This window comes from Salicibibacter cibarius, assembly GCF_016495725.1.
Classification (GTDB): Bacteria; Bacillota; Bacilli; order Bacillales; family Marinococcaceae; genus Salicibibacter; species Salicibibacter cibarius.
Map to the genome: position 1 here is coordinate 3,626,598 of NZ_CP054705.1, position 115,343 is coordinate 3,741,940.

The window sequence follows — 115,343 nt, forward strand, 5'->3', positions numbered from 1 at the left end:
TGCGATTATGGATGAAAAAAATGACATTGCAGAGATGTTGGATACAGAACCTGCGTCCACGGTGTTATGAACGAAAAACCCACCCGGTGCTCGGGTGGGTTTTTGTCCAGTTTCACTGACATCTATGGTTATAGTTAGGTTATGCAATGATCGGCTTCTCAAGGGGGCGAACGGTTCACTCTCACGCCGGAAACGGAAGGGGGTGACCCTATGACAGTATATCAATGGATCATGGCAGGCTGCGCTTGCGGATCATTAATTGTTGGTGTGCTGACACTCATCTTCTTTTATAAAAAGAAGTAACCTCCTTGAGCTAGCAGGCCAGAAGGTTACCCTTTCCTACTGAGCCGTTACCCCTCTTGCAGGGGTACGGTCCATTGCTGGCCGCAGACATGGAGCTTCTGCGGTCTTTAATATATTATGCGGAAATTCTTCTTTGTATGTTCATTATACCACGAATTTAGGGTTTTCACACTAAAAAATCGCAAAGAATAGCACTGCTCAACGATATCAACGCGATAACCGTGATAATGTCAGTGTCAGCGATGTGCCAAAGTAGCTACGACAGTCTCCTCTTTTTAACGATCGCCTGGATTCTATAACTGCGGCTAGTAACCGTCACTCTCTCCTTCACCCGTAACAATCGCAATACCCGAACTTGTTCCAATCCGGTCGGTGCCCGCTTCGATAAAAGTCCTTGCGTCTTCTGCTGTCTTAACACCGCCGGCAGCTTTAAGTTTTCCGTTTTCACCGACGACTTCTTTCATTAATTTAATATCGGCGAGTGTCGCGCCGGCCGTGTGAAAGCCGGTTGATGTTTTTACATAATCGGCACCTGCTTCAAGCGCGAGACGAGTTGCTAGTTTCTTTTCTTCATCGGTTAGTCTGCTTGTCTCGATAATCACTTTTACAAGCGCCCGGCCGCCGCTGGCGATTACGACTGCCTCAATGTCAGCTCGAACGCCCTCCTCATCACCTGATTTCAGGGCGCCGGCATTGATGACCATATCCACGTCTGACGCGCCCTGTTCAATGGCTTTCTCCGTTTCATAGGCCTTTACACCCGATAAGTTCATGCCGTGCGGGAAACCGATGACCGTTGTTACACCGACACCGCTCCCTTCCAATGCTTGCACAGCTGTCGTTACCCAATACGGCGGGATACAAACAGTGGCAAAATGATAGTCTTTCGCCTCTTCGCACAATGCCACGATATCAGCTTTCGTCGCTTCCGGTTTTAGGAGGGTGTGATCAATATATGCGGTTAGTTCGTTCTGCTTCATTTTTATCTGCCTCTCTTTTTTATTTTCAATATAACATTTCCTAATCTCGCGGCAAACCGCCGGTTGACTTTGCCATACATTCGCTATACAATATAACTTGTGTTAAAAGACAGCAAGGTAAACGTACAACGTGCACCCTTCCATTTTGTTCCTCGACTGCGGCTGACCTATCGAGGTGCATCCCGTAACTCCCGGCTGTCGGAGCGAAGATGTGTGAAAGCAAAATGAGCGTTGTAAGAGATTGCCTGCCGTTGTTCTTTTTCACGCCATTAAACGTGATAAAGGAGGAGCTTTCATGGCTCGCTATACAGGTCCAACCTGGAAAAAATCCCGCCGTCTAGGCGTTTCGCTTAGCGGAACGGGGAAAGAATTGGCAAAGCGCCCTTACCCGCCGGGTGAGCACGGCCCTACCCAACGAAAAAAATTAAGTGAATACGGTTTGCAGCTTCGGGAAAAACAGAAGCTTCGCTATATGTATGGATTAAATGAGCGTCAGTTCGTACGCACATTTGAAAAAGCCGGGAAAATGAAAGGTGTTCACGGCGAGAACTTCATGATTTTGCTGGAAAGACGCTTGGACAACCTTGTGTACCGTGCCGGCCTTGCACGCACACGCCAAGGCGCGCGTCAACTCGTGAATCATGGCCACATCACCGTAGATGGAGGACGTGTCGATATCCCGTCCTATACAGTAAAGCCGGGGCAAACCTTCGGTGTTCGCGAAAAATCCCGCAACTTGAGTGTGATCGCGGACGCACGCGAAGCGTTGGCTTTCGAACCGGAATATATTAATTTCGACGGAGACAAGTTGGAAGGAACGTTCACGCGTTTGCCGGAACGCTCCGAATTGCCGTCCGAAATTAGCGAAGCCCTCATCGTGGAGTGGTATTCACGTTAAGGCGTTTCAGAAACAACCTCCTGCTTTTGGGGGTTGTTTTTTTAATCAAGCGCTGACTTTTACCACAACCAGAGCATAATCAACAAATAAACCTGCACCATGACGTAAAAAGCCACCGAGTAACCCAAATTAAACTTTAATCCGTTTTTCCATAAGGCTAAATGATTGGATTGGCTCAAAACAATTAGCGGTAATATAAATGGAGATAAAAAAACCGTAATGGCACTTCCCAGCGTCAAGCTGAGCACAATTAATTCAGGGGGATAGGGTAAGTTAACACCTTGGAAAATACCACCAACGAGAACCATGACCGTTAATGGGCCAAGCCCGATAAAACCTAAAAAAATAACAAGAAAAGGCAGGAGCCAAAACATATGAATAAATGTAGAATCCGATATATGAATAATCGTGTTAACAGCCCATGTTCCTCCTCCAGAGGCAATAAAAACGTTAATTAACATACCGGCCGAGAGCATAATCCCCAGTTCCTGTGACTTTTGGGAGACTTCCTCTCTCAAATAATTAATACAATGTTGCTTCAAATGAGACCATTTCTTTTTTATCACATAATAAAAGCATGACCAAACAAGAACACACATCGAAATAATCATTAACAATCCCCAGTCCATAAAGTGATTGATCACTAATACCGGACCGAAAAGAGTGAGGAACAATAATGCGAATTCACGTGTCAAAAAATGGTTACGCTTCGTCTCATTCACAGGCATGTTTTGGTGCAATTCATGCAAAATACCTGTCGTATAATCCAATCCGCTTCTTTTTTCATGAACGATCATAAACAAAAGGGACAACAAGATCCCACAAATGGATATAAAAAATCCTTGGAACAATGTGAAACCTAAAGAAGCACCTGTACTTTCAATGATAAACACCACGCTGGGAATACTGATCACCCAGATCGTGCTAAGTCCAAAACCTCGCAATAAAGCTGTACCTTTAAAATATTCCCAGTCTTCGTCTTTTTTGTTCCCTAACAATACCTGAATAAATTGAAAGAGTACCGGAATTGCACTAAATAAAAGAAAATAGGCAACAAATTGGGTAATAAACATGACACCGGCGTAGAACCGTTTGCTCGTTTTTAAAAGGTTTTTCGCAGAGCCGATTAAGGCTTCAATATAATTTTCCTCACGGAGCACCCAACTAATCATCGGGATAACTAGGAGAAGCAAGATTATACCCCTCATTTCCCGGATACCTTCCCATAGTTGCATCCATAGTTCGCTGCCTAGTGTAATATATCCGATAAATATTGAAGCGATCGTTAAAAAATAAGGAACTGGACTATTCTTAGGTTTTAGCAGTATAAGTGCAAAGTGTAACGCCAACATTCCGCTTGTAGACATCAGTTGCAACATCCATCCCTTATCCATAAAAAAAGAAAAGAGGTACAATATCGCATATAAAAGAATGCTGATCGTAAAACCATACTGTACAATACGATTCATCTTGTCATTCTCCTTGCAGTCATTCATATTTACTTTCAATGTAATGAAGTCGCTATCCCCATAATATCTGAGAGCACCAAAAAACAAAACACCATCGCAAGGGTTTCATACAATCCACGCCCCCGAGGTGTTTCACCTACGACAAATTATATTTCTTCAATTTCTGCACGATCGTCGCCTTGCTCTCCCCTTCATTAATTTGAGTTAGAGCCGACATCTTGGTCGAAAACGTTGTTTTATAGAATTGCCGATCCATAATTAACGTGTTACAATTATTGAAATCGCTTACTCTTTTTGCTATCGGACTTCAATTAGCACTATACGATCTGTTACAAGTTTATGAATCTTCTATTTATCGAAAAGTCATAACATTCAGCTACATTACAAGGGGGCAATCGACCATGCCGTTTGCTGAACAACACTCGAAAAAATATGATGCTATCGTTATTGGGGCAGGTTTCTCCGGTCTGTATATGCTCTATCGTTTGCGGGAAGCAGGTTTCTCGGTACAAGTATACGAGGCAGCCCCGGACATTGGAGGAACGTGGTATTTTAACCGCTACCCCGGCGCCCGTTGTGACATCGAGAGCATTTATTACAACTATACGTTTTCCGAAGAGCTTTTGAATGAGTGGGAATGGTCTTCAAAGTATGCCGAACAGCACGAAATTTTGAACTATATTAATTTTGTGGCGGACAAACTCGACCTACGTAAGGACATTCAATTACAAACACGGGTGACGTCCGCTGAATATAATGAAGAAAATCAAAAATGGGAAATCGAATTGGAAAACGGCAGCATAGTAATAGCCACCTACTTTATTCCGGCTGTGGGCGTTCTTTCCGCTTCAAACATTCCGAATATTAAAGGCATCGATCAATTCAAAGGGGCGTTGTACCACACAGGCGAATGGCCTCATGAAAAAGTTGATTTCAAGGGCAAACGGGTCGGTGTGATTGGAACAGGATCAAGCGGCATTCAGGCTATCCCAGTCATTGCTCAAGAAGCCGGCCACCTCACCGTTTTTCAGCGAACCCCACAATATAGCAGCCCGGCGCATAACCATCCGCTCGATTCAGAAACGATTCATAAAACAAAAGAGAACTTCAACGAGATTAGAGAAACGATGTATACCTCAATGCATGGCGTCCCCTCCTCCGCCAGCACCCGTGCAGCCGTTCAAGATACACCCGAAGAACGAGAGCGTATTTACGAAAAAGCTTGGCAAGAGGGCGGACTATTTTCGCTGTTGTATACGTATAGCGATATAGCCTTTAGCCCGGAAGCGAATGAAACTGTGGCTCAATTTATCCGTTCCAAAATAAACAAGACGGTTCACGATCCGGAAACGGCAAAGAAACTCATGCCTAATTTTTATTACGGGACGAAGCGGCCGATTCTTAATACCGATTATTTTGAAACGTATAACCGCGAGAATGTTTCTCTCATTGATTTGCGTACCGCACCGATTGAAGAAATCACGCCGAGTGGATTGCGCACGTCTGACTTGGCATATGACTTGGACATTCTCGTTTTTGCGACGGGTTTTGACGCGTTAACGGGGCCTTTGCTTAAGTTAAACATTCAAGGCAAAAACGGCGTTACACTGAACGAGAAGTGGGCCGATGGTACGCAAACCTATTTGGGGATAGCAACTTCAGGTTTTCCGAACATGTTTATGATTACCGGCCCGCAAAGTCCGTCTGTGCTCAGCAACATGATCGTTTCGATCGAGCAACATGTCGATTGGATTATCGATTGCCTTGCCTACCTTAAAGAACATGAGGTAGAAGCGATTGAGGCAAACGCGGAAGCCGAGCAAATGTGGGCAAAACAATGCAAGGCGATTGCCGATATGACCCTTTTATCTAAAACAGATTCATGGTATATGGGCGCAAATATAGAAGGAAAGCCACGAGAATTTCTCGCGTTCGCAGGGGGCGTCGGTCCCTATCGGCAAATATGTGATCAAGTCGCTTCCAAAGGCTATGAAGGGTTCACTCTCTTATCTGCTTCTCAACAAACAGAGGATAGAAAAGGAGATAAAACGATGAGTCGAAACGCAAATCTTGATCCGCAAGCACGGTTTGTTTTAGAGCAATTAGAAGCTTTAGGTGGGCCTCCTATGGAAACGCTTCCGCCTGAAGAGGCAAGAGCCGGGGCCAATTTCAGCCCCTTGGCAGGGCCTCCCGAAAAAGTCGGGCATGTTACGAACAAGACAATCACCGGACCCGGCGGAGAAATACCCGTCCGTATTTACTCCCCTGAAGGCGAAGGGCCATTCCCAGCACTCGTTTACTATCATGGCGGCGGTTGGGTCATCGGAGATTTGGAGACCGTCGACGTCCCTTGTCGCCGAATTGCAAATCAAACGAATTGTATCGTTGTTTCCGTCGATTACAGACTTGCTCCGGAGCATAAATTCCCCGCGGCAATCGAAGATGCATACGCTGCCGCAAAATGGGTGGCAAACGATGCAGATTCCATTCAAGTCGATCCGAATAGGATCGCCGTTGGCGGCGACAGCGCCGGCGGAAATCTCGCTACCGTTGTCGCCATGATGGCCAGAGACAAAAGCGGACCAGCGATTGTCCGGCAAATCTTGCTTTATCCTGTCACGAATCACACCTTTGATACAAATTCCTACGAGGAAAATGACGACGGTTATTTTTTAACAACAGCGATGATGAAGTGGTTTTGGAACCATTATCTCCGTGACGAGAAAGATGGTGAAAACCCATATGCATCACCACTTTTAGCGGATGATCTTAGCGGGCTTCCACCTGCCTTCGTCATCACAGCCGGATTCGATCCATTGCGTGATGAAGGAGAAGCATATGCCGAGCGCTTAAAAGCCGCAGGTGTCCCCGTCGAAAAGACTCGATATGATTCCATGATCCATGGATTCTGCTGGATGCCAGGGGCGATCGAACAAGGCAAAAATGCACTCGATCATGTTGCCTCCACGTTAAAGCGTACTTTCGATTTTGTTGAAACGACGTGAAGCCTTGCGGATAATCGTAAGCATGTAGTATAATAAATAGAAACGTAACATATAATGAAAATACCGCCTAGTTTGAGAATACTAGACGGTAAGCTGAATCCCTGTTTGGGCATTTGGTTTTAATGGTAAGGGTGTAGCCCTCTCATGTCTGCCAAGACTCATGAGGGGCTATTTTTTGGCAGTCAGAAAGTGAAAATCAACTTTCTGATCTGCATAAGTGCAACTAAGGCTTTCGCCATAAAAGCTTGGCGAAAAGCCAAGTTTTCTAATTTGCCAGCATTAGCCACACTAAAGTTAGCAAGGCTAACGTAAACATACCGAAAGCAATGGCTAATTGTAGTGCTTCAAATACCGACATGGCAACACCCCCTTTCATTTCAGGGATGTGCCAAAATTGCCCGCACATGAGTATTCAGCTACTCTTATTCTACATAGATATGGTGACTTTTGCCCTTCAAACACTAAGCTTCGTAAACTTCCGCTTCCCGACTTGCACGATCATGCCGTCTTCAACAGTGACTTCCTTTTTAATGTCATGCACCTTTTCTTCGTTTATTTTCACGCCGCCATTTTGGATCATTTTGCGGGCTTCACCCTTCGAGGGTTGCATGCCCAGTTCAACGAGAAGGTCAATAATTGGTATCGTTGCTTCCCCTCTCCACTCCACTGCCGGCATATCGTCGGGAAGTGCCCGTTTCTGGAAGACGGTTTGAAAATATTGCTGCGCATCTTCGGCTTCTTTTTTCCCATGATACATCGCCACGAACTTAGCCGCCAACCATTGCTTGGCGTCCCGCGGATGAACAGTGCCATCAGCAAGGTCTTTTTCCAGTTGGTCGATATTCGCAAGCGGAACATCAGTGGCGAGCTTGTAGTATTTTATCATGAGGTCATCCGGAATCGACATCGCTTTTCCGAAAATTTCATTCGGATCTTCATCAACGCCGATATAATTGTTCAGTGACTTTGACATTTTTCGTTCGCCATCCAAGCCTTCAATAAGGGGCAATGTTAACGCAACCTGTTTTTCGTGGCCGTAAGCTTCTTGAAGTTGCCGCCCCATAAGTAAATTAAACGTTTGGTCCGTGCCCCCTACTTCGATATCGGTATCCATCGCGATGGAATCATAACCTTGCATCAATGGGTAGAAAAATTCATGCACGGAGATCGGCTGATTGGACGTGTAACGGTTGTGAAAGTCTTCACGTTCGAGCATGCGCGCGACCGTCAGATTGCCGGCTAATTTAAGCACATCTTCAAACATTAATTGACTTAACCATTCCGAGTTGTAGTAAAGCGTCGCCTTGTCCATATCCAATACTTTCCCATATTGTTCTACATACGTTTGCGCGTTCTCTTTCACTTGCTCGGAAGTTAAAACTTTTCGCGTCTCGCTTCTTCCGCTCGGGTCCCCAATTTTTCCAGTGAAATCTCCGATGAGCATTTGGATTTCATGGCCAAATTCCTGGAATTGCCGCAACTTATGCAGGACGACTGTGTGCCCTACGTGGACATCAGGGGCTGACGGGTCCATACCCAATTTGATTTTCAACGGTTTACCGGTGATCACGGATTTTTTGATTTTTTCCCGGAACGCTTCCTCGGGAATAATTTCCACGATCCCTCTTTGCAGGGCTTTCACTTGCTGATCGATCTCCCGTTCCTGTTCCGGTGTTGCTTTTAACTCTTCCGACATCTTTCATTCCTCCTCTTGAAAATAAAAAAAGCCCGCCCCAAATAAAGGGACGAACTTGTCGCGATACCACCCTTGTTGAAGACCGTTGTCTTCCACCTCGGCTCTTTAACGCAGAGATTACGTTCTTCTATCCGAGAAAACTCCGGCAATGTAATTCGCCGTTTGCGTTTGCATCGGCTCGCAGCAACCGCCGATTCTCTGATCCAACGCGCAAACAACTACTTCGTTGCCTTCACCGTTTGTTTTCTTATGAATGCTTTTTTTATAGCACAAAAAGAAACAAAATGTCAAATGGATGCATGGGCAAACACGACTGACGCATAAAAAAGTCCAGATGATTTGCGATGCCGAAATATCGTTTTAACTCAACTTTCGGACATGACTAATACACGTAAACACCTGATATAAAGGGATTTAAGGCTAATTTAACCTCATGAAAGTAACGGTTTTCGCAAAAAATCCGGCAAGTTATCAAACAAGCGATCCAAAAACGGCTGAATTTGCTCGTCGGTGAGCAAGTGTTCTTCCGCCAGCATCGAGCCTAGAACATCAAGAATCATCAAGAGGGCTTCAGAAAATCGAAGATCCTCTACTTCATCACAACACATGAAAAACAACTGACCAATCGTGCGAGGATCTTCTTCCTCTCGCGAGCTCACAGCGAGTATCATATACCGGAGGAAAACGATCGATGTATGCGCCGTTAGCGCATCATAACTGCGGCATTGGAATTCCTTGGCCAATCTCAAGTGAGATTTGGTCACTTTGAAAAAACATTCAATGGTCCAACGCTTGCCATAAATGCGGACGGCATCTTCTTCGGTATGATCCAGGTTCGTCGTGAGAATGGCTAACCACTGTTTCGAACGGTTACGATCACGAACAAAAATGATGCGAGCTTGAATCTCTTGCCCATTTTCATCCGAACCTAGGCCAACAAGAATGGAAGCAAGGATTTTTGCCCGGCCTCGTTTCTTGCGCACGTTTTGGTAAAGCTGGTTCAACGTATAGGATTCCCCTTCATAGGTGTAGTGAATCTTGGGGGAGCGTTTGACCATGCAAACAACATCCAGGGGATACTGAGTAACCACGCGTTTGATGATCGAAGGATACGCAAACCAGCTATCGAAAAGGAGCGTTTTAGCGCCAAACTTCGCAGGGTTGATGTCATCCAGCAAGCTGAACAACGTTTGTGTCCCTTTCTGCAGTGCTTCTTGTCGGCGGCGATACCCCACCGTCCGTTTATCGATGGTCGGATTTACCTCCTGAAAACGGTTTTCTTCCTTTCTCGAACTGAGCAATGAAAAAGCCAAGGGTAGAAACGTCGCGCCATCCGACCAACCAAGTGTAAGCATGCGAAAACCTTTAAAATAGGCGCCTGTGCTGTTGTCTTTGACACGCGCGAGAAGTTCGACGGCTTTACTGCGATTACGGTTATAGCTCGAGTCATCGACGAACACACCATCGCGATCCGTCAACGGTTGGAGGTAGGTCTTTATGAGATGCGCGCTCACCAAAACGAGACATTTCCGCCAGTTGTACGTTGCACGTTTCATCAAGTCGTATACCGCATCCTTTTCCGGTGCATCAGGGAGACGGTCAGATTCAAGCGTCCGGTAAAGATTTTTCCCTTGCAGAACGAGGGAAAAGATAAATTGTACAAGCACGAGCGCAGTTAACCCTTTTTCTTTATGAATATTGGATTGATGCAAAAACGTACCAACTTTGGCCTGTTTGAAAAAGCGCATCACCCGAGATTGTTGTTGGTCATTTTGATAGGAATCTGGTACCATGGAAGCCACAGAAAACATCCTTTCTTTGGTTTTGGTGGTTGTACCTTTATTTTACCAAAGAACAGGGTGTTTTTTGCTTTTTTCGGATAAAAAATCTGCTACAAATCCTAATTTTATAAGGGTTTACCTGTGATTTTCAGCTCCGAAAGTTGAGGTTTTAAAAAAAGATCTTGCCATCTTTTTCGTTGTAGGAAACACTATTCATCGGTCTAGCTAGGTTTTTCGTATGGCATCCCTCCGTGGCAACGCTTTTTAAACATGCGAAAATAGCTGGGCTACCGTAGGGGAACATACGTATAGCACAGCTTCATCGATTGAGATTACCGTTCTCGATGTCTTCTCATGCTGTTCGTTTTTGAACCCAATCCTCTTCCTGTGCCCACCTGACCTGGTAAGCAGAAGACAAGATTTCTCAGATCTTCGCGACTCCCAAACGCCGATGAGCCATCGCGATCCAGAGAAACTTGGTAAACGCGCGACTCCCATCGCCTTGCACATGTGCCACCAAGGGAAGCGAAAAAGCATGCATTCATTGATCATGAGTCCGATGTGCATGAGATAGTGATAGCCCCGTATCGCTTGCCAGTTGTGAGAGAAGCAATGCTCATAGCCGTAACCTTGATGCTTTTCTTTTAGAATATTGTTTTCCTGTAACCAGCGTTTGCGAGCGACCAGATTGCAACGGGCGTAAACATTTTTTTGGTTGATGGGTTCGCTGGATAGCCAGACATTGTGCTTGGTTTTGGTCACCACCTCATCTTTGTCATCGACGACCTCCCAACGCTCATCACAAACCACAACATGGAGGGAAAGGCACCTTTCGTTCATAAAGTCCATAGCGATACTCTAGCCTTATCACAACTTATTTTAGCGCTGATTTTCAATGGTGATTTTTAGTTGTCAATAAGAATTTATATGCGCTACGAATATATACGACTTATTTATCCGATTATTTTGAAATAGAATTTATTTACTCAATCACCCTAAAATCAGAAAATTTAAATATCCGCTTTATTACAATACTCTTTTATTAATTCCTTTTTATTTTGTGCACATTTCAATTACAATAAAAATATACTCGAAAAAATTGGTCATTGAACGTTAAAGAAAGATCATTATTGAATAAGAAGCCTCTGAAATTTGGAAAGGTGACGTTTTGATGTATCTATATCATGTGTACGGTCCTTTTGATAACAAAAATCGTATTCGTGAAGCATTGAAAAATGGCTTAACTATACAAACTTATTCAAGGCATTGGGGGGGGGAGGCGGTGGATCTTTATATCCTGATTTATTAAACCAAATAAAATCGGAGGATCAGGATAGCTGGATGGACTTTGAATTGGCGTATCAAGTGTTTCTATCACCGATGACATTTAGCAATTATTTACGTTTTCCACTTTCAACAAATGACGTTTATGCCTTCAATAAGGACATTTCAACGGATTTATTTGGTTATGTGGAAGAGGAAAGTATGGGTAGCGAATACAAATACGGTATGTTTACAAACGATTTACCCTCTAAACAAGCATTGATGGAACAATATTGGCACAGCAAATTACTTTTAAGTGATTATTTAGACGAAAAACCTTATGCAAACGCTGAGTTCTTAGTTTTCAATAACATTCCTGCCCATTTGTTAGAAGGCTTTATCAATAACCAAAAAGCTGGCGAATAAGAAGTTCGCCAGCTAGTTTTACTATCAATTATTTAGCCAGGATAAAATAGTCCTCATGATCTTTTTTTGATCAACGGATCAGTCCCACCAGATGGCTGTGTTTTTTTCACGAATCAAGATGCTTTGCAGAAAACCTACCGCCTTTTGAAAGCCTTCATCAGGCGTCATAAGTGCGTCTTCGTGTTCAATGCTAATAACGCCGTCATAATTCACCGCTTGCAATGCACTTATCATCTCTTTCCATTTTTCCTCCCCATGTCCATATCCAATCGCCCGAAAATACCAAGATCGATCAAGCATGTCACTAAAAGGTTTTGTGTCTAGAACGCCATTTACACTGATGTTCTGGTAATCTAAATACGTATCTTTCGCATGTACATGATAAATCGCTTGCTTTTTTCCAAATTCCTTAATCATAGCGATAGGATCAGATTGTTGCCAAAAAAGGTGACTCGGATCAAAATTTAGCCCAATTGTTGTACCAACGGCTTCTCTAAGACGGGTCATATTTTCAGTGTTGTACACCACAAATCCCGGATGAGGCTCAATAGCAATTTTCACCCCATATTTTTGAGCTTGTTCAGCCATCTGTTGCCAATAGGGGATGACTTTTTCTGTCCATTGCCAATCCAGAAGGTCACGATATTCAGGTGGCCACGTGGATGTGACCCAGTTTGGGTAATGCGCGTGGTCCGAATCACCAGGACAACCGGCAAACGTTACGACCGTGTCCACTTCCAGCTCATTAGCCACCTTGATGGTATTTAGAAGGTCATTGTGGTGGGATTGACTAATATCTTTGTTAGGATGCAAAGGATTTCCATGGGCACTTAACGCATCAATTTGCATAGATCGCTCTTGCAACATCTCTTTCATTTTTTTCGTTTGATCAGGGTTTTCCAATAAATTTTTAGGGTTACAGTGGCCATTACCGGGATAACCCCCACAACCGATTTCTACATGATGAATCCCATGCTCTAAAATATGATCAAGTGCTTGGTCAAGGGGGCGATCAGCAAATAAAACCGTAAACACGCCTAAGTTCATATTCCATTCCTCCATTTCAATTCCTAACGCAATATTTCATAAATTCTTCCCTTTGGGCGTTTGACTGCATAAAAACCAGATATCTATGCAAACATGGATCAAAAAATCTAGTTGGATTTAATCCTATCAAGAGACTACATCGGACCATTCAGAGCGGACCCATCTTATTTAAGGGACGGGGTCAGTTTGCCGTACCTCTCTAGGAGCAGTTTTTCTTCCCTTGAGGGACGGGAACGGCTTTGCTTTTACCCCGTAAAGGTATTCAACGTTCTCGCGTACATTCCTCTCGTTTTTAATCATTGCTTTTCTCTACCTTTTCCCATGTTCTTGATAGAATGGAATTGTCTACAGCTTCTAAAACTTGCTGACAACGTAAACCATCTTCAAAATTTGGATAAACAGGTTGTTGTTGTGTGATTGCTCGTGCAAGGTCACTGGCTTGATGTGTAAATGCATGCTCATATCCGATTAAATGACCGGGAGGCCACCAAGCATTCATATATTCATGAACTTCCGGTTCGGTCACTAGAATATTTCGATATCCTTGCAAGTAATGTTCATCTTCTTTTGAAAAAAATTGCAACTCGTTCATTCTTTCAAAATTGAAGACAATCGACCCCATAGAACCATTAATTTCAATATATTCATGATTCTTACGGCCAGTAGCATAACGAGTTGCCTCAAAATTGCCGACAGCTCCATTGTCAAATCGAGCCAGAAAAAGGGTTGTATCATCGACGGTTACATTTCTTTTACCTTCACCATTTTCGGCAGGACGTTCTTTTACAAATGTTTCAGACATCCCTACCACTTCATCAAATTCACCAATAAGATAACGCGTTAGATCGACAATATGGGCATTTAAATCCCCGTGCGCCCCGGAACCGGCTATCGTTTTATCTAATCTCCAGGCAAACGGAGATTGGGGATTCGCAAGCCAATCTTGTAAATAATGAGCGCGTATATGATAAACGTCCCCGAGCCGCCCCTCGGTGATCAAACGTTTAGCTAAGGCAATGGCAGGTATGCGACGATAATTAAAACTAACCATATGTTGCACCCCGGCATCTGTAACCGCCTTCAACATTTCTTTTGCATCACGTACACTTAGTGCCATAGGTTTTTCGGTTAACACATGTTTACCAGCTTTCGCGGCTGCAATCGCGATATCCTTATGGGTGTTACTAGGCGTTCCGATATCAATAAGGTCAATGTCGTTACGTTCGACAACGGATCGCCAGTCCGTTTCATAAGATTCCCAACCGTACGTATGAGCCGCCGACTTAACGCTTTTTTCGTTTCTGCCACAAATCACTTTTAATTGAAAAGGATCTTGTGGCTCGAAATAAAAATTGGTGTTTTTATACGCTTGCGTATGCGCTTTCCCCATAAATTTGTACCCAATTAATCCAACTTTGATATAACGCAAAAAATCACCTCGTTTAGCTATTCTCGCCTTTGAAATACAACAGCAATAATAATGACTAATCCGGTTACAAAGCCTTGCAAATATGGAGAAACATTCATTAAATTCATCATGTTATTCAAAATGCCCAAGATCAGCACACCGAAAAGCGTTCCGACGACTTTCCCTCGTCCCCCGGTCATCCGTGTGCCACCGATGATGACGGCAGCGATCGCATCCAATTCATAGAGCTGCCCGGAACTAGAGGAAGAAATAGAGTTCAGTCGAGATGTTTCGATGATCGCGGCGACACTTACGAGCATCCCCGCCAATGTGTACACGGCAATTTTTATACGATCCACCCGGATCCCTGACAAAAGCGCCCCTTTTTCATTGCTGCCAATCGCATACACATAGCGCCCAAAACGCGTTTGCTGCAATAAGATAAAAACAAGTACCGCCATCAGCCCGAAAATAAAAATCGGCGATTGAATCGCACCGATACTGCTGTTGGAAATGGCGCTGAATCCGTCTATTTCCCCGGAGATACTGCCACCGTCTGACGTATACAAGGCAATCGAGCGGGCAGCAGCCATCATCCCCAATGTGGCAATAAAGGCAGCAATCTTTAATTTTGCAACCATAAATCCGTTAAGAAATCCTGTAAATGCCCCAACGGCCAAAGCAGTTAAAATCGCGATGAAAATACTTCCTGAAGCATTTAAAGCGATAACCGAAAATACACCGACTAAGGCCAAAACCGATCCCACGGATAAATCTATCCCGCCGGACAACATAATCATCGTCATTCCTAACGCAATGACACCGATAATGGAGACTTGCATTAAGATATTCATCAGATTGCTAAATTCCAAAAATCTTGGACTCAAGAAGGATGAAGCCACAAAAAGAATGAAGAATGCGATAATCACGCTGTATTCTGTCCATATCCACGAGAGGTGGCTATTCCATTTTGCCGATTTCTTAGCTGATTCGAATTCCGGCTCTGTCATGTTATCGCCTCCTTTTTGAGCCTGTGGCATAACTCATGATTTCGTCATCTGTCGCTTCTTCACCATCAAATTGTGCCGTTACCTCCCCTTGATACATGACATGAATAGTGTGACAAACTTTTCGGATCTCCGGTGCTTCCGACGATAAAATAATCACAGCCTTTCCCTGGGCAGCCAATGAAACAATATGTTGATAGATTTCACGTCTGGCCCCGACATCAATCCCTTGCGTCGGATTATTAAAGATAATAATATCTGCGTTCACTTCAAGCCATTTGGCGATAACTACCTTTTGTTGATTCCCGCCGCTTAACTTGTCGATCGTCGCTTTCGGGTTGGACACTTTTATATTTAACTTTTGTTGGTAAAAGTTAAATCTTTCTCTTTCAGCTCTTCCTTTAATAAATCCTGCTTTTTCGAAATGGGCCATCGATGAAAGGCTCATATTTTGGATGACGTTAAGATCCTTAATGATCGCATTCTCTTTTCGGTCTTTAGGAACAAGTCCTATCCCAGCTTTTAATGCTTGTTTCGGATGATTGATGGTTACACCCCGATCAAATATTTTGATCTGCCCGCTGTATTTTTTTCGGTAACCAAACAAGCTTTCAAAAAGCTCGGTGCGTCCATCACCGGCTAAACCGGTAAATCCAACAATTTGCCCTTTGCGTACGGTAAAATTTATATCCCAAAAAAAGCCTTCACGCGTTAAATTTTTGACTTCCAATGCCACCTGTCCAAATGGATACGGCTCTGTTAAGCGCTCCTCAGAGACAGATCTTCCCACCATCAGCTTCGTTATTTCGTCCAGTTGTCCATCTTTCATGGGGCTGCTTCCTACGACTTTGCCATCGCGTAATACAGTATAGGTATCACATACTTGCTCGATCTCTCTTAATTTATGGGAGATATAAATGATAGAGACGCCTGTCTGTTTAAGGTTTTGCATTAATGTAAATAGGCGGTCGACCTCGTGTTCCGCTAAAGCCGTCGTCGGTTCGTCCATAATAATCAGCCTGGATTTATGTAGGAGTGCTCTTGCAATTTCGATCATCTGTTTGTATGACGTGTCCAAATGACGGACGTAAGTCTTCGGATGAATATCAACCCCTAACTCAGCTAGAATGTCGCTTGTTTTGTCGCACATCTCTTCCACTTTTACAAACCCAAACCGATTCTTAAGTTCAGCGCCCAAAAACAGATTTTCATATACGCGCAGGTCGGAGATGACATTGAGTTCCTGATGGATAAAGCTGATCCCGTAAGATTGGGAGGTTCTCGGATTGGCCATTTCTACCGTCTGTCCGTTTAATATGATGGCCCCGTCATCCGGTTGATGAACACCGCCCAATATGTTCATTAACGTGGATTTTCCAGCGCCATTCTCCCCAAGCAAAGCATGAATTTCACCGTTTTCCACGTTGAAAGTAACATTTTTTAGCACCGGCACATGATTGAAGGACTTATTAATATGTTCCATGGACAAAAAGGAAGACATCGTCATCCACCCTTTCCATTAAAATCAAAAAGGGAACACAACATCTTTTTCGCTCTATTGTATTCCCTATGACCTTTCTAGAATGAAGCATCCTCATAATATTCATCAGCGTTTTCATCCGTTATTTCGGTAGCTTCCAGTACCACTTCTGTCTCTTCAGGCTCTTCCCCTTGCGCCAAATCCGCACCTAATCGAACCCCTTCTACACTCATGGAAGGCGGATACAAGAAAGTGGCCGTAATCAAGCTATCCTCGTCCTGAATGTGGTCAAACATCTCTGTTTCTCCCCCTGCACCTGTAATGTATTGAATATCCTCTCTTCCTGCCTCTTCAATGGCTTGCAATACACCAAATGCCATTCCATCGTCTTGGGTATAGACAGCATCGATATTATCTTGAGCCTGTAAAATATTTTGCATGACATCCAAAGAGGTTTCCGTTGAGAAATCTCCATCTTGGGAAGCAACGACTTCAATACCGTCTTCGCCTGCAATCGCTTCTTCAAAACCGGCGCCACGTTGTTCCGTTACCGAGTTGGGCGGCCCTGTAATTTCTACGACATCCCCTTCCCCATCCAATTCGTCAATGAGATATTGACCGGCATTATAACCGATGCCTTCATTGTCCCCTGTAACTACAATATCTGCAGCATCATTTTCCAACTCCCGGTCCACGACGACTAACGGAATACCCGCGTCAGCCACATTCTGTCCTGCCGGCGTTAACGCGGCTGATTCGATAGGGAGAAGGACCAATGCATCTACATCCTGGGAAATTAAATCATCGACGTCGTTCGCTTGCTCGTTGGGATCCTCAGCATTGGTCATCACATAATCAATATCTTCATTTTCTGAAATTTCATTTGCTTCTGTTTCCGCTTGATCAATTAATGATCCCATCCAACCGTGAGTGGCAGAAGGTAAAGATATTCCGATTGTAAGATCCGAATCCTCAGCATCTTCACCATTTTCACCTTCGCCGGTTGCTTCTTCATCATCTCCACATGCGGACAAAATGACGGCTGTGCCTAAGGCCATACCCCAGATCCATGTTTTCTTCATCAACGTCACCCCTTTATTTTTTTAAACATACCCTCCGGATTTGTAATCGTTTACAAATAAGGGCAGCGGTCTGTTATCAACCTTTTTATTTAATAACAGAACGCCAACCTTATGTTGACTCGCGTATCACTAACTCATGATCCAAAATAACACTTTCTACTTTTTCGCCTTTGAGCTTTTTGATCAGCATTTCAACGGCAATTGTCCCCATTTTATACATTGGCTGAGAAATGGTGGTAAGCGCAGGGTTCGTCATATTGGAAAATTCGATTTTGTCAAAGCCTACAACAGCCATATCATCCGGTACATGTAAGCCGCAGGCGCTGATTTCTTTTAACGCGCCGATGGCCAATAAATCGGATACGGCAAACAACGCCGTTGGACGATCATTTAAGTTCAAAATTTTCTTCGCCGCTTGCTGTCCATACTCAAAGCCCAGGTGTTCTGTGTGGAAAATATACTCCTCTCTGACAGGGATCCCATGCTCTTCTAAGGCTTTTTGATACCCTTTATTCCGTTGGCGTGCATACAGATATTTCTGGTTCGAATTTATGAATGCAATTTTTTTATTCCCAATCTTGATTAAATGCTTGACAGCCCGATAAGCGGCTGCTTCGTTATCAATCGTCACATAAGGAATCTCTTTTTCAATCATGTACTCACTGCATTGTATAATGGCATGGTTTTCGGCTAAGTCCAGAAGGGCTTCAACGTTTACAGCCGGATCCATGGAAATGATGCCATCGGCCATTTTTGCCTTCACCAAATCGAAATAAATATTTTCCCTTTCCGGACTTGAGTCGGTTTCGCATAACAAAATATTATAATTGTGACTGATGGCGAAGCTTTCGATCCCTTTAATGATATCGAAATAGAATGGATTGGAAATCTCGGGAATAAGGACTAAAAGCAAACGACTTTCGGATTTTCTTAGGTTTCTGCCGAGCATACTCGGTTGATAATTCAATTTTTGAATCGTTTCTTCTACCTTCAATCTTGTTTTCGCCGTAACCGTATTTTGATCATGTAGCACGCGTGAGACTGTTGCTACAGATACACCCGCCTCTTTTGCCACCCGTTGAATATTTACCATTTTATTCTATTGCTCCTCTATCGGCATTCATTTGTAATCGTTTACATTCATAATAAATGGTGGACAGTTTTCTGTCAATGCAAAAAAATCATAATTCAAACACTGTTTCATTCAAAATAGCCAAGCCGTTTCAACACAAGCCACGTTGCGCCGTAAATGCCTGCATCATTTCCAAGACGGGCAAATTCAAATGATAAAGATTCATCGGCCTCTTTTAAAACGAAGCGTTTATAATGATCAACTAATGGGTGCAGCAGTGTTTCTCCGGCAGCCGACATCCCTCCGCCAATGATAATTTTCTCCGGATTGATCAGCGTGACCGCGTTTGCAAGGGCATAAGCCAAATAATAGGCCGCTTCATTGACGATATAAGCCGCAAGAGCGTCGCCGGCTTTTGCAGCCTCATAGATGTCGATCACCTCGCTATCTTTATGTAATGACCTTGAGTCTTTGAAGTTGCGAAGATAGTCTCGCAAACTTCGCCGCAATCCTTTAGCCGCCACATATTCTTCCAGGCAGCCTTCCCGTCCACATGTGCATAAACGCCCATGAGGAACCGTGACTGTATGGCCGATCTCCCCGGCGGTTCCATTGAGTCCGGTAACGAGATCGCCGTTAACAATGATCCCACCGCCAACTCCGGTTCCCAAGGTAACGAAGAAGGATGAAGCTTCCTTTTTGCCGGCTCCTTGCCAATGTTCACCTGCCGCTGCCAAGTTCGCATCGTTATTGATAAAAACAGGCACATGAAATGCGTCAGCGAGAATCGCTTTTAGAGGATAATTTTCCCAACCGATGTTAACAGCGATGTCAACGACACCGGTTGCTTCATCGACGAAACCGGGAACACCGATGCCTATGCCAGTCAAACGACCTTCAGAAATTGAATGCTCTACAAAGCGCTCTTTGATGCTTTTGATAATGTGACCGGTTAAATGCTTGCCGTTATCTTCACTGTCAGTCGCTATTTTCCATTTATCTATCTTTTCGCCATCAGTCATAAACAAACCGAATTTAGTTGACGTCCCACCGACATCGATCCCTACAACGTATTTTGACATATTAAACGCTCCCCATTTCCCTCTTCTTCCATCAAGGTAACAGCAGTTAGCCACATATTATAGCAATTTTCCACTGAATGCAAAAACCGCCGACCGTAACAACCATTAGAAAAACTTGGCTTCCACCAGGTCCTTATAGTGGAACCCTCAGGTTTACTTATACTTTAACAAAGTTAAACATTCTTAAAATACAAAATAATAAATTTAAGGTAGGCAATGACCACTATATGAACGTATGTATAGCCTTAACAGATGCTTATGCATCCTTCTTTCCAACACAAACTAATCGCGCTGTTTCAGAGCCCTTGGCATGCAGGGGATGATTGAAACGCGAAAAGAACCTCCGAAAAAACCAACGGGTTCATGGGGCTTGGCAGTGCTTATAATGATCGATGCGGAAACATCGGCTCCAACGCATAAAAAGCCCTCCGGCATGAAAAATGAATGCTAATGCTCAGATTGGTTCTCAAGATCGGGCTTTGAGAACTCCTTGTGTTGCACGGGATTCATATGAGTCCTCAAAAATAGGGTTCGCGGACTCTAAGCGCTACTTGCGAGTCATTTGAGTCCTCAAAACTGGGGTCTGCGGACTATAAACGCTGCTTGTGTGACATTTGAATCCTCAGAACTGGGGTCTGCAGACTATAAACGCTACTTGCGAGTCATTTGAGTCCTCAGAACCGAGGTCTACAGACTATAAACATTCGTTAAAGTGCAAAAACCGATAAGGATCGCCCGCGGGCGATCCTTATCGGTCTCAAAACATATCCCTTAGTCATCATCCATCGTCGACAAATCACCGGTTGGCAGATCAAGCTCCCATGCTTTGAGTACACGGCGCATGATTTTCCCGCTTCGAGTTTTCGGCAATGTGTCTCGGATATCCATTTCCCGGGGCGCCGCGTGGGCTGCCAGTCCGTTTTTCACAAATACCCGAATATCCTCTTTCAATTCATCACTCTCTTCATATCCTTCCCGCAGGGCAACGAACGCTTTAATAATTTCCCCGCGCACGGGATCGGGCTTGCCGATCACACCTGCCTCACCCACAGCCGGATGTTCTACAAGTTTGCTTTCTATCTCAAATGGACCGACGCGCTCGCCGGAGGTGACGATTACATCATCTACACGCCCCTGGAACCAGTAATAGCCATCTTCATCTTTATAAGCTGAATCGCCGGAAACGTACCAACCCGGGAACTCAAAGTAGCCGTTATATTTTTCCTCGTTATTCCAAATGGTGCGCATCATCGACGGCCAACCCGTTTTCATGGCAAGGTTCCCCATTCGATTCGGCGGCAATTCATTTCCCTGGTCATCAAGAATCGCTGCTTCTACGCCCGGGATCGGTTTCCCCATCGACCCCGGCTTCACTGTCAATGCCGGGAAGTTTGTAATCATGATCGCGCCGGTTTCCGTCATCCACCAAGAATCATGAATACGCAGGCCATAGACTTCATGTCCCCAACGCACAACTTCAGGATTTAGCGGTTCACCGACACTTAAAATATGCCTTAAGCTCGATAAATCATAATTTTTCACGACGTCGTCGCCTGCGCTTGCCAACATTCGAAGCGCGGTTGGCGCACTGTACCAAACCGTGACATTGTATTTTTCCAACGTCCCGTACCAGGCTTCGGGACTAAACCGTCCGCCCCGGACAACATTGGTAGCACCGTTCAACCAAGGTGCAAAAATACCATAAGACGTTCCGGTTACCCATCCCGGATCAGCTGTACACCAATACACATCGTCTTCTTTCAAGTCAAGGACCCATTTGCCCGTTTGATAATGCTGGAGCATGGCTGCATGAACGTGCAACACGCCTTTCGGCATCCCCGTTGAACCGGAAGTGTAGTGCAAAATAAGGCCGTCTTCACGATCCACCCACGTAATGTCATGATTTTCCGATGCTTTTTCCAGTCGTGTTTTAAAATCAAGTGTTTTTCCTTCTTCTCTTACAGTATCTCCGTAGATAAATACCTTTTCCAGTGCAGGAAGATCCGAAACGGGCACACGCCCGACCAGATCATTCGTCGTTATAATCGCTTTTGCTTCACTGTTTTGCAGACGGTCCTTTACCGCACCTTCCATAAAAGCTTCAAACAATGGGCCGATGATCGCGCCCACCTTAATGGCTCCAAGTGCGGCAAAATATAATTCAGGCGAGCGCGGCATGAAAATAAACACACGGTCCCCTTTTTCAATCCCGGCGTCTTTAAATACATTCGCTGCCTTATCGGTCATTTTTTTCATGTCGGCAAATGTATAAGACTCATCGCGCTGATCATCGCTATAATATAAAGCGACTTGATCTTTTTTATTCTCTTTCTCTGCGTGGCGATCAATAGCTTCATACGCCATATTCACTTTCCCTGTTTCATAAAAGGAGAATGCTTTCTCGACTTCTGCCCAATCAAACTGTTTCACTGCTTCTTCGTAATTTTGTAGATTGTGATCTCCACCTTTAGGTGGAAGCGATTGCAATTCCATGGCACATCTTCCTTTCTTTCGATAATGAAAGCTACTTATCTCGGTGGTCGCATGGGAATAGCATTGCGTTTTTCCTACCGAAGGGATTTAAATAAACTCCATAGGGAAGTTTCCATTTATAGTATACTATCTGAACGAATACGAATCAACGTAAAGAATTTGTCACAAACAAAAATATAATCTTCACAAATCTTTTCCCTCTTGACGCATTTATCATGTATAATAAGTATAATGTATTCGTTAAAGGTGGTTCTAATATTTGATGGAACACATCAAAACATATTATCGTGAAGACGTACAAACCAATGGAAAAAATCTACGCTTTGAAGGTCCGATATCCAGTGAACAAATCGACCGTTATGACTACCATCCGGGGCTTATCGCGTTTCGCCAGCCGAAAGAACAAAAGAAAGCATTGATGGGCATTGCCGAGCTCCCCGAAGGACGGATTAACGTCGCCGTCGATGACGGTGTGATCGTTGGGTATGTAACGTTTGTGTACCCCGATCCCCTTGAACGTTGGTCAGAAAGTCCGTTGGATAACTTGCTTGAACTGGGAGCCATTGAAGTCGCACATGAATACCGGGGATTTAAAATTGGCAGCCGCTTGCTTGAACTATCGATGTACGACGATGCCATGGAAGACTATATCATTATTACGACTGAATATTATTGGCACTGGGATTTAAAAAATAGCAATACGACCGTCTGGGGATACAGAAAATTTATGGAAAAGATGATGAACAAAGGCGGTTTAGAGTGGATGGCCACCGATGATCCGGAAATCAGTTCTCATCCAGCCAATTGTTTATTGGTACGGATCGGAAACCGCGTTTCGATGGAAGATGTACAAACCTTCGATCAAATTCGCTTTACAGACCGATTCTTGTTTTGAAAAGAGGTGTAAGCCGATGAACGCCGAAGAAATTATGAGAACGAACGTGCATAAATTAACGATGGATGACAAAATTGAAAGCGCTGTTGAACTCATGGAAAAGGAACGCCTACGCCACATCCCGATCGTCGACGATGATGATACCCTTATCGGGATTATTTCCGATCGGGATGTTCGCGATGCCAGGTTTTCCATTTTCAGCAATAAGCGCTTGGATGCCATTTTGCAAAAACCGGTAAAAGAAATCATGAAAACCGACGTTTTCACTGTTCACCCTCTTGAATATGTGGCAGATGTAGCCTCCATGCTCAGTGAACACCAAGTTACCGGGGCCCCGGTAACTGTAAAAGATGATAAACTTGTCGGTATGATTACCGGAAGAGACTTGCTCGATACGCTCGTCCAGCTCATGGGTGCTGACCAACCAAGTTCACAAATTGAAGTAAAGGTAACTGATGCAAGCGGGCAACTTGCCGATGTGGCTGCAATCTTCAAACATCACGGCATTAATGTGACGGGTATGCTTATCTATCCCGATAAACAAACCAATGATAAAATTCTAGCATTCCGTGTTCAGGCGATGGATATTCGATCCGTCATTACATCGCTCAAAGACGAAGGATACGAAATCACCGGTCCTTCCATCCCGAATATGGGGAGTCCAAACGCTTATGACTAACAAAAACGCAGCATTTATATTCAACGAAGAGCAACTGGACTACAAATTTAACGATACCCACCCTTTTAATCCGTTGCGATTGAGGCTGACGGTTGACCTTTTACAATCGTTGGGAGCCTTAACTTCCAACGATATTATTCCACCAAGAAAAGCAACGGACGAAGAAATTGGGCTGTTCCATGAAAAGAACTATATCGAAGCTGTAAAAAGGAGTTCGATTGAAGAATTACCTGCGGGGACGGCCGCTAATTATGGCCTCGGCACAGAGGACACGCCTATCTTCAAAAATATGCACGATGCCTCCGCATTGCTCGTCGGCGGCACCATTCAGGCAGTGGACGAAGTGATGGAAGAACGATACGAACACGCCTTAAATATCGGAGGTGGCCTTCACCATGGATTCCGCGGAAAAGCATCCGGGTTTTGCATCTACAATGACAGTGCCATTGCCATCCGTTATATTCGGAAACACTATGATGTCCGTGTCCTTTATATCGACACCGATGCCCATCATGGCGATGGCGTCCAATGGGCATTCTACGACGATCCGAACGTCATGACCCTTTCCATTCATGAGACGGGCCGGTATTTGTTCCCGGGCACCGGGGCAATCACTGAAAAAGGTGCCGGACAAGGCTACGGCTATTCGTTAAACCTTCCACTTGACGCGTTCACGGAAGATGAATCGTTCTTAAATTGTTATGAAACCGCTGTAAAGGAAGCTTGCGCCTTTTTCCGACCGGATGTTATTGTGACCCAGAATGGGGCAGACGCCCATTTCCTTGATCCGCTTACACATTTGACGACAACACTTCGCACGTTTAAACAAGTGCCGAAAATCGCCCATGACATGGCGCATCAATATTGCAACGGCAAATGGATCGCCGTTGGCGGCGGTGGTTATGATATGTGGCGTGTCGTTCCCCTTGCCTGGTCCAAAGTTTGGCTGGAGATGAGCGGCCAGGCATCGCTTGCTCAAGGAAAACTCCCGGAAAAATGGCGAAACCACTGGATTGATAAGGCGACCGATCCCCTTCCACAATACTGGGAAGAACCGGAGCACGAGATTCCGAAAATCCCGCGACGCCCTGAAATCAACCAAAAGAATGCACAAACCCTCGAAAAATCACTCTATTATATCCGGCGAGAAATGAAAGAAACGGTGAACCGCACCACCTAAATCACAGATTTTGGTGGTGCTTCCCTTTTCATAGACGATGGCTTTGTTCTATGTGAACCGAGTCTTACATCATCTCCCAGGGCTTTGTTTTATACTGCTCGGACAGGACCTTGCCCTACAGTCGAAATATTTTCTTTATACAGTTGGACACAAACCCAGAAGATCCAGTCCAACTTTTTCAATATTGATGGCCGCATTATGGTCGCGGTCTAAAATGGTCCTGCATAACTTGCATACATGCGTGCGAACGGACAGGGCCTTTTTCACACGCTTCCCACAACTGGAGCAATCTTGACTCGTATAATGAGGTTTAATTTTGACGAGTGACCTACCATTGTTTTTACACTTGGCAGGTAATAAAGTGCAAACCAACTTTATTACCTGCATAAGTGCAACTAAGCCTTTTCGCCATAAAAGCTTGGCGAAAAGCCAAGTTTTCTAATATTCAAGCTTTTGACAAAAAGCCCCCCAACCAGCGTCATGAATCGATTTTGCCAAATGGCGGTTTTTCACCATATTTCGAATCTTTAAGTCTTCCACAAAAACGACTTTATACATTTTCGAAAGGTGATAACTTGGAGAAAATCACGCCGTTGGTTCGCAACTTTTATGTGCAGTTGCTGCACGTTTTGAAGCTGTTTCTTCCAGTTATTTGGGCCTTGTTTCATGCGGGAAAATTTCTTTTGTGCCCATTTTAATTTCTTTTCTGCTTTCAAAAGGAATCTCGGATTTTCGACGTTGGTTCCATCCGGATAGCACAGCAAATGTTTGAATCCCAACATCAACGCACCGTTTCGTTTACGTGTCTTTCGACGCCTGAAGATCGCAAACCAACGATGACCTTGGCGTTTGATCGTGACTTGTTTCACTTTTCCTTCTAATGGACGATGAAAATTGACATACAGGACTCCGAGTTTTGAAATGAGCAGATGATTGTTCTCGTCTAACGAAGCGGCATAACGCACATCCCGTACGTTGACGTCATCGGTTTTCTTGTTTTTTACCTTTCGTTTTTCAACCCCAAATTGTGTAAATGTCATTGACGTATAATCCTTATGCTTCTTGATTTTTGGATAACGGGCGCGCCCTTCGAAAAAGTTCTTATATGTTTCTTCCAGGCGAAAGAATACCTCCTGCAAAGGTTGCGAAGGCATTGTTTTAAGAAGGACGCATGATTGTTTATCCTTTGTTTGCTGTTTTTGCAATTCATGTCGGGATAATCCGGTCTTATTCTTTTGGTAAAAACGCTGTTTATCCAAACGAGCGGAATTGTACTGTTGACGACAAATAGACAGCCAACGATCCATCGTTTGCCTCTGTTTTTCGGTTGGAAACATTTCGTATTTATAATTCATGCGTACCAACATTTGTTGTCACCTCCCGAACATTTGATTTACTTCTATTGAACCAAACATATGTTTTTTATCAAGCCTTTTTTCCTATTTTCCTAATAAAAAAAGCCGATTCATCCCCCATTAAATCAAAGATTTTGAAGGGGGGGATGAATCGGCAAAACGGTTGAAATAAAGGCAGTCCCATCGCGTTGGGCTGCCTTTATTTCAATTTTCCTCTTCAAAATCAGGGTCCGTAACAAAAATAACGACCCGACGGTTTTCTTGCATATTTCCGGATGAATCGTTCGCTTCAACAGGTTGTGTATCCCCGAAGCCTGTGGCCACAAAGCGGGAGCTATCAAGATCACCCTCTTCAATAAAATAGCGAATCACGCTGGTTGCCCGCGCGCTGGATAATTCCCAATTTGAAGGGTATCGATAGGTCTCAATCGGTCTATTATCCGTATGACCCTCCACCTCTACAGAATACGGCAGTTCCTCCAAAAGCGTGATCGTTTCATCCAGAAAGGGTTCAGCTTCTTCCAAAATATACGCTTCTCCGGTATCAAACAACAGCCGATCTTGCAAGACAAGCTTCACCCCCCGCTCTTCGCGGGTAGCTGTAATCACATCTTCAAGTTCATTATCTTCTATGTAGCTACGCGCCTCTTCCAAGAGGGATTCCAGTTCATCTTCTTCCGTCTCCCCTTGACCATCGCCATGCATTTGATCATCATCCGAACCGGTTGCTTCCGGTTCTTCGGCTACGATGGATGAAGCCTCGTCAAAAATATCCTGCCCCTGAAAGGCATCCACCAGATCTTGAAACCGTTGCGCGTCCACGACAGAAATGGAAAACAACATAATAAAAAATACCAGCATGATGAGTACCATGTCCGAGAAAGTCGTGAGCCACTGCTTTTGATTCGCCTGTTTCTTTTCAGGCCTTCTAAACTTCATGAGCAAGTACTCCAGATTCTCGTACGTCGTACTCCGGCTTTCTTTCTTCCCGTATGAATGCCCGCAACTTCTCCTCTAAAATGTGCGGGTTCTGACCGGATTGTATACCTATGATCCCTTCGATCATAATTTGGTTGACGAAGACTTCGGTTTCTGTTTTATTCTCCAGTTTGCTCGCTATTGGGTTGAAAAATAAATTTGTTAAAACCGCACCATAGAGCGTGGTTAGCATCGCAAGAGCCATAGCCGGCCCGAGGGTGGTAGGGTCTTCCAAATCATTGAGCATAATGACAAGGGCCACGATCGTACCGACCATTCCCCAAGCCGGCGCGAATTCACCCGCCCGTTCAAAGATGCGCCGCCCACGTCTATGGCGCTCTTCCATTGAAACGACCTCTGCCATCAATATATCCTGAATCATTTCCGGCTCGATTCCGTCTACAGCCAAGCGAACGCCTTTTCTAATAAAAGGGTCTTCCACATCGCCATCCAGTTGCGACTCCAACGCTAATAAGCCTTCTTTCCTGGCTTTTTTCGCCAGCATCACGAAGGTTTCGTTCAACTCCTGCAAATCGTATTCCCGGTGTCGAAATGCTTCTTTTAAGATCATTGGAAACTTCTTTAAATCCCGGGCAGAAAAGTTCACTAACAATGCAGCAGAAACACCGCCAAACACAATAAATACAGAAGCAAGCTGCATAAATAACGAAACGGCGTCTATGCCTGCATTAAAATATATCGCCAATCCAACAACGACTAGCCCCAATATTAAACCTATCGGTGTGAACAGATCTAATTTTTTCAACACCAGCGCCTCCTGTATTCGATTTTATATAAGGGCACCCGCGTTATTCTTTGACAATCTCTTGATGGGTTGTCGTATTCCGATATTCAATTTGATGAGGAAGAACAACATTTTGTTCTTCAATCATTTCATTGTCCATGAATTTCGTTAATAACCGCATGGAAACAGCGCCGATATCATACATCGGTTGCACAACCGTCGTGAGTGTAGGGCGAACCATTGTTGCCAGTCTTGTGTTATCAAATCCGACCACTTCAACATCATCCGGAATCCGCAGGCCACGGTCTTGCAATCCGTGAATCACGCCTAGCGCCATTTCATCCGTTGCCGAAAAAATCGCTGTAGGCTTGTTCTCAAGCGTTACAAAGTCCTGTACGGATTCTATCGCCGAATCATACGTATAGTCGCATACCGAAATTAATGATTCGTCAAACGGGACATTATTTTCAGCGAGCGCTTGCTTGTAGCCTTTAAATTTTTGATAACCGTTGACAGGATCCTCCAACGTCCCCGTAACCATGCCAATACGTGCGTGCCCTTTTTTTGCCAAATAATCTACCGCGTCGAATGCAGCTTGCGCGTAATCAATATTCACCGATGGAAACTCCGCATCTTCATGGTACGTCGCTGCCAACACAATCGGGATCGAAGAACTTCTCATATGCTCGACATGTTCTTCTGTAATTTCCCCGCCCATGAACAAAATTCCGTCCACCTGTTTCTCCATTAATGTGTTGAGCAAATGAATTTCCTTATTTTTATTTTTATCGGAGTTACATAAAATGATATTATACTTGTACATCGTCGCGATATCTTCGATGCCGCGCGCAAGTTCAGAGAAGAATATACTTGAAATATCGGGAATAATCACGCCGACGGTCGTCGTTTTTTTGCTGGCCAACCCACGGGCAACCGCATTCGGCCGGTAATCCAACTTCTCAATCGCGTTCAAAACCTTTTTTCTCGTCGCGGGTTTCACATTGGGATTTCCATTAACAACTCTGGAAACTGTAGCCATTGAAACCTTTGCTTCATCAGCAACGTCATATATCGTAGCACTCATTGGAATAATCCTCCTTGTATATCCTTTCATTGTTTTCAATGGATATAATCATCATACGATAACTAAAGGAGGTCCGCAATTCTTCCCTGTCATTCATATCGACAGTTTAGATACAATGTTTAATATTTCTTGGTAAACATCGATACGAACCTATCGTTTTTATTATTTCCGTTCGTCCCGCCTCACAAACCTGCAATACGTTGTAGAAATTGACATTTCTTTTGTTTCCATATATAAATGGGGGAGAGAATCGAGGTGATCACCGATGGACCAATTCACTTTGCTAACATTTTTCAATCCTATTATTACCCTCATTTTAGGGTTTATCATCAGCAATATTTTCGGCCGAAAGAAAGTTCAATGGATCATCGGAATAGCTGTTACCGTCTTGTTTTTCTTTTTGATTGTGATGATTAATGACTTGAACTTATCCGATGGGCAGACTTGGGTTTACTTCTCTCTGTATGTCATAACAATGTTGATCGGGATGGTCGTGGCCATCACTACTCGAAAATACCGTTACAATTCGAATGCTTGAATGAGAAAACTTGGCTTTTCGCCTTCGTTGCACTTATGCAGGTAAGAAAGGTGATTTATACTTTTGTATGAAAACCGCTTTGGTTCAAAGGCAATAGGAGACCTGGCTCTATCTGAAGATAACATTTGAGAACCATTTTGAGGTATTCGACGATTTTTCTCGTTTATTCCTCAGATTGAATAATTTTTGAAGCAAGCCGCCGCGTACTTCAAATAGTGTCGCATTTCATTTTTGGGGGTCGCTGTAACCATCAGCAGCCCCCATTTAAACATTTTTTCATTTTGGGGGCCAGAGGGCGAAGATCACCCCCATTTTTGGGCAGACGTCCATTTCCATCGTAGATGGTGGCTACGGACAGCGTAGCCACATTGTTTCTTGCCTGCCAAAGAAAACCGGCATTTCCCGTGTTTAAAACTGGATGCCGGTTTTCCAATTCGTATTATATTTTTGCCGTTTCTCCCACCCCGTCTTTGAGCAATTGTGCATCACGCAACGAATCGATGAAGTGGTTGAATTGTTCAATGTCCATTTGTTGGGCAGAATCCGAAAGGGCTACGGCCGGGTCCGGATGAACCTCAGCCATCACAGCATCCGCGCCAATGGCGAGCGCTGCTTTAGCCGCGGGCAATAATAAATCCCTTCTCCCTGTTGAATGCGTAACATCCGCAAGCACAGGCAAATGTGTTTCCTGTTTTAAAATAGGGATGGCTGAAATATCAAGGGTATTGCGCGTGGCCGTTTCATAGGTGCGGATGCCCCGTTCACAAAGCATGAGATTCGTATTCCCTCTTGACATGACATACTCTGCCGCCTGCATGAATTCCGAAATGGTTGCCGACAATCCCCGCTTCAAAAGCACGGGTTTATTTGTGGAGCCCACTTCTTTCAGCAGCTCAAAATTTTGCATGTTGCGCGCGCCAATTTGGATCACATCAAGGTAATCAACCGCCGTCTCTACATCTCCGGGGGTTACGATTTCGCTGATCACAGCCATGTCAAAGCGCTCGCCGGCTTTTTTCAAAATCTTTAAGCCTTCGACACCCAACCCTTGGAAATCATACGGGGATGACCGAGGCTTATAAGCACCGCCGCGCAACAAGTTTACGCCGCGTTCTTTTAATGCCTCCGCTACCGTGAAAACCTGTTCTTCACTTTCCACCGAGCACGGGCCCGCGATCAGGCGTTGCATGCCATCGCCCATTTGTTCGTTTTTAACCGACACGACCGTATTATCCGGGTGCCTTTTACGAGAGACGAGCAACGCTTTTTGCTCATCTTCGCCCATGAGTTCCAAACTTGCTTTGAATATTTGTTTAAAAAGATGCTGCAACGTGCTTGTTTTGAACGGTCCCTCATTTTCTTCCGCGATTAAATCGAGCATTTTACGTTCCCGAACAGGGTCAAAACGCTTCGTCCCCGACTTGCTCTTTACCCCGCCGATCTTTTGTACAATTTCTGCGCGTTCGTTAATAAGCTTTAATATTTCCATGTTTTTATCATCCAAAGAAGCGCGCAGCTGCTCCAGCTCCTCGTTACTCACGAAACATCCACTCCTCTTTACTTCCCACTGTATGGTTTTAAAAGTCATTATAACTTATTATCCGCAGGATGTCACGATCTTTTTCTTTATTTCTTAAACGCTTTTAAGCACTAAAGTATTTTTTGCTTTCAAACCAAGTATACTCATCGTTTAGATTCTGAAAAACCCTCAGCGTCGCGAGGGTTACTGGCATTACAATATCGTTTTTTCAAGGGTTTGCTCCGTAATGTTACTGTGGGATGTGTGCCATTTTGCTTCATTGGCAGTGAGCAGCAACGCTTGCGGTGATTCATGTTTAACATTCCAATACGTAGCTACATATTCCGATAAGGGGCGGGCTTCTTGAACATTTAAATAATACACCGGCACCTCGGGATGTTCCGTGGCAAATGCTTTAAATTCATCAAAAGCATTGGAACTTATAGGGCAAGTGGTACTATTTTTAAATAACAAAATCTCTCTGTTTTCTTCAATGGCATCAAACAATTGTTTTTGTTCGTTTATTTTTTTCACACTCTTCCCTCCCATTAAAATGCATGAGTTTACGAATGTTCCCCGTCTTCTTTTTTCAAGTCTTCGGTTTCTTTTTTCAAATCATCGGCCTCTTTTTTCACCGATTCTCCAATGTTCTCTCCGGCAGATTGCACTTCATTGGACAGGTCATCCGCGAGCTCTTCCGCCGATTTTTGTGCATCGTTGATATCATTTTTGATTTGTCCGGCTGCATCTCTGATACGGCCTACGACTTGGTTTGATTGGTCGGAAACAGTTCTTGCCACATTTTGTGTTTTGTCAAAGGCGGAACTTGCAAACTCGCTGCCTTTTTCATAAGCTGTATTCGTGATTTCATACGTTTTATCTTTCGCGGTTGCGGCTCCTTCGCTGATATCTCCCCGTAGTTCCTTCCCGGATTTCGGCGCGAGCAGCAATGCTGTCGTTGCTCCTACAATTCCTCCGATAAACGTCCCTATCAATAAATCTTTCGTATTCATGTCTCCCATTTTAATTCCTCCTATAAGTAATTAATTAAAGATCATTTCCTTTGTTCCGGCGGTTTTTCCACTTTTCGTAGAGGTCAATGCATGCACTCCCCCATTGAACCACTTGTGCTACCTGTTCTGAATTACGATCCGCTTCTTGTGAGACGGTTCGGGACATATGTTGAATGGAGTCTGACACGCGCTCGGTTGTTTTGCCAAGATCTTCAGCCGTTGCAAACAACCCTTCCAATGATTCTGATTTCGATTCAAAGTCTTCTGCCAGACGGTTTGTCGTTTTGACAAGGTTTTCAGTCTCCGACGTAATCCCTTGCAGTTGTTTTTCTACAGCGTCAGCTGTATTCCCCAACTGTTTAACCACCCCCTGTGCAGACTTAAGTGTTTGGATAATATAAACAATAAGGACTACGATCGCAACGGCAACAATCGCAACACTTATATAAACAATCATCATACACGCATTCACCTCCTCCTAAGTTGTTCCTACCTTTCCCTTGATCGAGTGATTTCAAACGCCTTGTCCAACTATATGGAGTGACAGATTACCTGCCACACCCCTCACGAAAAACAATCATGCTTTGGATGAAGAAATTTCCTCGTAGGCGCTTTGGTATTTTTGAATATCTCCTGCCCCCATAAACAGTAACACACTATCATGATGGTTTGCGAGTCTATCGACATCGGCCGTTTGCATTAATCGAGCTTCTGGAATTAAGCCCAATAAATCTTCAATCGTCGTTTGGCCTTGCTTTTCTCTCGTAGAGCCGAAGATATCGCACAAATAAACGACATCCGCCAGCTTCAACACATCCGCAAATTCCTGAATAAATGTAACGGTTCTCGTAAACGTGTGCGGCTGAAACACAGCTACGATTTCACGATCCGGAAATTTTGATCTGGCCGCGTCAATCGTCGCTTCAATCTCTGTCGGATGATGCGCATAGTCATCGACGAGCAACTGTGATCCCCATTTTTTCTCGGTGAATCGTCTTTTTACACCGGGGAAGTCTGCTAATCGTTTTTTCATCGTTTCGGTTGGCATCTGTTCGTAATGACAGAGCGCAATGACCGCGAGCGCATTTAATACGTTATGGTCGCCATGGCCGGGAATCGTGAACGTTTCGAAATAATCTCCTCTGATCATTACATCAAAATTCGTGCCGCCTTCATTGCTTTGAATATTTTTTGCCGTGAAATCGTGGTTGCCCTCGATGCCATAATAAACAATGGGTACCGGGGCATTGAGGGTTTGTAAATACTCATCGTCTCCACAGGCAATGATGGCTTTGTTCACTTGAGCGGCCATTTCATCAAAAGCATCGACGACATCATTAATGTCTTGAAAGTAATCAGGATGATCATAATCAATGTTTGTTATGATCGCGTAATCCGGACAATAGTTGAGGAAATGCCGCCGGTATTCACATGCTTCAAAAACGAAAAACGAACTGTCTTTCTCACCTTTCCCGGTGCCATCACCAATTAGGTAGGATGTCGGCCGGTAAGAACCGAGCACATGGGAAAGCAATCCCGTCGTTGAAGTTTTCCCATGCGTTCCGGTAACAGCAATGGACGTAAACCGAGATGCCAACTCACCCAAAAAAGTCGGGTAAGCCTTAACGGAAAGTCCTTGTGTATTTGCTTCCGCAATCTCTTCGTTATCGTCATTATAAGCTGCCGAAGCTACAATGGTATGTTCACGGTTTACATTTTGTTTATGGAACGCGTATATTGGAATGCCTCGTTTTTCCAAAGGGTTTTGTGTAAAGAAAAATTTATCTACATCGGATCCTTGCACGGTCTCATCCATATCATGAAGAATTTGAGCCAACGCACTCATTCCCGATCCTTTTATGCCAATCAAGTGGTAACTAGTCATACCCGGGGACCTCCAAATCTATATTGCCCTTCACAAGCGTGTTTCCGGGACAAATGCCATGTATCTATTTGCACGTTTCTTTATTATACCAAAATCGATGGAGAGAACAAAGTGTGTCAACACCCGTCGTCAAGAACTTTTTGTTTCTTTCCCTTTCATGCAGGCCAATGTTCTTAATCATTCACCCGTTTCCCCTAGGAGTGTTGCCTTCCATTCGTTTACTTTACGTCTATGGTATGCGAGAAACCAAAAATAGAGATTGTCTTACAATGATTCATTTATCCCGGTGGTAACCGACGGGCTTGCCACTCATGAATAATCAATCTGCTCCATTTTCGGATTTTCCCGAAGCTTTCGGCCTGCCTTCGCTTCATGATGGCCATTCAAAATTACATTATCACCCGTAAAACTAATTGTCTTCTCCAACAGGCTGCTGCCAACGCCATATGAATCCACCGGCACGTTTGCATCTTCATACGCCTGGATTCTTTCGGCCGTGAAGCCGCCGCTAACGGTAATTTTGACATTATGAAAATCTTCCGCATCCAGAGCTTCACGCAACGCAAAGATTAAAGGCGCGTTCACGCCGGTCGGGTTAAAGTCTCCCATCTCATGCGGATTTCTAAAAAAGTATTGGTCAACCATACTGCCTGATGTATCCACTCGCACAGAATCAAGCATGTCTTTGAATTCACGGGCGACTCGCAATGAATCCGTGATCACATCATTGTTATAATCCACAAGCGCCATTAAACGATCATTAGGATACATATCCCGATACGCGTAGCTGGCAGCCACGAGATCGCCATGGAACATTTGAATGAGGGCGTGGGGCATCGTCCCCATCCCTTGCCTCCCCCACCATTCATTCATGGCATGGGTGGATTGGGCTTGTGACCCCCCGATAAACGCTGCGTATCCATCGCCGGCCTGTTGGGTAAAATGATCATCGCGATCCCCCATGAAAATGACCGGTTTTTGCTTGCCTGAAGACCGGGCTGCTTTGACGACTTCATACACATTGGTAGCCACGGAAGTGCGGCGCGCGAAAATACCGTCAATGACCCCTTCCAAATAACCGAAATGTTGATAGGGCCCCGTAATCGTCAGCACCGTTTCATAAGGTTCGATTTTGTCACCGTCTTGCAATGAGTGAATCTCCAATTCTTCCGGATAATCCGCAAACGTCTGCAGGAGCGCGATCACTTCATCTGTCCCGCATAATACAGCATGATTCTTTTGAAAAAATTGCATCGTCACAATATCGTCGGGTTTATGTTTCTTTATAATTTCTTTCGTTTTTAAAAAGTAAACGGCAGAAAACCAACCTTCGCCGACACGTCTGTCAAATTTAAATGTTTTGTTTGTGAGACGTTTCAACTTCCCTTGTAATTTTAAATCAATTTCTTTCATGTCCGGCTCCTCGTCCATTTATAATATTACCGTTATCTTATTAGATCGTGTGCTTTTTCACAAGTAAAGCGTCAAGAATCATTTTTCGAAAAGCTCGGCAAGTTGCCCGTCATTCACGAGCACGTCACGGGGTTTTGTCCCCGCTGCCGCGGAAACGATGCCTTTTGTCTCCATCATATCCATCAGACGCGCGGCACGGTTGTAGCCAATGTGAAATTGCCGTTGAATCAGCGATGTGGATGCGCTCCCCTGCTGGATAACGAAATGCGAAGCGTCTTCCAATAAATCATCATCGTCCGAACGTGATTCATGCTTGACAACATCATTTTTTGTAAACAAATAAGCAGGCGCTTTTTTGTGACGCAAATAAGCCGCAACCTCATCAATTTCTTCGTCCGACACAAACGTGCCTTGCAAACGGACAAGCTTCGAAGCCCCATTTTCACTTAACAGCATATCTCCTTTGCCAATCAGGCGTTCAGCACCTCCGGTGTCCAGAATCGTCCTGGAATCTACCGCCGAAGAAACAGCAAAAGCAATGCGCGTCGGAATATTGGCTTTGATTAAACCAGTAATGACGTCTACAGACGGACGCTGGGTAGCCACGAGTAAGTGAATCCCGCAAGCTCTTGCTTTTTGGGCGATACGGCTGATCGACGCTTCCACATCTTGGGGGGCGACCATCATCAAGTCAGCCAATTCATCAATAACTATCACAAGGTAAGGAAGCTTTTCATCTGCTTTTTGATTGTACCCTTTGATATCCCGGACGCCAGCATCTGCGAATAGTTGGTAACGCCTTTCCATTTCCGCTACGCTCCATTTCAACGTCATCGTTGCCTCTTTCGGATCGGTAACGACCGGCGCGGCAAGATGGGGGATATCTTTGTAAAAAGCAAGCTCAACGACTTTTGGATCGATAAGCAACAACTTCACTTCTTCAGGGTCTGCTTTGTATAGCAAGCTGACGAGAATCGAGTTAATGCAAACACTTTTCCCTGAACCTGTGGCGCCCGCGATCAATCCATGAGGCATGCTATTCAGATCCATTATAATGGGACGCCCTGTGATATCAAGCCCCAACGCGACTGCAAGTGGGCTTTTATGATTTCGAAAAGCCTCTTTTTCGAATAACTCCCGCAATGCGACTGGTTCGCGGTTTTCCTTGGGAACTTCAATTCCGATGGCGTTTTTTCCGGGGATCGGCGCCTCCATCCGCAAGTCCATGGCCGCCATCGCCAATTTTAAATCATCGCTGAGGTTCGTTACTTTATTGACTTTCACACCCGGGGCCGGCTGCACTTCAAAGCGGACAATCGAAGGCCCCTCCGTAACATTGGTGACCGCCGCTTTCACCTGAAATTGATGTAAAGTTGCTTCCAGTTGCTCCCGCTGTTCCTGCAGCTTCTTTTCATCTACATTGGACGCCTGCATAGCCGGTGTTAATAACGAGAGTGGAGGCGAATCATAGCCTTGATTGGCAGCTGCCGGTTTGGCGGCGGGGGGATTGCTTTCTTTCTTCTGTCTTTTTCTTTGCTCATAATTATAACGGTCAACCGGTGTCATAATGACATTGCTGACATCTCCCGACGGTTCCCTTGTTTCTCTATTCGTTTGTTCCGCTCGCTTGGCCGAACGGTTTGGCACTTCTTGTTTGCGCCGTTCTTTGGACGGTTCGGAAACATCGTTTGAAGTGCTTGGGCTAGGCGGCGTTGGGGATTTATCTGATCGTTGTTTCGGCCGTTCGGATACTCCCCGCAAGTTTAGGTCATGTTCAGCCGATCGATGATGTTCTATAGCTGTTTCCTTCTCCTCTTTATCGTCGCCGATCTCAGGCGTTGCTACCTGCTCTGTCGCCGCAATCTCCGCTTTCCCTGTTTCTCTCTCCTGATCTTTCATAGGCGGCTTTTGATAGCCGTGCACGGGAGAGGGGATGTGCGTCAACGCAAAATTCGTATTTGTAAAGTATTCTTTCTGTTTTTCTTTTTTGACCGGTTCCGGTGTATTCGTTCTCGGGTTAACATTCACGGGCTCCCGCGGTTTTTGGGGTTGACGGCGCGGGGGCGACGCTTCTACATCCATTGGAAATCGAAAGTTTCCCCCTTTTGGATATCTATGTACGACCTTGGCGCCGGTCACCCGTCCAACATTTCCCGTATGCCGTTGTTGCTTCTTCTTTCTATATTGAACCTGTTCTTCCCGGTTATTTTCATAATCTGATTGCTCGCCGAAAAAGTAACGGTTGAGCTTTTTGAGGATATTGCTCCACTTTCTGGACATTAGCAATCACCCATTCCATTATTTTGAACCCTGCCTTTCCATTGTACAGAAGCTTGCAACAAACACCAAGGTTCGAAAGAAATTCTTTTGTTAGAAAAACTTTGCTTCCACCAAATCCTTATGGCGGAAAAAAACCACGGGAATCTATCCCATGGCTTTTGTCATTTATTCTAGGCTCTTCACCAAAATCTATAGTTAGTGAATAATTAGCTAGCGGAGGAAAAACATGGAGACGCCTGCGGGGAAGCGCAGTGGGAAGGCCCCGCAGAAAAAAGCGAACTTCTTTTTCCACTTTAAGAACGGTTAACTTTGTTAAAGGAGTAACGTATAAGTAAAACTAAGGCTCCCACCATTAGAACTCGGTGGAAGCCTAGTTTTTCTAAGAGAGAGCTGAGTAGTGTTTTTTCGTAGCGGTTATCATAGTTCATGATTACACCTATTTTTCAACCACAGATTTTAGTGTTGCCCCCTATTCTTTTGGTTTTTTGCGTGCCAAGATAAAGATCGGTTCAATTTTTCCTTCCTCATAAATGAATGGAAGTGCCGTGATTGGCATTCGCCCCTCGCCGAAAAATTTAAACGTCATTTGTCCGAGCACATCGTACCCTTGTTCATTTTGGATATCGGCGAGAATGAAAACATCCTGATGGGGCACGGCAAGGGCCAGCTCCCCGTTAATGCTCTCGGCTATCTCTTTTACCCAAGCGTCATTTAATATTCTGCTCGCGTCATACCCATCATTCGTATTCACGAAATAAAAACGATTCCCGGCTACATCATCTGCTCTAGTCGGGATGGAAAGGGAGCGAATATTAAAGCGGGCTGCTTCTTTCATTTTTTGCTCGCTTAAGCCTTCACGGTCCAACATTTGCCGATCGATTAACGCATAGGTCTTCCCTTGGTCCAAGGCATAATAAATACGCGTCTCACCGGTATGGGGTTCCACGATTAATTCCTTTCCATCCTCCGTTTCCGTAGGAAAAGATGTGGAGCGGATGACCGGATAGATCATTTGCTCGCTGCCGGACAATGATTTCTGTTTTTTCATGGCTGCAAAAGTCTCTTGAATGTAAGAAACCGTTTCTTGAAATCCTCCCTCTCCCTTATTTTCAAATTTTGTTTCCAAACGGGGGAGATCAAGGGTCAATCCTTTGCCAAGCGCTTCATGATCGATGCGCACTTGTCGGGTTTCTTCGTCCATATTTATTTGATGTTCTGAAAACTCCTGTTTGATGCGTTCCAACACTTTGGATTTCTTTGCCATCGGTTAAGTCTCCTTACACATTCGTTTTCGCACGGATCAGCCCTTTGATAAATAGCGGTCAAGAAAAGCTGTAACTTCTTCTTCGCTTTTCCGGTTTTTATCCGCAAAACGATCGATTTCTTTTCCGTTTTTAAAACCTACGAAGCTCGGAATTCCGAAAATATCATACTCCCGGCATATATCCAACAATTGATCCCGATCTGCATGGACAAATTCCACTTCCGGATAGTCCGCTTCAATACTCGGGAGAGCCGGTTCAATCACGCGGCAATCGGGACACCAGTCGGCGCTAAACATGACGACGACCCTTTCGCTCTGTATCGCTTCTTCAAACGCTTCTTTCGTTTCTACATTTTGCATATAATTTCCTCCTTTTGTATGTTTTAACCTTGCTCAATGGTCATATCTCCATCTTTAATGCGACCGCTTTTTCTTAGTCCCCGATCGATCACATACGTTAGCACACCGGGCAGCACAATGTGAAACACCAGGATAAGAATAAACACTTGCATGGTAAAACCCATCGTTGTAAAGGTCATGATCTGGCCGACAAAGCCGCTTGTGCCCATTCCGGCACCTTCCGCATTGCTCTCCATATTGAAAAAGATAACCGCGATTGGCGCAAGCATCATGCCGGCGAGCGTTGGGGGGACGACAATCCATGGATTGCGCACCATGTTTGGCACCTGCAACATCGAGGTCCCGATGCCAAGCGATACAAGCCCTCCCCACCGGTTTTCGCGGAAACTGCTGACGGCAAATCCCACCATCTGCGCACAGCAACCGACTGTCGCGGCTCCGGCTGCCAATCCATCAAGCCCTAACATGATCGCGATCGCCGCACTGGATATCGGGAACGTGAGTGCCAGCCCCATCAAAGCCGAGACGAGAATGCTCATCGTGAACGGCTCTTGTTCCGTCGCCCAGTTGATGACGGACCCGAAAGCCTCCAACCCGCTTCCAATCGCCGGCCCAATCGTCGAAGCAAGCACAAAACCTGTAGCTATCGTAACAAAAGGCGTTAAAAGAATGTCAAATCGCGTTTCCTTGGAGATTAATTTTCCACATTCCACGGAAATTAAAACCGCGATAAACGCCCCTGCCGGCCCGCCCAACTCTTCGCCGGCAGCCCCGCTGACAACTGCGGAAAACATAACAAGCGGAGGGGCTTTAAGCGCGTAAGCAACCGCAACCCCAATCGCGGGACCGAGGAGGCTCATCGCGAGGGCACCCATATCTTCGAGAAAACCACCGATAAAAATATTGTCCGGGATTTGCTCACCGGCCGTTTGAATGATCAAACCAACAATCAGCGACGAAAACAGTCCTAACGCCATGTAGCTTAATGCTGTTATCAGGTATGTACGCCCTGACAGTTCGACCCCTTTTTTCTTCAGATAAGCACGCATCGCAACAATGCTCCTTTTAGATGGCTTTGTTTGCTTTATAAAAATTGAGAGGCTACACTTAAATTAGGACAAAATTTATCTTAAGACAATCCATTTTAAAAGAGGTGTACACTTATGGAACTTAATGTTTACTTAGCCGGACAAATTCATGACGACTGGAGGGAAACGGTCAAACAAAAAGCAGCGGAGAAAGATCTTCCCGTCCGTTTTTTTGAGCCGATGACCAACCATGACCGTTCCGACAATATTGGCGAAGAGATTCTCGGCGAGCAGCCGAATGCCATTTTTAAGGACGAAGCTGCTTCCGCGTTCAATAATTTGCGAACCAACGTGCTCATGCAAAAAGCCGATGTCGTACTCGCCTTATTCGGGGACCAATACAAACAATGGAACGCGGCCATGGATGTGGGGACGGCGACTGCATTAAACAAACCGCTTATATTGGTTCGCCCTGAATCACTCCATCACCCATCCAAAGAAATGGCCAACCAAGCGCAAGTTGTCGTCAATGATCTCGACCAAGCGATCGAAGCAATTTCCTATATTTTTCAAAATGAGTAAACGCAAGGTGAAAAAGTTGCCAATCATTCTTTTGCGAAAAAGATGATTGGCATTTTAGTGCGACAAGTTGCTGATGGTGCCGTCGGTTCGGACAATATTGTATGGCTTTCCTGCAAAATTGTCCGAAGTGACCTCGGGTTCGGACAATTTCTGCCCACTATTCCGTAAAATAGTCCGAACGGACCGTTAGCTCGGACAAATTCCTTTTACTTCTAAGCAAAATTGTCCCAAGTAGACCTTGGCTTGGCACTCATCCTTAAGCCTGTGAATAAATACTCTCTACCGTGCCGCGATCGGTTTTACGCACAAGCGATGTTATTAGTTCTTTTGCCGCAGCATAATCGTCCACATGCAAAATCGATGCGCCGGTATGAATATAACGGGCACAAACACCGACGACCGCGGAAGGCACCCCGTCCCCTGATGTATGAACCCTGCCCGCGTCCGTGCCTCCGGGAGAAACGAAATATTGATAAGGAATATCTCCGCTTTCGGCTGTGTCGAGCACAAAGTCGCGCATGCCTCGATGGGTGATCATCGTCCCATCATAAATGCGTAGCAGCGCCCCTTTTCCAATTTGTCCGAATTCCCCTTTTTGAACGGTCGTGTCGTTCGCCGGGCTCGCGTCCACGGCGAAGAAAATATCCGGCCGAATCATATTCGCCGCTGTTTGCGCCCCGCGCAAGCCCACTTCCTCTTGCACAGTGGCACCTGAATACAACGTATTCGGAAGCTCCTCGTTTTTCACTTCTTTGAGCAATTCAATCGATAGTCCGACACCATAACGATTGTCCCAAGCTTTTGCCATGATTTTTTTCTCATTCGCCATTGGCGTAAAAGAACAAACGGGCACAATCGGAGCTCCCGGGCGAACGCCGAGCCGTTCCGCATCCTCATGATCGTCGGCGCCGATATCAATGTACATTTTGTCCATCGCCATCGGTTTCTTCCGAACTTGTTCACTAAGAAGATGCGGTGGTGTCGAACCGATAACCCCGGGGATCGGACCATTATCTGTCATCACCGTCACTTGCTGGGCAAGCAGCACTTGGCTCCACCAGCCCCCGAGCGGTTGAAATTTAATCAGCCCTTTTTTATTCACCGATGTCACCATGAACCCGACCTCATCCATGTGCCCGGCGACCATCACTTTAGGATCTTCCGGTTGTCCTTTCTTGACACCGAAAACACTACCTAACTTATCTTGAACAATTTCATCTGCATAGTTATCAAGCGCTTTTTTCACATAAGCCCGCACCTGATGTTCATGCCCGGGAGGCCCCGGCATCTCCGTCAACGTGCGGAACATATCTTTCGTTTGTTTGTCCATAGGTTTTCTCCTCCCAGCGAATACTTCGGATAAATACTACATTATCACTAACATAACAATTGGACAATTGATGCATATCCGCTATACTGGAGGTAGCGATTTCGCAAGTTCATAAGGAACGGAGTGAATAAAATGAAAGTCACAGATGTGCTCGTCGGAGCTGCCGTCGGATTCGCTGCAGGCTATGCAGTTAAAGAAGCCTGTGCGCAAAAAGACGTCTCCCCCGAGAAAGCACTCAAACAAGTAAAATCAAATGTACAGCCCCGCATCCCCGTGAACGGTTCTTGGATTCACATGAACCCGGAGCACTATGAAAAAAACCACATTGACTATGATGTTTATCGTGGCGGGATCTCCAGCAATGAAGACGGGCAAACGAAGCAAATGGATTTTGTGGTGGACGCGAAAACAGGCACAATTCTGGAATTGGACAAGCAGTGAATGAAAAAAGACGGGTCGCCTCGCGATCCGTCTTCTTTTGCCCAAAATTATGAGGTGTGAAGGGACAGGTTGGTGCAACGTTCAGAAGTTATTTGTCGGTATAATTTTCGGTAATGGCTACTGGATCCTGCGACGTTCGATGCTTCCGGGCTCCATGACTCGGGCATGGTGACCGGAATCGACGACGTTCGGCACTTTCGGGCTTCATGACTCGCTCATGGCGACCCAAATCGGCGACGCCACGCTCTTTCGGGTTCCATAACTCGCTCATGGCGACCCAAATCGACGACGTCACGCTCTTTCGAGCTTCATGACTCGCTCATGGCGACCCAAATCGGCGACGCTCAGCTCTTTCGGGTTCCATAACTCGCTCATGGCGACCCAAATCAACGACGTTCAGCTCTTTCGAGCTTCATGACTCGCTCATGGCGACCCAAATCGACGACGTCACGCTCTTTCGGGCTTCATCACTCGCCCATGGCGACCGAACCGCCCATCCAAACCGGATTCCAGTCGCCATAAACCTCAACCTACCCTACCCCGGGAGATAAGCCTCAACCCGAAAAATCCGCTGCTGTCGTTTCGCAAACTTTTCCTCATATTCCGTGCGAACATTCTCCTCCGGTTCATGGGCATGAAGGTCGAGGGTTAAATTATTAAAGTGATAGCCACTCCGGGAAAACTGTTCCAATGAGTAAGTGAAAAAATCTTCATTGTCCGTTTTCAGGTGGATGTCTCCGCGCGAGGACAAGACCTCTTTATACGTGTTTAAAAAAGCCGGATACGTTAGCCGCCGTTTTTCATGGCGATTTTTCGGCCACGGATCGGTGAAGTTTAAATAAATACGGTCAACTTCTCCATCCGCAAAATAATCATGTATATCAGCGACATTGCCATGTATGAAACACACATTATTCTGCTGTTCCATTCGTTCGACTGCAAAAGAGAGCACACTTTCCATTTTTTCCATGCCAATAAATGAAATGGTCGGGTATTTTTCAGCCATCAGCGCCAAAAAGCGCCCCTTGCCTGTCCCTAACTCAACATGAAGCGGTTCATCCACGGTCCATTGGCCGCGCAGTTGTTCCGGTTTTTGCGGCACAATTCCCGGACGCTCACGAAGCACCTCAAGTGCACCCGGCCGCCTTCTCAATCTCATTTTAATCCTCCAAACGCGTGATACGCCGGTCATCATCTTCCACTAAAACATTTAAATAACGGAGCCACACTTGCACATACCCGCTATCTTCATAGATGCCTTTACTTAACATCCATTCAAGGGTGTGCCAGACGATATACCAATGCATTCTTTCCAGAAGTTGATCATTCAGATCAAGCTCGTAAGCGTCCAACCATTCATGCCATTCTTTTTTCGGCACATACCAATGAAGAAGAATGCTTAAATCCAACGCCGGATCTGCAACGGAAGCCCCGTCCCAATCCACGAGAAATAGCCCTTCTTCTTCATCCATGATCCAATTGTTATGGTTCATATCACAATGGCACACGACAAAATTATCGTAGTAAACGGTTGATTTCCTCGCTTTTAAAAACTCAAATGCCTTAAATATGATGGGTGATTGTTGGTCTGCAGGGAGCGAATATGTACAAAGCCTTTGTAATAGCACCTCCGGAGTCATCACTTTCGCTTCAATGCGTTTTAACATATCAAGCAGTTCCGTCGACCGGTGAATCCGCCCTAAAAGTGCCGCTACCTCCGGCTGTTTCATCTCCATCGGTTTTAGCTTTCGCCCGTTCACCCACCTTTGGGCAGTAATCACATCTCCATTGGCGATCCGTTTCGTCCATAGCAGTTTCGGAACGATTCCCTCTGCGGAAAGCACAGCTAAAAAAGGGGAAGAATTGCATTTCAGAAACAGCTTTCGCTCGCCATCTTTGGCCGAAAAGGCTTCTCCGGTGGAGCCGCCCGCTGTTTCCAATTCCCAATCTCTTCCCAAAAGGTTCTCTAGCCATTTTTTTCGTTTGTCCTTTTTGTGAGCATCCAAAAATTCCATGGGGGATAGATATCCTTTATCATATTTGAGCGATCCACAAATCAACTCATGAACGAATAGCAGTCAGTTCAATAAAAATTAGGTGCACCTATACGCTAGACACATGTGCACCCAATAGCAGAATCATACTCACGTCTCTCTTAATCTTGGTATATCATAGCAGACGACCCATAGACCGTCAATGCGATACATATGTGCGTTATTGGCCGTCCCTTGCGCTTGCTCCAAAAGCTTTTTCCGACCTCAAAAAACTTCGTGTTTTGCCCATGCCGAGCAATGCCTCTGCGGCATGAAACTGTTCTTTTTTCATGGGAGATACGTGTTTGCTGATTTTGTCCATCCACTGTTTATAGTGCCGATGATCAACCATGTCAACGTTTCCGGCAAATTCTATGTCATCTACAAGGGCATCAGGCAAAAGCACTGCTTTTTTAACCGCGAAGTCAACGGTATTATGCTGAAAAATAGAACGAACAACATCTTCCATTCTTTTCACGGACAATAATGGATTTAAACGCTTATATTCTGCTTTCAACCGGAATTCCCGCCAGAACCGACGCGAGCTCATTTCAAATAACGTATTTGCCGGAGCTTCCACGTATGTCACACAATAAAGTTCCGAAGGAGAGAGCAGAAGCACATCCAATTGAATATCCGCTTGCTGTATTTTGAAAATAGGATAATAAAAGATCATGTAATTATCCGGGAGCAACCGCAAGATCTCCCGTAAACGGCTATCGTAACGATATTTGCTATCGACCACAGACACTTCCGAGGATGAGGTAGAGGCCCATCGCAGCTGGGATTGAAGCAATTCATAATAAAAAAAATCATGTAACGACGCACGGCTTTTCCCGATGAGATGCTCGTATTCAGCGTCAAGACCGGTGTTTGTTTTGACAGGCTCCTTCGACTGCTTCTTATGGATACCGCCCAATTTTCGCATAGCTTGTTGCAAAACGGTGTTATTTTCCTCCGCAAACCAATCTTCTTCACCGATTGGACCGAGCCGTTGATTGGCTTTCGCCCATAAGCGGTGCAGCCGTTTCCATCGTTCGCGTTTTAAACGGATAAACTGACTCGGATATTGGTGAATATCGCCTTCGTATCGGGATATATAATCTTCCAGTTTTACAAGATGGGCCATACACCCCACCCTCTCCTCATTCTTTTTTATCATCAGGCTCTCGCTAACATGTGCCGTTTAATGGGAACCTGGCCTTTAAATGATACCGCGGCAACTGACCCAACCGCACAGCATATAATCCGACTTCTTCTAATCGCCACTGTTCGTCCTTCCAATGTTTCGTTTCATCCATGATTTTTTGCATCGGAAATGGTTCTTCATGTTTGCCGCGTTTCGCAATTGTAATATGTGGACGAAACGGTCGTTTCTCCTTATTAAAACCTGCCTCAACACACCCTTTCGTCACTGCGGAATGAAGGTCAAGCAACAGCCCGGTTCTCTTGACGTCGGCGAATAACACACGCGGGCGTTCCTTCTTACCGAAAAAACCGGCCTGATTTAATTGTACATCGAAAGCTGGGATTTGGTGCACCAACGACGGCAAGTTTTCATATAAAATTTCCAGTTGCTCATCAGCAGCTTCCCCAAGAAAAAAGAGTGTAATGTGATAGTCGCGGATGTCGGTAATAGATGTGAACGATTGCAATTCATTTAACTTGGTCAGCTCGTGGATGCGTCGTTGTACATGCACCGGTACGGGAAGCGCCAAAAAATAATGCGAGCATTCACCTTCCATCTTGTATACCTCCATATGTTATAGTATTATCATAACGTATATTTGCGAAATTTAACATGGCATAACTGAATTGGAGATGAACACGTTGTCTGTTTATACAAATGTCTCAGCGCTCGTCGGCGACACACCTTTGGTGCGTTTAAATCAAATACCGGATCGCCGGGGGGCAGACGTTTACCTAAAACTGGAATTCCAAAATCCGAGCGGAAGTGTTAAAGATAGGGCTGCGCGCGAAATGATTGTGCAGGCAGAGGAAAGCGGCAAGTTGAATGACGATTCAACCATTATTGAGCCGACATCCGGCAATACAGGCATTGGACTCGCGATGAATGCCGCCGCTAAAGGATATGCTTGCATTTTGACAATGCCTGATACGATGTCGCTTGAGCGCATCAATATTCTTAAAGCCTACGGCGCTAAAGTTGTCTTAACGCCCGGTGACAAAAAGATGCCGGGAGCGATTGAGAAAGCCCATGAATTGGCCAACGAAATCCCAAACAGTTTTATCCCGATGCAATTCGAAAATGAAGCAAACCCTGATGCCCATCGGACATCTACAGCGCTGGAAATTAAAGAAGCCATGGACACGATCGGCCGTCCGTTAAAAGGATTTGTAGCTGCATCAGGAACCGGAGGTACAATCACCGGAACAGGGGAGACGTTGCGATCCTATTATTCGGATCTCACCATACACGTTGTCGAACCAAAAGGTTCCCCCGTACTGTCCGGCGGAAAACCGGGACCGCATAAACTTGTCGGCACTTCTCCGGGATTCGTGCCGCCGATCTTAAATGAGAAAGTCTATGACCGAATCGATGCAATCAACGATGAACATGCCTACGAAACCGTCCATGCCCTCGCCCGTAAGGAAGGCATCCTCGTAGGACCGTCGTCAGGCGCGGCTTGCTTTGCAGCGCTTGAACTCGCCAAACAATTCCAACCCGGGGAAATTGTCGTAGCTATCGCCTGCGACACCGGTGAGCGGTATTTATCCACAGATTTGTTTGAGCAGTAGAGCCTCGCCTCCTAGCGCAAATTTTCACACACTTCTCCTTTACGGTGCTTTTCCTTCTGTTGTACAATAGAAGGAATATAGGGAAGCGGCACGCGTACACCGTGCCGGTCCAAAGATAGACAGAGGGCATGTTTCCTATTCCAACACTACCTGAGGAAGTGGTCACTTGCAATCTTCAACCGATCGCATGCTCACCCGCATTAAGTCGATTTACTTGTTTATGAGTAAAGAAGGAAGAACGGTGACAACGCAAGAACTGGTTGATGAATTCGGCACTACTCAACGTACGATCCAGCGTGACCTAAACGTGCTGGAGTATAACAATCTCGTCCATAGCCCAAGCCGCGGCAAATGGATTGCAAAACGAAAAAAAACACAGGCATCATAATCCGGACGACAGAAATCAGAAGCCAAGCGTCGCTTTCGGCTTCCTTCATCTGATTTCCGGAAAGGCGTCCGATGTCTGACATCCGAAATTACAGGACAGTTCACCAGCCGTTTGTGCGGCTGGATTTTTTTGCACTTAAGGTCTTGCCCTAATGGACAATTGTGAAATATTGTTACAGAAGGCGGTTTAAAGCGAAAATCATCAGGGTAACCCCTTCATTACACGGGATATCTTCAAGTAATGGAGGTTTCAAAAAAGATATGAACAGGCAAAGACAAAAACAAACCATCATTGACTTTAATATTTTTACACCATCATTATTAATCATTTTGGGTGTCAGCATTCTTTTTGCCCTGTACACAGATGAATCGATGGCATTATTGGATTCCATCTTTAATACAATCGTGGATACATTCAAATGGGGATACTTATGGTATGCCTTGATCATTGTAGGTGTCGGTTTATACTTATCATTTTCCAAGTACGGGCAAGTTGTCTTGGGCGACCCGATGGAAAAACCGAGATTTTCATTATTTGCGTATGCGTCCATGTTAGTTGCCATGGGGGTTGGGGCAACGATCATGCGAACCGGTATGGCCCAGTGGAGCGAAGTGGCGATCGATCCTCCATTTGGGATTGATGCGGGATCTGCGGAAGCGATCCTCGCGGGAAATGCGTACAGCATGTTTTTATGGAGTTTCCAAACATTTGCCGTCTTTGTTATGGTAGCTCCTGCCATGGCATATATTTTACATGTGCGCAGAAAACCGAAAATGCGCATTTCTGAAGCATGCCGGGTCATCTTCGGCGATCGATTTACAGATGGTTTAGGCGGCATTGTATTGGACACGCTTTTTATGGTCAGCATTCTTGCAGGCGCTGCCGTGACGCTTGGGCTTGGAACGCCGATTGTCACCTACAATTTAGCTGAATTGTTAAATATTGAAGTCACGTTTCCTTTTACGATAATTGTCACTGTTGTTTGGGTAGGAATTTTTAGCATCAGTGCTTACGTCGGCATCGAAAAAGGGATAAAAAAATTAAGTACACTAAACATGTACCTCGCAGCTCTACTGGCATTATTTATCATTTTTATCGGACCAGGTTTGTTTATTATGGATTTTTTCACAGATTCGGTCCGTTATCTACTTTCCAACTATCTGAATTTCTCGCTTTACACCCATTCCATGGAATTGGGAGGCGGCACCTTTATTGAAAGCCACACCGTCTTTTGGATTGCTTATAATGCTACTTGGGCGATGCTGCACGGTGTCTTTGCGGCAGTCATTTCAAAAGGTAGAACCGTCAAAGAAATGATCATGACTTATTTACTGGCACCGGTACTGCTTGGCTGGGTCGCGACAGGTGTCCTCGGCGGCATGAGTGTGTATAGTCACATCACCGACGCTGTACCGGTATTGGATATTGTGCAAGAAGAAGGACTGGAAGCAGCCATACCTGAAGTCTTATCTGCCATGCCTTTTGCGCCAATCGTTCTCACCGTTTTTGTGATTATCGCCACGGTTTTCATGGTGACCACACTCGATTCAACAACGTACACAGTTGCTTCTTACACAACAAGCCGGGATATGAGCAAACAGGCGCCTCCGAAAAATGTAAGAATCATCGTGGCAGCCATCATTACCATTCTTGCTTTATCATTGATGAATATTGGAGGACTGCCCCCGTTGGAAGTGCTTTCCGGGATTATGGGAATACCGATCATCGTCATCCAATTCCTAACCATCTACGCGGCAATTAAAATGATGGATGAGGATCAAGCCTGGAAGTATAACGTAAGAAAAAAATAAAAAATTAAGGTCGGCGTCAGTGCCGGCCTTTCTTTATGACACCGATTTTTATTACACGGACCAAGTTCAATTTTGGGCTGAAACGGCTCGGCTCAAAATGGGGTATTTGCAGGAATATAAAGCTTCTCGGCTTTTTACGATATAATTCCACGACGTTTCGCAAAAATTATAACGCTACTTGGCTTTTCACGATATAATTTCAAGACGTTTCACAAAAATATATCGCTTCTCATCCTTTAGCGATATATTTCCACGACGTTTCGCAGAAATTATAACGTAAGACCGGAGAATTACCTGAAATGGCTCAACAAACATCTGACCCAATGAAACATGAAACGTAGGGAGTGTCAATATTTTTCGTTTTTTTTCTCTAAATCGTAAGCAATCACTTCCAGTTCATCAGCTGTCAGGGGGCGGTACTCGCCTGCGTCCAAACGTTCATCCAAGTGCACATTGCTCACGCGCACCCGTTTAAGCGTCTTCACTTCACGGCCGATTGCTCCGAACATTCGCTTCACTTGATGATATTTCCCTTCCGTAACCGTGATCAACAAGCGAAATCCAATCTTTTCTTGTGCCCCCTCGGAAACTTTCGCAGGTTTCGTTTCCGTTCCATCTTTCAGTTGTATGCCTTCTCGCAACGATTGAAGCTCTTCGGAAGACGGTTCTTCATCCAATAATACTTCATATTCTTTCTCAATCCCCAAGCGAGGGGTCGTCAAACGGTGCGCCCATCCCCCATCTGTCGTTAAAAAAAGCAAGCCGGTCGTATCTTTATCCAGCCGCCCCACAGGGAACAATTCAATCTTTTTATCCTTTTGGTCGATATCATTGAGTACCGTTCGGTGCCGATCGTCTGTCGTCGCGCTCACGCGCCCTTTGCGTTTATTCATCATCAAGTATACAGGCCCCGGATCGTAATCGATTTCCTCCCCATTAATCGTCACCGTATCCTTGTGCGCGTTTATTTTCACGCTTGCATCGGTAACCGTGGTGCCATTGACCTGTATTTCTTTTTTTCGCAGCAGCTTTTTTACATCTTTACGGGAACCGATGCCGGCGGCTGCCAGCCACTTATCAATCCGCCATTGTTCATCCATCATAATCGTCTCCCTGCCATTTTTTTAAAATATCTTTGGCAAAGTGTCCATGAGTATCATTTTTATGGGCTTGAGCGATCCCGCCGGGGATACTCGCGTTCACGGATTCGATTACCAATTGCGGTACACCCGCTTGCTGCAACTTTTCTTCAATCGTCACAAGTGCGCGCAAACTTTCTTCAGTGGCGACACGGTTTCCTTCCAAGACGTGTTCTTCTTTCGCGCTGACCGTTTGAAATGCTCCGTCGGACCAGCGGTCAAACTGCACGCGATTTTCTTCATTTTCAAATGCAAACGCGCCTTCACCCATCACTCGCAATATTTCCGCGTGCCCCGCCAATTTACAGGGGGTAGCCGATTGTTTATTTTTCACATACGTACGCATCTCTGTTTGCATGATTTTCGTCGCGCAATAAAAGAAACAAGTGTCTTCGGGAAAAGATCCGGCCCAACGCCGGAAAAAGCCCTCATAGGCCGATGCCGGTAAAGCAACGAGCACGTTCGCATAACGATGAAACTTCTCGGGAGGCACGTAGTTGCACGCAGGATCAACATCGACGACGGATTTCGTTCGATTGTAAACATCGATAGTTGTGTTCGTTTTATCGGATACCCGCTGAATGATGGCACGGGCAAGTGTGCCATAACCGATGATCAGCATACAACATTCCTCCTGTCACATCTCATTCCATTTGCGCTTGAAAACAAGGCTGTCTTTTTGTTGACTTGATTCTTCTTTTGGTTGTGTGTGCTTGTAATCCTTTTGATTTTGCAAGGATATATTTACCAAAATGGCTGCACTCGCGAGAGAAACAATTAAGGAAGTCCCCCCGTAACTGACGAATGGGAGCGGGATTCCGGTAATCGGCAATAGCCCGCTTACCGCGCCGGCATTAAATATAAATTGAAACATCAACTGAAAAACAATTCCGTAGGCCAGCAATGAACCAAATAAATGCTTACAACGCGCTCCGATTAAGAGGCCTCTAAAACCAATGACCAAAAAGCAGAGAATGACAAAGCCAACACCGAGCCAACCTGTTTCTTCGGCAATTATCGCTAAAATAAAATCGGTATGGGCTTCCGGCAAATACCCTAACTTCTGCACACTTTGTCCAAAACCCGTTCCGGTAATGCCGCCGTTTGAAATGGATATGTAGGACTGAATGAGCTGCAAACCGAAAGTGTCGTCAAATGCGAAGGGATCGCGAAAAGCAAGGATTCGGTTCATGCGATAATCGGCCTGCATCACCAAAAAAAGGACGACGGCCGCTGATAGTGTTCCGAGAAAAGCGAGGTGCCGAAACCGAGCGCCGGATAAAAAAACGATGACACCGCCGACGAGTAGAATCATCACCGCCGTCCCGAGGTCCGGTTGCAATAGGATGAGCGTAAATAAGGCGACAACGACAATTAACGGGGGGGCCACTCCGGTTGCGAAGCGATCAATATACTTTTGCTTTTGGGAATACACTTGGGCAAGATAAATAATCACCCCGAGCTTAACAAGCTCTGAAGGTTGCATGTTTATCCCGCCAATACTGACCCAACGGGTTGCTTCGTTTTCAGCAATCCCGATAAACACAACGAGAATTAACAAAACCACGGATGCTGCAATAATATATGGGCTCAACGTTTTAAAATAATGGTAGCGAAAATTCATGATCACCGCAAAAACGACTACCCCTACGCCAAAATAAATCAGTTGACGAATAATGTAGTACGTAGGTGAATCGAAAAGATCAATAGAAAGCGGGTAACTCGCGCTGTATACCATGATTAGGCCAAACACACTTAATGCAAATACGGTTGCAATCAGGACCCAATCAAAAGACTTTAACCGTTCAACCATACGAATCACCCGCTTCCTATTTTTGTTCATGATTTCATTTTACCACGACTTCGCTTGAGGCAAAACATGGATTACCTTCTCGAAAAACGATTGCCGAGCACTTTTTCTGCCACTCCGGCCCGAATGCTCAAAATAAAGTATAGGAGCATGCCAATCAGTACGCCAAACGCTAAAATGGCAACAAAACCGGCCTGTCCGGACGTATCGAACACGACCATGCCCCCTTCGCGAACGATGTATACCGACACGGCCATAATTGCCGTTATGCCGAGAATGACCGTGGCGTGCTTTCCGATTTGCATATATTGATAAGCGGCAAATTTTCCGACTGCCCATATGTTAAAACCGATCGCCAATGTATAGCCGATGATGGTAGCGGCTACGCCGCCAACAGCCCCAAAGCTGCTGATTAACCAATAATTGAGCACAAGCTTAAAGAAAAGCCCGATGCAAAGTCCGATCACAGCATATTTTTGCCGATTCATCCCTTGGAGAATCGCGGCTGTAACGGCGAAAATGGAAAACAAGATCGCCGCAGGCGCGTAGTAACTTAAAACCATGCTCCCAATTCCCAAATCTTCAAGCCCATACAAGGACGCAAATGCCGGGGTAGCTAAAATCGTCAAACCAAATGCTGCCGGAATGGTGAAAAAAAGAATGATTTGGAAGGTCTTTGTAATCAACCCGTGCATGCTTTCCATATCGCGGTTTGTATTGGCTTTCGTAATGGCCGGAATAAGGTTCACCGACATCGCTGTCGCCAATGCTACCGGGATCATGATTAAGGCATGGGTTGTACGTGAGAACGCTCCGAATGCCGTTTCTGCTTGTCCGGCATTGGAACCGTAGCCTTCGGTCATTGCGTCATTAAAGGTGAACAAATCAATCGCCTGAAAGAGGGGGATTGCCAATCCAACAAACGATAATGGGAGCGCGTAAGCAATCAATTCTTTGTACATGGACGAAAGCGGCAGCTGATGGTCTTTTTTACTTTCTCTAATTTGCGCCTGAATTCCTGCCTTTCGTTTTTTCCAAAAATAGAAAAGCACAAGCAACGAGCTCAACCCGCCGATGAACGCCCCGAATGTCGCCAGACCGACGGCCAATCCTAAAGAGCCTTCGAAGACTTGCAGGACGAGAAATGCCGTCACCAGAATAAAAAGGATACGGGCGAATTGTTCAATCACTTGCGATGCCGCAGTCGGACCCATGGAATGAAAGCCTTGAAAATAACCACGGAACACTGCCATCCCCGGTATAATCAGCAACGCAAAGCTAACCATGCGGATCGTAAACACAACATCGCTATAGCTGTTCCCGGACGAATCTCCAGCGGGAAGCACCCAACCGGCAATGGTCGGGGCCATGATAAACAAGATCAAAAACGTGATAAATCCCGTGATCGTCATAAAAACAATGCCCGAGCGAAACAAGCGTTGACCCGTCACGTAATCATCGAGCGCATTGTATTTGGAGACAAATTTGGACACAGCCATCGGGACGCCGAGGGTTGCCAAACTTAATAAAATATTATAAGGCAAGTATCCATATTGATAAAGGGCATTCCCTTGGTGCCCGACGAGCATTGTAAAAGGTAATATGTAAATCAGTCCGAGGAATCTCGAAATAAACGTTGCTCCCGTAAGCAACATCGTTCCCCGAACGAGTTTGTTATCCGACATCTTTCATCAACGCACCCTTCTTGCAAAACCGTACAATGGTTATCGGTCATCCCTCGTATTTTATCATAAGTGGGGGAAGGAAACGAATGTCAAAATTGTGTCGCGTCGTCATGGGACGCGCCGGTTTTATCTGGGTTCCATCTGAAGGAGATTAAACTCTCCGCACTGATGAAAGCCTCACTTTTATGGTATTATTTATGATGAGAATCGACTTTTTTTTACAGGAAGGAGAGTAAAATTGGAATATCGTAATTTAGGAAACACCGGAGTAAAAGTCAGTGAAATTAGCCTTGGAAGTTGGCTTACGTATGGCGGGTATGTTGAAAAAGATGCAGCCCTTAAATCCATCCATAAAGCCTACGGGCTCGGCATCAATTTTTTCGATACTGCCAATGTCTATCGACGTGGGGAAGCAGAGAAGGTCGTCGGCGAAGCATTGCGGGAATATCCGCGTGAATCATATGTACTCGCGACGAAAGTATTCAATCCCATGGGCGAAGGTCCAAACGATCAGGGGCTCTCTCGCAAGCATATCATCGAACAATGCAACGCCAGTCTGCAAAGGCTTGGCCATGATTACGTCGACCTCTATTATTGCCATCGATATGACCCGGAAACCCCGTTACACGAAACATTACGCGCACTCGATGATTTGGTGCGACAAGGAAAAGTGCTCTACATCGGCGTGAGCGAATGGTCTCCGGCTCAAATTGCGGAAGCATTGCACATCGCTGATAAACGGTTGCTCGACCGTCTCGTCGTCAATCAACCGATCTATAACATGCTCAACCGTTACATTGAAAAAGAAATCATCCCGCAAGGCCAACAACACGGCATTGGACAAGTCGTCTTTTCTCCGCTTGCCCAAGGCGTACTAAGCGGCAAGTATCAAAAAGGCGCAGACATTCCGGCGGATAGCCGTGCAGCCGAGAATTATAAAGTCATCTCCCGCTTCTTGAATGATGAGTCTCTCGACCGCGTGGCAGAATTGCAGGAGGTGGCGGCGAAGGAAGAACTATCGCTCTCCCAATTGGCCATTGCCTGGATTTTGCGTCAGAATAACGTATCCAGTGCTTTAATCGGAGCAAGCCGCCCGGAACAAGTGGAAGAGAATGTAAAAGCAAGCGGCGTGAAACTTTCCGACGAATCTCTGCAACGGATCGAGACGATCTTGGAAGGCTGAGTGTCCGTTTGACGTGATTTCCCGGGAGCGAGCAGGCGCTCCCGGGAAATTTTTTATGATACCATCTTTCCAAGGTTAATGGACTGGGGAAGGCTACATTCTCGTGATTGGGGTGCGTGGGAACGCTCAATGAACCTCTAACTGGCTATTTTCTCGTGTTTTGGGTGCCATGAAGCTCTCAATGAACCCCTAGCAAGCTATTTTCTCGTGTTTGAGGTGCCATGAAGCTCTCAATGAACCTCTAGCAAGCTATTTTCTCGTGTTTGAGGTGCCATGAAGTCAAATTCCAAATTAGAATTGAAAATCCCCATCCTTCATCAGTAGGACTTCAGTTCCACCTTCTTTAATGCCCACTACTTTCATATCCTCGCTACCAAAGGTCACATTGACTAACAAAAGGGAAGTATTAAGGCCTGCTGCCTTCAATTCTTCTTCCGATAGGTTGCTGCCATTTTGAAGGTTGGAAGGGGAGGCGTTTCCGATTCCAATATGGCAGGCCGTATTTTCATCAAATAAGGTGTTGTAAAAGAGAGTATTGGCCTGAGAAAGGGGAGAATGGTTAGAAACCAAGGCAATTTCACCTAGATAATGCGAACCTTCGTCTGTTTCGATGAGCCTTTGTAACGCTTCTTGCCCAGTGGCGGCATAATAGTCAGAAATCCGTCCATCTTTAAAAGTTAGGTGAAAATCTTCGATGACACCTCCCCCATAGATAAGCGGTTTAGTGGCTACCAGTTTGCCATTTACCTTATTTTTATGGGGAGCTGAAAAAATTTCTTCCGTGGGAATGTTCGGAAAGAACGGTATTCCCTTTTTATCTATAACACCCCCACCGATATAAAGGTGATTTTTAGGCATGCCGACAAATAAATCAGTTCCTCGGCTATTCGTAAAATGCAGGGCTTCAAACTGGCTGTCATTCAGGAATTTTTTCCGGGACTCGAAGGTTCTGTCATGATTTTCCCAGTCTTTTATAGGATTTTTTCCATCTGCCCGAGCTCCTTGTAAGATTAATTGCCATAATGATTGCAGAGCTTCTTCTTTACTTAAGTGGGGAAATACTTTAGTTGCCCATGTAAAGGACGGGACAGCTAGGAGACACCAGCGTACCTCGTGGGATCTAATCTTTGCGTCATGAGCCTTCAACTTGGCGCGAGAGACCTTTTGGAAGCGGCTCATCCGTTCTGTGGAAACATCCTTAAAGGCATCTAAGTTTTCAGAAATAATATGGATGTAAGCAGCACCCGCATCGTCCCACTCCTTAAAGCGGGCAGCTTGCCAGTCGGGAAAGTGATCGATGGCATCATCTGCTGCATGTAAATAAAATTCTTTGGTAGACTGTTCATCTGTCCAATCCATAACCACATTTGAAGCCCCCGCATCATAGGCTGCCGTTTGGATTAGACGTGCAAACGTAACATTTTCTATGTCACTATGAATAATCACTAATTGGTTCTTTTGCACATTTACACCAGCTCGTACAGCAAGCTCCGCATACTTTTTCAACTGTTCTTCGCTAACAAATCCTTTAATCATCACACACTCAGCTCCTAACTCTCCACCATCGCAAATATACAAGCGCCACTTATTCCGCAAAAGTGCCTCGATTGTTGCAAAAAGAATTCCATTTCATTAAGTATTCTTGCTTGTTATTAGAAGACAGAACTATGCAAAATAAACGCCTCTTTTCCAAAAGCAAAGAGACGTCTACTTATTTCTTATAAATATCGCCACGGCTGCCAATCTTCAAAACAAGCACAATGAGATCACCTTGATCAACCTCGAAAATAATTCGGAAATCGCCAACACGCTTTCGAAACGTGCTCGCATAACCTTTCATCCGTGTCACACTGGTATCCGCAAAGGGATTTTTCGCCAATTCCATCAAGGCGCCCATCAACCGGTTTCGAGTAGGTTTATCCATCTTTTTAAGATACTTGGCCGCCTGCTTATCAATCCGCAACTCATACATCTTTAATTTCCTTCTTAAGTTCATCTAGTGTAACATATCCCCCGTCTTTGATACGTTCACGGGCTTCATTTACTTCCTTTTTTATCTCATCATTCAATTCCAATTCCTCTTCATCAAATAAATGACGGAAAAAGTCTTCCATTCGGGGCAGCATTTCTTCCGGCAATTCATCCACCAATCGGTGTAATTCCTTTCGCTCAATCATAGCTAATCACCATCCTGTACTTATTATATCATGTTTACAGGGAATCTGTTCAACTTTTCTAAATAAGGGAGAACATCAATAATAGCTATTCCGTTAAGGGTTTCTTTTCCCTTAACAAGTAGCTTATTTTAACACTGTTTCAAGGAATAAAGAATACTGATTGACCTTTTACTCCAGATAATGATCAGGGAAATGAATACGGCTAACGCGCCCGTAACAAATCAACTATACAGTGAATGGGGTTCACTCTATAAAAAACCATAAGCATCCATACATGAGTGTCATTTCATATGGATTATATGGAACCTGACATAATAAAAAACCAGTAGGCCAAATTAAATCAGTGGTTTACTGGATTTTTCTTGTTTCCTTCATTAATTGAACACGATCTAATGTTTTTATGACTGATGTTTTTTTACATTTGTTGTGAACCACGGGTAATATTGAAAATTTTTCTGATAGTCGCTTTCGATGCCTTTATACTTACAATTTCTTAGCCTCCACTGCCGATAATTCCTCGAGAAAAATAGTTAAACAGGCAGGGAGCCATTTATTTTTATGATAAGCAGTGTAAATGCCGGTATATTCATCAGGTATTTCAATCTCTGATTGTCTCAATTTCCCATTTTCAATTTCGGTCTTGACGGCGAAGAATGGCAATAAAGAGACCCCTAAGCCACTCATAACACATTGCTTTATGGATTCTATACTCGGAAGTTCTATGGTTTTACCGGATCGTTCCCCAGCTCTCTGTAAATACTCTTCAAAAACAGGACGCCAACTGCACGATCGTTCTGGTAGGAACATCGTTTCCTCAGAAGTAGGTTTGTTCAAACCAGTGGAGGAACCAACAAGAACCAGCTTTGATTCTGTTAATGTTTTAATCGTTAATTCATTTGATTGCCAACCTGACATTTCTACGAAAAGGACAATATCATAATCTCCACGCTTGAGTTGTTGCGTGACATTTTGATAATCAATCGCTTTAACTTCCAAATGGATCGCCGGATACTTGGCCATAAAAGATGGAATGAAATCGGGGAGCCAATAAATCATTAACGATTCAGAAACACCCACGATCAATGTTCCTGAGTACTCCTCGTCTCCTCGAACGGCCTCTATGGATTGATGATATAGATTAATCATTTCATCAACAAATGGGTAAAAACGCTTCCCTGCTTCAGTCAGAATAACTGTTTTTCCAAGCCTGTCAAACAATGGTATTTCCATTTCCTTTTCCAGTTCTTTGATATGTGTCGTTACAGAAGATTGAGCGTATCCCAATCTCTCTGCAGCTTTTTTGAATCCTCCGACATCAACAATGGTTTTAAATGTCAAGAGTTGTCGCTGTTCCATACAATCCCCTCTGTTCAATAATATTGAATCGTTCATTCGAATATATCTATTTTACCAAATGATAAACCCATTATATAATAAGGGCACCACAAAATAAAAGCGAATAATGGAAGGGACCAACATAAATACAAATCAATCCTTCCCCACATTTACAACAGGGAGATTTTTTATTGTGTTTTACTTTTTATTGATACTATCCATTGTTTTTGAAGTAGCCGGCGCTTCCTTTATGCCAGCTGCCGCTAACAATTGGAACATGTTCATTGTAGTCATGGGGTTTTGGTATATAGCGCTCATCTTATATATCTATTTAACCTATCAATCAGAAGTGGGGATTATTAGTGCTGTATTTACGGGTGGGGGAACGGTTTTTATTGTATTGTCAGGGATTATTCTTTTTGGAGAAACGATTTCTTTTCTAAAATTCTTTGGTATTGGTTTAATTATTGTAGGGGTGATTGGTATTAATATAAAACCAACATCTTCTTCTGTGAAGGAGACTGAACATTAAATGGGATATGTTTTGTTAGTCCTTAGTTTAGTCACTTCCATAACTGCCAATATCTGCGTCAAGTTATCCTATGGCTTCACAAAAAAATTAGCCAGTATAGGGGCATTTGTATTTTACGGTTTATGCGGGCTATTTTTAGTATTAACCGTGAGATACATGGAGTTAGGCGTTTTATACGGCATTTGGGCAGGACTCACTGTATCAGGAACAGCCTTATTAGGTATGTTTTTCTTCGAAGAAAGCAGCAGCCGAAGAAAGTTAATTTCCATCGGTATCATTATCGTTGGTGTGGTTCTTCTACAATTACATTAATACAGATGAACATCAGTTCTTAGCTTTACTTCACTCAAGAGTATGGCCTGATCATATTATAAAGTCAGCCAGTCATTTTTTCTGGTTGACCTATTTCTAATAAGTTTGTAAGCATGCCCTGAATCCTTGATTATGCTTCGTTCGTATTAAGGAATTAAAATATGAATGTTTTCAGTCATCATCCACGGTTTTTATGGGCTTAGTAAAGGAGAGGACATATCTGGAAAGAGTTTCGGGAGCGTCTTTCATGATAAAATGACCTGCCTCTTAAATAACTTGTAGTTCAGCGCTAGGAATGTCCTTAGCCATTTTTTAGCAGACCTTACTGTTTGCCAACTGTCTTCCCCTGACCTTACAGAATTTGAACTGGCATGGATATCTCTTTTAGCGCTGAAAGGATTACCATCGTGTAACGACTATTATAATGCTGTACTTGATGATAAAAAAACGATACTCTTCCCAAAATGCCTTCATGAGGTGCAAGATACGCTATAAACTCTTGCCGATCTTATAGAATAGAGCTTATGCAATTTCGAGGCCAACCTTATTCAAGATTGCCGCTCTTTTATGGAAGTATTTATGTTTGTTCAATCTCTTTACAAGCCCATGCATCAATCTCTACTTTAAATTTTGGTGCTGCTAATGCGACGACATATATCATTGTAGTGCAAGGAAGATTGTCACCAAGAAAATCTTTAATCACTTGCCTTCTCTTACCTGCTTCAAATTCTCCAACCAGATAAAAAACTAACTTCGTCAAATCTTCTACTTGCATATCAGCATCTTCCAGGTTCTTGCTGATATTGTCTAGTGCTAACTTTAATTGTTCTAATGGGTCTTCGGGAACGTTTCCATCTATACTCATACCTAATTGACCAGATACTGTTAACCATCTATTTGGTTCACTCACTTCAATTTGATGAACATAAGGGGCAACCGGTGCGTGAACGTCCTTCGGGTTTCTCGGTGTTTTCATGCAATCAGTCCTTTTTAAAATTTTATAATCTTCTTTGTCAAGATACGCGCCTTTAACGGATGCTTAATAATATCTCATAAATCTAAACGTTAATTAAATTTTTACAAACATTCCTTATGAATGCGCCAGTGTATATTCCTTCCTCTGCTAAAGCTCCAAGCCAATCCTTTAAAGTAAAACGTTTCTTTTTCTTGTCGGAGTACATAAAATTCCTCACATTATACCCCATTCTTATTACATTGAAACAAGGATGCAAAAGCTGCAAATCGTATGCTAACAAACAAAAATACCTAGGAGTAATACCTATACATTTTTTGCATTATGAAGCTTACTAAGCTTCTGTTCCCAATTCGAGCTGGCGGTAACAACAGCTAACTGAAAAGCAGAAAGACTATTTGAAAGTTTAGTGGTTTCATAACCAAGAACATCGTTGAAGAAGATAGCTAACTCTGTTTTGTTTCCTTGCTTGTCCTCAGCATATAATGCAAATGTGACAATTTGGGCCGTCGATCCTCCCTTGCCGCCTAAATGGTAAAATTTTTCCTGGTTTTTATGATTTTCCATAGGCCATTCCATAATCGGCCGCAAGTGTTCTTGTACAGCCTGAGTAAAATAAGACAAGTCGTTAATTTTTTGTACAACTGAAACATATTCTGACGTTGTGGAACGAATACCTCTTTTAGAGGCCGTATCGTTGAATGCCATATTATGCCATGCCCTTAAATTAACCTGTTCTTTATAAGAACCATCATGGTCTTCGTTTAATTTGGTGTGAATGTTTATGGCCTCATCAATATATGCCTCATGGGACATTTCCTCGATGAGTGTCTGCACTTTTTTTGCATCTGCTTTCTCAAAAATATTGAGCTTATTTTTTTGTGCAATCTCATACGGGATAATAAGTCTTGATACTATCGGATAAATTTGTTCGTGTTTCGGTAATTGAAGGCGTTTTAGCTTGGCGTTAATTCGGTCAAGTCCTAAACGCATCATCAAATATTCCGTGTTGGCGTTGGAACTGTGAGCAATCATTCCTTTGGCAACTTCTTCTAATGAAACGGTTCCACCTTGGAGAAATTCCTTTGATTCCATCGATCTTAACCAAGTTTCATGGGCGCCGCCGTCCGTTCTTGGAATATAATAACGGGACAAATCATGCGTTTTAATTCTCTCGGACACATCAATTTCTCCGTTTGCCGCCTGATGAGCATATTCGATAGCCACGATGATCTTGACTGTACTCGCCAAAGGACGCAATTCATCTGATTGAAAATCAGCAAAATCACTTCCATTTCTCACAATGGACAACGATGCTCTCTTTGGATTATTGGCAATAAACTTTAAAACGTAATCCGCATCAGACTTTTGCATCCAGCGACGTAACCAAAAGAAGCCAAATACCAGTAATAGGAGTATTGTAACCGCTGATGCGATGACATAATAGATCAACATCATCTCCCCTTCATTAAGTTGGTTATATTAAACACAAGAAATATCATGTAATGTTGCTGTTCTTATCATGTGAATTCCCCTCATTAGTTTTTCCGTTATATAACAAAACATTTTTACATCAACTGTTCGCCTAAATCATAGAGGGAATGTATTACTGTTAGGTCTTGATAGGAAATACTATTTTTGCGATTCAACCAAATTCCTTTCATTCCAGCACTGATGCTCGCAACTGCATCTGTTTTAAGTCTATCCCCTACGTAATAACATTTGTCCACTTCACAGTTTGCTTGATAACATGCTTCCAAAAAAATCTTAGTATCAGGTTTAGCTACCCCAATTTCACTTGATGTAAAGATATGTGAAAAATAATTATCTACGCCTGTTTTTTCAAGCTTTTCGGTTTGTTGTGTATAGTTTCCGTTACTTATAATCCCTAATTTATATCCTTTTTGTTTTAAATCCTGCAAGCCAGGATTTACATCATCAAACACCTTCCAGTTTTTCTTATATAACTCCAAATAAATGCTAAACATCTGGTCAGCTTGCGTATCTGTGAGATTTTCTCCGAATAAATCTTTAATACGCATACGACGTTGATCCTCAAAGGACATTTCATTGTTGAGGAATTTTTGAAAATACGCTTTTGATGATTCACCCCACTTTATTAAAAAATCTTTTGCTGTAAGATTAAGAAAATAACTATGTTGATGATAAAAATCTAATGCTCCTCTATTTTCCGCATATCCATGATCAAGCAGGGTTTCATCAATATCGAAAAAAATCATGCTATCCTCTCCAACGCACAAACAAGCTTATGCCATAATCTGATCCTATTCTTGAGAAGAGCTCAATCCCTATTATTCCAGAATCGCGGCTCGATAATTGATTAATGATTTAATTCTCCAACCATTGAATGAAATCATTCTTCTCAATAACGTTAAGCACACATAAGGTGCCATATTCTTCTTGTATTTTCTTATGTTCTAACGAAAATTCTTTCTCTACCTTTAATCGCATATAAGGTAACTTTTCTAAAGCTTTTATTGATCGAACATTTCTTTTTTTCGACCCAGCAAAAACACGATTTAATTTCAGTTCATTAAAAGCGTAGCTAAGAATGAGTTTTTTAGCTTCTTCATTTATGCCTATACCCCAAAATGAATAACCGATCCATGTTCCCATATGACTTGAATGGTTACTTCTATCGACATTTTTTAGTGTTATAACTCCAACTATTTCATTGTCATAAAAAATAGCTCTAGATTATACATTGCCTTTTGTTTCTTGCTCTCATTGACATAGTTTATGACAGCATCGGTTCCGTCAACAGATGTTTGCTTATCACTTAAACCTAGAGCACCTTTTACTTCTTCGTGTGAAGAAAGTTTAGAGATTTCCTTCGCATTGTAAACTTGATGTGCCCTCAACGTAACTTTACCAAAATTGATTCCTCCGATGAATACCATCCTGTTATTCAATTAAATCCCCGATACTGGTACAACTTTATTACACAAACGCGCCACTTTAACGGAAATAGATCTACCCCTTATCAAGCTAATGCACTCCGTTAATTGAATACCACGCTATTTTTTAGAGGCATTTCCTGAGACATTGACTCTCTTTGATACAAAGAAATATACAAATACATAAACAAATACACTTCCAATTATAAGATTGAATACGTTAGCAGTAGAAGTAAGCATGAACGTTGCGACATATAGAATAAAAAATTGAGCATATAGCATGACCAAGACAAACTTTAAGAAAGAATCTTTTATCTGAGATTTTGAAATAGGATAAAGTGTGACATTTTGCTTCATTTCATGTTGCAAAGGAATTACTTGAAATCCTGTCATAAATAGAATTAGGAGATTAAAAACCCATCCACTTGTTGGTATTACATAATTAACAAATATGCCAATTACAGTCAGTCTTAAATAAAGGTAAAAGTAGTCATTATATCTTACAAACAATTGTGAATATAAATATACGAATGTATTACTTTGTCTATATGGGATACATATTTTCAGAATCATTGTGAGCAAGCGTCTACGCCGAAAAGAACGTTTAAGATTAGGGACATCTATGAAAAAGTTAATAAACTTATAATTTCTTACTAAGGCACTTTCTTCTTCATCTATTAGCCACTGCCAATTCAACTTTCTTTTTTTTCCTGTAAAGTAAATCAAATACACGACATTTATACTCATTAATGCAAGTACATAAACCCAGTCATTTTCAAGCAAAAAATAAAACATTAAATATAGTAAAAAAAATCTATTCAACCTATGTAACACAAGTTGTACATGGTGGTTATCTAACCATTGCTCAATCCACTTCATTAAAATATTATAAGCAGCAACCCCCACTATAAAAAAAAGAAAGAGAAGATTTATATTAGTTGCGTGCAAAAATAGGGATAAAAAAACAGTTAAGAAACTTACCAATTTAATAACATCAATAACAAAACTATACATAAGTGATTTAATAAAATAGTTCTTCAAACGCCATTCTAATGGCAACAAAAAGGGGATATCTGCTCTTTTAACAAAAGTGCGTACTTTTGTTCGTATTAAAATGTAGGTTACAAATAGTGATACGATTACTTCAACAGATAGTTGAGGAGGTATCCACTGTAGTAATAAATTAAAATAATAAATAAAAATACTGCCTATGATCAGAAAAAAATAAAAAACATTTGCTCCAATTATTGAATAATACCTGAACATTTTTTTTTAATATTCTCGTACCCTTAAACCCCATAATGTTTTTATATCCATTAGTACACCCATACCTTTATTGAATACTATCCCAATCCTTTATTAAATGGAACGTAAATGTCCATTTTCCTTTTACATAAAGATACCACAAACGATCGCTTATGGTACCGATGAACTTGTATGGCTCGCACTCTCTGAATTCACCTGGCTGTAACCCCATCTATGAAGTATTACACTCCCCCGTGGGCAGGCAGATCATAACCAGGTCTACGTACTGTCATATTTCATCACTTTTGGGGTGCGGTACCAAAGAGTAACCGTTTTTCATTAAATGGCCCGATTCTGGAGCAGTAAGATGAGCTTAACTCTCCATATTGATTATGATCTCCTTAAGAATAAGGATCCCTGCTTCGATTTCCTGAAATGATGAACTTACATATGACAAACGAACATTTTGATTGTTATAAGGACTGTAAATGTAACCTGGATTGATGAGAACACCTCGATGAAGAGCTTCTGTAAACAGTTTTCGGACATTTACATCTGAAGAAAACGTGAGCCACAGAAACATCCCGCCTTCGGGAACTTCCCATGCTGCCCAATCCCCTAAATGATGATTGACTAATTGAACCATATAATCCCTTCGTTTGCGAACTTGAGTGCGCAAGAAGGCAAGGTGCTCATCGTATTTTCCTGACACTAAGAAATCGTGCATCGCCATTTGGGGTAAAACACTTGTCCCGTAATCTGTTAGCATCCGTAGATCGCTTAATTTCTGAATCACAACCTCTGGACCCGCAATCCACCCTAGGCGTAAATTCGGGGCAACCGTCTTCGAAAAACTGCCGACTTGTAAAACATGATCCCCATCATCCATAGAAGCGAGTGAAGGTTCAGCTTCTTGGCTTAACCATAAATCACGATAAACATCATCTTCAATGATGGGAAGTTGATAGGTTTTGGCTAGCGCTAATACGTCCTGCTTATTGTTCCACGACATCGTTTTAGATGTTGGATTTTGAAACGTCGGGTTCAGATATAGCATGGACGGTTTCTTATTCGTCCTGATTTGAGCTTCCAAATCATGAACATCAAGCTCACCGCCTGTATAAGGAACCCCTCTCAAATGCATGCCCAGCGAACGAAAAACTTGAAGCGAGTAAATATAGGACGGTTGTTCCAAATAAACATACGTCCCTTGTTGGAGCAGCCCCATGGAAATGAGTTGCAGGGCTTGCAGGGCGCCTGAAACGATGAGGATGGACGACGAAGAATAATGAACCCCTTGTGCTTGCAAACGAGCACTAATCGATTCGCGTAATGGAACCTCGCCTGCGCCATCACTATACCCGCACAGGTTAAAAGAGTCAGAAACATTTCCTACCGATACCCGGAATGCTTGCGTAGGAAAAAGCGATGGATGTAACTCCCCTTTGCCTAATTGGATAATGGTCGCGTCTGTCTCATAGTCATTGATTTTTTGAATCGTCCTGGGGTTGCCGGCATGGAAACTATATTGCGATATGGCATTCCAATTAATGGCCTGTTTGGATATATTAGACCAGTTCTGATTCGATACATACGTGCCACTCCCGGGTTTTGAGTCGAGGACACCTTTGGCTTTTAACTCCTCTAAGGCGTGGACAATCGTTGTTCGGTTAACGTCGAATTCCGCAGCTAACGCTCGTTGACTCGGAAGTTTTTGACCAAAGGTCCATTCGCCATCGCTGATTTTCTTTTGAATAAACGCAATCACTTGTAAATATTGAGGCAGATTGTCAGGCATATTTTCAACCACCGATCCGTAATTGGTTGACTTGTATTTAAAAAAATTGGTTGAAGAAATGGCTTCTCTCCTAGTTTATCATGCTGTTATACATTCATCCCAGAAAATAAGGAGAGAGTGCATTGAACTGGAAAGTGTTTCTCGCTTATACCTTAGCCGTCATCCTTTGGGCCTCTGCATTTCCTGGTATTCGTGCAGCTCTGGAATCTTATGGTCCTTTTCATTTAGCCCTGTTGCGCATGCTCATCGGGGCATTGGGGTTGCTTATTTTTGCGGTCAGTATACGGATGAGGCTTCCCGATAAAAAAGATCTTCCTATCATATTATTGCTTGGTTTTCTGGGATTCTCCGTCTATCATACGTTCTTGAGCATTGGAGAATTGACGGTAGATGCGGGTACTGCAAGTTTATTAGTGTCCACCACTCCCTTGTTATCTGCAATATTGGCAGGTGTGTTTTTGAAAGAAAAGTTTAATCGTTGGGGTTGGATCGGTTCATTCATTGCTTTTTCAGGCGTTGTACTCATCACATTTGGGGTTGGCGGCGAGTTTCGTTTAGAGATTGGCGTCTTGATTATTTTGATAGCAGCCCTAGGGGAAAGCTTTTACTTTGTTTTTCAATCATCGTATTTAAAGAAATATGGCTTTTTGCCTTTTACTACTTATACGATTTTAGCAGGAACGTTGTTTATGCTCTTATTTTCCCCGGGTTTATGGACCGCTGTACAATGCGCCTCCGTGGAGAATACCATTACTGTTATTTATTTGGGTCTTTTACCGACCGTGGTTCCGTATTTTGCTATAGCTTATGCGACGTCTGTGAACGGAGCATCAGAGGCGACTAGCACCTTATATTTAACTCCAGCCTTATCCATCATTATTGCCTGGGTATGGTTAGGAGAAATACCTACCATCGTATCGATCATAGGAGGGATTTTGACGCTGATTGGGGTCGCTTTTACAACCATTAAAGGAACAAGACAAGATACGGAAAAACGGCACCCTACATCTACAGATAAGGAATATCATTATTCCAACTCATAAGCGTACTCAGGAAACGGAGCACAATGATGACACTTTTGTGCTTTGTTTCACGTAAGAAAAATATGGATTTTACACCCAAAATGAATGAACTATCTTAGTTAACTATAACCTTTGCTGTATCACCTGATACAATCCGTCCAGTGGATTCAACAATACCAACAATTCCTCTTTGGCCTAACGATGCTTTAACAAAACGTGTTGTTAATCCGAGTATGCCTGGATATTTAGTTTGAATCACTTCCCCAGGTTGTGTGCAAGGAAGGTTTTCTCCTTCACACAAAATACCTGCTCCACTTGGAAAAATAATTCGGCTTCCCGGTGGCAACTTTGTTAAATTTCTAAAGCCCTTTATAGCAACATTTGCTCCTAACCATTCAGGCAATATTTGGTCAACTTCAAGTTTCTCAGCTATCAATTCACATTCTTCAACTGAGACAATAGATATTTGCCTTCGATTAAAAATTTCTGTGCCACGTTTATACATTGACTCTCTTGATCCTGCAAATTTGGTTAAACCAAAATGTAGATCACCCTGAATACCACCGTATTCTAAATCAACTTCTTCAGTTTTGTCCGTTACAAAGGTATCATCCTGATTGCCTATATAAATCGAATAAATTTCGATCTCATGGTGTTTACTCATATTATCCTCCTGTATTCCAAGCGTAATGAATGAGGTTTATTTCATTCATGCGTATTATTCTTGAACAGTCGTTTCTTGAATTCTTTTGTGTCTTATAATTACCATTACAACTAACCAACCAAGTTAAATGAGCAAGGGGATTATAAAAGGTAATGCTAAAACAAAGATATTCAACATAATGATTTCCGGTGTTTGAACGGCACCCGTCGCATCGACATCTCTTTGTGCTAAAAAAGATCGGTCCTGCTGTGAATAAGACCAACCAAAAACCAATTACAATCAGCAAAATTCATCCAACACATCTCATTTAGCGCCATACTTATTCCTCAAAAGCACCTCGATCGTATTGCGGAATAACTTTTCTCCCTATTCAATTTTTGCGGGATCTTGCTGTTTGACCATACTTAAAAAGTTTTTATACGCACGATCAACAAACGTATCTTCACGTCTTATAAACACTGTGCTCACATTTGAATACTTCGGCGGTAGAGAATGAAGGTTAAGACCCCTCTCCACTTGATATTGCTTAACTAGCGATTGTGTTGTTATAGATACACCCAAACCAGCTTTGACACACCCAATGATCGATTCCAGCGTTCCAAACTCCATGATTTTTCTAGGAAATATGCCCTCTTCCTGCAACCACTGTTCGAGCCTTTTTCGGTAAATACAAGAGGACCGTGTAAGAAGCGTTTGATGCTTAAGATCAGTCCAAGATAATAGCGAATGCCGTTGATCTGTAATTAGAACAAGTTCTTCTTCCATCACAGGGATTTGAATAAGGTCATCATCCTGAACAGGACCAACAACGAATGCGCCATCCAATTTATAGTTCAGGACATCGTTTATTAAAGGATGCGTTTCCCCAATCTTTAGGGAAAGATCCACTTCAGGGTAACGCTGGTTATAGGATGCCAAAAGGGCAGGTAATCGGGCAGATGCTGTTGTTTCATTGGCTCCTAAATAAAGAGGTCCTTGAATAATTTCGGAATCTTGAACAGCTTTTTTGGTTGTATCTATTAAATGTAAAATTTGATCAGTGTAGGATAAGAGTAATGTTCCTTTTGAGGTTAATGATACGCCACGGGCATGTCTATAAAAAAGCTGTGTTTGTAATTCTGATTCTAGCTTTTTAATCCTGCCTGTAATATTGGACTGAACATAATTTAATTTCTTAGCTGTTTTTGTCGTGTTCCCACTCTCCGCTAATTCTTTGAAGATCCACAAATCTCGAATTTCCATCATAACCCTCCCTCTCCATCTTATCATTTTGAATGATCATTACGCTGTTTTTTAATGATTTTTAATTATGATACGAACGGATTACGATAAGTATAGGAAAATTTCCGCTACCTGGAGGTATGAGTTATGAATATCAGTGAACGATTAAAAGAGCAATTATGGGCAGAAGAAAGTGGATCAATTACATGGAGATATTCAGATGTATGGGATTTGATGATAGAAAACCTCGATAAGTATCAATCCGGAGAGGAAATGGATGCCTTTAGGCCATCGCCTTGTGAATCACTACTCTCCTCTTCTATTCTTGATCATTGGGTTTATGTAAAAGAACAAATGCAGAACGCAGAGCAAGAGTCTTTGAAAATCGATTTTATGTATGGATTTTGGAAGCACATTTCTGATAAATTCAAAAAAGCTGGTATCAACGAGAATGAGATTATTTCTTGGATGAACAGAGAGAAAAAACGAACCCGAGTATTAAATCACGCTACTCACGCACTTCTATGGGAAGAAATAGAAACAAGATGCAGAAGCCTTATAAAGCTTCTTTAAGTTGTTTGTCGCAGATGATATTGCTATAAGCTTTTATGGTGAAGTAATAATACAGAGCCTTTACATGAAGTCCAGCGCAAACAGGATCGTGACTGGTGACCAGTGTTATTAAATTATCAGATACAGCTGATATCCTAAGTAAATGGCTACACCCCAGATAATCACCGCAGAAATTTTATTAATAAGAACAGTGATCTTCCCTTCCTGATCGATCGTACGAATGGTCTTTCCGATCATTACTAACCCAAGAAAAGAAATCCAAGATACCACAATACAGGCAACCGTAAACCCGATTAACTCAGGTGCTGTCGAATATCTTAAAGAATTGGCTCCTATAACCCCTACGGTATCAAGCACAGCATGAGGATTCAAAAGGGAAACGGATATAGCGAACATGACTTGTTTTTTTGCATTCATAGCTCCGTGCTTGTTATTCACTTCTACTGGATCACTGGACCATATTGTCCATCCAATGTAAATAAGGAAAAGGAATCCAGCAGCAAAAAAGATTATTTGAAAAACAGGCACAGTCATGACGATGAGTGACACACCTAAAACCGCAAGAACAATTAAGATGGTGTCGCAAATGGAAGCAGTTACTACTGATGGCATAGTATGCCGTAACTTTTTGTGAGCAGCTCCTTGATTAAAAAGGAATATATTTTGTGCTCCAAAAGCTAAAATTAATCCAAAGGATAATACGAGTCCGTGTATGATAGCACTAATCATGTCTATCCCTTTCCTTCTCTTGTTGTAAGAATCACGCCTACAATCACCATTACTGATCCCACAATTTGCATAGCTGTAATTGACTCATCCAAGAAAAAATAACTACCTACCATAGTAAATACGGGTAAAAAATTCAGGAAAATAGAAGCTCTAGAAGCACCTAGCTTATTCACTGCATGGTTGTAACATAAGATGGCGATCACAGAGGGAAAAACACCTAAATAAATCAAACCTACCCAGTGATTCATTGCATCTAAGGTAGGGACCCCTAATGTTATCCATTCTGTAACAACAAACGGGACGAGAATAAGCACAGATACTCCCGTCATCACGAGCAAAACGCCATATGCTGGAAACAAATGAATGTACCTTTTTACATAGAGGGAATAAATTGCCCAAGAAAATATAGCCCCTAGCATAATGGCATCGCCGATATTCCAAGACATATTTATAATATTAAATATTTGACCGTCCATGACGACCCATACTGCCCCGAAAACTGAAATGGCAACACCAGTCCATTGAATGCTTCGAAGTTCTTCTTTTAGAAACCATACACTCAACACCACAGTTACAGCTGGGATCATGGTTTCAAGGACGGCTACATTCGTAGTGCTTGTAAACTGCAATGCTCCGTAAATAAACGTGTTAAAAAAGGCAATACCTGTTATAATGATGATAAAAAGCGGCCTTTTATAATTGATAAATTGTCCACGATGTTTTCATGCCTGTCGATAACCTATAGGTAACAGAACCAGAAATGCGATAACTAAACGGATACAGGCTATAGTAAAAGGTGGCAAATCATTGATGGCTTTGCCTACAAGGATATTTCCTGCAAAAAAAATCACCACCAAAATACACAAAAAATAAGCGCGCATAAAACACCTCAAAACCAGAACCAAACATTTAGAAAATCCTATTTGGATATTAGGTTATTCAAGGGTATTTCCTAAAAAAACACCCTCCTGTTTGTAGAGAATTACAGAACTTACGTCTTTTAATATAGTGCCGATGTATCATTAGCCCCCTGGATCATGTCCGTGATAGCCACATAAATGTTTGGTGGATACTCAGCTATTCGATGGACGAGGTATAAGTACCACTCACTGCCATATGTCAGATAAACACGAACAGGGAAACCATCATCTTTAAGTTGTTTACAGAGATCAGGACGAATGCCGTATAGCATTTCGGCTTCGACATTTGGATTTTGTAAATATCCACGATCGATGATTTGTTTATAAATCCCATCATCATGAGAAGCAACCGAAACTTGATGACCTTCTTTTACACATAGTTCCACCAATTCAAGGTAACGTTGATCCAACTTCTCTGATCGGGGAATACAAATTTCTGGTGGTTCTTGGAATGCTCCTTTAACAATTCGAATTGCACCAGAATATTTAATTAATTCTTTAATATCGTCGTGTGTTCGGTACAATTGCGCTTGAAGTGTGACGCCAATGTTTGGATATTTGGCTACAGCTTTTTTATAAACCGATAGAACCTGGTCCGTTTTTCCCGACTCTTCCGCGCTAATCATAAGAGATAAATGATATTTCTCAGCTTCTGCAGCCATTTCTAACAAGTTTCGAAGAGCAAGATTAGGTTCAACAGACAGACCGATATGTGATAAATCAAAGGAGATGCGTGATTGTAACCCTTGATTTCCGCATTCTCTTATCAAAGAAATAAACTCATCTTTTGCTCGAACACATTCCTCTTTTTTGACTGTGTTTTCCCCAATAAATTCAAGAGAAATACGATATCCTTTATGAACTAATTGATCACCTGCTAATACACCATCTTCTTTATTTTCACCTGTTACGAAACGTTTTGCTGATCTCTGAAACAACGGATAAAGTTCAGCAGACTGTTGTACATACTCCTTGATATCTAAATTTCGAGCAACGGATTTCAGTGTATCTTCAAATTGTTTTTCGACTGATAGATTATCCATATTCTCACCTCAATGAAATTAAAAAGTCTTTCTGCTTTCTATTCTAACTATTTGCTATGCTCTTGCCGATTTTCAAGAATATTTTTCAACAAGTCAATAAAGAGTGCAATAATTATTCCACAAATGCGCTCGTTCGTATTAGTGGAAGAAAGATAGGTCACATATAAGCTGGCATACAGGATTATATGCGACCTTTAACCTTACCTTTATCCTAAACTTCCTTCACCCATATGTTTTTGGCTATAGTATTTACTTTTCGAGTTATCAAATACAACCAGATTAATCATTACTCCTAAAATCAAAAATGCAAATGAACCAATGATATAAACTGGACGAATTTCAAATAGATCAGCTGAAATCCCAATCACTGCCGTGAGTAAAATTATTAGCACAGCTTCTAAAATACCTAAAACACTCGAAAACCTCCCCATAATGTTTACTGGGACATTATTTTGATAAAAAGTTAAAAAACCTGTGTTCGCGAATGACAGGGCAAAGGTTAGAGTGAAAAAGCCTATAGATGCAAAAATAAAGTCATGCGAAAACGCAAAAATTAAATAACCAACCGGCGTAAATATAGCACCAACGCCGATTAATATATTGAGTTTTAAGTTTTTAACGAACAAAGCATTTATCAATGAACCAGCTATGATGCCTATTCCCGCAATACTTACCAAAAATCCATACGCACTTTCAGATAATGAAAGCACTTCAGTTGCAAATGCTGCTTCTAAAGAATCTAACGCAGTCATAAATACAGTCATCCCACTAAAGAGAATGTACACCAACGTAATGTGCAGGTTTGATTGACTAAAACTAAGAATTTGCTTCCAATCATTTCTTATTAGTTTTAAATTTACTTTTTCCGACATTACTGTTTGTCTTCTTAATTCCAAGTTCGGGAGTAAAAGGATGATTAAGGCTGATATACATAACGCAAGAGCATTTAATTGGATAGCTAAATACGGGGATCCTAAAATAAATAGAAGCCCCGCAATTGAAGGTCCTAATATAAAACCACTTGAATTAATGAAATTTCTAAGTGCATTAAATCTTTGACGATTTGCTTTAGGTATAAGCTTCGTCATGTAGACCATGGATGTAGGCTCAAAAATTGAACTTGCAATATTAATGATAAACACAAATACATAAATTAAAATAAGGGATGTTCAAATAAATAATTAGTCAATTATGGTAATATACACAAAAGTATCCTTTGTATATGTTTTAATGGTAGTAACAGCAACCAAAAATATAACAAAGGATACTGGTACCATGATACAGAAATTATCTAATGGATTCAAAGAAATTATGATAGAAACGATCGACAAATTAAAAAGTTCCGATAAACGCATCGCTTTAGCCAAGATCGCCAAAACCTATGGAGATGGAGGACAAACAGCTGTAGCGGAAACATTTCATGTGAGTAGAGATACGATAAGAAAAGGAAGTTATGAGCTAGAATCAGGGTTTCCAATCACAGATGCTTTTCAAGCAAGGGGTAGAAAGAAAGTCGAAAAAGACCATCTCCCTCACCTGTTAGAAGATATCCAAGCCATTGTAGATGGCCAAAGCCAAACCGACCCCAGTTTCAACACGACTCAACTGTATACAAGAATGACCATTCAAGAAGTCAGAGATCAACTCGTTCTCCAAAAAGGCTATCAAGATGCAGATTTGCCGACCAACCAGACGTTAAATACCAAACTCCATCAATTGGGCTACCACCTCAAGAAGGTGCAGAAAACAAAACCGGTCAAGAAAATCGAAGAAACCGATGCGATCTTTGAAAATCTCCACGCCACTCATGAAGCTTATCAAGGAGAAAGCAATGCGGTTCGTCTTTCCTTTGATACCAAGGATCGAGTGAAAATCGGACCGTTTTCGAGAGGTGGAAAAAGTAGAGTGCGTGTAGAGGCCGCAGATCATGATTTTGGTCAGACATTTTTATCACTATTTGGAATCCTGGATATGTCCAATGAGCATGTCGAACTCACTTTCACGGCATCGAAAGTGACAGCTGATTTAATCGCTGATCAAATCGAAGCCTATGTTCACAAGTTGCGTTCACAACAGGAGGTGGATACCCTCATCATAAACGCCGATAATGGTCCTGAAAATAACAGTCGTCGAACACAATTCATGAAAAGAATGATTGAGTTTGCGGCCACCTACGACATCAAAGTCATCTTAGCCTATTACCCGCCCTATCACAGTAAATACAACCCGATTGAAAGGGGTGGGCAGTGCTTGAGCAACATTGGAACGGGGCCCTTTTGAACACACAAGAGATGGTTTTAGGATTCGCTGAGAGTATGACTTGGAAAAAGAAGCACCCTTCTGTCACCCTTGAAGAAAACACCTATGAGACAGGGAAAAAAGTTGAAAAGAACGTAATGGATCAATATGAAAAGATGATTGATCGAGCCAAAGGGATCGGGAAATGGTTTGTGGAGATCCACCCTCATCAGTGTAAGGCAGCGTTATATATGGGCTTAAAGACACAGTGAATAAAATTGGGGGAAAGGGGAGGTGTATGTCCACACGTTAATATTCGTTCTGTAAGCCTAAATATCAATAAATTTGACACGATGAGTGGGGTGTGAATGACAATAAATCCCTCATCATTCGGCCTCGCCCCATTATTGGCTTGTTATTTTTCTTAAATTCCCTAAGAGAATCCATTTGTGGAAGCGACAATATGAATATCGCTCTCATTAAGTCTAAGAAAATCATCAGATTCCTCTTATTTAATCTATCGATAAAACTTCCCGACCAAAAATTAGTACATATAGTGGCAACTGGTATAAGGATGTACAAAATCGATACCGCTAATGGCGAGCCTGTCATATCCAAAACAACCAAGTTTAGCGAGATTAAATAAACCCAAGCACCTAAATTTGATACACCAAGACCTACAAGAAGTAATAAGGGATTTTTCCACCGCTTCAAATCTCACTCACCCCTAAATTCGATGTTTTGAAACAACAAAAAAGAATCTCACCTCCTAGTCATTAGACTTGAGGACGAGACTCCTTGAATTTAGAAGTTCGCGGTGCCACCCCAGTTTGTTCTTGTGTCACCACAAAAACCTTTTCAAGTACGCCTGCAGTGTATACTGTAGGATATACTCTATCTCTATAACGGGAGAAACCGGCACAGCATCAATCGTCATAAAAAACAGTATCCTTTGTGCAGCTCCAAGCTTTGGTTCCATGTACCCGTACATCCTCCATCGCAGTAAACGGAGTTCTCTGTCATGCTTAGCTACATGTACTCTTCTCTTCATCGCTTTTTAGCATGAATATATTGTACTACAATTCAATTAGTTTTAGAACAGTGACCGAAGGAATCAACTCAATTTCATTAAATTTATTAGCCCCGATTCTGGCACAACTTTTATTCCATTAAAGCGTTTGTATTCGATTATTTCCGTATCAATTATTTTCTTAATTGTATCAAGATACCTCAATCATAACGTAAGTGTCCCGATGTTACCTGTTCCCTCACTCTCTTTAGTGTCCGATGTTATTTTTCCGTTATCAACCTCGATAAGCCGCTTCACATGGAGAAGCAACTGCTTATCTTCGACTATGATTTTGTCGAAGTTGCCAATTTGGCTAATCGCTTGATAAATAGCTTCTTTTGTTACATCCGCCGAGAATATGAGTATGCCATCCACGATTAAGCTGATGGGTTCGTCCAGACTGAGAAGCGTTTCGTTATTCCAAATTTCTTCCCCTTCAACCAATAAATATTCATTTTCAAAGCTTATAATTTCGGTTTCCAGAAGATCACAGCGCTCAAGGAGCAGATCCTCGAGATGTTCGGGACAAACGATATAAGATTCCGTATGAATGTTGTTGATGTTTTCTATCAATTCGCCTCGTGTGATTTCTGCAGTAAAAATCATTGGTGCATCTGTATACAATTTTTGATGTGAAAAGCGCTTCAGCATATTCCGAGTCACTTTTAATGTTTTTTCAATATAGGCATAACCGTTTGGAATGATTTCAAAAACTGGATTTCCTTCACTGGAAAGAGCTTTTCGCACAGCCGGTTCCAGGTGCGCGCGGAGTATAACGACCCCGTTCATATAAAGCTGATCTATATGGTTGTTAACATCATTCGCTTCCACATCATCCGCAAATCTGATCACCCCGTTACCGAGAATTGAAGTCACTGTTTCAAAACTTTCAAGGGTTTGTTTTGAAAGTGTGTGGCTTCCGCTGAACATTTTGGGCATTTTATCGTATCCTATCACAGCGCCTTGGACATCTCCGATTTTTGACTCAATTGTTCCTCGAATTTCATTCGGTACCATTGCTGCCCCTTGTAATTGAATATCTTTGACACGTTCGAGAAAAGTTTCCCCATGAACGTCTTTTTCAATGAAGAGCGCTCCTAACACCACAGCTCGAAGTGGTTCTACCAATTGTTCCAAATACTGCTGCGTAATGGTTAACCCACCTTGTATGAGTTGATAACCTTCCTCAACTTCAATGACGCTACCGATATTGCCAATGTTGATTTTCTGCAAAATGTCCCCTTTCCCTTTTCGAACCATGACCACTCCGACATTTCCAATCCACTCAATGTCATTTAAATTTTCTTCTGTCGTATTCAACAGGTTTAATACGCCAACATTACCTATCTTTCTTTTCATTATCCCTTCCCCTTTAGCAAATTTGTTTTCGTAACTTTATCAGCGCCGATCGCAGTTTTGATCTGACCGTTGAGGCAGGTAACGACAGCTGCCTACCGATTTCCTCACTTGAAAATCCGAGCCAAAACTTTTGAAAAACAATTGTGCTCTGTTCCTCCGACAATGCTCCAAGAAGTTCCATCATTTCAATGTTTTGAAATGCGTTGATACTTGGAAATAATTGCTCGTGTTGTGTTTGTTCATATGGTGCATATCTTTTACGTTTCCTACGCTCATCAATCAAGAGGCGTTTCATCACTTTGAAGAACCATGCTTTTTGTTGATGATGCTTTAGCTCAAACACCTTTTCATCCTTTAATGCACGTAGCCATGCTTCATGAATCAGGTCATTGGCTTCTTGTTCATGCCGAGCGATACTCAAGGCAAAACGCCGTAAGTCGGGAAATAATTTTTCGTACTGTTCTCCTCCCATAAACTCCCTCTTCAAAATCAAAATTGGCTCATTTATGAATATAACGTTTCAAGTTGAGCAACTGTTGAATGATTTAAAAAAAATTTACCTTAACTCCCGCTTACACTTCTTCTTGTGCTCCATTTAACGAATACAGATATCAAGGCTTAATATTTTTTCGCAATAAATCTAATCAAAATTTATACCCGAAACGTTATCTTAGTAAACACATTAAATGGGGATATAAAAATGGCGATAAAATCACTATGGAAAAACAGACCTTATGTACGTATGCTTATAGCTCAATCCTTTTCATCGTTTGCAGATTGGATGTTCCTTATTTCTGTTTTAGCATTAGCAGGGTTAACATTAAATGCTTCTTCGCTTGATATGTCTTTTATCATGCTTTCTTTTATTATTCCGCAGCTTTTCATTTCTCCTGTTGCAGGTATTATCGCTGATAAATTAGATCGTAAACGGATTATATTGATTTCAGAGTTAGGAAGAGCAGCTATTGTTCTTTTTGTCCCTTTGATCTCAGCGATTTGGCAATTAGCATTAATAATGATGACATTGAGTTCTTTCACAAGTTTTTTTATTCCTTCTAAGAACGGTAAAATAAAAGAAAACCTTGATGAAGGGAATTTACAACAAGGTGTAGCGATCAGTGGAATGATTGATAACGCAAGTAAAATCTTCGGTCCGTCTTTAGGTGGTTTTCTGATAGCTACTCTTAACTTACCTACGTTATTTTACATGATTAGTATATTCTATGTTTTATCTATTTTGGCTGTACTTTTCTTACCTAAAGATCAATACAGTAAGATTGAACCAGAAGCAAAAGAAACAGATTCACGTATCACCACTTTGTTTAAAGGTTTTAAGGACATAAAATCCAATCCTTTAATACTCTCTGGTATGATCGCCTTAGCAAGTGGAATGTTTTTTGTACAACTCATTGATTCTCAGCTAATCTTGTTCTTGGATCAAACGTTTGACCCGTCATCACAAGTTTTAGGGTATTCAATGGCAGCAAGTGGTCTAGGAACTCTTTTCATAACTGCTTATTTGAGTAAAAGAATAATAAATAATTATTCCTTATATTACTTATTAGGCATTTTCACGCTAGGCGCTACCTTTATAGCTATCCTAATTTTCACAGTAACTTCGCAATTTATAGGAATATTTCTAATACCTTTTGGCTTTTTTATAGCAGGAATAGCTCTTGGAAGTATAATGATCTCATTTCAAATACTTGTTCAAAAATCCATTCCTGTTACCCATACAGGGCGTATCTTTGGTGCTATTTCTGGAATTACAAGTTTAGCAACAGTTCTAGGCCTTACATTAGGCGGTGTTAAAGCTGAATTGCTTGGGGTATACACAGCATACTTTGTGGCAGGGATTTGCCTCATCTTACTGTCCGTATTTTTAAGACTATACGCCACATTAAAGAATTAAAAAAATATTGCCTTCCATGGTTGATAGTAAGATTCAAGTTCGGACAGAGTTATTTCGTTAAATGGCCTCGTTCACGCCACAACCTCTATTACTACTTTCACGAAAAGAACCCCCTTGGAGTCTGCATTCAAAGGGGGGAGCCTTATTTTTATTACAACTACAAAGGTCGCCCCTCTTTGAGCGCTTGCTTTAACTTTTGCTGCATTTCGCCGATGCCGCGACTGCCAAGTAACGGCATCTCAATGTTGGCATGGGGGCCAAAACTTTTTTCAACGATTGGTTTGTATTTTTTACCGGTAAGGACGACGAGGTGTTGAAAATCGTTCAGTCGCTTCTTTCGTACTTGTTCAGCCAAACATTTCATTGAAATAATATCATCACTTTTATGGCTAAAAGATAAGTCATAGGGGCCGGGAACAGTGTCCTCCAGCTGTAAAAACCCGTGTTTCGCTGATAAAATCACCCATTGGGGATGAAACATCTCTGCGTATGCACGACACAGACGGTGAAATGTCCCAATGTAAGCATCACGGGCAAAGACGGGGCCAATCTCCCCTTCTTTGTCCCAGATTTTTCTATTCCCGCATGGGAGAATCGCAAGGGTTGTCACAAAATCACCGTCCTATTTCTACAGTAAGAAAAACAGTACAATAATCACGAGCAAAATCACTCCTGCACCCATACACCCAATCGCCCCGCAACCCGCGCCGCCAAACCCGCCCCGGTAACCTCTGCCATAGCGGCGGCGACGGCCTCCAAGCATGGAGCCTAATGCCATGCCGCCGAGGAAAGAACCTGTTCCTCCCCTACCATTGCCGCTACTATTTGACGCACGGCTTGACGAACGACTTGTCGCACGACCGGAGAAACCACTTGCAGAGCCACGTGATCTTCCGCCGCGAGTATTTCCTCCTCTCGGACGGCCACCGCCACGGCGTCCTCCGCCTCCTCTTCTTCCTCTTCTGCTCATTACTGAACCTCCCATTTTCTTTTTGCTATTCTTTCATTTTACCAAAATTCCTATTTCGTTTCTCAGGTCAATAGTCATGCTTTTTCGCCTTCAAACCGTGCATACACTTTTCTATTTGGGCGTGGACCATCGAATTCACAGTAATAAATGCCTTGCCATGTTCCGAGTATCAATTTTCCGTCCTTCACAAGCACTGTTTCACTCGTCCCCACGGTGCTCGCTTTCAGATGGGCCGCTGTATTTCCTTCCCCGTGCCGGTCTTTAGGGTGGTTCCAAGGGTAGATTTCATCCAGGCGCCGGATAACGTCTGTTTTGACGTCGGGGTCAGCGTTTTCATTAATTGTTAAACCCGCAGTCGTGTGCATATTAAAAAGCGTGACGATGCCATCGCGATACCCCTCTTTCGTTACCCAATCTTGAATATCTCCGGTAATGTCGATCATTTCATCCCGTTTTGATGTTTTGTACTGAAACATTTTCATATAAATTCCTCCTTCTTATACCAAATCCACACGTGACCGTATGGCGTTGGCAAGCATCAAAATGAGCCAAAAGGTGATGAGGCCTACGATGAGAAGAACCCCCGCGAGTGCATATCCCAACGCTTCCATATAATTGAAAATCTCGGTGACAAACACCCCCATCATCGTGCCGATCATGACGACCATCATATAAAAAATAAAGGTTACACCCCACTTCATAACGGGATGTTTTAATAACGTGAGCAAGGCAATCACCGAAGGGGTCAGAACAAACATCGTTGCCAATTGCGCGCTTGCATGGAAAAGGATCTCGGAAAAATCCGCATCTCCGAAACCGATCATTCTCCCAAATCCTTCAAGCACGATCCAAATCACACCGATGAGCATGACAACGAGTGCCCGTGCTTGAAAAAACGTTTTTAACGGAAGGGGCAACGAAAGCATGAACCTCCTCGTTTTATGTTTATCATCCGTTTGCGTCAACGTCAGCGCCAATATAAATATAATCACAAAGCCGGTCACGGAATAGTCTGTGTAAAATAAAGCCCCCGCGAACGGCGCAAAGATCACAAGAAAAAGAATCGCCCAGCGCAATAGCCACAGATCCAATTTCATAAGAGGTGCCATTACTCATCACCGCCTAAATAATAATCATGCAAATCCTCCAAGGCGGCTTGCTTCGACCCTTCTTCTTCAGGCTTTCCTTTATGTATCGTACCGTCAGCAGCTACGGCATGATTTTCCCGCAACTTCTCTACCAGACCGTGCGCGAGAATCTCTCCTTTGTCCATCAACCAAATCGATGAAGCAAGTTGCTCCATATCGGCCAAAATATGTGAAGAAAAAATAATCGTCGTTCCACGCTTTTTATTTTCCTCATTCAACAGCGCGATCATTTGTTTTCTCGATTTCGTGTCCAAGCCGGAGGTAGGTTCATCGAGCAACAACATTTCCGGATGATGGGCAAGCGCCGTCGCAATGCCTGTTTTCATACGCATGCCACGTGAGAACGTCTTTACTTTTTTCTTTTTATCAACCTCAAATTGATCAAGCAATGAAAAAAAATACGTATCATCCCAGCCTGTATAAACCTCGCTTAAAAATGAGGCCAATTTCGTCGCGTGCATATCGTCGTACACCGATAAATCATCGAAAACAAAACCGACCGTTTGCTTCCATTCTTGCATAGACGTCGCCGCCCCCTTGTCCGTATACCGATGAATGTTGCCACTTGTCGGCCGGATTAACCCGAGGACGAGTTGAATCATCGTCGACTTCCCTGCGCCGTTGTTCCCGATGACGCCGAGAATTTCTCCTTTTTCAATCGCATGCCCGGGCAGCGACAGCGTGAATTGATCCCTTTTCTTTGTGACTTCATTAAATTCAAGACGCGTGGACATCCGTTCACCTCCAAAAATAATTTTTCGAAAAAAAGATGGACTAGATCTATTTTCATGGTATAATATTCATTAATTATCAAATTACATCTTAATAATAGTATTTAATTCCTGATTTTAATTGCGGGGGACGCACATATGAATCTTCATAAACGAAATAAAATGTTGGCGAAACTGACTTGGGCTTTATTTGCCCTTGGGTTGATCGGCAATTTTGTCAGTGGCGTACCGACCGATGCGATTATCATCTTTACCATAACAGGAATCTTTTTAGCAGGTATAATCACTTTATTAACATATATGCAAAAAATCATTCCCGTCGTTCCTTATATCGTCACCGTTGGATTTGCCATTTTAACGATCGTTTTAGGTTTTAGCTCACCAAAGCTCTCCAATTTTCTGATCGTCTTTTTAAGCATCGCCATCGTTTCACTTTATCAAAATTATCGATTGATCGCATTAGCCGGTTTTCTTAATTTGATTTTAACAAATGTTTTTTTTATTGTATTGAATGAATCGATGTTTGTTGGATTAGGGACAGATATACAAATTTCACTAAATCTATTTGTCATTCTAATCACATTGGTATTGATGGGACAGGCCACCATTGGAACAAAACTGCAGCAAAACGTCGAAAATCAAGCGGAACAAGCCCTTCAAGGGAAAAAACAACTGGAAAAACTATTTGAAAAAGTCTCCCATTCGCAAGCAACCATCAAACAATTCAGCCGCAAAGTTAATGAAAACGTTTCTTCCATGAAGGAAGTATCCAATCAATTAAGGGAAGCATTCACCGAGGTTTCAAAAGGAACCGAGCATCAGGCGGCCAGTGTAAGCGAAATGAATGACCTTATGCAAAGTCAAGATCACACTGTAAACGAAGTGACAAGCCATACAACAAATGTGGCGACTGCAACGGATGACAGCTTAAAAGAGGCGACGGCCGATTATGAAAGGCTGCGGCAGTTAAAAATAGAAGTGGGCAAAGTTCAAAAAATGGTTCAAAGCACCGCTGATACGATGAACGAATTAGTGAACAAATCAAAAGATGTCGGTACGATTCTTGTCACGGTTGATGGGCTTGCCGAGCAAACGAACCTGTTATCATTGAACGCGGCCATCGAGGCTGCACGCGCGGGAGAACACGGAAAGGGCTTTGCCGTCGTCGCTGACGAAGTGCGAAAACTCGCGGTAGATTCCCAACAATCAACGAAAAAGATCGCCGATATCATCCACGGGATTCAAGAACAGTCCGGAACGGTCGCCAAAGAAGTGCATCGAAGCAAAAGCGCCATCGATGAAAGCCTTGATATGGCAAAGCAAAGTGAAGAAAGCCTAGAGAAATTGGTAAAAAACATGGGGACTATGAGAGAATCGGCTCGTTCGCTTGAAACCCTCGTTAAAAAATTGGAGGATTCTTCTGAAACAATTACCGGTGAAATCACTGCCATCGCAGGTGTCACCCAAAATTCGCACGGAATGGTCGAAGAAGTATTCGCAAGCGTCGAAGAACAAAACGAATACATGGTCGAAATCAACGATCAATTTGAGCAATTGGAAGCATTAAATGAAGACTTATCGGAATTAGTGGTGAATACTCCTAAATAACAACAACATTTCCACGGCGAACTTCTTAACGTTCGCCTATTTTGGCTACCCGTCCAAAACAAGCGCACGGACTGCCTCAATGACCACTTCCGGATGATCGGCGTGCAAAAAATGATCGCCATCGGGAACGATGATTTGTTCACTTTCTGTAGACCATTCAAGTAAATCTTTTTGTGATTCCCCCCAACCTTCCATATCGTTTTCCCCGCCGGTGATAACCGTTAGCGGAATGTCCCCTGTCTCTCCGCCATTAAGCACTGTATTACCGTTGTCGTTTAAACGCGATCTTTCTTCCAACATGGTATTGTTCCAGAGGTTTTGCATCGTTTGCTTGCGATTTAATTCAAGCACGTCACCCGGTAGATTTTCATTTGTATCTAAAATCCCTGGATAGATGGATCCAACAGCGCGTACAACCCCTGTATTCCGCAAAAACTGCATGCCTCTAAAGGGCAACACATTCGGCACGGACATTTCAGCCGCAAATTGCGGACTTGCCCCGTCTACAAGCACAATGCCGTTAACCGCTTCCGGATGTTGTTGCGCATAATGAAGGACATCAAGGGATCCCATGGAATGAGCAACCATTGTATAAGGCGGCGAAGCCTCACTGCCTGATAAGGCAGCGTCCATCTCGGAGACAACCTGTTCAATCGAACGTGAGGCTTTTGTTTGTTCGCTCCAACCATAACCAGGACGTTCATATACCACTGTTTTGGCATCATCGGTTAAAGCCTGTTGGATTTCAAACCAATCAGCATAAGGAGAAGAAGTGCCACTCCCCGGCACAAAAACGACCGACTCTCCTTCGCCCTCCACAGTAATATGTTGCTCCGTTCCCTCGATCTCCACCATTGAACCAACAGGAGAATGCGCCTCTCTATCCAAGTGGAGCCCGACCTTTTGAAAAATAACTCCCGCGGCCAGAAGCCCAAAAATGCTCGCGACAAGAATGAGTAGCCCTTTTCGCATGAGAATATCTTCGCCCCTTCTTTGAATTATCCATTATTATACTGAAATAATTTAAAGTTTTACAGGCATGGGCTAAAATTAGCTTGCAGTCATACTATCTTTATGTTAAGATAATATTAATTCGGAATAAATGATATTGAACTAAATCCCCTTTATGAGATGGAGGTGAAAAAACGAATGACGAAGACCAACAATCGTCTTAAAGCATTCACCGTTTTAAACCGGGCGACACAATCGATCCAAGATGCGCTCAAAAAAGATGTGGCCCGATATGGTGTAAATCTTAATGAGTTTGCTGTTTTGGAATTGCTCTATCATAAAGGGGATCAGCCTATACAACAAATCGGAAAACAAGTCCTGATTGCAAGCAGTAGCATCACCTATGTTGTCGATAAGCTTGAAAAGAAAGGATATCTACACCGAAGGGCATGTACGGACGATCGTCGTGTGATGTATGCAACCATTACAGAATCAGGGCAGCAATTTATGGACGAAGTATTTCCGGATCATGAACAAAAAATCGAATCCATTTTTAACGAATGGTCTGAAGAAGAAACTGAAGTTGCAATTGATTTGCTAAAAAGAGTAGGTCAACACATATAAACATCGGATCATTCATTTTTTTTTAATATTTATCTTGATTTGAAGATATATGAAATAAATATAAGGAGCGATTGTATGATAACCCTTTATACGACGCCAAGTTGCACATCTTGCAGAAAGGCAAAAGCATGGTTGCAAGAGCATGATATTCCTTTTAGAGAACGGAATTTGTTTTCTGAGACAATAACTGCGGACGAATTAAAAAGCATTTTAAGCTTAACTGAAGACGGAACGGATGAGATTATTTCCAAACGCTCAAAACAATATCAAAACAGTGATGTTAATATTGAGCAATTGCCGATCAGTGATCTATTCAGTTTCATACAGGCAAACCCCGGAATACTAAAAAGACCCATCATCGTGGATGAAAAGCGTCTACAAGTCGGCTATAACGAAGATGAGATCCGCATGTTTCTACCAAGAACCGTCCGCCAGTATCAATTAGAGGAAGTTTTGGCCGACGTTAACTAATAAGGAGATCGTTTAGATAAAAAACAGCAACGGAGGATTTTATAATGGAACATTTAAAAGGAATTCATCACGTGACAGCCATCACGAGCAGCGCCGAGAAAATTTATGACTTTTTTACGTATGTATTGGGCATGCGCTTAGTCAAAAAAACGGTAAACCAGGATGACATTCAAACCTATCACTTATTTTTTGCAGATGACGAAGGAAACCCGGGGACGGATATGACGTTCTTTGACTTCCCAGGCATTCCAAAAGGTGTGCACGGTACGAATGAGATTGCAAAAACGTCCTTCCGTGTGCCGAGTGACGAGGCTTGGGACTATTGGGTGAAACGTTTTGACCGTTTGGAAGTCAAACACAAAGGCATTAAAGAGCAATTCGGGAAAAAGACGCTTTCGTTTGTCGATTTTGACGATCAACAATATCAGTTAATTTCTGATGAAAATAATCAAGGAGTCGCTTCCGGCACCTCGTGGCAAAAGGGACCGATCCCTTTGGAATATGCGATTACAGGGCTGGGCCCAATCTTTGTACGCGTGGATAACGTTGATTATTTTAAGGAAATGATGGAGAAAATCTTATTTTTTAAGGAAATAGACAAAGAAGGTTCTTACCGTCTGTTTGAAGCAGGTGCAGGCGGGAATGGCGCCCAAGTCATCGTGGAGTATAACGCGATTCTTCCCCAAGCACGGCAAGGGTATGGAACGGTTCATCATACCGCATTCCGTGTCAACGACCGCGCGCATTTGGATGCATGGATGAAACAATTGCAGTCATTCAACGTGTCGAATTCCGGTTATGTAGAGCGTTATTACTTCGGATCATTGTATGCGAATGTTGCTCCGCGCATATTGTTTGAATTTGCAACGGATGGCCCTGGCTTCATGGGTGACGAACCGTACGAAACACTTGGGGAAACGTTATCTTTGCCTCCATTCTTCGAATCCGAACGCAAAGAGATTGAAAAACAAGTCCGAGCCATTGATACAGTGAGAAGCACGAAGGAATTTGAAAAGGAATACGAATAATCACCAGTCGTGGTAAAGGCAACTCGCTATCGTGCTTATAGCGAGTTTTTTACATATTCGAGTAAAAAGATCGAAGCAAATGTTGTTTTGAAAAAATGAATGCATGACAAAATGACGAGTGATACCAAAATTTTGTCTTCACCATTTCACCGGGATCAAATGTTACCAATTTGTTTTAAAAATATAATCGTTGTATTTGTTATCATATACACAGACTGTACTTTTGATCGGAAAAGAAGCGAAGCGTAAGTGTTCATAGTATAATAAGAGAAGTAACAAATTCCGAGACAGGAGAGTTTTTGATGAATCTAGGGATAATAGTAATGATTCTTTTAGCTGCTGGTGTGATCGTAGGAATTACTCTTGCCATCGGCCGTAATGATAATAATTACAACAGTGAATCCAGCTTTAAACTAATGACTATCATGTATACGGTTGTTGTTCCTATCGTCTTGATCATTGCCGTCGTAGTTTTGGCTGCCATCTTTATGTAAAGGTCAATCAATATTTTGTATGCATTCTTAATCCGGTTAGCAACAATATCACTGTCTTTATGCGTTTTTCATGCAATAAAATAACACCCCTTTAATAAGGGAGTGTTTATATATCCAAATTAACTATCTTGCTGTAATGGCGGAGGAGGAGGGATTCGAACCCCCGCGGGCCGTGAAGCCCCTAGTAGATTTCGAGTCTACCCCCTTCAGCCGAACTTGGGTACTCCTCCAAAAACGCCGTACAGCTTTATATCCTAACGGAAATTGTGTTGTTTTTCAAGCGATCCGTTTAAAATTCCGAATAGGACTTCATTTTATCCTGATTCGCTCCACACCTCCACACGTGATAAGATAACGTCTGACTACATTTTAATAAAGGGAGATAATCATGGGCAAAGTTATCGTCGTTGGCGGCGGCCCCGCTGGGTTAATGGCTGCCGTTGCCGCTGCTTCTCATGGCGCGGATGTTACGTTAATCGATAAAGGCAATAAGTTGGGGCGCAAGCTCGCAATTTCCGGCGGCGGACGCTGCAATGTGACCAACCGCATGGATGAACGGGAACTGATTCGCTACATTCCCGGAAACGGGAAATTTATGTACAGCCCGTTTTCCGTTTTTAATAACGAAGATATCATTGCTTTTTTCGAAGGATTAGGCATTGCCCTCAAAGAAGAGGACATGGGCAGAATGTTTCCGGTAAATGATAAGGCCGCTACCGTCGTACAAACACTGCTCGACCAACTTCGCCTTAAAGGTGTCAAAACGATCACCGATCAACGTGTCACCGGTCTCGCCTTTGATCAGGAACGCGTGACAGGGGTGAAGTTGGAAAATAACACCGTTGCTACAGCCGGCCAAGTCATCATTGCGACAGGCGGCACTTCCGTTCCGCACACAGGCTCTACCGGAGATGCTTATCCGTGGGCAAGAGACGCCGGGCATACCGTTACCGAACTTTATCCAACGGAAGTTCCCATCACCTCAAGCGACCGCTTTATTCGCGAGCGGACATTGCAAGGCTTATCCCTTCGAGATGTTGAACTGACCGTCTGGAATCAAAAAAAGAAAGCAATCGTAAAACATGAAGGCGACATGCTTTTTACGCATTTTGGCATATCCGGACCCATTGCCTTGCGCTGTAGCCAATATATCGTAAAAGAACAAAAGAAAAATAGCGGCAAACCTGTTTCGTTAAGCATTGATCTCCACCCGGGAGAAAACATCGGGGCGTTGGAACAACAGCTGCAAAAATTGAAAAAAACATCCGGTGAAAAATCCTGCAAAAATGCCCTTTCTCCGATAGTACCGGAACGTTTCCTCCTTCTTTTATTGGAACGGGTAAATATTGATGCCTCGGCAGCTTTAAAAGATGTCCAGACCGAAACACTGCAAACACTGGCAAATGAAATGAAACAGTTTACGTTCTCCTCCGACGGCACCCTTTCGTTGAAAAAAGCATTCGTCACCGGTGGCGGCGTTTCGGTTAAAGAAATCGAACCGAAAACGATGCAATCCAAAATAAAACAGGGGCTTTATTTTTGCGGGGAAGTGCTCGATATTCACGCATATACAGGTGGCTTTAATATTACCTGTGCATTTTCAACAGGATATACAGCGGGAAAAAGCGCGGCAGAAGCCTATGAAAGTGTGTCATCCAATCATCCTCCGATTTAGGTCCCCGAACGTTTCTAATATTAGCAGATATAGTATAGCTTAAATAAAGTTTAACAATTCGATATTTTTTATGTTAAAAATGTCGAGTATTTTTAAAGCTGCTTTGCTATGATGTGGACATGAAAGGAGGGATACATTGCTAAAAGAATTAAACTTGGTGATTGATTATATAGAAGAGCATTTACTTGATGAACTATCTCTTGATAAAATTTCTGAATATGCCGGGGTTTCCGACTATCACTTTAGAAAGATATTCTTTTATCTTTCAGGGCTGACGCTAAGTGAATATATAAGAAACAGGAAACTATCGGAAGCCAATAAGAATTTATTGAATGGGGAGACAGTAACAGATGTTGCCTTCAAATATGGCTATCAGTCAGTAGACGGCTTTACAAGAGCATTTAAAAATTGGAGTGGATTTTTACCCTCAGACGCAATAAAAAAAGGCATAAGCAAATCGTATCCCAAGCTTTCATTCATCATAACTGTTAAAGGGGGGACCAGTATGGAATTCAGAATTGAAAACAAACCAGCATTTAATTTAGTCGGTGTAAGCAAGCGTGTTCCCATGCAATTTGAAGGTGTTAATCAGGAGATAGAAAAGCTTGCAGAAAGCATAACAGATGAACAAAGAGAAGAAATGCATTCACTTCAAAATATAGAGCCTTATGAAATTGTTAATGCTTCTTATGATGCTGACTCTAATTTCGTGAAAGAAGAAGGGGATTTAACTCATTTGATAGGTGTGTTAACGACTAAAAATCAAGTCAGCGATCTATTAGACGTAGTGCCTGTTGAAGCCTATACTTGGGCAATATTTCCGAATGAAGGCCCATTTCCATCTATGTTACAAGAAACAATGGCAAAAACCTATTCAGAATGGCTTCCTTCTTCTGATTATGAAGTCATCAATGCCCCTGCTTTTTCTTTTACTAAAATGAATCAGCATAAAAAAGACTACGCCTATAGTGAAGTTTGGCTTCCTGTGCGGAAGAAATAAAAACAGCAATCAATGAATTCGGCGTAACTTTATATTTCACTGTCACTCTTTGAGAGTGACCAAAAATAGCATAAGATACCAACGTAAAGACACAGAACTGAAAACCTTTGAAGAGCAACGCTTATAAATCTGCGTTGCTCTTTTTAAGTTATTGGACCAGTCACATTAATTAATATTACATAAGAGCCTTTTCAAACCACCATGAAAGAAACATCTTTATTGCCCCTCTACAAAAGGGTCATATAAAGGGCGTCATACTGTCTAAAATTACGCTTTGGCTGTAAAAACAGATCATTAAAAGTAAATGTCTTCCGTTTGACGACCTAACGACTCCCCCGTTCTCCAGTTAGGGCTCCATTCCTCTCCGTTGGCGACCTAACGGCTCCCCTGTTCTTCAGTTAGGGCTTCATTCGCTTCCGTTGGCGACTTAACGGCTTCCGCGCTCTTCAGTTAGGGCTTCATTCGCCTTCTTTTCCCTTCAGCTAATCAAAAAACGAGCGAGAAGCTGCTGCCTCTCGCTCGTTTTTCTAATTCGCTACGATATTGACCAGTTTCCCCGGCACTGCGATTACTTTACGAATAGTTTTCCCCTCGATATTGGAGGCGACTTTTTCATCCGCCAGTGCAATTTCTTCCATTTCTTCTTTTGTTGCTTCTTTTGACATGTGCACTTTCGAACGAACTTTTCCGTTTACTTGCAAGACGATTTCAACCTCATCTTCGACAAGGTAGGATTCATCATAAGTTGGCCATTGTTCATACGTGATCGATGCTGTGTGCCCAAGCATCGACCATAATTCTTCCGTCACATGGGGCGCGAGTGGAGAGAGCAATTTCACAAAACCTTCCATCGCTCCACGCGGAATGGTTTCTTCCTTATAGCAGGCGTTGATGAAAACCATCAATTGGCTGATGCCGGTATTAAAGCGCATATGTTCAAAATCATCGCTTACTTTTTTAACAGTTTGATGGTAAACGGACCAAAGAGTATGGTCGTCTCCCGCCTCATCTGTAACAACAGAAGCCAGCCCTCCATCTTCCGAGACGAAAAGTCGCCATACGCGATCGAGAAAGCGCCGGGACCCGTCCAGACCGGTTTCGGACCAAGCGACTGCAGCATCAAGCGGTCCCATGAACATTTCGTACATGCGTAAAGTATCCGCACCGTGACTGTCAAGAATATCGTCCGGGTTAACGACGTTCCCTTTTGATTTGCTCATTTTTTCATTGTTTTCCCCGAGAATCATTCCCGGATTATACAAACGTTGAAACGGTTCGTTTGTCGGCACGACACCAATATCGTATAAAAATTTATGCCAGAATCGGGCGTACAACAAATGAAGCACTGCGTGTTCGGCACCACCGACGTACATATCGACCGGGAGCCAATAATCTAATTTCTGGTAGTCGGCAAAAGCATCGTCGTTATGAGGATCAATGAAACGTAAGAAATACCAGCAGCTACCTGCCCATTGCGGCATCGTATTCGTCTCGCGACGCCCTTTCATTCCCGTTTTCGGATCGGTCACTTCCAACCACTCCGTCGAATTCGCGAGTGGAGACTCCCCGTTTCCGGGTGGCTTAAATTCATCCAAATCAGGGAGTACCAATGGAAGTTCATTTTCATCGACAGCGGACATGGAGCCGTCTTCCCAATGAATGATCGGAATCGGCTCACCCCAATAGCGTTGGCGACTGAACAGCCAGTCACGTAGCCGATAGCTTGTTTGTTTGCGGCCTACACCCCGATCCTCCAACCAGGTAATGATTTCTTTTATGGCATCCTCTTTATTCAGCCCATTGAGAAAATCAGAATTAACATGAGGACCGTCGCCGATGTATGCTTCTTCTTCAATATTGCCGCCGGTCACGACTTCCCGAATCGGAAGATCATACGCACGGGCGAATTCATAATCTCGTTCGTCATGAGCGGGCACGGCCATGACGGCCCCCGTCCCATAGGTGATGAGCACGTAGTCCGCGATCCATACCGGAATCTCCTCTCCGTTCACCGGATTGGTCGCGTACGCGCCTGTAAATACGCCGCTTTTTTCTTTTGTCAATTCCGTCCGTTCCAAATCGCTTTTCAAGGAAACGGCTTTTTTGTATGCTTCTACATCCTCGCGCTGATCCGCTGTCGTTATTTTATCCACCAATTCATGCTCCGGTGCCAACACCATATACGTGGTACCGAACAATGTATCGGGGCGGGTTGTAAATACGCGAATGGGTTCCTTGTCTTTATCGGCAACCGTAAACGTGACGTCCGCCCCTTCGGATCTCCCGATCCAATTGCGTTGCATTTCTTTAATACTTTCCGGCCAATCAATCTCTTCCAAATCATCTAAAAGGCGATCGGCATAGGCGGTGATGTTTAACATCCACTGCTTCATTGGTCGGCGTTCGACCGGATGCCCGCCCCGCTCGCTTACACCGTCAATGACTTCTTCGTTCGCGAGCACTGTTCCGAGCGCCGGGCACCAGTTAACCGGCACTTCATCGATATACGCTAGCCCGTGTTTATACAGCTGTAAAAAAATCCACTGGGTCCATTTGTAATAATTGGGATCCGTTGTATCGATCTCCCGGTCCCAATCGATGGAGAAACCCAACGCCTTAATTTGGCGACGGAAATTCTTTATGTTTTCTTCCGTAAAAAAACCGGGATGATTATTCGTATCGAGGGCATACTGTTCAGCTGGCAAACCGAAAGCATCCCAGCCCATCGGGTGCAAGACATGATACCCTTGCATTCGTTTCATACGAGCCAAAATATCCGTCGCTGTATACCCTTCCGGATGGCCGACATGCAATCCTTCTCCGGATGGATAAGGAAACATATCCAACACGTAAAATTTAGGCTTTGAGTGATCATCGCCGTCTGTCCGAAACGTTTTGTTTTTTTCCCAGAAATTCTGCCACTTTTTTTCTATTTCTTTATGAGCAAAAGCCATTCCGACCGCCTCCTTCATGAAAAATGAAACCCGCCCCTCATCAGGGACGGGATCATCGCACGTATGTATCACTTTCTCGTTTCGCAACATTGATACACTATGTTCCCGTACTTCTTGATACTGCCATTGTAGGCATGAACGCTGGTGTTGTCAAGATTTGGGGGGATTTAGCGCTGATGTCTGAGGATGCAGAACACCCATGGCGACCGATCTTAATTCCGGAAACGCTTTTCGGTCACCATGAAAGGCTCATGGTACCTAATTTGAGAGCCGACAGCGTTTTTCGGTCGCCATAGAGGGCTCATGGTGATCATTCTTCGGCTCGACGACGCTTTTCAGTCACCATGAAGCGCTCATGGTGACCGATCTCGGAGTCATCAACCCATTTGGGGCACCATGCCTGACGTCCATCATAGCATTTCCTGAAAAATAAGCGGGCGGTTCTCCGGTGCGTGATCACTAATTTGATAGCTCTCTTTTATGATCGATGCAACTTCTGTCACGTCATCACGGTTCGCATGCAAGTCAACGAGGGCATCCCCTTTTTCCACCCATTCCCCGACTTTCGCTTTCATTTCTACACCGACGGCATGGTCGATGCTGTCTTCTTTTGTCATTCGTCCTGCTCCCAACATGCTTGCCGCTCGGCCGATGTCTGTCGCGTCAATGCTTGAGATATATCCTGAGGCCGGTGCCTCTACCGTCACGGTGTTACTTGCCTGCACGAGACGTTCAGGATGATCCACGAGGGATGAATCGGCCCCTTGATTTGCGATAAAATCCCGAAATACATTTAGCGCACGTCCATCCCGAATCAAATCGTTTGCCAACACTTCTCCCGTTTCAACATCTTTTGCCTTCCCTCCGAGGACGAGCATGTGCGCGGCCAATCGAACGCTCAATCGGTGAATATCTTCCGGCCCCTTCCCTTGCAAAACGTCAATGGCTTCTTTCACTTCCAACGTGTTGCCGACCATGCGCCCAAGCGGTTGATCCATATCGGAAATGACGGCAACCGTTCTCCGATCCAATTCATTTCCGATATTCACCATCGTTTGCGCCAGCTCTTTTGCAGCCGGCAGGTTCGTCATAAAAGCTCCGCTTCCGACTTTCACGTCCAACACAATCGCGTCGGAACCGGCAGCGATTTTTTTACTCATGATCGAACTTGCAATCAACGGCATTGCATTTACGGTGGCGGTCACGTCACGAAGCGCATACAATTTTTTATCTGCCGGCGTCAGATTTCCCGATTGCCCGGCAATCGCTATTTTATGTTTGTTTACAAGATTAATAAACGTATCTTCATCCAATTCCGTCTCAAAACCCGGGAAAGCCTCCAACTTATCGATAGTTCCGCCCGTGTGGCCCAATCCGCGCCCGGATAATTTTGCCACGGGAACGCCTGCCGCAGCAACGATAGGCGACAGAATGAACGTCGTTTTGTCTCCAACCCCGCCAGTCGAATGCTTATCCACTTTCGTTCCGGCAATTCGGGACAGATCCAATTGGTCGCCGGATGCTGCCATCGCTTTCGTGAGCGCTGCGCTTTCTTGCTCGTCCATGCCTTGAAAATAAACCGCCATAGCAAACGCAGATGCCTGATAGTCAGGAATCTGACCTGCTGTATATGCCTGGACGAAATCCTCAATTTGTTTTGTAGACAGTGTTTCGCCGTCTCTTTTTTTTGCAATTAGATCTACCATTCGCATACGTATTGCCTCCTGGATGGATTGACTTGCCTTTCACTATGGTGCGTATTACGATTATACCGTATATCATTTAACCTTTGCCATCGAGGTGAAACGAGTGGAATTCCTATTTGCTATCGCGCCTATCCTTGGGATTTTTATTTTATTATTTATATTTAAGCAATCCTCTTTGCGTGCAGGTTTATTTGCGTATGGTGTCGCCGTTTTAATCACCGTCTTGACTTCTTCATTTTCGTTGGATTTTGAAGGGGTTTTCCATGCTTCGACCAAAGGGCTGCTGATTTCATTCATTGCCGCTTATGTTTTATTTTTTGGAATTTTCCTTTTTCATCTTATGAACAAAGCAGGGGCGATTGACCATATTGCGGATTTCATCTCGCGGTCAACCGATGACAAGATCATGCAGATGCTCCTATTGGTCGTTGGTTTTTCTCCTTTAATAGAATCAACGAGTGGATTCGGCACAGCTTTTTTAGTGGTCGCACCCATCTTGATCGCATTAGGATTTACCCGGGTAAAAGCAGCTTTGATTGGACTTGTCAGCTTGCTTGCCGTGCCTTGGGGCGCTCTCGCTACCGGAACGATCATCGGAGCCGAAACAGGCAATATTCCCCTTCAAAATTTGGGCTTGGGCAGCGCAATCATTAGCATCCCGATATTCATTTACTTCACCATTATTGCCGTCTATATTGCCGGCGGCCGGAAAGCTGTTAGGAAAAAATGGAAGGAAACAGCCTTGTTACTTTTAACGTTCAGCACGTCGATTTTACTTTTTAACGCTTATGTTAGTGTTGAGTTGGCAGGGGTGTTAGCTTCTTTAATCACGATAGGAATAGGGTTTGCCGTCATTAAAATAAAAGCTAAAAATCAAGCAGCGACCGACGGGGCGCCGAAATCCATAAACATTTTAAAAGCAGTCAGCCCTTATCTTTTATTAACTGCTTTAATTATGGTAACCCGATTGGTGCCTCCGGCGGAACAATTTCTAACATCGCATTTCGCCCTTGAATTGCCCGCATACGATTTTTCGTTAGGTCTCGTTTACTCGCCGGGCTTTTGGTTATTTGTTGCTTGTGTATTCACCATCATGATTTTTAAAATCAACAAAAATGTCATCAAGCACGCTTTTAAGGCAACTTTACAACAATGGATCCCTTTTGCCATCACAACATCCGCTTTCGTCGCCATGTCCGAAATAATGGCTGCTTCCGGGATGACGATACTTATAGCAACGATCACCGCAAGCCTATTAGGCAGTGGTTTTGTTTTTATTTCCCCTTTCATCGGCGCATTGGGTGGTTTTCTTACAGGGAGCAACACAGGTGCGAATGCAATGTTCATTAACCTCCAGGTGCAGACAGCCCATCAGCTCACCATGCCCCCTGAATTATTGGCTTATGCACAAAACACGGGTGCTTCCCATGCCACCATGGCATCACCTTCGCGGGTGATGTTAGGTGCATCACTATGTCATATCGGCTCACAAGAGGGCGTTTATTAAAAAACATGCTTTTTATTGTACTCGGCGCTGTGCTGATGATTATGATGATGATTGCCGGTTGGTTTTGGATGCTTTAAAATATGAATCGAGAGGTGTTCTTGTACAATGGCCTTATATGGCGTCATTCCGTTTGCCCATCATTTGTTGGAAAAAACGGTCACACGCGGAGACACAGTAGTAGATGCGACGACGGGAAACGGGCACGACACCGTCTTTCTTGCGAATCAAGTAGGCGCTTTCGGGTGCGTCGTTGGCTTCGACATTCAATATAAAGCGATCCAAAACACGCGGAATCGGCTAAAAAATGAACAACTTGATACGAACGTGGAATTGATTGAAGATAGCCATGCTTCTATCGAAGAAACTTTAAAGCGCAAGGGTTATGCCGCCCCGAAAGCAGCCATTTTCAATCTCGGCTACTTGCCCGGCAGCGACAAAAGCCTCACAACAAACAGTGAATCAACGATCACTGCCATCAACCAATTACTTAACATCATGCCGAGCAAAGGGTTGATCGCGCTCGTCATCTATCACGGACACGAAGAAGGAAAAAAAGAACGCGATGCCCTTCTTTCTTTTACATCCTCCCTCGACCAGGATAAAGTACTGGTCGCGCGTTATGAATTCAGCAATCGCAACAATCACCCACCGTTCTTGCTTGCACTGGAAAAACTATAAGTTGGAGATGTCAACGCATGCACATGATCATCGTTGGTGCCGGGATCCTCGGTGCCTCTACCGCTTATCACTTGGCAAAAACAGGACACACTGTTACGATCGTCGATCGTGAGGACAACGGACAAGCAACCGCGGCGGCCGCGGGAATGATCTGCCCGTGGCTTTCGCAACGACGAAACAAAGCGTGGTATACGCTCGTGAAAAACGGCGCTGCCTATTACCCGAAAATGGTTACCGAACTGGAAAAAGACGGCGAAACGAATGCCGGATATAAACGAGTCGGTGCCCTTCGTCTCCATACCGATGAAAAAAAATTAAGGGAAACGATGGAACGGGCAAAAATCAAGCGACAGGATGCTCCGGAAATCGGCGAACTCCTTCTTTTATCCCCTCAAGAAACGAAGGAACGCTTTCCGCTGCTCAATGATAGTCCATACAGCAGTCTTTATGCCGAAGGGGCGGCGCGTGTGGACGGTCATCAGTTGCGGAATGCATTGCTGAGAGGTGCGGAAAAGGCCGGAGCGGAGTTTATTGAGGGCAATGCGGTGCTATTAAAAGAAGGAGCTAACGTAGCCGGTGTCAAAATCAACGGAAAAGAGATAACCGGTGATAAGGTTGTTGTCACCGCCGGCGCCTGGGCGCAGTCCTTGTTGGATCCTTTCAGCATTGATGCCCAAGTGACCGAACAAAAAGCGCAAATCCTCTCTCTGCAGCTCCCACGTACGGATACCGGGAATTGGCCAATTATTATCCCGCCCGGCAAGCAATACATCGCCTCGTTTGAGCAGGGACGGATCGTCGCCGGTTCCTCCCAGGAAGACGATGCCGGTTTTGATGAACGCGTAACTGCCGGACCGGTTCACGAGATCCTATCGAAAACGTTACAGGTTGCTCCGGGCCTTGCTGACGCAGCGTGGACCGACACACGCGTCGGCTTCCGACCGTTCACTCCGAATTTTCTGCCTGTGTTCGGGGAGTTACCGAGGCTTAACGGTCTCATCTTTGCCAACGGCCTCGGCGCCACCGGGTTGACGATGGGGCCATACTTAGGTTCGATACTTGCGCGTATGGCAGTTGATGAGCCTGTGGAGTTAGATATAGCGGATTATGAGATCCAAACAAGACAGCTGTCTTGACAGATTTTAAAGCGAGAAATATAAGTTCGCATGGTAAGATATTCATAAGGTGGTTTAATTACCCGATCATGACGAAGGCGTTCGCGTTAACAACTGCTTCTGGCTCCCTGACTCGGACATTGATCGCATCATGGTGACCGAAAAAGTGGACGAGTCTCGTGTTCGGTCGCCATAACTACTTTATGACGACCGTAATGGCCTGAATGGAAAGAGTTCGGTCGCTATAACCGCATCATGGTGACCGAAACGGCTTGTCTCGAAAGAATTCAGTCGTCATAGCTGCCTCATGGCGACCGAACGAGCGATTCGCTTTCATTTTCGGTCACCATAACCATGTCATGAAGACCGGGACTTCTCAGAAGTGGATTGTGAACGATTTCGCAATTTAAAACCCCACTGCTTTAACTGTGGAAGTGTCAACAAAATAATTCTTCAAGGAAATGTTTACATTTTTCTTGTGTGAGCCTGTATCCATTCGCTGATTTCTTCAATACTAAGATGTTCGGTAACAATGCGCAACGTAAAATCGACCATTTCATCTGCTGATGTCTTTAGTTCATAACCGTTTTTGTACAGGAACATGAAAGTTGCCAAATGCGACGTTCGTTTATTCGCATTAGCAAAGCAATGGTTTCGGGCCAAACTTTGATATAACGCTGCGGCTTTACTAAAAATGGTTTCGTAGGCATCCTCACAAAAAACTGATTGCCTTGGTCTCATAACCGCGGATTCTAACAGCTCAGGTTGAAGTACCTCTTTCATCTCCGATGGTGAATATTTTTCAATCTGCACATGATTTAGATAGATAACCTCTTTAACCGTTATGAATTTGATCATTTTTCACCTATCCACGAGCTTTTTGTAGCCTTCATCGTACTGGTCAAAAGCTTTATTTAGCCCTTCAATAAACGTATCGTCCATAAAATCCAAGTTATGATCGGCTTTCTTTACTATGGATACGGTACCATCATCATTTAATGTGAACTTCACTGAGTCGCCTCGACCAGCTTTCAAGTGTTTTAATACTTCTTCTGGTAACGTGATGCCGTTTAATCTTCCAACATTCGTAATTTTTCTTTCCATATCTAACACCTCCATAGTTATATTCATCTTCCTTTATAATATAGTCATTTTTGCACTTTTATAACCATTATATTATTATAACGATTATAACAGATGTCCGCTCCTCTGTCCCGACCCATGACACTTGTCATACCCAATCCTTGACATCTATGTCTTACAAAGCTTTACGGTTTCCCCTACGATGGTGATAGATATCAATCGTCGCGGGGGTACGCTTATGAGTAAACAAAAACAAGCACAGTTAAAAAAGAGTGTCGCGCCTTTTGCCAACCCGAATATGAAATCCAGCATCATGCAGTTGGTAAATACCATCTTGCCATTTTTACTGTTTTGGTTCCTTGCCTATCAAAGCTTATCGGTTTCCATTTGGCTAACCCTTGCATTGGCAGTGATCGCCTCAGGTTTTGTCGTGCGTATCTTCATTATTTTCCACGACTGCACCCATGGTTCTTTTTTCAAGAAAACAAAGACCAATCGGATTGTCGGCACAATCACCGGCATCATTACCCATTTCGCTTTTGAAAAATGGAAGCGAAGCCACGCGATTCATCATGCCACGAGCGGCAATTTGGATAAACGCGGAACCGGTGATATATGGGTGATGACGGTTGAAGAATATGCCAATGCTTCTTTTTGGCAGCGGCTTCTCTATCGCCTTTACCGAAATCCAATCGTCATGTTCGGTTTCGGCCCCTTTTACCTTTTTATTTTATCCAACCGCTTTAATCGTAAAGGGGCAAAACGAAAAGAACGATGGAATACGTATGTGATCAACGCTTTCCTTGTCGCGATCTATACGATGCTTATCTGGGCTGTCGGTTGGCAAGCATTTCTCATTATCCAACTTCCGATTCTATTTATATCGGGATCACTCGGGATATGGTTGTTTTATGTCCAACATCAATTTGAAGATTCCTACTTTGAAAATGAAGAGGACTGGGATTTTGTCAAAGCCGCCGTCGATGGCAGTTCGTATTATAAACTCCCGAAAATCATGCAATGGATCACCGGCAACATCGGTTTTCATCACGTTCATCACTTAAGCCCGCGAGTGCCGAATTATAATTTGGAAAAAACACATGAAAACACACCACCACTCCAAAAAGCAACGACGATCACCATAGCCTCCAGCCTGCAATCGATTCGATTTCGACTGTATGACGAATCAAACCAAACGTTCGTAAGCTTTAAAGAAGTCAAAGCGTTGCTGAAACATCCAAGAACGGAATTTAATCACCGACCCACGAGCGCACAACAAAAATAAGCCCTTCCGTTTTAAACGGAAGGCTTTTCTTATGGTATACTCACAGGGGAGGGGTTCATCGATGCAAAACTGGTTTCATATTTTTCCGAAAAACACCGGGCTTAGTTTATATGCTTGGCTCATTTTTTGCCTTCTTCCTTTTTCATTTATTATTCATTCATCTTCTTCATTTGAAGTAACCATCGGCCTTGTTTTGTTGGTTCTGTTTTTCACCGCATACCGATTGTCTTTTATTAAAAGGGGCTGGACCGTTTACTTAACTTTAAGCATTGAAATGGTGATCAACATCGGGATGACGATGTATTTCGGTTATGTCTATTTCGCACTCTTTTTAGCTTTTTTCATTGGAAATATCCAAAATAAAGGCGGCTTTGTCACTTTATATGTGATTCATCTTACAACGACCATTTTTGCAATAACTGCCGGCTTTTTCCTGCAAAGCGAGACCTTTCTTATGCAATTGCCGTTTATTTTGATCAGCGTCATCGGTGTTATTCTTCTCCCCTTTGTTATATACAATCGAAATAAACGGGAACGTTTGGAGCATCAATTGGAAAACGCCAATGAAAAGATTTCGCAACTCATGGTCGTTGAGGAACGACAGCGTATTGCCCGTGACTTGCATGATACACTAGGACAAAAACTTTCCCTCATTGGCTTTAAAAGTGATTTGGCCGGGAAATTATTCGACGTGAAACCCGAATCTGCCAAATCGGAAATCGAAGATATTCACCATACCGCGAGAACGGCTTTAAATGAAGTGCGTGAGATCGTTTCTGATATGAAAGGAACCAAACTGAAAGATGAAGTCAGCCATGCCCGGGAAATTCTTGAAGCGACTCACATTGACTTTACGATGACCGGCGATGCTGAGCTTAGCAACACGCCTTTACTCGTCGAAAATGTGTTAAGCATGTGCTTGAAGGAAGCGGTGACAAATATCGTGAAGCATAGCCAAGCCTCTCTATGTCATCTCTCCATCAAAGATTCTTCGAGTGAATTGGTGATGAAAGTCCGGGACAATGGCATTGGAATTCCTGCAAGCCAGAAAACGACGATGGAAAGCGGCCTTCAAGGGATGAAAGAACGTTTGGAGTTTGTAAATGGGAGCTTGAGCAAGGAGTCATCCAATGGCATGACATTAACGATAAAAGTGCCCCATGTTGTTCAACAATCAGAATTGGGGGAATCGCCATGATTCGAATTATTATTGCCGAAGACCAGCAAATGCTCCTCGGTGCGCTTGGATCTTTGCTTGACCTGGAAGAAGACATGAAAGTTGTAGATAAAGCGCGCAATGGCGAAGAAGCATTGGCTTTCGTGCGAAGCCATAAGCCCGATATTTGTATTATGGATATTGAAATGCCGGTCAAAAGCGGATTGGACGCCGCAGAAGAATTAAAGGATCATTCGTGCAAAGTCATCGTCCTCACCACTTTTGCCCGTGCCGGGTATTTTGAACGCGCGCGTAAAGCGGGAGTAAGCGGCTATTTGTTAAAAGATAGTCCGAGCGAGGATCTGGCAAACGCTATCCGGACCATTATGTCCGGCAGAAAAATATATGCACCGGAACTTGTAGACATGGCTTATGACAATGAAAATCCATTAACAGAGCGCGAAACACAAGTGATCCAACTGATTGCCGACGGCAAAAACACAAAGGAAATCGCACATCAGCTTTCGATTACGAGCGGCACTGTCCGCAATTACGTTTCCGTTATCTTGGATAAGCTCGATGTGAGCAATCGGATCGAAGCAATTGCCCGGTTTAAAGAGAAGGGTTGGTTTAAATAAGACGCAAGGATTTATGAAACAGTTCTTCCATGAGAATCGGGGTATTTACATCCCTTTTGTACACAGGGTATAATTAACGCGTATGTTGCAATTAAAATGGGATGTGTGTAGGTATGCCTAATATTGGAGATAGAGTGAAAAAATAGCTGGACAAAGGCCTGTCATTATCAGAGGTCTCGGAACGTTCGGGAGTGGCGAAATCGTATCTAAGCTCACTAGAGCGCTCTCTTCAGTCGAACCCTTCCATTGATCCCGTTCAGAAAATTGCCGATGTTCTAGGTGTATCCCTCGAAACATTAATTGTAGAGCATCAACCGATTACCGATGAACCGTTAGATCCCGAATGGTTAAAACTAGCGCAAGAAGCGATGAATTCGGGAATTAGCAAACCTAAGGGATTACATTGAATTAACAAAATGGAAAAAACGAAAACGAACAATAGAGGTAAAAAGAGTGCTGCACTCCAACACGGCACTCTTTTTTATGTATTACATATATCCTCACAACCGCCCCAGCCGTTGCCAAATAAAATAAAGCATAAAACGAAAAACCTCTTCCCGCTCCGGCTCACTGAAAATTTCGTGGTATAGTCCGCGCCATTCACGCAAAGCACGATCCTCAAGCCGCAACCGGTTGAACCATTCATGCGTTACCCGCTTATCAACGAGATAATCTTCCCCCGATTGCAAGGTGAGCAACGGGACGTTCGGAAATTGGTAGGCATGTTCCAAACTCGTCTTCATCGCTTTCGCCAACTCTTGATACCAACGGACGGTTACATGATGAACGTACAATTCATCTTTTAACAACTCTCTTTTCGTTTCTTCGTCTCGAGTCACTTGCTCCACACGGATCCCGGTTTTCATGCTAAACGTTGGGATAACTTTGTGCAAGCCTCTGGCAAGCAATGTCGACCCTTTCTTCGGCGGATCATAGAGATGCAAACATGGCGAAGACAATATCACACCTCGAACAGGCAGTTGTTTTTCCATCATTGTTCGGATAACACCAAGGCCTCCAAGGCTATGCCCGAAAAGAAAGACGGGCAAATTGTAAACGGCTGCTTCTTTATACCAATGATGAATGGAATCAATATATTGGTTAAAATGGTCAATATGCCCTCTTTTGCCTCGTGTCCTTCCGAAACCGGGAAGATCCCCTGCAACGACATGAAAATGTTCTTTGTTTAATCGTTCAATGAGCCATTGATAGCGACCATAATGTTCCCCTGCTCCGTGAACGATAACAATGACACCGATCGGATTCTCACATTTCCATATTCGCATAATTGTTCTCCCTCCCTTGAATCAAAACATTCCCTTCCCTTATTACACCATATGTCGACAGCTTTTTCACGCCAAAAAATATGTGAAAGGTATGTATTTTCCATTTCTGATATAATCAACTGAAGGGGGAAACCCTTCTCACACATAGCAAAGGAGGCAAGCATAATGATCATCTATCCGTATGATGATAGACTCCCCGAAATTGCAAAAAGCTGTTATATCGCCGATGGTGTTGTCGTCACCGGCGATGTATCGATTGGGAGTGACAGCAGCATATGGTTTCACACGGTGATTCGGGGCGATGTCGCCCCAACCGTTATTGGCGATCGCGTCAATATACAGGATCAATGCATGCTTCATCAAAGTCCTGCACAACCTTTAACTATTGAAGATGATGTTTCCGCCGGGCATCAAGTTGTGTTACACGGATGCACGATCCGGCAAAAAGCATTGATCGGCATGAAAGCAACAGTGCTCGATGGTGCCGAAGTTGGTGAAGAAGCGTTTGTCGCCGCAGGCGCACTCGTCACACCCGGAACGAAAATCCCGCCGCGCACACTCGCGATGGGAAGCCCGGCACGAGTCGTTCGTGACCTAAATGAGGATGATCTCGAGGAAATGAAACGTGTGCGCGAAGCATACGTAGCGCGCGGGAAAACCTATGCAAAAGCATCAAGGCAAACGTAAAAAAATACATAGAAAAGAGGGTAACAGATGACGACATTCCAAGAGCAAATCGAAAGCTATGCAGATATCGCTTTAAACGTCGGCGTTAACATTCAAAAAGGGCAAACACTCTTCATACGTTCGCCATTGTTTGCCGCTGATTTCGTTCGCATCGTGGCGAAAAAAGCATACGAAGCAGGCGCAAAACACGTTCGTGTCGATTGGAGCGATGAAGAACTTACACGCTTAAAATTTGAGCTTGCTCCCGAAGAAGCGTTTTCCGAATTTCCGGACTGGCACGCGCGGGCAATGGAAGAGGAAGCGGAAAATAACGCCGCTTTTTTAACCATTACCGGCGGTGATCCCGACTTGCTGAAAGGGATTGACCCTGAAAGAGTTTCTACTGCCAATAAAACGAGCGGGAAAGCGATGGAAGGGTTTCGGAGCTACATTCAATCGGACAAAGTGAGTTGGTCCATCGTTGCCGTGCCTTCCGTAAAATGGGCAGAAAGAGTATTTCCGGAAGCTGAAGGGGAAGAGGCCGTCTCCAAACTCTGGCAAGCGATATTTGACGCAACCCGGGTGAACGAACCCGACGCTGTTACTGCTTGGCAGGAGCATCTGAAAACGTTGGACGAAAAAATGGAAGCCCTAAACACTAAACATTTCCACGCTCTGCACTATACAGCGGAAGGAACCGATTTGACGATTGAACTCCCTGAAACGCACCTCTGGGCGTCCGGTGGAAGCGTCAGCAAAGCAGGCGTAAACTTCGTCGCCAACATCCCGACCGAAGAAGTTTTTACTGCCGCTAAGAAAAAAGGCGTAAACGGAAAAGTTTCCAGTAAAAAACCACTCAACTATGGGGGAACCTTGATCAGCGACTTTACGTTAACGTTTGAAAACGGGAAAGTGATCGATTTTGAAGCAAAAGAAGGCGAAGAAACGTTGCAACGATTGCTGGAAGGCGATGACGGTGCTTCTTATATCGGAGAAGTTGCCCTTGTCCCACACCGTTCCCCCATTTCAGACACAAACATTATTTTCTTTAACACGCTGTTCGATGAGAATGCCTCCAATCATCTCGCTTTAGGGAGTGCCTACGCGTTCAACATTGAAGGCGGCAAGGACATGGAAAAAGAAGAATTGGAGGAAAAGGGCCTAAATACAAGCATCACCCATGTTGATTTTATGGTCGGAGATGCGGATATGGACATCGACGGCATTCATAAAGACGGCACACAAGAGCCCGTTTTCCGAAACGGGGACTGGGCCTTTTAGAAAAACTTGACTTATCGCCAAGGATGGCGAAAGTCAAAGTCTTTTCTGATAGTGTTAATAGCCAAAAAACACCGTTGGAACGAAACGTTCTCAACGGTATTTTTTCGCTTATTTCGCTTCCGCCACAAAAGCATCTTCTTTAAGCAACGCGGCTTTATCGGTACGCTCCCAAGGAAGATCAACATCCGTTCGTCCAAAATGGCCGTAAGCAGCGGTCTTACCATATATTGGACGCCGCAAACCTAGCATATGAATGATACCGGCCGGACGAAGATCAAAATGTTTCTCCACGAGTTGCAAAAGAATGCTCTCTTTCACTTTACCGGTTCCAAACGTATCAATGGAAATGGAAACCGGGCGGGCGACGCCGATCGCGTAAGCAATTTGCACTTCACATTTTTTTGCAAGTCCGGCGGCAACAATATTTTTCGCGACATACCTGGCTGCATAGGAAGCAGAGCGATCCACTTTTGTCGCGTCTTTCCCGGAAAAAGCACCTCCGCCATGGCGCGCGATGCCGCCATACGTATCTACGATGATTTTCCTGCCAGTAAGCCCTGCATCTCCTTGCGGACCGCCAATCACAAATCGGCCGGTCGGATTAATAAAAATATTGGTTGCTTCGTCAATCAAATGCTCCGGAACCACTTCCAAGATAACGTTGGCCATTATTTCTTTTTCAAGCTTCGCCATCGTCACTTCCGATTGATGCTGTGCGGAAATAACGATCGTATCGACACGCAGCGGCCGGTTCCCTTCATCGTATTCAATTGTTACCTGCGTCTTTCCATCCGGACGCAAAAAAGGAATCGTCCCGTCTTTTCGCACTTTTGACAGACGCCGGGCCAATTGGTGCGCCAAAAAAATCGGTAATGGCATATACTCTTCGGTTTCATCATCGGCATAACCAAACATTAAGCCTTGGTCTCCGGCACCGATTGCCTCAATTTCTTCCTCGGACATTTTGCCTTCCCGAGATTCCAAAGCAGTGTTAACCCCTTGGGCAATATCGGGCGATTGTTCATCAATTGCGGTCATCACTGCACACGTGTCGGCATCAAGTCCGAATTTTGCACGTGTATAACCGATATCTTTCAACGTATCCCTAGTAACCTTGGAAATATCGACATAGGTCGTCGTCGTAATCTCCCCTGTCACCAGGATCATTCCTGTATTTGCCACCGTCTCACAAGCAACGCGGGCATTTGGGTCTTTTTTTAATATTTCATCCAGAATCCGATCGGAAATCTGGTCACAAATTTTATCCGGATGGCCTTCCGTAACTGATTCAGACGTAAAAAGTCTGCGTCCATTCGCTTCCATCGTGCCTCCTCCTTCGATGATCTGTTCTATATGTGTAGTGGATGGATTTAAAAAAACCCCTGATTCCCGAGGGAAAAGGGGTCATCGTTCATCACCTTTTTCGCCTCTTATCTTGCAAAGCAGTGATCGCTTTGCCAGGTTGGCACCTTTCCCCGCCGGGGATGGTTGCTGGGCTTCCAAGGGCCTGTCCCTCCACCTACTCTTGATAAGAGCGTACCTTAATACCAGCCGCATCAAAGTCGCAATCATTATTTCCATATGATTTTAACACAGTCATGTCGAGAAATAAAGATATGGGATTAAGCTGTCAGGATAAACTCAAAGTACAACAATTTATTAATCGAAATAAGCTTCGTCTTTCCACTTAGTCATCCCCAAACTTTGATTCACTTGTTCCTCTCAGCATAGCTTGACCTCCGTTTGAGGGATTACTTTGGTTCACTTGTTCCTCTCAGTGTAGCCCGGCATCCGTTTGAGGGATTACTTTGGTTCACTTGTTCCTCTCAGCGTAGCTTGACTTCCGTTTGAGGGATTACTTTGGTTCACTTGTTCCTCTCAGCGTAGCCCGGCATCCGTTTGAGGGATTACTTTGGTTCACTTGTTCCTCTCAGCGTAGCTTGACTTCCGTTTGAGGGATTACTTTGGTTCACTTGTTCCTCTCAGCGTAGCCCGGCATCCGTTTGGGGGATTACTTGTGACCAGAATGTCCCCACCAAACGAAGATAGCGCTATTTCGAAAGGGCTCGGAAGCGAGATGTAATCCCCAAAATGAGGGAATAGATATTTTTGCGTCTCCGGCTCATCGACACAGTGCTTGTAGACGAGACCTTCATTAAGGTGTGCCAAAGAATGCGTGAATTTGATCGTCATCGGAAACACTATGGAGACCGAAAGGTACATGTTCATCTGTGTAGGGCTTCATAAACGGGGCATGGCGATCGAAAAACATTGTGTCATACGTGTTCGGGCACAGCACCATACACGATTCATGGTGACCGAAACGAACGACGAAACAGGATTTCGAACTCCGAGAAAGTGCTCCACACACACGTGACAACCTCGTCTGATTGATTTTCAAATTCCCAAGTAACATTTCATTCGCAGACACAAATTTTTTACATAAAAATAGTATAGACTATATGATAAAATGTGTTATACTAATTGCATCTAATCTTAATTACATGCCCTCAGCTTAGCACAGAAAGGATTTTGCCGATTATGAGTACCGTTTCATTTGTATCAGCCTTAGATCATCTTTTAAACCAAAGACAGGCCGAATTCGATCTTCCCGAGCCTAGATTAGTGGAAAGGGCACTTGCACGCGATGAGGGCATTCTCACGAAAGCCGGTGCTTTTGCGGCGACGACGGGGGCATATACCGGCCGCTCTCCTAAAGATAAATTTATCGTCGATGAACCTTCGATCCACGAAGACATCGACTGGGGACCGGTAAATGCGCCGATTGACCGTGACGTGTTTTCTGCGCTTTATCGCAAGGTGCTTCATTATCTTGGGCAACAAGAAGCGATTTTTGTTACCCACGGCTATGCCGGAAAAGATCAAAGTTATCGTTTGCCGCTCAAAGTTGTTAATGAATATGCGTGGCACAATTTATTTGCCCGTCAATTGTTTATTCGTCCGGAAATCGGTGAAGATCCCGCTGCAGAGGATAGCTTCACCATCGTCTCCGCCCCCGGATTCAAAGCAGATCCAAACGTAGATGGAACCCGGTCTGAAGCATTCGTTCTTATTTCTTTTGAAGAAAAAGTGATTCTCATAGGCGGTACGGAATATGCCGGCGAAATGAAAAAATCAATTTTTTCCGTGATGAATTATCTTTTGCCTGCACGGGAAGTGATGCCGATGCATTGCTCGGCCAATACCGGAAAAGAAGGGGATGTCGCCCTATTTTTCGGTTTATCAGGAACAGGGAAAACAACGCTTTCCGCTGATCCCAATCGCTTTCTGATCGGAGATGACGAACACGGCTGGTCCGAAAACGGTATTTTTAACATTGAAGGAGGCTGTTATGCAAAGACCATCAAGCTCTCCGAGGAAAAAGAACCGGACATCTACCATGCCATCCGTTTTGGAGCGGTCTTGGAGAACGTCGTCGTGGACGAAGACACGCGTATGCCGGATTATGATGACACGTATTACACAGAAAACACACGCGCTGCTTACCCGATTGAGCACATCGACAATATGCTTCCGCAGGGAAAAGCAGGCCATCCGAACACGATCATTTTCCTTACGGCTGACGCATTCGGCGTGCTCCCTCCAATCAGCAAATTGACGAAAGAGCAAGCAATGTACCATTTTCTGAGTGGTTACACGAGTAAGCTCGCGGGTACGGAACGGGGCATTACCGAACCGGAAGCCACATTCTCCAGTTGCTTTGGCGCACCGTTTTTGCCACGTCACGCATCTGTATACGCAGAAATGCTTGGCGAAAAAATCGATACACATGACGCCAACGTTTTCCTTATCAACACCGGATGGACCGGCGGGAGCTATGGAACGAGCGAGCGCATCGATTTGGCGTACACGAGAGCAATGGTGCAAGCGGCGCTTGAGGGAGAACTAAATCAGGTAGAATCCGTTATGGATCCTATTTTCGGCCTCCATGTTCCCACTCGCTGCCCGGGTGTTCCCGACAACGTTTTACAACAACGTGAAACATGGAATGACCTGGAAGAGTACGAGCGAAAAGCAAAAGAGCTGGCCGCGAAATTCCACCGCAATTTTGAACGATTTACACATGTCCCGGAAAACATCCGAAATGCCGGGCCGCTTGTTTAAAACCGTGCGAAAGGTTTTTGCCTTTCCTCGGTTTTTTCTTTTATCCTTTTAACTTCTCCGATATTACAGGTTTTGAGGGAAAAATTTTCGGCAGCCCTTACATAATGATAATAGTAAATGCATTTAATGCATTTAATGCACTTTAAGTTATAGAAGTGTGGTCTAACTCGGAGCAGCCGTCAAGGCCGAGAATCTAATGAAATGAAAATCTTCTGTCATCAATTGACCGGTTCGGATGACTAGTATATTCAATATGGGAGAAGATCACAAACAAAGCACGTTCTGCTTGGAAGTAAAAGTAACTGCGGATTAAATCTACACAGAAAGTTAGAGTGGCTAGCAAACTTGGAGGCCAAAAGACTTTAAAACTGTTTACAAGGGAAAATGTGACGCGCCACCTTGTAAGTTAGTGGGAAAGGGACGAGAACAGCTATCAAAGAAGACCAACCATATTGGTTAAAACCGAAATTGGATTGGATGGAGGATTTAGAATTGCCGCATGAGTCCGTAGTAGCAAAGAGGAAAGGATAATGCCTTGCTAGTATAGCGGATCAGTATTTATGGGTAAGAGGTTATTTTTGTGCAACAGCAGGAAATGTCACGGAAGAAAACATTAGAAATCACATCGAAAACAAACCAATGAGAAGAGGAACGATATATTCAGAATTGATGATTGAGCTCCAGTCAAAAGGCATATGCTTGACCATAAGACTGCCAGCAGATTTCAGTCTAAAAAGTGGGACATTTATGCCCAAACCCACCTGTTTTAGCAGATGGTCGTCTAAAGGGTAGAAATGTTTGCTCCACCCCAGAAATGATGAGAAGTTGACAATACTACTGAAGGAATACTGAACATGATTTATGATTATGGTTCAGTATACATAAACAATAATAATTTACCTAACCATCATTATATTCTAATAAATGTTATCGTGAGTAATCCATCTAGCAGTCGTCAACGGAGACTAGACGATTAGAAAAAGGTTCGTATGACCTTTTTCCAATCATCCATCCAAAGTTGTACTATATCCTTATTTTTCCTTCATATCAAAATATTCTCTGCAATGGAGTCATCTAGATAATTCAATGGTATTTATAAAACCCTTCCCCGGATTTACGGCCTAATTTTCCGGCTTTCACATATTTGATGAGGAGCGGACAAGGGCGGTATTTTTCGCCGAGCGTTTCATACAAATAGTTCATGTTACGTAGGCGGCTATCGAGGCCAACGAGGTCTGCCAATTCAAGCGGCCCCATCGGGTGGTTCAAACCGAGTTTAAGCGCTTTGTCGATATCTTCGGCTGAGGCGACACCTTCCATGTACATGTTCATTGCCTCGTTTCCGATCAGACAGTTCATGCGGCTCGTCACAAACCCCGGAAATTCATTGACTTCCACCGTTTCCTTGTTCATTTTTTCCCCGAGATCTTGCACAATCCGTACCGTTTCTTCGGAAGTATCCAATCCCTTGATCATCTCTATCAGCTTCATTTTGTGAACCGGATTGAAAAAATGCATGGCAATTACTTTCTCCGGGCGATGCGTCGCCGCGCCGATCTCGGTCGGGCTGAGCGTTGATGTATTTGTCGCCAAAACGGTATGGTTCGGGCAATGCTCATCAAGCTGCCGGAAAATCTTCACCTTTAACGGGATTTCTTCCAACACTGCTTCAATAACGACGTCTGCCTCGCACACAGCTTCCCGCAGATTATTTTCATAAACTATTTGTCGCTTCGCTACTTCCGCCTGATCGCCATCAATAAAGCCTCTATCTGTACTTTTTTGCAATAATTCCTCAATCGCTCCCCGTCCCTGTTCAAGGTTGGCTTCATCGATATCATAGATTTTTACCCGGAAGCCGCTCAAAGCAGCCGTATAAGCGATGCCTCTGCCCATCGTTCCGGCTCCCACGACACTAATTTGCTGCAACACACTCACCCCTTATCCCTTTCAAGCATTAAAGCCATGCCCTGACCACCGCCGACGCACAAGGTCGCGATGCCAAACCGTTCATCTTTTCGTTTCATTTCGTAAAGAAGCGAGGTGGTAATACGCGCGCCTGTGGCTCCTAGCGGGTGGCCCAAAGCAATCGCCCCGCCGTTGCGATTGACATCCACCTCCGGAAGGCCAAGTTCTCGGATGACCGCCAATGACTGGGAGGCAAACGCTTCATTCAGTTCCCATACCCCGATGTCTTCTTTTTGCTTTCCCGTTCGTTCCAAAAGCAGCTCAACGGCCGGCACGGGACCGATGCCCATCACTTCCGGGTCAACGCCTACAGCCGTCCAGTCTACAATCGTCGCCATCGGTGCCACGCCGAGCGCCTCGGCCTTTTCTTTCGTCATCAGCACGAGAGCGGATGCGCCGTCATTGCGCCCGCAAGCATTCCCTGCCGTCACCGATCCATCCGCTTTAAATGCCGGTTTCAAAGACGCGAGCTTCTCCGTGGACGTCTCCCGCGGGTGCTCATCGACGGAAAACGTAAACGAACGCTTCCGTTCTTTCACTTCCACAGGCACAATTTCATCCGCAAACGTCTCGTTTTCAAGCGCGCGCTTCGCCTTCTCCTGGCTTTCAAATGCAAAGGCGTCTTGGTCTTCACGGCTAATTTCATAGCGATCCGCCACATTTTCCGCAGTCGCGCCCATCCCAAGTTTGTCCCCATAAATGTCCATCGGTTGTTGCCCGGCTTCCAGGTTGGAGTCCACAAGCTTCTGTACCCCTTCCCCATAGCGGGTGTTACGCAAATACATAGGTGCTTGGCTCATGTTTTCCGTCCCGCCGGCAACGACGACATCTGCCTGTCCGAACAAAATTTGTTGGACACCGGAACCAATGGCCTGCATACTCGACGCACATAGGCGATTAACGGTAAACGCCGGTTTGCTCTCCGGTACCCCCGCCCGCAAGGCGGCAACTCGGGCTACATTTGATGAAGCAGTCGTTTGCCGAACTTCCCCAAGGATAACTTCATCCACATCGGCTTTTTCGATCCTTGCTCTTGACACCGCTTCTTGAATCACCGTGCTGCCAAGGTGGCCGCTATCGACATTCCTTAGCGAACCTCCCGCGCGCCCGACAGCGGTTCGCACGGCGCTTGCAATGACAATCTCTTTATTTTCAACTTTCATATGGTTTCACCCTTTCTATTTTCCTTGGAAATTTGCCTTTCTTTTCTCCAGAAAAGCACTTGTTCCTTCATAATTTATCACCGGATTGGAAAGCGACTGCCTGTGCCAGTTTTTCCATGGCAATTGTCGGCTTTTCGAAGTCTGCCAGTTTGTCGTACACCGCTTGCATGCCAGGCGAGAGCGCATCGAGTGCTTCCTTCCCCCGAAGTTGTGTGATGTCAGCCCCTGCTGCAAAAGCCTTCTCTCCGGCTCCTGTGAAAATAATGCTGTCTACGTCGGCACGCCTGTCCACGTCATCGAGCGCAGTTTCCATTTCTTCCAACACTTGTGCGTTCAATGCGTTGCGCACATCCGGCCGGTTGATCGTGATCGTCGCCCAACGTCCATCGACTTCTAATTGAGTGCACTCCCCATCCATGTGGTTCACCTCTTTATGATTCATACTGCATATTCGTATTTTTGTCTTTATTCTTTTCCTTGTTCTCAAATAATATCTTAGCCATTAATAATATTGCAATTGTAAATCCAATAACGTCTGTCATAAAATCACTGTAAACAAGTAACAAGGCGGAAGAAAAAGCCATTACTCTTTCATAAACATACAATTCTCTCTTAAACCACCCAATAACAGAAATTCCAAATAAAAACACGCCACATATAGCCGTAAACGTAGACAATACAATCATCAAAATTGTACCTTCTTCCATCAGAAGCTCAGGTCCATAGACAAACATGAATGGGATAATGAATGCAACAATCCCCATTTTTGCTGATGTGAAAGAAGTTTTTAAAGGATCTGATCCTGCTATTCCAGCCCCAGCGTAAGAAGCGAGTGCAACAGGAGGGGTTATTGGAGCAAGACTTGCGAAGTAATAAACAAATAAATGTGCATATAACACTTCTATCCCTAAATTTACCAGCGCAGGGGCGGTTAGAGTTCCTAATATAATATATGCTGCGGTTGATGGTAGGCCCATACCTATAATGATACAAGCTACCATAGAAACTATAAGTGTTAAAAATATACTGGTCTGACCTAAATTGTTCAAAAAACTAGTAAGTGTTACAGCAACCCCTGTCAAGTTAATGATGCCGACTACAATTCCTGCAGTTGCACATGCCATAGACACGAGAAGCATTCCCCTTGCGCCTGTATTCAACGCATCTATTAAAAATTTCCAGTTTATTTTTCTAAAATAAAAAATAACATATGTTGCTACTATAGTTACTATCGACCAAAATGCAGCAAACATTGGAGAATAATTAAGAAACACTAATAAGTATATTAAAGTTCCGATCCCAGCATACAAATGTATGCCCTTCCAAAAAACTTCCTTAAAAACAGGTAATTTATCCTTGGGCAACCCTCCCATATTTTGCTTTCCTGCTTCAAGATCCACCATTATAAATATACTAATGTAATACAAAATAGCTGGTATTAATGCAGCCACAATAATTTCTGCATAAGGAATCCCTGTTAGTTCAGCCATTACAAATGCTCCTGCACCCATAACAGGAGGCATAATGCTCCCACCTGCAGAAGAAACAGCCTCAATTGATGCTGCTTGTTTAGGTTTATACCCAACTTTTTTCATATTCGGAATCGTAAGTTGACCTGTAGAGGAAACATTAGCTACGGCACTACCAGATACGCTTCCCATTAAGGCACTCGAAACAACCGAAACTTTTGCAGGTCCTCCTCGAAAACGACCACCTGCTATAAAAGCCAAATCAATGAATGTTTTCCCTGCACCGGTGGAATTTAGAAAAGCCCCAAAAATAACAAAAAGAGCGATAAACGTTGCGGCTATTCCCGTAGTTGACCCCCATATCCCTTCTGTTGATATATACATTAAAGATATTATTCTGTCTAACGACATGCTAGAAGTTTGGAAAACTCCTGGAAATATATCACCAAAATAAGCGTATACTAGAAATAACAAACCTATAAGAGGCAAAATTTTACCTGCTACCCTTCTAGTACCTTCTAATACCAAAATGATCATCGATATCCCGAAAAAAAAGTCCAGTGGATCAGGGTTCCCCACTCTTGAAAAGAGAGTATCATACGTCTGAAATATATATATGCCAGATCCAATAGTTACAATAATTGCCAGGAAAT

At 43.7% G+C, this 115,343-nt stretch carries 109 protein-coding genes, 1 tRNA gene, 5 pseudogenes, 1 riboswitch and 1 other annotated feature (2 of these 117 cut by a window edge); of the genes and pseudogenes, 38 read left to right on the forward strand and 77 right to left on the reverse strand.

Annotated elements, in window-relative coordinates; genetic code table 11:
- Nucleotides 1–70, forward strand: partial view of an aspartate 1-decarboxylase gene (gene panD, locus HUG15_RS18285; RefSeq protein ID WP_200124531.1) — the end only. Its footprint begins 314 nt before the window's first position; the window shows 70 of its 384 coding nt (coding positions 315–384); its start codon lies off the left edge, out of view; the stop codon is at nt 68–70.
- 538 nt (nt 71–608) lie between these two features.
- On the opposite strand, the gene deoC is transcribed toward panD, so the two are convergent.
- Nucleotides 609–1,283: a deoxyribose-phosphate aldolase gene (gene deoC / locus HUG15_RS18290; RefSeq protein ID WP_200124533.1), complete on the reverse strand. Its 675-nt coding sequence runs from the start codon at nt 1,281–1,283 to the stop codon at nt 609–611.
- 295 nt (nt 1,284–1,578) lie between these two features.
- On the opposite strand from deoC, the gene rpsD reads away from it, so the two are divergent.
- A complete protein-coding gene (rpsD, locus tag HUG15_RS18295) occupies nt 1,579–2,181 on the forward strand; it encodes a 30S ribosomal protein S4 (RefSeq protein ID WP_200124535.1) in 603 nt (200 codons plus the stop codon).
- A 59-nt stretch (nt 2,182–2,240) separates the two neighbouring features.
- Here the strand turns inward: rpsD and HUG15_RS18300 are convergent, their stop codons facing one another.
- Nucleotides 2,241–3,650: a hypothetical protein gene (locus HUG15_RS18300; protein WP_200124538.1), complete on the reverse strand. Its 1,410-nt coding sequence runs from the start codon at nt 3,648–3,650 to the stop codon at nt 2,241–2,243.
- A gap of 473 nt (nt 3,651–4,123) precedes the next feature.
- On the opposite strand from HUG15_RS18300, the pseudogene HUG15_RS23720 reads away from it, so the two are divergent.
- Nucleotides 4,124–4,696: pseudogene (locus HUG15_RS23720) on the forward strand (flavin-containing monooxygenase); the annotation flags it as partial.
- 1,005 nt (nt 4,697–5,701) lie between these two features.
- The gene (locus HUG15_RS23725) at nt 5,702–6,655 is read left to right on the forward strand and encodes an alpha/beta hydrolase (protein ID WP_425504061.1); all 954 of its coding nucleotides are present in this window, start codon (nt 5,702–5,704) and stop codon (nt 6,653–6,655) included.
- A 265-nt stretch (nt 6,656–6,920) separates the two neighbouring features.
- Here the strand turns inward: HUG15_RS23725 and HUG15_RS18315 are convergent, their stop codons facing one another.
- The 3 genes from HUG15_RS18315 to HUG15_RS18325 all read right to left on the reverse strand — a co-directional run bounded on the left by HUG15_RS18315 (nt 6,921) and on the right by HUG15_RS18325 (nt 10,144).
- Nucleotides 6,921–7,013 carry a putative holin-like toxin gene (locus HUG15_RS18315; RefSeq protein ID WP_200124540.1) on the reverse strand — a complete coding sequence of 31 codons (93 nt, stop codon included), beginning with the start codon at nt 7,011–7,013 and terminating at the stop codon, nt 6,921–6,923.
- Nucleotides 7,014–7,109: 96 nt separating this feature from the next.
- Nucleotides 7,110–8,351: a tyrosine--tRNA ligase gene (gene tyrS, locus HUG15_RS18320; protein ID WP_200124542.1), complete on the reverse strand. Its 1,242-nt coding sequence runs from the start codon at nt 8,349–8,351 to the stop codon at nt 7,110–7,112.
- Nucleotides 8,352–8,393: 42 nt separating this feature from the next.
- Nucleotides 8,394–8,596 (reverse strand) — a binding site (T-box leader).
- Between the two features lie 186 nt (nt 8,597–8,782).
- Nucleotides 8,783–10,144: an IS4 family transposase gene (locus tag HUG15_RS18325; RefSeq protein WP_246516684.1), complete on the reverse strand. Its 1,362-nt coding sequence runs from the start codon at nt 10,142–10,144 to the stop codon at nt 8,783–8,785.
- A 1,329-nt stretch (nt 10,145–11,473) separates the two neighbouring features.
- On the opposite strand from HUG15_RS18325, the gene HUG15_RS18330 reads away from it, so the two are divergent.
- Nucleotides 11,474–11,821 carry a hypothetical protein gene (locus HUG15_RS18330; protein WP_211202263.1) on the forward strand — a complete coding sequence of 116 codons (348 nt, stop codon included), beginning with the start codon at nt 11,474–11,476 and terminating at the stop codon, nt 11,819–11,821.
- A gap of 78 nt (nt 11,822–11,899) precedes the next feature.
- Here the strand turns inward: HUG15_RS18330 and HUG15_RS18335 are convergent, their stop codons facing one another.
- The 8 genes from HUG15_RS18335 to acsA form a co-directional block, all read right to left on the reverse strand.
- Nucleotides 11,900–12,868, reverse strand: coding sequence for a sugar phosphate isomerase/epimerase family protein (locus tag HUG15_RS18335; protein ID WP_200124548.1), 969 nt, complete (start codon nt 12,866–12,868; stop codon nt 11,900–11,902).
- A 292-nt stretch (nt 12,869–13,160) separates the two neighbouring features.
- A complete protein-coding gene (locus tag HUG15_RS18340) occupies nt 13,161–14,297 on the reverse strand; it encodes a Gfo/Idh/MocA family protein (RefSeq protein ID WP_200124550.1) in 1,137 nt (378 codons plus the stop codon).
- Nucleotides 14,298–14,314: 17 nt separating this feature from the next.
- Complete coding sequence (locus HUG15_RS18345) at nt 14,315–15,286, reverse strand: ABC transporter permease (RefSeq protein ID WP_200124552.1); 972 nt, start codon at nt 15,284–15,286, stop codon at nt 14,315–14,317.
- A gap of 1 nt (nt 15,287) precedes the next feature.
- Complete coding sequence (locus tag HUG15_RS18350; RefSeq protein WP_246516398.1) at nt 15,288–16,784, reverse strand: sugar ABC transporter ATP-binding protein; 1,497 nt, start codon at nt 16,782–16,784, stop codon at nt 15,288–15,290.
- A gap of 77 nt (nt 16,785–16,861) precedes the next feature.
- Entirely contained in the window at nt 16,862–17,845 is a 984-nt protein-coding gene (locus HUG15_RS18355; RefSeq protein ID WP_200124556.1) for a substrate-binding domain-containing protein, read from the reverse strand.
- A gap of 109 nt (nt 17,846–17,954) precedes the next feature.
- Entirely contained in the window at nt 17,955–18,938 is a 984-nt protein-coding gene (locus tag HUG15_RS18360; RefSeq protein WP_200124558.1) for a LacI family DNA-binding transcriptional regulator, read from the reverse strand.
- Nucleotides 18,939–19,045: 107 nt separating this feature from the next.
- Complete coding sequence (locus HUG15_RS18365; RefSeq protein ID WP_200124560.1) at nt 19,046–19,999, reverse strand: ROK family glucokinase; 954 nt, start codon at nt 19,997–19,999, stop codon at nt 19,046–19,048.
- Nucleotides 20,000–20,770: 771 nt separating this feature from the next.
- Nucleotides 20,771–22,492, reverse strand: a complete 1,722-nt coding sequence (gene acsA, locus HUG15_RS18370; protein WP_200124562.1) for an acetate--CoA ligase — start codon at nt 22,490–22,492, stop codon at nt 20,771–20,773.
- Between the two features lie 262 nt (nt 22,493–22,754).
- On the opposite strand from acsA, the gene HUG15_RS18375 reads away from it, so the two are divergent.
- From HUG15_RS18375 to HUG15_RS18385, 3 genes are read left to right on the forward strand one after another with little or no spacing between them, the layout of a single operon-like run.
- Nucleotides 22,755–23,387, forward strand: a complete 633-nt coding sequence (locus tag HUG15_RS18375) for a GNAT family N-acetyltransferase (protein ID WP_200124563.1) — start codon at nt 22,755–22,757, stop codon at nt 23,385–23,387.
- 16 nt (nt 23,388–23,403) lie between these two features.
- Nucleotides 23,404–24,066 (forward strand): CBS and ACT domain-containing protein, encoded by a 663-nt coding sequence (locus tag HUG15_RS18380; protein ID WP_200124564.1) that lies wholly within the window; start codon nt 23,404–23,406, stop codon nt 24,064–24,066.
- On the forward strand, nt 24,059–25,246 hold the full coding sequence (locus HUG15_RS18385; RefSeq protein WP_200124565.1) for an acetoin utilization protein AcuC: 1,188 nt from the start codon (nt 24,059–24,061) through the stop codon (nt 25,244–25,246). The genes HUG15_RS18380 and HUG15_RS18385 overlap by 8 nt, the downstream gene beginning before the upstream one ends.
- Before the next feature lie 135 nt (nt 25,247–25,381).
- Here the strand turns inward: HUG15_RS18385 and HUG15_RS23730 are convergent, their stop codons facing one another.
- From HUG15_RS23730 to ccpA, 5 genes are all read right to left on the reverse strand, one after another.
- Entirely contained in the window at nt 25,382–25,633 is a 252-nt protein-coding gene (locus HUG15_RS23730) for a zinc ribbon domain-containing protein (protein ID WP_246516399.1), read from the reverse strand.
- A gap of 140 nt (nt 25,634–25,773) precedes the next feature.
- Nucleotides 25,774–26,613 carry an RNA-guided endonuclease InsQ/TnpB family protein gene (locus tag HUG15_RS18390; protein WP_246516400.1) on the reverse strand — a complete coding sequence of 280 codons (840 nt, stop codon included), beginning with the start codon at nt 26,611–26,613 and terminating at the stop codon, nt 25,774–25,776.
- A gap of 192 nt (nt 26,614–26,805) precedes the next feature.
- A complete protein-coding gene (gene motS / locus HUG15_RS18395; RefSeq protein ID WP_200124566.1) occupies nt 26,806–27,540 on the reverse strand; it encodes a flagellar motor protein MotS in 735 nt (244 codons plus the stop codon).
- Nucleotides 27,530–28,348, reverse strand: a complete 819-nt coding sequence (locus HUG15_RS18400; protein WP_343073128.1) for a MotA/TolQ/ExbB proton channel family protein — start codon at nt 28,346–28,348, stop codon at nt 27,530–27,532. Before HUG15_RS18400 ends, motS begins: the two co-directional genes overlap by 11 nt.
- Nucleotides 28,349–28,388: 40 nt before the next feature.
- Nucleotides 28,389–29,408, reverse strand: a complete 1,020-nt coding sequence (ccpA, locus tag HUG15_RS18405; RefSeq protein WP_200124568.1) for a catabolite control protein A — start codon at nt 29,406–29,408, stop codon at nt 28,389–28,391.
- A gap of 265 nt (nt 29,409–29,673) precedes the next feature.
- On the opposite strand from ccpA, the gene HUG15_RS18410 reads away from it, so the two are divergent.
- Complete coding sequence (locus tag HUG15_RS18410; RefSeq protein WP_200124570.1) at nt 29,674–29,946, forward strand: hypothetical protein; 273 nt, start codon at nt 29,674–29,676, stop codon at nt 29,944–29,946.
- 439 nt (nt 29,947–30,385) lie between these two features.
- On the opposite strand, the gene HUG15_RS18415 is transcribed toward HUG15_RS18410, so the two are convergent.
- From HUG15_RS18415 to HUG15_RS18460, 10 genes are all read right to left on the reverse strand, one after another.
- The gene (locus HUG15_RS18415; RefSeq protein ID WP_200124577.1) at nt 30,386–31,486 is read right to left on the reverse strand and encodes a bifunctional 3-deoxy-7-phosphoheptulonate synthase/chorismate mutase; all 1,101 of its coding nucleotides are present in this window, start codon (nt 31,484–31,486) and stop codon (nt 30,386–30,388) included.
- 192 nt (nt 31,487–31,678) lie between these two features.
- On the reverse strand, nt 31,679–31,999 hold the full coding sequence (ytxJ, locus tag HUG15_RS18420) for a bacillithiol system redox-active protein YtxJ (RefSeq protein ID WP_246516401.1): 321 nt from the start codon (nt 31,997–31,999) through the stop codon (nt 31,679–31,681).
- Nucleotides 32,000–32,028: 29 nt separating this feature from the next.
- Nucleotides 32,029–32,487: a YtxH domain-containing protein gene (locus HUG15_RS18425; protein ID WP_200124581.1), complete on the reverse strand. Its 459-nt coding sequence runs from the start codon at nt 32,485–32,487 to the stop codon at nt 32,029–32,031.
- A gap of 25 nt (nt 32,488–32,512) precedes the next feature.
- A complete protein-coding gene (locus tag HUG15_RS18430; RefSeq protein WP_200124583.1) occupies nt 32,513–32,938 on the reverse strand; it encodes a DUF948 domain-containing protein in 426 nt (141 codons plus the stop codon).
- Nucleotides 32,939–33,055: 117 nt separating this feature from the next.
- Entirely contained in the window at nt 33,056–34,363 is a 1,308-nt protein-coding gene (gene murC, locus HUG15_RS18435) for a UDP-N-acetylmuramate--L-alanine ligase (RefSeq protein WP_200124584.1), read from the reverse strand.
- 309 nt (nt 34,364–34,672) lie between these two features.
- On the reverse strand, nt 34,673–35,776 hold the full coding sequence (locus tag HUG15_RS18440; RefSeq protein ID WP_200124585.1) for a nicotinate phosphoribosyltransferase: 1,104 nt from the start codon (nt 35,774–35,776) through the stop codon (nt 34,673–34,675).
- A 78-nt stretch (nt 35,777–35,854) separates the two neighbouring features.
- Nucleotides 35,855–38,056 (reverse strand): DNA translocase FtsK, encoded by a 2,202-nt coding sequence (locus tag HUG15_RS18445; RefSeq protein WP_200124586.1) that lies wholly within the window; start codon nt 38,054–38,056, stop codon nt 35,855–35,857.
- A 469-nt stretch (nt 38,057–38,525) separates the two neighbouring features.
- Nucleotides 38,526–39,320: a DUF1444 family protein gene (locus HUG15_RS18450; protein ID WP_200124587.1), complete on the reverse strand. Its 795-nt coding sequence runs from the start codon at nt 39,318–39,320 to the stop codon at nt 38,526–38,528.
- 36 nt (nt 39,321–39,356) lie between these two features.
- Nucleotides 39,357–39,680 (reverse strand): thioredoxin family protein, encoded by a 324-nt coding sequence (locus tag HUG15_RS18455; protein ID WP_200124588.1) that lies wholly within the window; start codon nt 39,678–39,680, stop codon nt 39,357–39,359.
- A 23-nt stretch (nt 39,681–39,703) separates the two neighbouring features.
- Nucleotides 39,704–40,729, reverse strand: coding sequence for a PTS sugar transporter subunit IIC (locus tag HUG15_RS18460; protein ID WP_200124589.1), 1,026 nt, complete (start codon nt 40,727–40,729; stop codon nt 39,704–39,706).
- A gap of 114 nt (nt 40,730–40,843) precedes the next feature.
- On the opposite strand from HUG15_RS18460, the gene HUG15_RS18465 reads away from it, so the two are divergent.
- Nucleotides 40,844–41,290 carry a YtoQ family protein gene (locus tag HUG15_RS18465; protein ID WP_200124590.1) on the forward strand — a complete coding sequence of 149 codons (447 nt, stop codon included), beginning with the start codon at nt 40,844–40,846 and terminating at the stop codon, nt 41,288–41,290.
- A 256-nt stretch (nt 41,291–41,546) separates the two neighbouring features.
- Here HUG15_RS18465 and HUG15_RS18470 read toward each other — a convergent pair whose 3' ends face one another.
- Entirely contained in the window at nt 41,547–42,620 is a 1,074-nt protein-coding gene (locus HUG15_RS18470) for a M42 family metallopeptidase (RefSeq protein ID WP_200124592.1), read from the reverse strand.
- Nucleotides 42,621–42,752: 132 nt separating this feature from the next.
- Here HUG15_RS18470 and HUG15_RS18475 point away from each other — a divergent pair, with 132 nt between their 5' ends.
- On the forward strand, nt 42,753–43,061 hold the full coding sequence (locus tag HUG15_RS18475; RefSeq protein WP_200124594.1) for a PepSY domain-containing protein: 309 nt from the start codon (nt 42,753–42,755) through the stop codon (nt 43,059–43,061).
- Between the two features lie 535 nt (nt 43,062–43,596).
- On the opposite strand, the gene trmB is transcribed toward HUG15_RS18475, so the two are convergent.
- The 4 genes from trmB to thpR form a co-directional block, all read right to left on the reverse strand.
- Nucleotides 43,597–44,220 (reverse strand): tRNA (guanosine(46)-N7)-methyltransferase TrmB, encoded by a 624-nt coding sequence (gene trmB / locus HUG15_RS18485; protein ID WP_200124598.1) that lies wholly within the window; start codon nt 44,218–44,220, stop codon nt 43,597–43,599.
- A gap of 1 nt (nt 44,221) precedes the next feature.
- A complete protein-coding gene (locus tag HUG15_RS18490; protein WP_200124600.1) occupies nt 44,222–45,076 on the reverse strand; it encodes a phosphotransferase family protein in 855 nt (284 codons plus the stop codon).
- A 199-nt stretch (nt 45,077–45,275) separates the two neighbouring features.
- Nucleotides 45,276–46,223 (reverse strand): NERD domain-containing protein, encoded by a 948-nt coding sequence (locus HUG15_RS18495; protein ID WP_200124602.1) that lies wholly within the window; start codon nt 46,221–46,223, stop codon nt 45,276–45,278.
- A gap of 43 nt (nt 46,224–46,266) precedes the next feature.
- A complete protein-coding gene (gene thpR / locus HUG15_RS18500) occupies nt 46,267–46,839 on the reverse strand; it encodes an RNA 2',3'-cyclic phosphodiesterase (protein WP_200124604.1) in 573 nt (190 codons plus the stop codon).
- A gap of 85 nt (nt 46,840–46,924) precedes the next feature.
- Between thpR and cysK the strand changes: the two genes are divergently transcribed.
- The 3 genes from cysK (at nt 46,925) to HUG15_RS18515 (ending at nt 50,053) form a co-directional block, all read left to right on the forward strand.
- Nucleotides 46,925–47,854 carry a cysteine synthase A gene (cysK, locus tag HUG15_RS18505; protein ID WP_200124606.1) on the forward strand — a complete coding sequence of 310 codons (930 nt, stop codon included), beginning with the start codon at nt 46,925–46,927 and terminating at the stop codon, nt 47,852–47,854.
- A gap of 166 nt (nt 47,855–48,020) precedes the next feature.
- Nucleotides 48,021–48,242 (forward strand): DeoR family transcriptional regulator, encoded by a 222-nt coding sequence (locus tag HUG15_RS18510; protein WP_200085631.1) that lies wholly within the window; start codon nt 48,021–48,023, stop codon nt 48,240–48,242.
- 260 nt (nt 48,243–48,502) lie between these two features.
- Complete coding sequence (locus tag HUG15_RS18515) at nt 48,503–50,053, forward strand: BCCT family transporter (RefSeq protein WP_200124608.1); 1,551 nt, start codon at nt 48,503–48,505, stop codon at nt 50,051–50,053.
- A 347-nt stretch (nt 50,054–50,400) separates the two neighbouring features.
- Here HUG15_RS18515 and HUG15_RS18520 read toward each other — a convergent pair whose 3' ends face one another.
- The 4 genes from HUG15_RS18520 to HUG15_RS18535 all read right to left on the reverse strand — a co-directional run bounded on the left by HUG15_RS18520 (nt 50,401) and on the right by HUG15_RS18535 (nt 54,687).
- Nucleotides 50,401–51,153, reverse strand: a complete 753-nt coding sequence (locus tag HUG15_RS18520; protein ID WP_200124610.1) for a pseudouridine synthase — start codon at nt 51,151–51,153, stop codon at nt 50,401–50,403.
- Nucleotides 51,146–51,814: a Rossmann-fold NAD(P)-binding domain-containing protein gene (locus tag HUG15_RS18525; RefSeq protein ID WP_200124612.1), complete on the reverse strand. Its 669-nt coding sequence runs from the start codon at nt 51,812–51,814 to the stop codon at nt 51,146–51,148. The genes HUG15_RS18520 and HUG15_RS18525 overlap by 8 nt, the downstream gene beginning before the upstream one ends.
- A 15-nt stretch (nt 51,815–51,829) precedes the next feature.
- Entirely contained in the window at nt 51,830–53,005 is a 1,176-nt protein-coding gene (gene ftsW / locus HUG15_RS18530; protein ID WP_200124614.1) for a putative lipid II flippase FtsW, read from the reverse strand.
- 71 nt (nt 53,006–53,076) lie between these two features.
- The gene (locus tag HUG15_RS18535) at nt 53,077–54,687 is read right to left on the reverse strand and encodes a putative polysaccharide biosynthesis protein (RefSeq protein WP_200124616.1); all 1,611 of its coding nucleotides are present in this window, start codon (nt 54,685–54,687) and stop codon (nt 53,077–53,079) included.
- Nucleotides 54,688–54,925: 238 nt separating this feature from the next.
- On the opposite strand from HUG15_RS18535, the gene HUG15_RS18540 reads away from it, so the two are divergent.
- A complete protein-coding gene (locus tag HUG15_RS18540) occupies nt 54,926–55,870 on the forward strand; it encodes an aldo/keto reductase family protein (protein ID WP_200124618.1) in 945 nt (314 codons plus the stop codon).
- Nucleotides 55,871–56,161: 291 nt separating this feature from the next.
- Here the strand turns inward: HUG15_RS18540 and HUG15_RS18545 are convergent, their stop codons facing one another.
- From HUG15_RS18545 to HUG15_RS18560, 4 genes are all read right to left on the reverse strand, one after another.
- The gene (locus tag HUG15_RS18545) at nt 56,162–57,406 is read right to left on the reverse strand and encodes an aminopeptidase (protein ID WP_200124620.1); all 1,245 of its coding nucleotides are present in this window, start codon (nt 57,404–57,406) and stop codon (nt 56,162–56,164) included.
- Between the two features lie 175 nt (nt 57,407–57,581).
- Nucleotides 57,582–57,842 (reverse strand): type II toxin-antitoxin system RelE family toxin, encoded by a 261-nt coding sequence (locus HUG15_RS18550; RefSeq protein WP_200124622.1) that lies wholly within the window; start codon nt 57,840–57,842, stop codon nt 57,582–57,584.
- Entirely contained in the window at nt 57,835–58,047 is a 213-nt protein-coding gene (locus tag HUG15_RS18555) for a hypothetical protein (RefSeq protein ID WP_200124624.1), read from the reverse strand. Before HUG15_RS18555 ends, HUG15_RS18550 begins: the two co-directional genes overlap by 8 nt.
- A gap of 483 nt (nt 58,048–58,530) precedes the next feature.
- Nucleotides 58,531–59,403 (reverse strand): LysR family transcriptional regulator, encoded by an 873-nt coding sequence (locus HUG15_RS18560; protein ID WP_200124626.1) that lies wholly within the window; start codon nt 59,401–59,403, stop codon nt 58,531–58,533.
- Nucleotides 59,404–59,575: 172 nt separating this feature from the next.
- Between HUG15_RS18560 and HUG15_RS18565 the strand changes: the two genes are divergently transcribed.
- Entirely contained in the window at nt 59,576–59,914 is a 339-nt protein-coding gene (locus tag HUG15_RS18565; RefSeq protein ID WP_211202264.1) for a DMT family transporter, read from the forward strand.
- A complete protein-coding gene (locus HUG15_RS18570; protein ID WP_200124630.1) occupies nt 59,915–60,226 on the forward strand; it encodes a DMT family transporter in 312 nt (103 codons plus the stop codon). It abuts the gene before it with no gap.
- 577 nt (nt 60,227–60,803) lie between these two features.
- On the opposite strand, the gene HUG15_RS18575 is transcribed toward HUG15_RS18570, so the two are convergent.
- The 7 genes from HUG15_RS18575 to HUG15_RS18605 all read right to left on the reverse strand — a co-directional run bounded on the left by HUG15_RS18575 (nt 60,804) and on the right by HUG15_RS18605 (nt 67,160).
- Nucleotides 60,804–61,202 (reverse strand): RidA family protein, encoded by a 399-nt coding sequence (locus tag HUG15_RS18575; RefSeq protein WP_200124632.1) that lies wholly within the window; start codon nt 61,200–61,202, stop codon nt 60,804–60,806.
- A gap of 303 nt (nt 61,203–61,505) precedes the next feature.
- Entirely contained in the window at nt 61,506–62,651 is a 1,146-nt protein-coding gene (locus HUG15_RS18580; protein WP_246516402.1) for a serine hydrolase, read from the reverse strand.
- Between the two features lie 116 nt (nt 62,652–62,767).
- Nucleotides 62,768–63,439, reverse strand: coding sequence for an HAD family hydrolase (locus HUG15_RS18585; protein WP_200124636.1), 672 nt, complete (start codon nt 63,437–63,439; stop codon nt 62,768–62,770).
- A gap of 109 nt (nt 63,440–63,548) precedes the next feature.
- Nucleotides 63,549–63,908 carry a GNAT family N-acetyltransferase gene (locus HUG15_RS18590; protein ID WP_200129049.1) on the reverse strand — a complete coding sequence of 120 codons (360 nt, stop codon included), beginning with the start codon at nt 63,906–63,908 and terminating at the stop codon, nt 63,549–63,551.
- Nucleotides 63,887–64,132 (reverse strand): hypothetical protein, encoded by a 246-nt coding sequence (locus HUG15_RS18595; RefSeq protein WP_211202265.1) that lies wholly within the window; start codon nt 64,130–64,132, stop codon nt 63,887–63,889. Before HUG15_RS18595 ends, HUG15_RS18590 begins: the two co-directional genes overlap by 22 nt.
- 105 nt (nt 64,133–64,237) lie before the next feature.
- The gene (locus HUG15_RS18600; protein WP_200124640.1) at nt 64,238–65,383 is read right to left on the reverse strand and encodes an ABC transporter permease; all 1,146 of its coding nucleotides are present in this window, start codon (nt 65,381–65,383) and stop codon (nt 64,238–64,240) included.
- A gap of 352 nt (nt 65,384–65,735) precedes the next feature.
- Complete coding sequence (locus tag HUG15_RS18605; RefSeq protein WP_200124642.1) at nt 65,736–67,160, reverse strand: aminotransferase-like domain-containing protein; 1,425 nt, start codon at nt 67,158–67,160, stop codon at nt 65,736–65,738.
- Between the two features lie 122 nt (nt 67,161–67,282).
- Here HUG15_RS18605 and HUG15_RS18610 point away from each other — a divergent pair, with 122 nt between their 5' ends.
- Nucleotides 67,283–68,203 (forward strand): DMT family transporter, encoded by a 921-nt coding sequence (locus tag HUG15_RS18610; RefSeq protein ID WP_200124644.1) that lies wholly within the window; start codon nt 67,283–67,285, stop codon nt 68,201–68,203.
- A 94-nt stretch (nt 68,204–68,297) separates the two neighbouring features.
- On the opposite strand, the gene HUG15_RS18615 is transcribed toward HUG15_RS18610, so the two are convergent.
- The 3 genes from HUG15_RS18615 to HUG15_RS18625 all read right to left on the reverse strand — a co-directional run bounded on the left by HUG15_RS18615 (nt 68,298) and on the right by HUG15_RS18625 (nt 70,088).
- On the reverse strand, nt 68,298–68,846 hold the full coding sequence (locus HUG15_RS18615) for an MOSC domain-containing protein (protein WP_200124646.1): 549 nt from the start codon (nt 68,844–68,846) through the stop codon (nt 68,298–68,300).
- A 123-nt stretch (nt 68,847–68,969) separates the two neighbouring features.
- Nucleotides 68,970–69,119 carry a DUF3923 family protein gene (locus tag HUG15_RS23180; RefSeq protein ID WP_246516404.1) on the reverse strand — a complete coding sequence of 50 codons (150 nt, stop codon included), beginning with the start codon at nt 69,117–69,119 and terminating at the stop codon, nt 68,970–68,972.
- Between the two features lie 93 nt (nt 69,120–69,212).
- Nucleotides 69,213–70,088 (reverse strand): LysR family transcriptional regulator, encoded by an 876-nt coding sequence (locus HUG15_RS18625; protein WP_200124648.1) that lies wholly within the window; start codon nt 70,086–70,088, stop codon nt 69,213–69,215.
- Nucleotides 70,089–70,214: 126 nt separating this feature from the next.
- Between HUG15_RS18625 and HUG15_RS18630 the strand changes: the two genes are divergently transcribed.
- The gene (locus HUG15_RS18630; RefSeq protein WP_200124650.1) at nt 70,215–70,640 is read left to right on the forward strand and encodes a hypothetical protein; all 426 of its coding nucleotides are present in this window, start codon (nt 70,215–70,217) and stop codon (nt 70,638–70,640) included.
- Nucleotides 70,641–70,748: 108 nt separating this feature from the next.
- Here HUG15_RS18630 and HUG15_RS18635 read toward each other — a convergent pair whose 3' ends face one another.
- From HUG15_RS18635 to HUG15_RS18650, 5 genes and pseudogenes are all read right to left on the reverse strand, one after another.
- A complete protein-coding gene (locus tag HUG15_RS18635; RefSeq protein WP_200124652.1) occupies nt 70,749–71,369 on the reverse strand; it encodes a LysE/ArgO family amino acid transporter in 621 nt (206 codons plus the stop codon).
- A 2-nt stretch (nt 71,370–71,371) separates the two neighbouring features.
- The gene (locus tag HUG15_RS23515) at nt 71,372–71,845 is read right to left on the reverse strand and encodes a DMT family transporter (protein ID WP_343073165.1); all 474 of its coding nucleotides are present in this window, start codon (nt 71,843–71,845) and stop codon (nt 71,372–71,374) included.
- 60 nt (nt 71,846–71,905) lie between these two features.
- Nucleotides 71,906–72,250 (reverse strand): annotated as a pseudogene (locus tag HUG15_RS23190) (EamA family transporter); the annotation flags it as partial.
- A gap of 119 nt (nt 72,251–72,369) precedes the next feature.
- Nucleotides 72,370–73,332 (reverse strand): proline dehydrogenase family protein, encoded by a 963-nt coding sequence (locus HUG15_RS18645; protein WP_200124660.1) that lies wholly within the window; start codon nt 73,330–73,332, stop codon nt 72,370–72,372.
- Between the two features lie 206 nt (nt 73,333–73,538).
- Nucleotides 73,539–74,474 carry an MFS transporter gene (locus HUG15_RS18650; protein ID WP_246516405.1) on the reverse strand — a complete coding sequence of 312 codons (936 nt, stop codon included), beginning with the start codon at nt 74,472–74,474 and terminating at the stop codon, nt 73,539–73,541.
- Between the two features lie 133 nt (nt 74,475–74,607).
- Between HUG15_RS18650 and HUG15_RS18655 the strand changes: the two are divergent.
- Nucleotides 74,608–75,842 (forward strand): annotated as a pseudogene (locus HUG15_RS18655) (ISAzo13 family transposase).
- Nucleotides 75,843–76,005: 163 nt separating this feature from the next.
- Here the strand turns inward: HUG15_RS18655 and HUG15_RS23195 are convergent.
- The 4 genes and pseudogenes from HUG15_RS23195 to HUG15_RS18670 all read right to left on the reverse strand — a co-directional run.
- Nucleotides 76,006–76,284, reverse strand: a pseudogene (locus HUG15_RS23195) (MFS transporter); the annotation flags it as partial.
- A gap of 127 nt (nt 76,285–76,411) precedes the next feature.
- Nucleotides 76,412–76,549 carry a hypothetical protein gene (locus HUG15_RS23735; protein ID WP_425504017.1) on the reverse strand — a complete coding sequence of 46 codons (138 nt, stop codon included), beginning with the start codon at nt 76,547–76,549 and terminating at the stop codon, nt 76,412–76,414.
- A 255-nt stretch (nt 76,550–76,804) separates the two neighbouring features.
- The gene (locus HUG15_RS18665) at nt 76,805–77,998 is read right to left on the reverse strand and encodes a hypothetical protein (RefSeq protein ID WP_200124666.1); all 1,194 of its coding nucleotides are present in this window, start codon (nt 77,996–77,998) and stop codon (nt 76,805–76,807) included.
- A 13-nt stretch (nt 77,999–78,011) separates the two neighbouring features.
- Entirely contained in the window at nt 78,012–78,470 is a 459-nt protein-coding gene (locus HUG15_RS18670; protein WP_200124668.1) for an RNA polymerase sigma factor, read from the reverse strand.
- A 228-nt stretch (nt 78,471–78,698) separates the two neighbouring features.
- Between HUG15_RS18670 and HUG15_RS18675 the strand changes: the two genes are divergently transcribed.
- Complete coding sequence (locus HUG15_RS18675) at nt 78,699–79,910, forward strand: MFS transporter (RefSeq protein WP_200124670.1); 1,212 nt, start codon at nt 78,699–78,701, stop codon at nt 79,908–79,910.
- 157 nt (nt 79,911–80,067) lie between these two features.
- Here HUG15_RS18675 and HUG15_RS18680 read toward each other — a convergent pair whose 3' ends face one another.
- The 5 genes from HUG15_RS18680 to HUG15_RS18705 form a co-directional block, all read right to left on the reverse strand.
- Complete coding sequence (locus tag HUG15_RS18680) at nt 80,068–80,520, reverse strand: DUF6884 domain-containing protein (protein WP_200124672.1); 453 nt, start codon at nt 80,518–80,520, stop codon at nt 80,068–80,070.
- 18 nt (nt 80,521–80,538) lie between these two features.
- Complete coding sequence (locus tag HUG15_RS22745) at nt 80,539–80,880, reverse strand: hypothetical protein (RefSeq protein ID WP_211202266.1); 342 nt, start codon at nt 80,878–80,880, stop codon at nt 80,539–80,541.
- 74 nt (nt 80,881–80,954) lie between these two features.
- Entirely contained in the window at nt 80,955–81,362 is a 408-nt protein-coding gene (locus HUG15_RS18695) for a secondary thiamine-phosphate synthase enzyme YjbQ (protein ID WP_200124678.1), read from the reverse strand.
- Between the two features lie 15 nt (nt 81,363–81,377).
- Nucleotides 81,378–81,989 carry an ABC-2 transporter permease gene (locus HUG15_RS18700; protein WP_200124680.1) on the reverse strand — a complete coding sequence of 204 codons (612 nt, stop codon included), beginning with the start codon at nt 81,987–81,989 and terminating at the stop codon, nt 81,378–81,380.
- A complete protein-coding gene (locus tag HUG15_RS18705; RefSeq protein WP_200124682.1) occupies nt 81,989–82,762 on the reverse strand; it encodes an ABC transporter ATP-binding protein in 774 nt (257 codons plus the stop codon). The genes HUG15_RS18700 and HUG15_RS18705 overlap by 1 nt, the downstream gene beginning before the upstream one ends.
- Nucleotides 82,763–82,897: 135 nt before the next feature.
- On the opposite strand from HUG15_RS18705, the gene HUG15_RS18710 reads away from it, so the two are divergent.
- Entirely contained in the window at nt 82,898–84,367 is a 1,470-nt protein-coding gene (locus tag HUG15_RS18710; RefSeq protein WP_200124684.1) for a methyl-accepting chemotaxis protein, read from the forward strand.
- A 45-nt stretch (nt 84,368–84,412) separates the two neighbouring features.
- On the opposite strand, the gene HUG15_RS18715 is transcribed toward HUG15_RS18710, so the two are convergent.
- Complete coding sequence (locus tag HUG15_RS18715; protein ID WP_200124686.1) at nt 84,413–85,339, reverse strand: alpha/beta fold hydrolase; 927 nt, start codon at nt 85,337–85,339, stop codon at nt 84,413–84,415.
- A 177-nt stretch (nt 85,340–85,516) separates the two neighbouring features.
- On the opposite strand from HUG15_RS18715, the gene HUG15_RS18720 reads away from it, so the two are divergent.
- The 4 genes from HUG15_RS18720 to HUG15_RS18735 all read left to right on the forward strand — a co-directional run bounded on the left by HUG15_RS18720 (nt 85,517) and on the right by HUG15_RS18735 (nt 87,935).
- Nucleotides 85,517–85,942, forward strand: coding sequence for a MarR family winged helix-turn-helix transcriptional regulator (locus HUG15_RS18720; RefSeq protein WP_200124688.1), 426 nt, complete (start codon nt 85,517–85,519; stop codon nt 85,940–85,942).
- Nucleotides 85,943–86,017: 75 nt separating this feature from the next.
- Nucleotides 86,018–86,413 carry a transcriptional regulator SpxA gene (gene spxA, locus HUG15_RS18725; RefSeq protein ID WP_200124690.1) on the forward strand — a complete coding sequence of 132 codons (396 nt, stop codon included), beginning with the start codon at nt 86,018–86,020 and terminating at the stop codon, nt 86,411–86,413.
- A 44-nt stretch (nt 86,414–86,457) separates the two neighbouring features.
- Nucleotides 86,458–87,441, forward strand: coding sequence for a ring-cleaving dioxygenase (locus HUG15_RS18730; protein WP_200124692.1), 984 nt, complete (start codon nt 86,458–86,460; stop codon nt 87,439–87,441).
- 302 nt (nt 87,442–87,743) lie between these two features.
- Nucleotides 87,744–87,935: a hypothetical protein gene (locus HUG15_RS18735; protein ID WP_200124694.1), complete on the forward strand. Its 192-nt coding sequence runs from the start codon at nt 87,744–87,746 to the stop codon at nt 87,933–87,935.
- Between the two features lie 137 nt (nt 87,936–88,072).
- Here HUG15_RS18735 and HUG15_RS18740 read toward each other — a convergent pair.
- Nucleotides 88,073–88,165: transfer RNA gene (locus HUG15_RS18740), tRNA-Ser, on the reverse strand.
- Nucleotides 88,166–88,323: 158 nt separating this feature from the next.
- On the opposite strand from HUG15_RS18740, the gene HUG15_RS18745 reads away from it, so the two are divergent.
- Together HUG15_RS18745 and HUG15_RS18750 are read left to right on the forward strand one after the other, a co-directional pair.
- The gene (locus HUG15_RS18745) at nt 88,324–89,610 is read left to right on the forward strand and encodes a BaiN/RdsA family NAD(P)/FAD-dependent oxidoreductase (protein ID WP_200124696.1); all 1,287 of its coding nucleotides are present in this window, start codon (nt 88,324–88,326) and stop codon (nt 89,608–89,610) included.
- 136 nt (nt 89,611–89,746) lie between these two features.
- Entirely contained in the window at nt 89,747–90,610 is an 864-nt protein-coding gene (locus HUG15_RS18750; RefSeq protein WP_200124698.1) for an AraC family transcriptional regulator, read from the forward strand.
- Nucleotides 90,611–91,137: 527 nt separating this feature from the next.
- Here HUG15_RS18750 and leuS read toward each other — a convergent pair.
- Nucleotides 91,138–93,564, reverse strand: coding sequence for a leucine--tRNA ligase (gene leuS / locus HUG15_RS18755; protein WP_200124700.1), 2,427 nt, complete (start codon nt 93,562–93,564; stop codon nt 91,138–91,140).
- Nucleotides 93,565–93,974: 410 nt separating this feature from the next.
- Complete coding sequence (locus HUG15_RS18760; RefSeq protein ID WP_200124702.1) at nt 93,975–95,276, reverse strand: pyrimidine-nucleoside phosphorylase; 1,302 nt, start codon at nt 95,274–95,276, stop codon at nt 93,975–93,977.
- A 97-nt stretch (nt 95,277–95,373) separates the two neighbouring features.
- Here HUG15_RS18760 and HUG15_RS18765 point away from each other — a divergent pair.
- The 3 genes and pseudogenes from HUG15_RS18765 (at nt 95,374) to HUG15_RS18775 (ending at nt 98,591) form a co-directional block, all read left to right on the forward strand.
- A pseudogene (locus HUG15_RS18765) lies at nt 95,374–96,854 on the forward strand (L-lactate permease).
- A 28-nt stretch (nt 96,855–96,882) separates the two neighbouring features.
- On the forward strand, nt 96,883–97,455 hold the full coding sequence (mnmM, locus tag HUG15_RS18770; RefSeq protein WP_200124704.1) for a tRNA 5-(aminomethyl)-2-thiouridylate-methyltransferase MnmM: 573 nt from the start codon (nt 96,883–96,885) through the stop codon (nt 97,453–97,455).
- A 17-nt stretch (nt 97,456–97,472) separates the two neighbouring features.
- Nucleotides 97,473–98,591, forward strand: a complete 1,119-nt coding sequence (locus HUG15_RS18775) for an NAD(P)/FAD-dependent oxidoreductase (RefSeq protein WP_200124706.1) — start codon at nt 97,473–97,475, stop codon at nt 98,589–98,591.
- 444 nt (nt 98,592–99,035) lie between these two features.
- Here the strand turns inward: HUG15_RS18775 and HUG15_RS18780 are convergent, their stop codons facing one another.
- Both HUG15_RS18780 and HUG15_RS18785 read right to left on the reverse strand, forming a co-directional pair.
- On the reverse strand, nt 99,036–99,428 hold the full coding sequence (locus HUG15_RS18780) for a type II toxin-antitoxin system death-on-curing family toxin (RefSeq protein WP_343073129.1): 393 nt from the start codon (nt 99,426–99,428) through the stop codon (nt 99,036–99,038).
- Nucleotides 99,429–99,431: 3 nt separating this feature from the next.
- Nucleotides 99,432–99,674, reverse strand: a complete 243-nt coding sequence (locus HUG15_RS18785) for an AbrB/MazE/SpoVT family DNA-binding domain-containing protein (RefSeq protein ID WP_200124708.1) — start codon at nt 99,672–99,674, stop codon at nt 99,432–99,434.
- 217 nt (nt 99,675–99,891) lie between these two features.
- Here HUG15_RS18785 and desA point away from each other — a divergent pair, with 217 nt between their 5' ends.
- The 4 genes from desA to HUG15_RS18805 all read left to right on the forward strand — a co-directional run bounded on the left by desA (nt 99,892) and on the right by HUG15_RS18805 (nt 103,139).
- On the forward strand, nt 99,892–100,938 hold the full coding sequence (desA, locus tag HUG15_RS18790; protein ID WP_200124710.1) for a Delta(5) desaturase DesA: 1,047 nt from the start codon (nt 99,892–99,894) through the stop codon (nt 100,936–100,938).
- Between the two features lie 61 nt (nt 100,939–100,999).
- Nucleotides 101,000–102,136, forward strand: a complete 1,137-nt coding sequence (locus tag HUG15_RS18795) for a sensor histidine kinase (RefSeq protein WP_200124712.1) — start codon at nt 101,000–101,002, stop codon at nt 102,134–102,136.
- Complete coding sequence (locus HUG15_RS18800; RefSeq protein WP_200124714.1) at nt 102,133–102,732, forward strand: response regulator transcription factor; 600 nt, start codon at nt 102,133–102,135, stop codon at nt 102,730–102,732. The genes HUG15_RS18795 and HUG15_RS18800 overlap by 4 nt, the downstream gene beginning before the upstream one ends.
- A gap of 191 nt (nt 102,733–102,923) precedes the next feature.
- Complete coding sequence (locus tag HUG15_RS18805) at nt 102,924–103,139, forward strand: helix-turn-helix domain-containing protein (RefSeq protein ID WP_343073130.1); 216 nt, start codon at nt 102,924–102,926, stop codon at nt 103,137–103,139.
- Between the two features lie 93 nt (nt 103,140–103,232).
- Here HUG15_RS18805 and HUG15_RS18810 read toward each other — a convergent pair whose 3' ends face one another.
- The gene (locus HUG15_RS18810) at nt 103,233–104,018 is read right to left on the reverse strand and encodes an alpha/beta hydrolase (protein ID WP_200124716.1); all 786 of its coding nucleotides are present in this window, start codon (nt 104,016–104,018) and stop codon (nt 103,233–103,235) included.
- A gap of 168 nt (nt 104,019–104,186) precedes the next feature.
- On the opposite strand from HUG15_RS18810, the gene HUG15_RS18815 reads away from it, so the two are divergent.
- Together HUG15_RS18815 and HUG15_RS18820 are read left to right on the forward strand one after the other, a co-directional pair.
- Nucleotides 104,187–104,705: a gamma carbonic anhydrase gene (locus HUG15_RS18815; RefSeq protein WP_200129052.1), complete on the forward strand. Its 519-nt coding sequence runs from the start codon at nt 104,187–104,189 to the stop codon at nt 104,703–104,705.
- A 27-nt stretch (nt 104,706–104,732) separates the two neighbouring features.
- Nucleotides 104,733–105,965, forward strand: coding sequence for an aminopeptidase (locus HUG15_RS18820; protein WP_200124718.1), 1,233 nt, complete (start codon nt 104,733–104,735; stop codon nt 105,963–105,965).
- 108 nt (nt 105,966–106,073) lie between these two features.
- Here HUG15_RS18820 and metK read toward each other — a convergent pair whose 3' ends face one another.
- Complete coding sequence (metK, locus tag HUG15_RS18825; protein ID WP_200124720.1) at nt 106,074–107,288, reverse strand: methionine adenosyltransferase; 1,215 nt, start codon at nt 107,286–107,288, stop codon at nt 106,074–106,076.
- A 104-nt stretch (nt 107,289–107,392) separates the two neighbouring features.
- Nucleotides 107,393–107,500: riboswitch (SAM riboswitch) on the reverse strand.
- Nucleotides 107,501–108,506: 1,006 nt separating this feature from the next.
- On the opposite strand from metK, the gene pckA reads away from it, so the two are divergent.
- Nucleotides 108,507–110,090: a phosphoenolpyruvate carboxykinase (ATP) gene (gene pckA, locus HUG15_RS18830; protein ID WP_200124722.1), complete on the forward strand. Its 1,584-nt coding sequence runs from the start codon at nt 108,507–108,509 to the stop codon at nt 110,088–110,090.
- Nucleotides 110,091–111,173: 1,083 nt separating this feature from the next.
- Here the strand turns inward: pckA and HUG15_RS18835 are convergent.
- The 4 genes from HUG15_RS18835 to HUG15_RS18850 all read right to left on the reverse strand — a co-directional run.
- The gene (locus tag HUG15_RS18835; protein WP_200124724.1) at nt 111,174–112,019 is read right to left on the reverse strand and encodes a 3-hydroxyacyl-CoA dehydrogenase NAD-binding domain-containing protein; all 846 of its coding nucleotides are present in this window, start codon (nt 112,017–112,019) and stop codon (nt 111,174–111,176) included.
- Nucleotides 112,020–112,024: 5 nt separating this feature from the next.
- Nucleotides 112,025–113,221, reverse strand: coding sequence for a thiolase family protein (locus tag HUG15_RS18840; protein WP_200124726.1), 1,197 nt, complete (start codon nt 113,219–113,221; stop codon nt 112,025–112,027).
- Nucleotides 113,222–113,288: 67 nt separating this feature from the next.
- Entirely contained in the window at nt 113,289–113,639 is a 351-nt protein-coding gene (locus HUG15_RS18845; protein WP_211202267.1) for an enoyl-CoA hydratase/isomerase family protein, read from the reverse strand.
- 13 nt (nt 113,640–113,652) lie between these two features.
- Nucleotides 113,653–115,343: the 3' portion of a TRAP transporter permease gene (locus tag HUG15_RS18850; protein ID WP_200124730.1), read on the reverse strand. It continues 211 nt past the right edge of the window; only the last 1,691 of its 1,902 coding nucleotides appear in the window; its start codon lies beyond the right edge, outside the window; the stop codon is at nt 113,653–113,655.

Coding starts and splice junctions, on each gene's coding strand:
- deoC (WP_200124533.1), bottom strand. CDS start 1,283: ATGAAGCAGAACGAACTAACCGCATATATTGATCACACCCTCCTAAAA.
- rpsD (WP_200124535.1), top strand. CDS start 1,579: ATGGCTCGCTATACAGGTCCAACCTGGAAAAAATCCCGCCGTCTAGGC.
- HUG15_RS18300 (WP_200124538.1), bottom strand. CDS start 3,650: ATGAATCGTATTGTACAGTATGGTTTTACGATCAGCATTCTTTTATAT.
- HUG15_RS23725 (WP_425504061.1), top strand. CDS start 5,702: ATGAGTCGAAACGCAAATCTTGATCCGCAAGCACGGTTTGTTTTAGAG.
- HUG15_RS18315 (WP_200124540.1), bottom strand. CDS start 7,013: ATGTCGGTATTTGAAGCACTACAATTAGCCATTGCTTTCGGTATGTTT.
- tyrS (WP_200124542.1), bottom strand. CDS start 8,351: ATGTCGGAAGAGTTAAAAGCAACACCGGAACAGGAACGGGAGATCGAT.
- HUG15_RS18325 (WP_246516684.1), bottom strand. CDS start 10,144: ATGGTACCAGATTCCTATCAAAATGACCAACAACAATCTCGGGTGATG.
- HUG15_RS18330 (WP_211202263.1), top strand. CDS start 11,474: ATGGACTTTGAATTGGCGTATCAAGTGTTTCTATCACCGATGACATTT.
- HUG15_RS18335 (WP_200124548.1), bottom strand. CDS start 12,868: ATGAACTTAGGCGTGTTTACGGTTTTATTTGCTGATCGCCCCCTTGAC.
- HUG15_RS18345 (WP_200124552.1), bottom strand. CDS start 15,286: ATGACAGAGCCGGAATTCGAATCAGCTAAGAAATCGGCAAAATGGAAT.
- HUG15_RS18350 (WP_246516398.1), bottom strand. CDS start 16,784: ATGTCTTCCTTTTTGTCCATGGAACATATTAATAAGTCCTTCAATCAT.
- HUG15_RS18355 (WP_200124556.1), bottom strand. CDS start 17,845: ATGAAGAAAACATGGATCTGGGGTATGGCCTTAGGCACAGCCGTCATT.
- HUG15_RS18360 (WP_200124558.1), bottom strand. CDS start 18,938: ATGGTAAATATTCAACGGGTGGCAAAAGAGGCGGGTGTATCTGTAGCA.
- HUG15_RS18365 (WP_200124560.1), bottom strand. CDS start 19,999: ATGTCAAAATACGTTGTAGGGATCGATGTCGGTGGGACGTCAACTAAA.
- acsA (WP_200124562.1), bottom strand. CDS start 22,492: ATGGAATTGCAATCGCTTCCACCTAAAGGTGGAGATCACAATCTACAA.
- HUG15_RS18375 (WP_200124563.1), top strand. CDS start 22,755: ATGGAACACATCAAAACATATTATCGTGAAGACGTACAAACCAATGGA.
- HUG15_RS18380 (WP_200124564.1), top strand. CDS start 23,404: ATGAACGCCGAAGAAATTATGAGAACGAACGTGCATAAATTAACGATG.
- HUG15_RS18385 (WP_200124565.1), top strand. CDS start 24,059: ATGACTAACAAAAACGCAGCATTTATATTCAACGAAGAGCAACTGGAC.
- HUG15_RS23730 (WP_246516399.1), bottom strand. CDS start 25,633: ATGCAGGTAATAAAGTTGGTTTGCACTTTATTACCTGCCAAGTGTAAA.
- HUG15_RS18390 (WP_246516400.1), bottom strand. CDS start 26,613: ATGTTGGTACGCATGAATTATAAATACGAAATGTTTCCAACCGAAAAA.
- motS (WP_200124566.1), bottom strand. CDS start 27,540: ATGAAGTTTAGAAGGCCTGAAAAGAAACAGGCGAATCAAAAGCAGTGG.
- ccpA (WP_200124568.1), bottom strand. CDS start 29,408: ATGAGTGCTACGATATATGACGTTGCTGATGAAGCAAAGGTTTCAATG.
- HUG15_RS18410 (WP_200124570.1), top strand. CDS start 29,674: ATGGACCAATTCACTTTGCTAACATTTTTCAATCCTATTATTACCCTC.
- HUG15_RS18425 (WP_200124581.1), bottom strand. CDS start 32,487: ATGGGAGACATGAATACGAAAGATTTATTGATAGGGACGTTTATCGGA.
- HUG15_RS18430 (WP_200124583.1), bottom strand. CDS start 32,938: ATGATGATTGTTTATATAAGTGTTGCGATTGTTGCCGTTGCGATCGTA.
- murC (WP_200124584.1), bottom strand. CDS start 34,363: ATGACTAGTTACCACTTGATTGGCATAAAAGGATCGGGAATGAGTGCG.
- HUG15_RS18440 (WP_200124585.1), bottom strand. CDS start 35,776: ATGAAAGAAATTGATTTAAAATTACAAGGGAAGTTGAAACGTCTCACA.
- HUG15_RS18445 (WP_200124586.1), bottom strand. CDS start 38,056: ATGTCCAGAAAGTGGAGCAATATCCTCAAAAAGCTCAACCGTTACTTT.
- HUG15_RS18450 (WP_200124587.1), bottom strand. CDS start 39,320: ATGGCAAAGAAATCCAAAGTGTTGGAACGCATCAAACAGGAGTTTTCA.
- HUG15_RS18455 (WP_200124588.1), bottom strand. CDS start 39,680: ATGCAAAATGTAGAAACGAAAGAAGCGTTTGAAGAAGCGATACAGAGC.
- HUG15_RS18460 (WP_200124589.1), bottom strand. CDS start 40,729: ATGCGTGCTTATCTGAAGAAAAAAGGGGTCGAACTGTCAGGGCGTACA.
- HUG15_RS18465 (WP_200124590.1), top strand. CDS start 40,844: ATGGAACTTAATGTTTACTTAGCCGGACAAATTCATGACGACTGGAGG.
- HUG15_RS18470 (WP_200124592.1), bottom strand. CDS start 42,620: ATGGACAAACAAACGAAAGATATGTTCCGCACGTTGACGGAGATGCCG.
- HUG15_RS18475 (WP_200124594.1), top strand. CDS start 42,753: ATGAAAGTCACAGATGTGCTCGTCGGAGCTGCCGTCGGATTCGCTGCA.
- trmB (WP_200124598.1), bottom strand. CDS start 44,220: ATGAGATTGAGAAGGCGGCCGGGTGCACTTGAGGTGCTTCGTGAGCGT.
- HUG15_RS18490 (WP_200124600.1), bottom strand. CDS start 45,076: ATGGAATTTTTGGATGCTCACAAAAAGGACAAACGAAAAAAATGGCTA.
- HUG15_RS18495 (WP_200124602.1), bottom strand. CDS start 46,223: ATGGCCCATCTTGTAAAACTGGAAGATTATATATCCCGATACGAAGGC.
- thpR (WP_200124604.1), bottom strand. CDS start 46,839: ATGGAAGGTGAATGCTCGCATTATTTTTTGGCGCTTCCCGTACCGGTG.
- HUG15_RS18515 (WP_200124608.1), top strand. CDS start 48,503: ATGAACAGGCAAAGACAAAAACAAACCATCATTGACTTTAATATTTTT.
- HUG15_RS18520 (WP_200124610.1), bottom strand. CDS start 51,153: ATGGATGAACAATGGCGGATTGATAAGTGGCTGGCAGCCGCCGGCATC.
- HUG15_RS18525 (WP_200124612.1), bottom strand. CDS start 51,814: ATGCTGATCATCGGTTATGGCACACTTGCCCGTGCCATCATTCAGCGG.
- ftsW (WP_200124614.1), bottom strand. CDS start 53,005: ATGGTTGAACGGTTAAAGTCTTTTGATTGGGTCCTGATTGCAACCGTA.
- HUG15_RS18535 (WP_200124616.1), bottom strand. CDS start 54,687: ATGTCGGATAACAAACTCGTTCGGGGAACGATGTTGCTTACGGGAGCA.
- HUG15_RS18545 (WP_200124620.1), bottom strand. CDS start 57,406: ATGATTAAAGGATTTGTTAGCGAAGAACAGTTGAAAAAGTATGCGGAG.
- HUG15_RS18550 (WP_200124622.1), bottom strand. CDS start 57,842: ATGTATGAGTTGCGGATTGATAAGCAGGCGGCCAAGTATCTTAAAAAG.
- HUG15_RS18555 (WP_200124624.1), bottom strand. CDS start 58,047: ATGATTGAGCGAAAGGAATTACACCGATTGGTGGATGAATTGCCGGAA.
- HUG15_RS18560 (WP_200124626.1), bottom strand. CDS start 59,403: ATGGAACAGCGACAACTCTTGACATTTAAAACCATTGTTGATGTCGGA.
- HUG15_RS18570 (WP_200124630.1), top strand. CDS start 59,915: ATGGGATATGTTTTGTTAGTCCTTAGTTTAGTCACTTCCATAACTGCC.
- HUG15_RS18575 (WP_200124632.1), bottom strand. CDS start 61,202: ATGAAAACACCGAGAAACCCGAAGGACGTTCACGCACCGGTTGCCCCT.
- HUG15_RS18585 (WP_200124636.1), bottom strand. CDS start 63,439: ATGATTTTTTTCGATATTGATGAAACCCTGCTTGATCATGGATATGCG.
- HUG15_RS18600 (WP_200124640.1), bottom strand. CDS start 65,383: ATGTTCAGGTATTATTCAATAATTGGAGCAAATGTTTTTTATTTTTTT.
- HUG15_RS18605 (WP_200124642.1), bottom strand. CDS start 67,160: ATGCCTGACAATCTGCCTCAATATTTACAAGTGATTGCGTTTATTCAA.
- HUG15_RS18615 (WP_200124646.1), bottom strand. CDS start 68,846: ATGAGTAAACACCATGAGATCGAAATTTATTCGATTTATATAGGCAAT.
- HUG15_RS18625 (WP_200124648.1), bottom strand. CDS start 70,088: ATGGAAATTCGAGATTTGTGGATCTTCAAAGAATTAGCGGAGAGTGGG.
- HUG15_RS18630 (WP_200124650.1), top strand. CDS start 70,215: ATGAATATCAGTGAACGATTAAAAGAGCAATTATGGGCAGAAGAAAGT.
- HUG15_RS18635 (WP_200124652.1), bottom strand. CDS start 71,369: ATGATTAGTGCTATCATACACGGACTCGTATTATCCTTTGGATTAATT.
- HUG15_RS23515 (WP_343073165.1), bottom strand. CDS start 71,845: ATGGACGGTCAAATATTTAATATTATAAATATGTCTTGGAATATCGGC.
- HUG15_RS18645 (WP_200124660.1), bottom strand. CDS start 73,332: ATGGATAATCTATCAGTCGAAAAACAATTTGAAGATACACTGAAATCC.
- HUG15_RS23735 (WP_425504017.1), bottom strand. CDS start 76,549: ATGGAACCAAAGCTTGGAGCTGCACAAAGGATACTGTTTTTTATGACG.
- HUG15_RS18665 (WP_200124666.1), bottom strand. CDS start 77,998: ATGAAAAGAAAGATAGGTAATGTTGGCGTATTAAACCTGTTGAATACG.
- HUG15_RS18670 (WP_200124668.1), bottom strand. CDS start 78,470: ATGGGAGGAGAACAGTACGAAAAATTATTTCCCGACTTACGGCGTTTT.
- HUG15_RS18675 (WP_200124670.1), top strand. CDS start 78,699: ATGGCGATAAAATCACTATGGAAAAACAGACCTTATGTACGTATGCTT.
- HUG15_RS22745 (WP_211202266.1), bottom strand. CDS start 80,880: ATGAGCAGAAGAGGAAGAAGAGGAGGCGGAGGACGCCGTGGCGGTGGC.
- HUG15_RS18695 (WP_200124678.1), bottom strand. CDS start 81,362: ATGAAAATGTTTCAGTACAAAACATCAAAACGGGATGAAATGATCGAC.
- HUG15_RS18700 (WP_200124680.1), bottom strand. CDS start 81,989: ATGGCACCTCTTATGAAATTGGATCTGTGGCTATTGCGCTGGGCGATT.
- HUG15_RS18705 (WP_200124682.1), bottom strand. CDS start 82,762: ATGTCCACGCGTCTTGAATTTAATGAAGTCACAAAGAAAAGGGATCAA.
- HUG15_RS18710 (WP_200124684.1), top strand. CDS start 82,898: ATGAATCTTCATAAACGAAATAAAATGTTGGCGAAACTGACTTGGGCT.
- HUG15_RS18715 (WP_200124686.1), bottom strand. CDS start 85,339: ATGCGAAAAGGGCTACTCATTCTTGTCGCGAGCATTTTTGGGCTTCTG.
- HUG15_RS18720 (WP_200124688.1), top strand. CDS start 85,517: ATGACGAAGACCAACAATCGTCTTAAAGCATTCACCGTTTTAAACCGG.
- spxA (WP_200124690.1), top strand. CDS start 86,018: ATGATAACCCTTTATACGACGCCAAGTTGCACATCTTGCAGAAAGGCA.
- HUG15_RS18730 (WP_200124692.1), top strand. CDS start 86,458: ATGGAACATTTAAAAGGAATTCATCACGTGACAGCCATCACGAGCAGC.
- HUG15_RS18735 (WP_200124694.1), top strand. CDS start 87,744: ATGAATCTAGGGATAATAGTAATGATTCTTTTAGCTGCTGGTGTGATC.
- HUG15_RS18745 (WP_200124696.1), top strand. CDS start 88,324: ATGGGCAAAGTTATCGTCGTTGGCGGCGGCCCCGCTGGGTTAATGGCT.
- leuS (WP_200124700.1), bottom strand. CDS start 93,564: ATGGCTTTTGCTCATAAAGAAATAGAAAAAAAGTGGCAGAATTTCTGG.
- HUG15_RS18760 (WP_200124702.1), bottom strand. CDS start 95,276: ATGCGAATGGTAGATCTAATTGCAAAAAAAAGAGACGGCGAAACACTG.
- mnmM (WP_200124704.1), top strand. CDS start 96,883: ATGGCCTTATATGGCGTCATTCCGTTTGCCCATCATTTGTTGGAAAAA.
- HUG15_RS18775 (WP_200124706.1), top strand. CDS start 97,473: ATGCACATGATCATCGTTGGTGCCGGGATCCTCGGTGCCTCTACCGCT.
- HUG15_RS18780 (WP_343073129.1), bottom strand. CDS start 99,428: ATGATCAAATTCATAACGGTTAAAGAGGTTATCTATCTAAATCATGTG.
- HUG15_RS18785 (WP_200124708.1), bottom strand. CDS start 99,674: ATGGAAAGAAAAATTACGAATGTTGGAAGATTAAACGGCATCACGTTA.
- desA (WP_200124710.1), top strand. CDS start 99,892: ATGAGTAAACAAAAACAAGCACAGTTAAAAAAGAGTGTCGCGCCTTTT.
- HUG15_RS18795 (WP_200124712.1), top strand. CDS start 101,000: ATGCAAAACTGGTTTCATATTTTTCCGAAAAACACCGGGCTTAGTTTA.
- HUG15_RS18800 (WP_200124714.1), top strand. CDS start 102,133: ATGATTCGAATTATTATTGCCGAAGACCAGCAAATGCTCCTCGGTGCG.
- HUG15_RS18810 (WP_200124716.1), bottom strand. CDS start 104,018: ATGCGAATATGGAAATGTGAGAATCCGATCGGTGTCATTGTTATCGTT.
- HUG15_RS18820 (WP_200124718.1), top strand. CDS start 104,733: ATGACGACATTCCAAGAGCAAATCGAAAGCTATGCAGATATCGCTTTA.
- metK (WP_200124720.1), bottom strand. CDS start 107,288: ATGGAAGCGAATGGACGCAGACTTTTTACGTCTGAATCAGTTACGGAA.
- pckA (WP_200124722.1), top strand. CDS start 108,507: ATGAGTACCGTTTCATTTGTATCAGCCTTAGATCATCTTTTAAACCAA.
- HUG15_RS18840 (WP_200124726.1), bottom strand. CDS start 113,221: ATGAAAGTTGAAAATAAAGAGATTGTCATTGCAAGCGCCGTGCGAACC.
- HUG15_RS18845 (WP_211202267.1), bottom strand. CDS start 113,639: ATGGATGGGGAGTGCACTCAATTAGAAGTCGATGGACGTTGGGCGACG.